This window comes from Brevibacillus sp. MER 51, assembly GCF_023714195.1.
Taxonomy (GTDB): domain Bacteria; phylum Bacillota; class Bacilli; order Brevibacillales; family Brevibacillaceae; genus Brevibacillus.
The window spans coordinates 171,398-283,797 of sequence record NZ_JAMAUS010000002.1 but is presented as its reverse complement, the minus strand read 5'-3'; the positions used below and the strand labels follow the sequence as shown (position 1 = coordinate 283,797).

The following is a 112,400-nucleotide window of genomic DNA, read 5'->3' as shown; positions in this document are numbered from 1 at the left end:
CAAAATGGCAGAAGCGAGCGCTGGCAAAAAGGTGGAAAGCGCCGAATCCTATGCGTGGCAAGTGCAGGCAGGTGTTCTTGCCTTTTTCGAAAGCTATGCGAGCTGGATTCAAAATGCACGCACATCGAGATAAATATATGTTTATATGGTCTTCCGCAAGGTTTTCTTGCAGGAGGCCTTTTCTTTCTATACAGTAACTACCAGGAGCAATCAGGGATTGTTTCGCTTCTCCCCATTTGCTAAACTTATGTTTGGCAAAAAGAGAATCCCTTATAAAAAGGGAGTTGGGAAAATGGGGAAAGAAACGCTTACTCTCGTGTTTCTGTTGGTGAGTGGACTTTTGTTTGGCAGCATTATCGGGGAGATTTTAAGTCCCTGGCTACCTTTTTTGACCAAGAGCAAAGAGATTACTTGGTCGCCTGCGGCAGATTTAGAAATTTTGAAGTACGAACTGAACTTTCAGGTAAAACTAAATCTAGCCAGTATCGGAGGCTTAGCCCTCGCATTTTGGATACATCGACGAATAAAGTAGGTTGAAAAATGACGAAAAAAAATGTTCCTCTCATTCTGGCTTCATCTTCGCCGCGTCGAAGAGAGCTTCTGCAAACTTTAGGCTTATCATTTACCGTCATCACCAGTGATGTAGATGAGACGACAGCAGAGCATTTATCTGCGAGCGAAGTAGTAGAAGAATTGTCTTTACGCAAGGCCAAAGAAGTGGCTTCTCGCTTAACGGAAGGCGTCGTTTTAGGATCTGATACGGTAGTCGTTCTTGATGACCAAATACTGGGCAAGCCTGTTGATGAAATGGACGCATATCGTATGTTGTCCATGCTCCAGGGGCAAGAGCACACCGTTTATAGTGGAGTCGCCTTGATAGATGTGGAGACAGGCCGTGCGGAAGTCTCACATAGTCTAACACACGTAAGAATTCGAGCTTTAACAGAGCAAGAAATCAAGTCGTACATTGCGACAGGTGAGCCGATGGATAAAGCGGGCTCATATGCCATTCAGGGTATTGGAGCCACGCTCGTGGAAGGAATAACCGGAGACTACTTCACTGTCGTTGGTCTTCCGTTAGGCCTGACGTCTACACTTTTAACACGTTTTGGGATGCCTATATTGTAAAGTTGTCATGCTTGAAGCAAGCGGCGACGGCCATACGCCTCATGAACCTCTCCATGTCAGCCGTTTTCGTTAATGTGAATATGGCTGGAGGCGGATATAAAATGGCAACAAATACCTGTAACAAAACGCTGTTGAAAAACGTCCCTTACTATGACCGTCCACGTGAACGACTGCTTCGCGAAGGAGCGGTCCATCTGTCTGATACTGAACTTCTTGCCATTTTACTGCGGACAGGCAGGGAACAAGAGACGGCTCATCAGCTGGCTCAGCGCTTGTTAGCCAGGTTTGGAGACCTGCGTGGTTTAGCCCAAGCCTCTCATGCTGAGTTAACAGAGCTAAAAGGAATTGGTCCAGTCAAAGCGATTGAATTGCATGCTGCGTTTGAGCTTGGGCGTAGATTGATGGGAGTGCCTCGAGAGTATAGGGCTTCTATCCGTTTACCACGGGACGTAGCTGATTTGATGTCGCCTGAGCTTGCTCATTTGACACAGGAACATTTTGTCTGTCTCTTTCTGAATACCAAGAACCACGTGATTGGCAAGCAGACGATTTTCGTAGGCAGTCTGGACGCTTCCATCGTACACCCGAGAGAAGTCTTTAAAGAAGCGATCCGTCGTAGCAGCGCATCGGTGATATGCCTACATAACCATCCGAGCGGTGATCCGACACCTAGCAGGGAAGACATCGCGATTACGCATACATTGCGTGACGCTGGTGAACTGGTGGGGATTTCATTGTTGGATCATGTTATTATCGGGGAAGGCAAGTACGTTAGTCTCAAAGAGCAAGGGTACTTGTAACATGTTTTTACGCGCAAGATTTATCATCGATCCTTCTATGATTTCTTGTGCGCATGAAAACCTTCCACAAAAGCGCGGTCGCTCTACCTTGGAGAGGCCTCGAAAGAGGTTCTCTTATGCTTGTCATTTGGATTAATATTTGGAAGGAGTTTTTTTATGTTTGGTGGATTTACACGTGACTTGGGGATTGACCTCGGCACTGCCAATACACTTGTTTTTGTGAAGGGTAAAGGAATTGTGGTGCGTGAACCTTCTGTTGTAGCGATTCGCACTAATAACAATTCCATTGAAGCAGTAGGGAATGCAGCGAAAAGCATGATCGGTCGTACGCCAGGTAATATCGTAGCGGTTCGCCCAATGAAAGACGGGGTTATCGCTGACTTTGATACAACTGCGACAATGATGCGCTATTTCATTAATCAAGCACAAAAAAATCAAGGGCTGTTTACACGTCGTCCAAACGTAATGGTCTGTGTACCTTCGGGAATTACTGCGGTGGAAAAACGCGCGGTCGAAGATGCTACGAAGCAGGCTGGGGCGAAGGAAGCATATACGATTGAAGAGCCGTTTGCAGCCGCGATCGGTGCAGACCTGCCAGTGTGGGAGCCGACTGGAAGTATGGTCGTTGACATTGGTGGTGGTACGACAGAAGTCGCTATCATTTCTCTCGGGGGGATTGTTACATCCCGCTCCATTCGTGTGGCCGGGGATGAGATGGACGAGGCGATTATTCAGTACATCAAGCGCCGTTACAACTTGATGATCGGGGAACGGACAGCAGAAACATTGAAGTTGGAGATTGGCTCTGCGATTGCTCCTGATGAGGTCGAAAACGTTGACATTCGCGGTCGTGACCTTGTAACCGGATTGCCAAAAACACTCTCGGTAAGCAGCACAGAGATCGCGGAAGCATTGGCAGAAACCATTTCGGCTATCGTAGAAGCGGTGAAGGTAACACTCGAAAAAAGCCCGCCTGAGCTCGCGGCGGACATCATGGATCGTGGAATTGTACTCACAGGCGGCGGTGCGCTCTTGCGCAACATGGATCGCCTGTTAAGTAAGGAAACGGGTATGCCCGTGCATGTCGCGGAAAACGCACTGGATTGCGTAGCGATTGGAACAGGTCGTGCATTGGAGAACATTCACCTGTTCAAATCCAAGCAAGGCATCACCTCTTCCCGACTAAAACGGGGTAAATAAACGGAGGGTAGGGCATGTCGTTTTTCGGGAATAAGCGGCTTATCATTGTACTTGTAGGCTTGGTCCTGCTTATCTCCGTCGTGGGCTTCACTTCTCGTGAACGGGTTAGCCTGACCTGGCCAGAAATGTTCTTCAAAGATACCTTCAGCGTGGTGCAGGGCTTTTTCTATCGCCCTGCCCAGGCTGTTTCTGGCTTTTTTCAGGAAATTGAGGAAGCGTACGGCGTATATGAAGAAAACAAGGCGCTTAAGGCAGGGCTGGATCAATACGCCAGTCTAAGTGCTGAACTGCACACGCTCAAGGCTGAGAATGATCGCCTTCGAGAAATGCTGCAGGCAAAAGATTCACTCAAGTCTTACCGCCTCCGCTATGCGGAAGTCGTGGCGAGAAACCCGGATACTTGGAACAACGTCATCACGATCGACAAAGGGCTGAAACATGGCATCAAAAAGGATATGGCGGTTATTACAGCCAAAGGAATGATCGGCCGCGTACAGAGTGTAGCCAATTTTTCAGCTACAGTGGAATTGTTGACGAGCTACGAGCGACGTGACCATATTTCTGCGGATATTCTGACGCAGCAGGTGGTCGATGGCAAGCCTGTGTACCATCAAATTAGTGGTGTTATTGAAGAGTACGACGCGCAAAAGAGATTGCTCGTCATGCGCAAAATCCCTTGGGGGCAGGCCATTAAAAAAGATCAGCAAGTTATTTCATCCGGTTTGGGAGGAGTTGTTCCTCGCAATTTGCCGATTGGCTATATTGTTCGCGTTGAACCAGATGATTATGGCTTGACTCAAACCGCCTACATCCAGCCAAGCGCTGATTTTTCACAATTGAATGAAGTCATGGTTGTGGAACGAGACTTCACAATCGCTCCCAATGGTGAATTGATCCCGCAACAGCCAGCCGGCCAGACACAAACGCAGACAACTGTGCCTCCGGCTCCACCTGCTAGCGGGGGTGGTCAGTAATGGCTCGGTTTTTATTGACGTTGGGCGTCGTGGTTATGTTTGTTTTGGAAGGAACTGTGATGCAAGTATTTTCACCTGATGCATGGGGTCTGTCTTGGATGACAGTACCCCGGTTTGCACTTGTCTGCTGCATCTTTATTTCGATGTATCTCGGTAGGCGCGAGGGCTTGTATTACGGGATTGCCTTCGGATTTTTACAAGATGTCCTGTTTGGGCAACTAATTGGAATCTATACCATGTCCATGATGGTGGCCAGCTACTTTGCAGGGATGATCGTTCTTTTGTTCCAGAGAGGATTCGGGATGGTTTTCATAACCAGCTTCCTGATTTTGTTCGGACATGAGTGGCTTTTGTATTCCTTGTTCCGCTTGTTTTCCGCTGCCCCCTTTGATGTTCAATGGATTTTGACGCATCAAATTTTGCCTAGTGTGCTGTTTAATCTCGCTTTTGGCTTACTGGTATACTTTCCGATCAAGAATGTCTGCAACAAGATTCTGGCGAAAAAGGAAATGCACATGCAGTAAGGGCGAAGGAGAGGAGAGTTCGTGGAAGAAGTCAAAGAACCGAAATCAGACATACCTATTCGGCTCAATATATTGTTTGTGATTGTATTTTTGTTCTTCGCCGCCATTATTTTGAGACTAGCCTTCGTGCAGCTGGTGGAAGGTGAACAGTACAAGCATGAATTGGAAAAGTTCAGTATTCGTGAACTGCCGATTTCTGCTCCTCGTGGGCGTATCTTGGATAAAAATGGCGAGGTACTTGTTTCGAATAAGCCGGTGTACACCGTTCAATACGTTGAAGAACAAGGCCAGGACATTGATGAAGAGAAAGTCGCAGATCGTCTGGCAAAAATCCTCATTCCCGATGGTGGTAAAATTGGTACGGATAAGGAACTGTTAAAGAAGACGATTGAATTGAGATCAACTTTGCCTGTTGCTTTCAATGCGCAAGAAACAAACGATCTCAAGGCAAAGGTTGCGGCGAAGTTAAAAGCCGTTCCGAAAGCAGAGTCCGTTGATCAGATGTCGGACTTTGAGCTGGTAAAAACTGCTGTGTATCTCGGGATGCGCGTTCGTTCTCCTTTTGATGACAAGGAGAGAGCAGACCTTATTAAGAAGCTGAATGCCGCCAAACCGGGTACACCCGCGATTACGGAAGCGAACACTACTGACTTCGAGCTGTTAAAAATGGCGATAAACGCCAATATGACCCTCACTCTGAAATTGGACAAGGAAGATCGCAATGACCTCGCCAAAAAAGTGAAGGATCAGATCGGAGTTTTGCCAACTCCCGTGGGCTTGGCAGATAAGTCTGACATGGATTTGCTGCGCTATGCCTCGTTGTTCGACATGGATATCAAACTTCCGCTGACAGAGCAGCAACGCCAATTTCAGTGGCACAAGCTCTCTTTACTACAAGAGATGCGTTCACCGCAGATGGCCAGCTACATTCCGAGACGTGTCAAGGTAAACATCACGGAGCAGGAAATGTTCCAAATCGAAGAACGGCGTACTGAACTACCAGGAATTAGTGTGGAGTTGGAGCCTGTTCGCCAAATTTTCGAAGATCCGGATGGTTCAGCATTTGGTACTCACTTTCTCGGTTATATCAACGCGATTCGCCCTGAGAGCTTGAAAGAATATCAGGCTCAAGGCTACAACGCTATTGATCGTGTCGGTGTAACCGGACTGGAGAGCTCCTATGAACGTTATTTGCGTGGCAAAAACGGGATCATGGAAGTGCACGTGAACAAAAATTCGGAGACCGTAGAGAAAAAGATGCGCCAATCCCCTGAGCCAGGAAACGATCTTGTTTTGGCAATGGACTGGCGTTATCAAAGCAAGGTAGAGGCCATCTTGAAAGAAGAGGTTGAAGCATTCAAGAAGCGCCCGTCTACTCCAAAAGCATTTAAAGACGCACATGTATTGGTGATGAATCCGAATACGGGCGAAATATTGGCGATGGCGAGTTATCCAGATTACAATTTGAATCTGTATTACGACCGTAAGAAATTCAACGAGAATTACGCCTCGCTTATTTTGCCGAACGAATCAAACAGATTCATTTATACGCCGTATCCTCCTGCTTCTACCTACAAGCCACTGTCTGTCATGATTGCGCTTCAGGAGGGGCTGACTACACCGAACGAAGTCATCTATGACCGAGGCGGATTGTATGTCGGAAACACGTATAAACGCAACTGGAAGGCGGGTGGTCATGGAGCTGTTAATGCTCGTCGTGCCTTGCAGGTGTCGAACAATACGTATATGTACGAAATGGCGCTTCGCTTAGCAAGAAAAGGGAAAGATGGCTGGGAGAAGCAGTTCTCTGTCTATGATTACTACAATGCCCAGTTTGGACTTGGTGTGAAAACAGGTGTGGATCTACCGAATGAACATACCGGTTGGGAAAACCAGAACATGTACTTCGGGAACTTGGCGGACGTGATGATTGGTCAATATGATTTGTTCACGCCGATGCAGCTGGGCCAATACGTATCGACCATTGCCAATGGAGGATATCGGGTACGCCCCCATCTTGTAAAAGAAATTCGCAAAGGAACCACCGATCCGAAGAAACCAGGACAGACGCTCTCCGTCATTGAACCAGAAGTGCTCAACCGGGTTGATATCGATCCAAAGTATATACAGGTGGTAAGAGAAGGGATGCGGTTGGTTACTCAACCAGGTGGTACCGTTCAACGATTCAATGGGTTGCCGTTCACGGTTGCAGCCAAGTCTGGTACGGCACAAACGTCGCAGCCAGCGGAAAATGCACTGGTTGTCGGCTTTGCGCCTTATGAAAATCCTCAACTGGTATTCGTCGTCGTTGCGCCGAACAGTTTGAGAGATGGTACATCCAGTTCTGATGCTACTGGTCCGATCTCGCGTCGATTGCTCGAAGCTTACAATGAACTGAATCCAGGTGTCCTAACTGGTGGGGTTCCGAAGCCAAATCCATCGTCCTCGAAGTAACCGCAATGGTTGTCCAGGGCAATCAAGCCCAAGAGAATAATCGAGTCAAGCTCTTGTAAAACGCCACCAACTGACCCGATTCGGCAATTTTTTCACGCAGAGCAGGAAAAATCTTTCTGCATGGCGAATGGTATCGGTCGAGGTGAAACCGGTGACGACTGTGAAAAGCAAGGTCACGATCAAAGGGACTAAAGAGGGTCTCGTCTTCTTTATGGATGATACCTGTTCCTTCGACGAACTGCTGGCCGATATGCGTGAAAAAATAGAGCATAGCCACCAACAGATTTTGTCGGGGCCACTCATTCGGGTATCTATAAAATTGGGAAAACGATACTGCTCACCCGAGCAACAAGAGCAGTTGACTCAAATTATTCGGACAAAGGGCAACCTGGTGATCCATACAATCGAATCCGATTTGATCACGCGGGAAGAAGCTATGGCTGAACGCCTAAAAACCCATTTTTCCATACAGGTAAATACGGTACGCTCTGGGCAAGTTCTGGAGTTTGACGGTGATTTGCTCTTATTGGGAGATGTCAATCCCGGTGGGACGGTTCGCAGTACAGGAAGCATCTACGTGCTGGGACATCTCAGAGGGTACGCACACGCAGGTATTTCCGGTGACTCACAGGTAATTATTGCGGCTGCAGTCATGAGTCCTACTCAATTGCGGATTGCAGATGTGATTAGCAAGCCGGGTGAGGAATGGACGAATAATTCCGGGGGCACAGAATTTGCCTATCTGGAAAATGAGATCATGCTGGTAGCGAAAATGAACTACTTGTCGCGAATTCGCCCTGATTTGGGTGAGAAAAAGCGTGAGGGTTGAGGGAAAGAGGAGGAACGGACGTGGGGATAGGAATTGTCGTAACTTCCGGTAAAGGCGGCGTGGGTAAGACGACCACTTCCGCCAATTTAGGAACGGCGCTCGCATTGTTGGGACAAAAAGTTTGCATGGTAGATACCGATATTGGCTTGCGCAATCTGGATGTAGTCATGGGACTTGAGAACCGAATTATTTATGATCTGGTAGATGTTGCAGAAGGCGCATGCCGATTGCCGCAAGCTCTGATCAAAGACAAGCGGTTTGACAATCTGGCATTGCTCCCGGCTGCTCAGACCAAGGACAAATCAGCAGTAACTCCTGAGCAGATGGAGGAAATCATTACGCAACTGAAGCGGGAATATGATTATGTCATCATCGATTGCCCTGCGGGTATTGAGCAAGGCTTCCGCAATGCGGTGGCAGGGGCTGATCAAGCAATCGTCGTGACTACACCTGAAAAAGCGGCCGTGCGCGATGCGGATAGGATTATTGGCCTGTTAGAGCGAGAAAAAATCGGAATGCCTAAGCTGGTGATCAACCGCGTTCGCTCCCATATGGTAAAAAATGGCGACATGCTGGATGTAGAAGACATTTTGGATTTGTTAGCCATTGACTTAATTGGTGTAGTGCCGGATGATGATCATATCATTAAATCCGCGAACCAAGGTGAGCCGGCTGTAATGAATCATGAATCACGTGCTTCTATCGCGTATCGGAACGTCGCTCGTCGACTTTTGGGTGAAGCTGTTCCATTGCAACCATTGGAAGAAAAAGCGGGCGTGTTCCACAAAATGCGTAAATTCTTTGGACTAAAATAGGTAATACATGGCTCCCTTCTTTTATAGAGGGGAGTCACGTTTTCTAGGAGGAAACGGATGGACCTGGAAAAACGTCATTTAAAAACCATTGACTGGACCATCATTTTGATTATGGCAGGTCTGGGTGTCTTCAGCTATTTGGGGATTTCCGGCTCTGCGGCAGGTGTAGATAAGGCGCATCAGCAGGTCATTTGGTATGTGATCGGCTTTATTGTGTTAGGTGTGACATTGCTATTTGACTATCGTCTATTCCACAACACGGCCTATGTCTTATATGCACTCGGTCTGATTCTGTTGATCGGGGTATTTCAAACAAAGCCCATTAACAATACGACGAGCTGGTATGACCTTGGCCCTGTGCTGTTTCAGCCTTCTGAACCAATGAAGCTGTTCACGATCATAACGGTGGCCCGCTTCTTGTCCAAGAGGGCAAACGATCAGGATCGGTTTTACTATTTTTATAAGCTGATTCCGGTAATGGCTTTGGTTGGTGTACCACTGCTTTTGATTTTAATTCAGCCCGATTTGGGTACAGCGATGGTTTATACGGGTATGCTTGCCACTATGCTAATCGTTGGTGGTATACGGATGAAGCATGTATTGTATATGGGCGGGCTGGTCGGCAGTTTTTTTGCCGCTATGACACTGTTGTATCAATACAAGCAGGATATCTTTTTCAAGATTATCAAGCCGTATCAGTGGGATCGGATCGTCTTTTGGATGAACCCGGATCTTGAACCGATGGGACGAGGGTTCCAGCTCAAGCAAGCCTTGATTGCTATCGGCTCAGGGCAACTGTTCGGAAAAGGGATTGATACGCCCACACAAGCGAGCTTTGGATGGGTGCCGGTAGGAGAAAGTGATTTTATCTTTACCGTCATTGCAGAAAAGCTGGGCTTTGTCGGAGCGGGCTTGCTGATGATTTTGTTTTTCGTATTGATTTACCGAATGATCCGTATCGCGATGGAGGCAAAAGATCCGTTCGGCTCCTACGTTGTCGCGGGTGTCGTAGGGATGCTTACCTTCCAGATCTTTGAGAATATCGGGATGACAATTCAGTTGATGCCGATTACGGGTATTCCGCTACCGTTCATTAGCTACGGAGGGAGCTCGCTTGTAACCAACTTCCTGATTATTGGTGTGGTCCTCAACATTGGGATGCGTAAGGACAAGTTGCGTTTTGATTAAATAGTTGTTCAAAAAGTCTTCGGTTCTCGCCACTTTCTCGGTGTTGAATAGAAGACTTTTTGAACACTCATGAAATGCGTGACAAATGCAAATACTTATGCTAAAATCATCCTAAGTTAACCATTTTTACAAGTTATAGTGTTTGATTGATTGGTATGGAGTCGTACGTATTGTGAGTGACGTCACCAATTGTCAATCGCAATTCGTATGACTTTTTTTCCTTGACGCAAAAGGCTTATCTGTAAAAAAGAGGTTAACGCTACACTCTTTCGCCTCGTGGGGCGTAATGTTCAGGGAGGTTTTGTTTCATGCAACAAGGTATCGTAAAATGGTTTAACGCAGAAAAAGGATACGGCTTCATCCAAGTTGAGGGTGGCGACGACGTATTCGTACACTACAGCGCAATCCAGTCAGAAGGTTTCAAATCTCTTGACGAAGGTCAAAAGGTTGAGTTCGAAATCGTTCAAGGTAGCCGTGGACCACAAGCTGCTAGCGTAACTAAACTGTAAAAATTGACAGATTCAAAGGCAGTCTCTCATTGGGGAGACTGTCTTTTTTGCGTATTTCCAGCCGATACGCCGGGGCGTTGGAGAAGGACAACGCTCGTCATAAAGCAGGTAGACAAGTCATAGGATGATACTAAAGGCTTGGCCTGCGGAGGGATGGACATGTTTGAAAGAGCAGATCGTGTAAAAGAACGACGGAGGGAGCGTTTGGAGCGAATCCGAACACAGTCGCGAGACAGCTATACTCCGTACGTCGATGATTGGAAAGATCCAATCGAAGAAACGCCAAACCCATTCAATTATTCGCCGCGCGAGAACGATCTGATGGACCAACCACCGTCCCATGAAAAGTGGGGCGTGCAAATTTTAGCATCTGTCTTATTGATTGGTGCTGCTTATGTATTGTTTCAAACAACGCTGATCCCTGCCTCATGGAAAAGCTCCGCGAAGGAAGTCATGACACGGGACTTTAATTTTTCAGGCGTAGCGGACTGGTATGAAGCGAGATTTGGACCGATTCCTACGATGCTTCCTTCGATACCTACCAATCCCCCTGCCGTGCCAGCCACGAGCACGACGAAGGATGCAAGTGCGGTATGGAAGTTCCCGAATAGCTGGAAAGTCGTAAAATCCTATGATCCAGAGAGTGCGAATGTGATCCTGCATACGGGTATGAACGATCAAATCACGATCGGAGAAGCTGGTTGGGTTGCTTTTGTCGGTGAAAAGCCTGATTATGGGACGACAGTGATTGTTCGTCTAACCAAAGGGCGGGAGATATGGCTGGGCAATCTCGATAGTATAGGGGTGACGAAGGACGAGGTCCTTGCACCTGGTAAAGTCATCGGAACCGCTCGGGTTATGGATCAGACATCACGTCATCTGTATGTAGGGGCGAAAGTGAATGAGCAATTTGTAAATCCCCTGGAAGTGATTCCGTTTGAATAGGGGAGGCTGGCTCGACATTCGGTTTCGCATTCACCTGCTATTTTGGGCAGTGATTGGCTTGTCCGTGGTGACAGGCCATTTTTTGGAGGTCATTACCTTGTTTGTCATCGTGCTGATCCATGAATTGGGTCATGTAGCGATGGCGCGTGAGCTCGGATGGACCGTAAAAGAAGTGCAGCTTCTGCCTTTTGGTGGAGTAGCGACGATGGAAGACTCGTATGCTACGGACCCAATGGATGAGATTGTGGTGGCGCTCGCAGGGCCCTTCTTAAATATGGTGATGATGGCTGCCTCGTACTTGTTTTGGTTTATGGGGATTTGGACGGAAGAGTGGGCCCGCTTTTTCTTGGTAAGCAATTTGACGATTGCGATGTTTAACCTGTTGCCAATCTGGCCATTGGATGGCGGGAGAATCTTGTTGGCCGTTCTATGCTGGTTTATGTCGTATAGGCAGGCGACGATGATATCGATGTCCGGAAGTACGCTGTTTGCGGGGATCATGGTGGGGATGTCCAGCCTGGAGTTGAAGTACAACTTAGCAGTAATCGGGATTTATTTATTGACGTTGAACATTCAGGCGTTTTTGCGGTTTCCTTATCAATTTTTTCGCTTCCTGGTGGAAAAATACGACCGGCAGCAAAATGAAGCTGCTGTTCAAGCGATACGCGTGCATCCCGAGGAAACGGTACTGGCTGTCTCGCACAAGCTTCGGCGAGGATGCTCTCATCTTTTCTACGTACAAGGGGCGGGTCTCTTGGCAGAGGAACAGCTCTTGTATGCCCTTTTGTTTGAGCAAAAGCACGACGCTGCAGTGGGCAAGCTCCTTTAGACTTTAGTCCTTAATCAGCAGGAGCGATCCATTCCATCAGCCAGCAATCACGCATGCTTCCTTCGTGCCATTCGTGCAGAGGAAGCTCTTTTACTTTTCGAAAGCCACATTTTTCGTAGCAACGGAGGGCTCGTTCATTCCATGCTTGCGGGTCAATGGCTACTTTTTGAACTCGTTTTTCCGTGTGGAGATAGTGGAGGATGGCTTTAACGAGCTGAGTGCCAATACCGCGATTCCAGTAAATAGGCTCTCCGATGAACTGGTCCATGCCGTAGACAACGTCCTCTTTTGCATACCCATACTGTTGTTTTGCCGGGGCATCGAGCGGATAAAATTGCACATAGCCAATTGGTTTATCCGCGTATATGATCAGGCAGCGGGTCTCACCATCGTCCCCCGGAAAAAAGCTTTGCAGTACGAGGGACTCGTCATGTGGCCGATCGCGACCTTCATAATAGGCCAAAACGCGCTCGTCAGAAAGCCATTTGACTAAATGAACGGAATCGTTGGGGGATAATGTTCTTATTTTAAGATCACCAGTATGAATCATGGTTTATCTCCTTTACCTTGACTTGGTAGCTATGTTAGATTACTTCCTATGAGCCCGGTTATCCTTCTTTTGGGCAACGTTTGCACGGGGAATAAGGAGTGAAGGCAGTGAAGCAAGTAGCAATCAGTGCACAAGGTGGCAGCATCCGCATCGCATTTATGGAAAACGGGAAATTGCAGGAATGGCGTACACAGGATGTGGGGACACACGCAAGCGTTGGTGACATTTATCAAGGACGGATCGCAGATGTGAAGCCTGGTATCCAATCTGCTTTTGTTGATATTGGTACAGGTCAAAATGCTTATTTGTACGTAGATGACACGGTCGGTGTGGAGCCGGGTGGAACAGCGAAACCAAGTATTGCGGAACGTGTTCACGTAGGGCAAAAGGTATTGGTTCAAGTGAGTAAAGAGGCGATGGAAATGAAGGCGCCAAAAATCACGATGCGGATCAGCTTGCAGGGGCGTTACCTGGTGTACCTTCCGACTGAAGAAAGCATTTCACTTTCGCGTAAAATATCCGATGATACCAAACGAAAACGACTGCAACAGGTTATCTCTTCGACAGTAGAGCAAGGGGAAGGCTGCATTCTGCGCACGGAAGCAGCGGAAGCAGAAGAGCAGACACTCATTAGTGAATTGACTTATTTACGAAAACGCTGGAAGGATATGCTGCGAACAGCGGAGGGACTGCGCTCGACCGGGCGGATTTTTCAGGATGCCGAGTTGATTGAGGTAGCGCTCCGAGATGGCTTGGCGAACGGAATGGATGAGGTGTTGGTAGAAGGTGCGGCGACTCATCAGGAGGTAAAAGCGGCGTTGGCAGCTTTTGCTCCGGAAGTACAAGAGAAGCTTCGCTGGTATCAGGGCAAACAGCCGCTCTTTGACTTCTTGGGAGTCGAGGCAGAGTTGATTCGTGCTCGTGATCGACAAGTCCCGCTTAACAGTGGAGGGTCCTTGGTCATTGATAGGACAGAAGCGATGACGGTCATCGATGTAAATACCGGTTCATTCACTGGTGGGGGAGGGCAACAGCGGGAGCAGGCAGTGACGGCGACCAATCTGGAGGCGGTAGCTGAAATTGCCCGGCAGCTGCGGCTGCGAGACATCGGTGGCATCGTGATCATTGATTTCATTGACATGAAAGAGCAGGGCAATAAGGAACGAGTGATCTCGCGATTGAAACAAGAGCTGGCGAAGGACCCTGTGCCTTCGACTGTTCTCGGGATGACGTCGCTCGGATTAGTCGAGATGACGCGAAAAAGAGTTCGTGCGAGCCTGATGGAGCGGTTGACGGAGCCATGTGAGGCATGCAAGGGTCGAGGGAGAGTTTGGCGAGTAGACGAGCTGTTCCGGCGCTTGTACGCCGAAGTCACCGCTTTGGCAAAGAGCCAAGATGCAGAGGCTGTTCTCGTGGACATGCCACCAAGAGTGTTGGATATGATAGACGAGTGGGAAAAAGCAGAAGCAATTACATGGCCTGTCCAGATCTATAAGCGGCTGGTCCCTTCTATGAGTCCAGACAATTTTCAAATTGGATACGTCGGAAATCGGGCAGAGGCACAGCGATTACAATCGAAATAACTTGACTGGGCTATTGTAGCTATGATAACCTAATGGTTGTCATGCAGATATGCCTCGTGCATACTGTAACCGCACGAATCAGGTACATAAGCCGTCGCTTGTCGACGCACCTGTAAAGGCGAGTCTGAGTATAGGAGGTGCACACAGTGTACGCAATTATCGAAACCGGTGGAAAGCAATACAAAGTTGAAGAGGGAGCAGTTCTCTTCATCGAGAAATTGGCTGGCAACGAAGGAGACGTTGTTACTTTTGACAAAGTTCTCTTCGTAAGCAAAGACGGCAAAGTTACTGCAGGAGCTCCTACAGTAGCTGGTGCAACGGTAACTGGTAAAGTAGAAAAACACGGTAAAGCTGCAAAAATTATCGTGTACAAATACAAAGCCAAGAAAAACTACCGTCGCAAGCAAGGTCACCGTCAACCATTCACCAAAGTTGTGATCGAGAAGATCAACGCTTAATTGGTGACTTGTTATGATTGAAGTGATCGTGAGCCGTGCGCAGCACGGTATCCATGAAATTAGTATTTCCGGACATGCCAATGCGGGTGCCTATGGGGCAGACATCGTTTGTTCTGCTGTATCAGGCATCAGCTTTGGTATATTAAACGCCATCCAACCTTTGACCGGCATCACTCCTGATGTCGCTGTCGCACAAGAAGGCGGTGGGTTCTTGAAGTGGAGTCTTTCTTCTTCAGAGGATGAGACTGCACGCGAGAAACAACAGCTTTTGGCAGAGAGCATGGTAATTGCTCTTTTGTCAGTTGAGGCGAATTACGGTAAATACGTAAAAGTAAATGATCGTAAATGGCAGGGAGGTGTCTGATATGAACATGCTGTTTAACTTGGACCTTCAGTTTTTCGCATCGAAAAAAGGGGTAGGTTCCACAAAGAACGGTCGCGATTCCATTTCCAAACGTCTGGGCGTGAAACGTGGCGACGGGCAATTCGTTACTGCTGGTAACATTCTCGTTCGTCAACGCGGAACTAAGATTTACCCAGGTGCGAACGTAATGAAAGGCGGAGACGACACTCTGTTTGCAACTGCAGATGGTGTTGTTCGTTTCAAGCGTCTGGGCCGTGATCGCAAACAAGTTGTGATCGAGCCAGTTGCTTCCGAAGCGTAAATATTTGTTAAGAAAAACCCAGCGATATAGCTGGGTTTTCTTTTTGTCCGGCTCTTTTTTAACGAGCAGGAATTTAAAAATTCCGGAGCGCATAAAAACTTCCAGTAAAACGCGGTCGCTCTTCTATGATTTTGCCTCGAAAGAGGTTTTTTTATGGTACAATAGATGGGAAAGATATTCTTATCGACTTGGGTGAATGTGATGGGGGACGAGCGGAGGCTGTTTACGCATCAGACAGACCAACTGCTGACCGTTCTGAACAGGCAGCGGCATGACTGGTTGAACCATGTTCAGGTTCTGCTCGGCTATTTGCATTTGAACCGTACTGAACAAGGAGAGGCCCATTTGAAGCGCATCGCACAGATGGCGATGCAGGAATCGATGGTGGCCCGATTGAATAGCTCCTTGTTGTCCGTCTTCTTCTTGACATTTAACGCACTGAACAATGAATTGCTTTTAGAAGTAGACGTGTGCAATCATGTGGATCTCACGCGAGTAGTTTTGAACGAGCAAGACTTGTTTCAGTTGGTGTCAGAGATATTATGCACAGTGAACGATCATGTAGACCAGAGTGGATACGAAGCAGCCAGCATGCAAGTGAGCTTGCAGATGGATGAGCATGGCGTTCATTTTCGTTTTGACCTGGCCGGTGTACTTCGTGCATCGGGAATGGAAGAATTGGAAAAGCTGATACGTAAAAGCGAACAGAGTACGGTGGAGGTCACCGAGTGGATACATACGGAAGAAGAATGGGTCCTGAAATTGGTGGTTCCATTCGCGGAATGAAAGAGGTGACACCATGTTTGTCGATCAGGTAAAAGTATATGTAAAAGGCGGGGACGGTGGTAATGGAGCCGTCTCCTTTCGCCGGGAGAAGTACGTACCGCTGGGTGGTCCAGCGGGTGGAGATGGTGGTCAAGGTGGAGATGTCGTATTTGTCGTGGATGAAGGTCTGCGTACACTGGTAGATTTCCGCTATCAACGACATTTCAAAGCACCTCGCGGAGAGCATGGCCGAAACAAATCTCAGCACGGAGCAGGCGCGGAAGATATGGTCGTGCGCGTGCCACCGGGAACAACTGTCATTGATGATGATACCAAAGAAGTAATTGCCGATCTCGTGGAGCAAGGACAACGTGCTGTGATCGCAAAAGGCGGACGTGGTGGACGAGGCAATATTCGTTTTGCCAACTCTTCGAATCCAGCTCCACACATCTCGGAGAACGGTGAGCCAGGTCAAGAGCGTTACATTGTCATGGAGCTCAAACTGATTGCAGATGTGGGCTTGGTTGGTTATCCGAGTGTAGGAAAATCCACGCTGCTGTCCAGTGTAACAGCTGCGAAGCCAAAAATTGCGGCGTACCACTTTACGACGCTGACACCGAACCTGGGTGTAGTGGATTTGGGGGAGCAGAGCTTCGTCATGGCTGACTTGCCAGGATTGATTGAAGGCGCGCATGAAGGTGTAGGCCTTGGTCATCAATTCCTGCGTCACGTAGAGCGTACACGCTTGATCGTCCACGTGATTGACATGGCAGCGGTTGATGGACGCGATCCATACGAGGATTATTTGCAGATCAACCGAGAGCTGACGATGTATAACCTCAAGCTCGAAGATCGTCCGCAAATTGTAGTCGCGAACAAAATGGAATTGCCAGAAGCAGAGGAAAACCTGCGTATTTTCAAGGAAAAAGCTCCAGATGTGAAGGTGTACGAAATCTCTGCTGCAACCCGTCAAGGCGTACAAGAACTGATGTATGCGATCGGGGATACCTTGGCGACGATTCCGGACAAGCCTGCTGTAGAGGAAGTTGCGGAAGTGGAAGAGCGCGTGGTCTTCCGAGCAGAAAAAGAACCAGAGGCATTCGAGATTACGCGTGATAATGATGTGTTTGTCGTCAGCGGTGAAAAGATCGAGAAACTCGTACGCATGACGAATTTGAACAGCTATGATGCAGCCCAGCGTTTTGCAAGACAAATGCGCAGTATGGGTGTAGATGATGCTCTGCGCAAGCTGGGAGCAAAAGACGGGGATACCGTTCGGATCGGCAAATTAGAGTTTGACTTTGTGGAGTGACAAAAACCATGATTGATATCCCATCACTGAACCCATTTTTGGGGGATAAACGACTCCAACGCGGTGCGACGCTACCGCTAATCATCTCCAAGCAGGTGAAGACACCTGTCCAAGTTTTGGTTGAACATGCAAAGGGCAGTTATCTCGTCGTTTCGTATGAGATGAAGCCTGAAACAAAAGCAGAGCTTCTCGGATCAACTGTGCGAATTCGTTGGGAGACGGATGCGGCAGTGAACACTATTGATTTGGAAGTAGTTTCGGAGCAAACGCTTTGGCCGATCAAGCTTTTAGGGATGATTCCGATTAGTGTAGGGGTAGAAATTACACAAAAGCGCAAGCAGGATCCCATCTCCCCAGATCTCGGTATTTCTGTCCCTTACAAGGTGATGGGAGCTAGACCGATCGAAGAAAAAGGCGAGGCAGTGTTGCTGAAATTCTCTCCAACCCGTCTTGTTTTGGGAACGGACGGTTATGTGTCAAAGGGCGATTTTCTCCATTTGTCTTTCAAGATACCGAAGCAAGCGCAGGAGATCGTCATGATGGCGAAAATCGTGGAAAAAACGTTCCAGGACAAGCAATCAATCATTGAATTAATCTTTACGGATATCAATGAGAAGCACCATGAAATCATCAAAGATTACTATAAAATGCTCTCAACTACCGCTTCTTCCTAAGGAAGCGGTTTTTTTCCTTTGATGTTCCTGTGAAGAAGGTATATAGTAGTGTACATAGAGTTCTAAATCGAGCCTGTTCACTTTATGATTTGTTGTGTACGCTTTCCTGAATAAATACTTGTGAAATCATTCACTTTTGATTATTCGAATCCGTTGTTTGCTTTACTTTGTGAAAAATGTTACAAATAATTTTTAACCGGATTTTCAGGGAGAATAGCGGCCGTTACTCGTTTGAACAGGCATCGAGAATGAAAGGCCTCTATTCCAAAGCAAAGGAGGACGTTTTTTTTATGTCTCAAACAACTACGCAACAAGCTCAAGCTGCTGCAGAAGTAGCAAGCACTGCTACTCTGGCGCCAGCGCAGCAACAAGATGTACTCGATCAGCTGATGAAACCAGAAATCCAAGAGTCACTGAACGTATTGGTGGCGAATCTGCCTAAATTGGCGGAACTGACAACTCTTTTGACCAAAACGTATGATTTGGTACAAACGGTAGCAAATGATCATGTTTTGATCGACGACATCAAAGGCGGAATGGAAGAGTTCGTAAAACCGATCTCTGATAAAGCAAAGGGTATTGCCCAAGCAGCCATTGAAGCCAATGACCGTGTTCACGTAGAAGAGTCTACGATCGGTTTGTTCGGTATTCTCAAAATGCTCAAAGATCCGCAAGTACAAAAAACATTGCGTTTCGCACAAGCATTCTTGGAAGTAACAGCAGAACGTCAACAACAAAAACGCTAGTTTTTTTATTATGGAATGGAAGACAAGGACGGAGGATTGGGCATGGCGAAGCATATTCTGATTCTAGGCGGCGGTTATGGCGGTTTGCTCAGCGCATTGACTGCACGTAAATACATGACGGCTGAAGAAGCGTCGATCACGGTGGTAAACCGTTTTCCTACTCACCAAATCATTACGGAACTGCACCGCTTGGCAGTAGGAAACCTGTCTGAACAAAACGTAGCGCTCCCTCTGGAAAGATTGCTGCGTGGCAAAGAGATTAACCTCGTAGTAGACACGGTAGAAAATATTGGTCTCGATTCCCAACGCGTAACACTGGCGAGCGGCGAGTCCATCAAATACGATGCTTTAGTTATTGCGCTGGGTAGTGAAACCGCATTCTTCGGAATCCCGGGCCTGCAAGAGTACAGCTTTACACTGAAGTCTGTAGAAGAAGCAAATCGTCTGCGTGCGCACCTCGAAGAGCGCGTGATTGAATATAAGACGAGCAAAAATAAAGCAGATGTTACCTTCGTTGTAGGCGGTGGCGGTCTGACAGGTATCGAGCTTGTTGGGGAATTCGCTGATATGTTGCCAAATCTGTGCCACAAACATGGAGTAGACTTTGCAGACGTGTCCATCTACTGCGTAGAGGCAGGTCCATCCATTTTGGCTGGTTTTGCTCCTGACCTGGTTGAGCGTGCGAAAACGAGCCTGGAAAAACGTGGCGTTCAATTCCTGACAGGCGTACCTGTAACGGAAATGAAGGAAACCACAGTTTGCCTGAAAGATGGCGGTACCATTGAAACCAAAACAATGGTATGGACTGGTGGCGTACAAGGCAATCGCGTAGTAGCTGAGTGCGGCGTGGAAGTAAACCGCGGGCGTGCAACTGTAACAGAATTCCTGCAATCCACTTCTCACCCTGATGTATTCCTTGCAGGTGACAGCGCGGTTGTAATGGGGCCAGAAGGTCGTCCATTCCCTCCGACTGCCCAACTGGCATGGCAAATGGGTGAAGTAGTAGGTCACAATCTCTTCGCGCACTTCAACGGCACCAAAATGGATACCTTCAAACCGGTATTCTCCGGTACACTGGGTAGCCTGGGCCGTAAAGACGCAATCGGAACAATCGGTGCAAGCCAACTGAAGCTCAAAGGCTTGCCAGCAACCTTGATGAAAGAAGCGAGTAACGTTCGTTACTTGACTCATATCAACGGTCTGTCCTCTTTGGCATACTAATCGAATCAGGAAAACCCGGGATTAAAATGTCCCGGGTTTTTTGTGTTTGTTTATCCGTTTCCGCTGGGATCTTCAATCACGTTTGGGGATTGGGCCATCTTTTTGCCCCGCATGTCATTGCCAAACTGATCGAGACTGCTTGGCTTACCTGCTGGGTGATTGTTACGACGCTCCGATTTATCTGACTTTCCACGTCCGGCCATTTGCCTTTCACCTCCTCCATACGATACGCATTATTGTGCGCGAAGAAGCCTCCCCTCATGTAATCAAAGTAAACCAAATATGATCCGATGAAAAAAAGTGACGGATAAGGATTGTCACATGAGATGCTTTCCGTTATAATGTCCTCTATGAAGAAACAACTGTTTTTCTCAGGAGGACACAACGCATGAAAAAGGAAGAAAAATTCTACTTGATTCGATCTGACATCCTGCCAGAATCGATTGCCAAAACGATTGAAGCCAAGAAGATGCTGGAATCTGGCGAAGTGGATACCGTGAATGAAGCGGTTGAACGGGTAGGATTGAGCCGAAGTGCTTTTTATAAGTACAAAGATGGCATTTTTCCGTTCAATGCGATGATGAGCGAAAAAATTATGACGTTTACTTTCTCTTTGGATCACATGTCAGGTTACTTGTCCAAAGTGCTCACATATGTAGCAGATCAAGGTGGAAACGTTTTGACCATCAATCAGACGATTCCACTTCAAGGGATTGCTACCATATCCATGTCAGTCGATATGGCTAATCTTCGCGTATCTAGCACGGAGTTTTTGGATGGCTTGCAGCTGATCCCGGGCGTTCGCAAAGCGATGATCGTCGGTAGAGGCTAAGTAAAAAACAATCAAAGAAAAGGCAGGGGAGAGAGACATGGAGAAGCAGAGCATTAAATTGGGGTTAATGGGTTTTGGAACAGTCGGGACTGGTGTCGTACGCATTATCCAAGCCCATCAGGAGGATTTACAAAAGCAAACTGGCCTCAGTATTGAGGTTTCCCGTATTCTAGTTCAGGATGCGGAAAAATCTCGTAATATTCCATCCATGGAGAGCGCGCTGACCACTGATCCTGCTAGCCTTTTGGATGATCCAGAAATTGAAGTCATCGTAGAAGTGATTGGCGGCATTCACCCTGCAAAGGAATACATTTTGGGTGCACTCGAACGAGGCAAGCACGTAGTAACAGCCAACAAAGATCTGATGGCGTTGCACGGAGCCGAAATTTTAGAGAAAGCGCAAGAAAAGGGCTGTGACGTTTTCTACGAGGCGAGTGTGGCAGGTGGAATACCGATCTTGCGTGCGTTAGTAGAAGGGTTCTCCTCAGACCGTATCGAGAAAATGATGGGGATTGTCAACGGAACGACCAATTACATCATGACCAAAATGAGCAAAGAGGGCGCAGAATACAGCGAGGTATTGAAAGAAGCGCAAGCACTGGGCTATGCGGAGCAGGACCCAACCTCCGACGTGGAAGGCTTTGATGCCGCCCGCAAAATGGCGATTCTGGCAACGCTGGGCTTCCGTGTACCGATGAAGCTCGAAGATGTAGACGTAAAAGGGATCAGTTCCGTGAGCAAGGAAGATATCGCCTATGGCAAGCAACTGGGTTATGAAATCAAACTGCTCGGACTGGCTCGTCGTGACGAAGAGGCGATTGAGGTAAGTGTGCAGCCGACTCTGGTTCCGAAATCTCATCCACTCGCTTCCGTAAATGGTGTCTTTAATGCCGTGTACGTACATGGGGAAGCGGTAGGGGAAACCATGTTTTACGGGCCGGGCGCAGGTGAATTACCGACTGCTACCGCCGTTGTGTCTGACCTGGTCACTGTCGTCAAAAACAGAAAGCTAGGAGTGAATGGACGCGGAATGGTTGCTCCATACAAAGAAAAAGTGCTGAAAGAAGACAGCGAAAAATTCTCTAAATACTTCCTGCGCATCGTAGTTGCAGATAAACGCGGTGTTCTTGCTCAAATTACGCAGCTGTTGGCTGACAAAAATATTTCCCTCGAGCAGGTCATCCAGCAACCGTTCAACAACGGACGTGAAGCGGAGATAATCATGATTACACACCTGTCCTCAAAAAGTGACATGGATGCGGTACTGGCTTACATGGAACAGATGGATATCGTATCAACTGTGCAGAGCTGCTACCGTGTAGAAGGGGGAGACAAATAATGGGTTCTAATCGACAGTCTGGCATTCTGGCACGTTACAGGGAATTTCTCCCGATCACAGAAAAAACTCCGCTGGTCAGCTTGCATGAAGGAAATACACCCCTGATCCATGCTCCGAACCTGTCCAAACAATTGGGGGTAGAGCTGTACGTCAAGTACGAGGGGCTCAATCCGACCGGCTCTTTCAAAGATAGAGGCATGGTCATGGCTGTAGCCAAAGCGGTAGAAGAGGGAAGCAACACTATCATGTGTGCTTCGACAGGGAATACATCAGCAGCAGCTGCGGCGTATGCGGCACGCTCAGGTTTGCGTTGCATCGTCCTGATCCCGAACGGCAATATCGCACTGGGCAAGCTGGCACAGGCCATCGCTTATGGTGCAGAAGTCATCGCGATTGACGGTAATTTTGATGAAGCGCTCGATATCGTTCGCGAAATTACAGCGAAAGAGCCGATTACACTCGTGAATTCCGTGAACCCTTACCGGATCGAAGGACAAAAGACTGCGGCATTTGAAGTGTGCGATGCGCTGACGGACGCACCTGACATTTTGGCTATTCCGGTTGGTAACGCAGGTAACATTACAGCATACTGGAAGGGCTTCGAGGAATATTTCGCAGCCAAAAAATCGAGTCGCTTACCAAAGATGTACGGATTCCAGGCAGCAGGAGCAGCGCCGCTGGTTCATGGAGAACCCGTAGCCAACCCGGAAACGATTGCGACAGCGATTCGCATTGGCAACCCGGCGAGCAAGGATGGCGCTTTGAATGCCATTTCGAAATCAAGTGGTCTTGTCGATAGTGTAACTGACGAAGAGATTTTGCATGCCTATCATTTGCTGGCGAAGAGTGAAGGCGTGTTTTGTGAGCCTGCCTCGGCAGCATCGCTGGCTGGTATTATCAAGCTGCATGAGGCTGGAAGGCTTCAACCTGGCAGCCAGATCGTGTGCGTGTTGACTGGAAACGGACTAAAAGATCCAAATATTGCTTTGAAGCTGGTAGGTGAAGAGCCGCGTTCAGTTCCGGCGACACATGAGGCTGTGATGGAGCTGGTTCGTCAAAGTGGGAGAGAATTTGTATCATGAATGGACGGCGTGTAAAAGTAACCATACCGGCATCGACAGCGAATCTGGGACCGGGATTCGATGCGCTGGGAATGGCCTTCCAGTTGTATTCTGTTGTAGAAATGGAAATCAGTGATCATACGACAGTAGAGATGATGGGCAAGGAGCTGCAAGGAACACCGACGGACAAAAACAATCTTCTGTACAAAGTTGCGGCGGGATTGTTTCAAGAAGCTGGTCTCGCCATTCCTGAGCTCGCGATCCGTGCTTCCAGTGATGCCCCCCTGACAAGAGGATTGGGGAGCAGTGCGGCTGCGATTGTAGGTGCACTCGTAGCGGCCAACCATCTCGCTGGAGAACCGTTTACGCGTGAGCAATTGTTTGAAAAGGCAACCCGCCTGGAAGGGCATCCGGATAATGCCGGAGCTTCGATGTTTGGTGGTATTATTGTTGCAACAATGCCGGAAGTACCAGGAGACCCCGTTCCTTATGTGCGATTTTCTGCCCCGGCGGGATTGCAAACTCTCGTCGTGATCCCAGAATTCATGCTCTCGACAGAAAAAGCGCGGAACGTCTTGCCACAGGTGTACAGCAAAGAGGATGTTGTATATAATGTGGGTCATAGTAGTTTGCTAGTTGCTGCACTGGCACAAGGCAGACTCGACCTGATGGGACGGGCAATGTCGGATCGGCTGCATCAGCCGTATCGAGCAAAGCTTGTACCTGGCTTGAACGAAATCCTGGACAAAGCGACTGAACACGGGGCACTCGGGGCTGCTTTGAGCGGCGCTGGACCGACGATCCTCTGTTTCTTCTCTTCGGATGAAGAATTAGAGAAGCTGCGTGCATTTGTGGACAGAGTGATGAAAGGGCACGACATCTCGTACCGCGTGATGATCTTGCAACCGGACGAAAATGGCGTACAGGTAGAAATCCATCAGAGATAGACCATAGTGGATAGGAGTAGCCATGGAGAAGAAACTTGCTTTTCTAGGACCGCGTGGAACGTTTACCGAAGAAGCAGCGCGTATCTTGTCGCTCGGACAAAAGCTATCTTTCGTTCCGTACCCAAGTATTATTGAAGTACTAGACGCTGTTTCCAAAAAGGAAGTGGCATACGGTGTCGTACCGATGGAAAACTCCATTGAAGGAACGGTCAATTCTACACTGGATTGGCTCATTCACGAAGTAGATTTGCCTATTTTGGCGGAGCTTGCACTGCCCATTACGCAAAACTTGCTGGTGGCAAAACGAGAGCATCCATTGCCATTGTCCGCGATTACGAGAGTGCTGTCACATCCTCAAGCGATTGCGCAAAGTCACAACTTTTTGCGTGAGAATTTGCCAGAAGCAGCGATCGAAACGGTAAACAGTACGGCATTGGCTGCAAAATTGGTGAGTGAGCATCCAGAAGAGCCGTGGGCTGCTGTAGGTACTCGATTAAATGTAGAGATCTATCCATTGGAGTTTGCGCGTGAACAAATTCAAGATTATTCGAATAACTACACGCGATTTGTTCTCGTCGGTCTGGAAAGTCTTGATCTGCCGGTTTCCCGCAAGGAAAAGACGACGATACTGGTCACGCTGCCAGAAGATTTCCCGGGAGCATTGTATCAAGTGCTTGCTGCTTTTGCGTGGAGAAAGGTCAACTTGTCTCGCATCGAATCACGTCCGACGAAGAAAGCGCTCGGAAGCTATTATTTTGTCATCGACATTGAGCAGAAGATGGACGACGTCTTGTTGCCAGGGGCGTTTGCGGAGATTGAAGCCATTGGCTGTCAAGTTCGTCAGCTCGGGACATATCCATTTTATATGCATCAGACCAATTCCTAGAGGGATTGGTTTTTTCTTTTTCTGCTCCCTCCCAACAAAGGAATGGCGTCAAGGAGCAAAACGCCCATGACTGCATACGATGTTAGGGAGTTTGGTGCAAGGGAGGAGAAAAACATTGAGAATACACATCGTCCAAAAAGGCGATACGATGTGGAAGATCGCCAAAAGATATGGCGTCGATTACAAAGAACTGTTACGCCTTAATAGTCAATTAAAAACTCCCGATACAATTTATCCTGGAGCGAGAATCAAGATTCCGGCGAAACAAGTTCCTATCCGACCATCGCAAAGAACGACACCCCCGCATCCAATGAGTGAGGCGGCCCCTTATGTGAAAGAAAGACCGATTACGGAAGAGGAAGAGATGGAGGTACCGCAAGAAATTGAAAGGCGGCCAATTGAGCCGGAAGAATCAGGAGAAGTGGAAATCGAATCCAGGGAGGAGACCAGACCTACTCTACCGCCGGCTCCCATTCCTACGAGACCACCCAAAGAGATGCCTAGACCTCCCAAAGAAATGCCAAGACCACCAGTTCCTTCTGTGTCCCCAGAGGTAGTCAGGCCAACGGCACCACCAACATTGCCACCTCCACCACCAACACAGCCGATTCCAAAGCCAACGGAGCCGATCGAAAAACCAATCGAGAAGCCAAGTGAAAAACCGATTGAGAAACCGATTGAGAAACCAACACCGTATAAACCACCGAACATTTCAGGGAATCCAGATGTGCAGCCTCCGGTTCCGCCTGTGCCCATACGCCCACTTATACCGACTCCACCTCCAACCAGAGTGAGCCCGTATATTTATCCACCGGCGATTCCACCGAATCAAAATGTGCCCTACATTCCATATAGACCACCGACTCAGGTCTTGCCCTTACAGCCTACACGACCGCCAGCAAATATATGCCCACCTTGCCCACAGCCGAATTATCCGCAACCACGGGTAAGTCCATTGCAACCGATGCAGCCAAACTACCCACCGCCACGGGTAAGTCCATTGCAACCGATGCAGCCAAACTACCCACCGCCACGAGTAAGTCCATTGCAACCGATGCAGCCAAACTACCCACCGCCACGAGTAAGTCCATTGCAACCGATGCAACCAAACTATCCACCACGGGTAAGTCCGTTGCAACCAATGCAGCCAAACTATCCACCTCCAAGGGTGAGTCCGTTACGGCCGCAGAAGCCGTCTTCAAAGGTGAGCCCACAACAGCAGCACAAGCCACCTTCAAAAGTAAGCCCGCAACAGAAGCTGAAGCCATCGACGAGGGTAAGTCCGGAGCAAGAGCGCAGGCCAATGCCACAGGTGCGTCCATTCCCGCCATTCCCACCGTCGTTCATGCCACCATTCCCACCATTTCCGCCTTGCCCACCGTGGATTAGCCCGTTTGTACCAAATCGACCGATTGTAAGTCCAGAACAAATTCGACCAATCAATCCATTTCCAATCTTCCCACCACACATCAGACCGATGCCGTTTCCTTATCCATGCCCACCACCATTTCCACCCATGCCTTTAAAGCGGCCACGAGCGAAGAAGCCTGTGTGCCCGGAACCAGTTGAGTCATCATCATGTGAGTGTTCTTCTGAAGTCCGGGAGTACAGAGGCCGAAAAGGCAAGTACAATCGTTCTCCACAGGGGATTCACAATAACATGATGTTCCCGCCTTCTCCGTGTATGGCTTCCATGCCTGAACAAGGGGTTTGGCCGAACTGGGGAGATGGGCATGAAGAATCCTCTTCTTACTGAGAGGGTATGGGATGAACAAAGGAATCTTATCTACCATTGAAAAGGCTTTTCGCTGTCAAATCTACGGGGTGAAGCCGAAGCGAAACGTCAACCTGTTAAAAACAGACCGGGGGCATTGGATACTCAAAGGATATAAGCAGGTCGAAAAAGCTGTGTGGGTGACAGAGTTAGCAGATGCACTACATCAGAAGGGCTTTCATCATACGGTGCAATATGTGGCGAATCAGGAAGGGACCAAAATTTTTGCATTTGAAGACCGCCATTACACCGTTATGAAAATGATTGATGGGCATGAAGCAGATAACGCTTCGCTTTTCGATGTTAAAAAAACAGCAGAGACATTGGCACGTTTTCATGTCGCAGCTCAGGGTTTTCCTATTGCTCATTCCTATGCGTATGAAGGAAAACCGGCTCTTTTAGATAAATGGGAGAGCCGCTTGGAATACTTTGAGCGTTTGATGTGGTCGATTGAACAGAAGGGACCCCAGAGCAAACTGGAGCAACTCATTTCCCAACAGGCAGATCATGTCCTTCGGGATGGCAAGGAGCTGCTGGAATCTGCCTACAAACTGCCTCTGACACCAGAAATGTTTTTAGCCATGGAGAGGGGGACGCTCGCGCACAGAGACGTGGCGAGTCATAACTTTTTGCTTACGGAGCGAGGCAATTGCTATTTGATTGACCTTGATACAGTAGGTCATGATCTTCAGCTTGTTGACCTTGTACAATTGATGTCGCGGATGCTATTGATGCAAGAGTACCGCATGGATTCCTTTGTGGAAGCGATGGAAGCCTATAGTAATGTCAACTATTTATCTGATACGCAGATTTGGGCTGTTCATCAATTGCTTCGTTATCCGGATAATTTCTTGCGGGAGGTAACGGGCTTGTATAGTCAGCGCCCAGGTTACCACATGCGGGGGGTCATGCAGCTGATCCAGATGGAAGGCAAAGTGATGGCGAATCGCCAACGCTTCTTAAACGACGGAGAACGAATTTTCTCGCGCTCTCCGTGGGGGCATTACCATTTTGTTGGATAGTCGGATAAAATAAAACATCCCTCTCGTAAGAGGGATGTTTGTGTTGTTGGCAAGCTTACTTGGAAGCAGGCTTGGACAAATCAATCGAGAATTTCGCAAATCCGGATTCCAATACGTTGATGAACTTGATATTGGACAATTTTTCAGCGAATGGTTTCGCGTCAGGAGAAGAAGTGAAGGTAACATTCAGCTTCGCATCTACTGGAGCAAAAGACCAGTTGTTGTCTGCTGCTGGGTCGATATTTTTTTGGTTCAGGATGTAGTCGATTACGATTTGACGGTTTTCATCTGGAGAATCGATTACGATGTTTTTGCCATCCAGACCCGGGAACGCACCGCCGCCGCTTGCACGGTAGTTGTTGGTTACGACGATGAATTTGTCTTCAGGTTTTACTGGTTTGCCGTTATAAGACAGGTTTTTGATGCGGTTTGCATCTTTGTTTGCTACTTTTCCATCTACAGCGTATTTGGATGGCTGTGTAACATCGATTTGATAAGTAACACCGTCGATGACATCAAAGTTGTACGTTGGGAAAGACTCGTTGATGAGTGGTTGCTCATCTGTTTTCTTCGCATCGATTTGGTTGAACTGTCCAGCGGAGCGCTCCAACCATTCTTTCACCGTAGCTCCATCAACCAGAACCGCTTTCAGTGTGTTCGGGTAGATGTACAGGTCAGATACGTTTTTGATGGCGATTGTACCAGCTGGGATATTGGAGTAGTAGCTTACTCCGTTGCGGCCGCCTGCTTTAAATGGTGCACCAGCAGACAGAACTGGAATGCCTTCGTATTCTGTACCCTTCACGTTTTTCTCAACGAACCATTTTTGTGCATTGGTTACGATTTGGATAGATGGGTCATCTTGTACGAGTGCAAAGTAGCTGAAGATCGGGGAAGATGTTTTCCCTACAGCGGAGCGAACCCATTCAACCGTTTTATCGTGATCTTCTTTTACTGCTTCTACGATAGCTTTGTCTGCGTCAGCCAAGGATGCTTTGTTTGCTTTGTCATAGATCGGAACTACTTTTGTAGCAGAATCAGCCACTTTCCATTTTCCGTTTTCTTGTTTCAGCGTAAGGTCGATCACGCCGAGGTGGTTACCCCAGAAGCCAGGCATAACGGCTGGTTTACCGTTGAGCGTTCCTTTTTCTGCATCAATGCCTGGAATTTTATCGAATCCAGGGCCTGGGAATACGGAGTGGGAGTGTCCGAACAGAATCGCATCGATGCCATCTACTTTGCTCAGCTGGTAGCTAGCGTTCTCCAATTGAGGACCACCCTCGATAGGGCCAATTCCGGAGTGAGGAACTGCGATGATGATATCCGCACCTTTTTTCTTCATTTCAGGTACGAATTTGTTGGCAGTTTCCACGATGTCCTTCGCGATTACTTTTCCTTCCAGGTTAGCCTTGTCCCATTGCATAATTTGTGGCGGAACAAAACCGATTACACCTACTTTGAGTTTTACATCTTTGCCGTTCTCATCTTTAAAAGTACGCTCCAGGATTTCGTAAGGAGTGAACATGTTTTTGTCATTGTCAGGGTTTTTGTCCTTGTCGTCTACATAGACGTTGGAGTTTATGTAAGGGAATTTCGCACCTTTCAAGCTGGTGTCCAAGAACTCCAAACCAAAGTTGAACTCGTGGTTACCAATATTGGCAACATCATAGTCCATCAGGTTCATTGCTTTGTAAGCAGGGTGAGTATCTCCAGCTTTCAACGGGTCGATTTTTGCCACGTAGTCGCCCAATGGGTTTCCTTGCAACAAGTCACCGTTGTCGATCAGGATGCTGTTTTTCGCTTCTTCTCTTGCTTTTTTGACCAATGTCGCTGTTTTTGCGAGGCCAAACTCGTCTGTGTTTTTGTCTTGGTAGTAGTCATAGTTAACGATGTTGGTGTGGATATCTGTCGTTTCCAGCAGGCGAAGCTTGAGGACAGAACCTGTTTGCGCGCTTACAGGAGTAAGAGGAAAAGAGAGTGCGCCAACAACCAAAGAAGTGCTGAGGAGAAAAGCGGTCAGCATTTTTTTGTTCGTTTTTTTCATGTTTGAAATGACCTCCATAAGTTTACAATAATGCCAAGCAAAAATAGTTTATCATTAGATTCAAAGGCTGGATAGATGGCGAGATGAAATAGTATATTAATTTTTTGTATTGACAAAAATAAAAAAATATAACGTCAATCCCTCTTTAGTCGCGTATGTCCCTGTTTCTTTGTGGCAATGATAGGAAGAAAAGCCTATGAAGAAGGGGTTCTAAGTGACTGAGAACAAAAAGTGGATGGTATACGCGACGTGGGGTGTAGCTTTAGCTACAGGCGTCGTAGTCGGTATCCTGTTCGTGGGTAATGACGGAAACGATTCAAGTCTTGCGCGCTTACTAAACCATACAGGCAATGCAGATGTAGTTGCGAGTCCGTCGTACGAGTTGGTTTTAGCTCGCCATTATTTGTGCGGGGTGCGAGATGAAGAGCATGTATCCGTTCGTACCAATCAACTGGCAGACGTCATGGGCAATTATAGTGGATGGGAAATTGTACAAGCAGAACCTGTCAAGTTGACCTTAATGAAGCGAGAGCAGGATATTGCGCCAGCGTGCAAAGAGAATGGACATATCGGAATAGCTGCGGACGGCATGCTTACCCTGTTTCATGGTCTGCCTGCTGAACAAGATGTCGTGCAAACTTTTTATCGAATCGATACTGCGAAAATGGAAGCGAGTCTGCCAAAAGAGGAATGGGAGAATCTGAAACGAGGGATTCGCATTCGGAATTTGGCAGAGTATAACAGTGTATTGTCCACCTATGGCGAATACCAATGGAGTGGCCAATGAAAACAGGTGGACCAAAAGAAACCCCTTTCGAGCCTTTCGTGTAACAAACACGGATTGTACTGGAAAGGGATTTTTATTTTCATTGCTATGGATTCAGTTCAACCCCTATGATTTGCCAGCGTTCCCCCGGGACTTCGCGGCGCAAAAGAAACTTCCATGTTCGTCGGAAATTCCCGCCTTCACGGGCGATGTACGCGAGTCGAACAGGAACCTCTATCAAGAGAGGACCACGTTCGTCTGAGGGGATGACAATTTCAGAGGTTCGCACAGACTCGATCGCGGACAGTCCTTTTGGAAGTGTGAAGCCATCTGTTGTCATTCGCATCGCATGAGTGTCATGTTCATGCAAAGCGGTGAGGAAGTAGCCGACCAATTCTTCAGGAGACGCCCCTTTTAGTGTAGTGGCAAGTGCTCCCGAGGCTTTGAGAATCATCATGCTGTGACTAGGATCGGGTTCTGAGCGTCGATGGGTAGAACTGCCAAAAAAGTGGATGCAAAAATGCCCCGGGAATTCATTTCCTTTAATCGCACCAGCACCATGAGGCATTCCGTGCATGGATGCTGCAAAATAAGTACCGTCTACCTCTACCAGAATGGCTCTGCGCTTCCATGACCATTTTCCCTGATAAATGTTTTTCATAATTTGTGTATCCTTGCGCGTCAAGGGTTGAACATCGGCATGGCGACTACCTGCTCTGCGCTGGACATCAAAACGTAGTCCTGTTTCTAAATCAATTACGGTGCCGAACTCCATCCGCTTTAACGTTTTTTTCACCTGCTCCCAAGGAATGGCTTGTGCAAAATGGACTGCTTCTACTGACTTGACCATTTCTTCGATCCGCTGGCGAACATCGTGTGCCAACACATAACGACGAGGCATTTTTTTTTCATAAAGCTGGCCGTCGTGATCATATACATACGTTCGTTTTTTTACGGTCAATGTAGCACGTACCCAGTGCGGGTTATAGGAGGCGACTTCGGTAGCAGAACTCAATATCCGCTTCGTAAATTGTTTTTGATCACGGAAAGACATGGTTGTTTGGAAGGAGGAATCGGGTGACACTGAAACGGTGACCGTGATGTCATTCTTGACTTTGGCAAGCGTAGAGTGCGGCATGGATAGCGCGATTGCGAAAAAGCATATACAAAAAATAAGGACTTTGCTGCGCAAGAACCAACACCTCCACAACTTATCGTTTCAACAATAGGTTTGGCTCATGTGGCGTAAATCTTGGTATCATAACGCCCTTGCGCTTACGCCATACTGATTTCATACGGTGATCGAAGGAGGAGTCTTTAGACCATGTCTACCATGCCTAGAGGTAGCTACAAAGACCAGTTCCATCAGCGTTTGTACGTTCAGTTGAACCAAGGACACAACAAGCTCAATTACCAACAGATCAACAAGATCAAAGAGCACATGCAGAGTGGTGTAGACGAATATGCCCACATGCAGCATGATGTGTCGGATTCACTCGGAATGAACAGACACTAACAGACGCCGTATAACCCGTTCCTTTTATAGGGAGCGGGTTTTTATATATTTTGAACTTGGATACAAAATGGAAATACACGTTCGCTTTTTGGGTGCTTTGTGTTACAGTAGAGAGTAGAATCTTTGCTCACGGAGAGTGGACTATGCGCATTTTAGGAATTGACCCTGGCATTGCGATTGTTGGCTTCGGGGTTGTGGATAAAGAGGGCAGCCAATTGCGTCCCGTCCAATATGGAAGCATTCAGACAGAAGCAGGATTGCCAGTGCCGCTTAGATTAAAACAGATTTTTGAGGCAATGCAGAGCCTTCTGGAAACATATCGTCCCGATGAAATGTCTGTCGAAAAGCTTTTCTTTAATAAAAACGTGACGACGGCATTTACAGTTGGTCAAGCCCGAGGAGTTATTTTGCTTGCGGCAGAGCTGGCTGGTGTGCCGGTCTATGAATACACCCCGATGCAGGTCAAGCAAGCTGTGACTGGATACGGGGGAGCAGAGAAGAAACAAATACAGGAAATGACGAAGCTCCTATTGCGGTTAAAAGAAGTGCCAAAGCCTGACGACGTGGCGGACGCATTGGGCATTGCGATTACGCACGCACAGTTTCGCGCGTTCATTTCCATTTCGGAAGGGGTCAAGAAATGATTGATTTTGTAGAAGGTACACTTAGTTATCTCGATTCGGAATACATAGTTCTCGAAACCGGCGGAATTGGTTATCGACTGTTTTGCCCAAACCCGTACCAGTTCGTTCGGTATGAAGGCAGCAAAACCAAATTGTTTACCCACCATCACGTTCGGGAGGATGCCATCTTGTTGTATGGCTTCGCTACCCGTGACGAACGCGATTTGTTCCGCAAACTGCTTGATGTTAGCGGAATCGGTCCAAAGGGTGGATTAGCTATTCTGGCTGCGGCGACGCCTGAGCAGCTGGTGATGGCGGTTCAACAGGAGAATGTTACCTATTTGACGAAATTTCCGGGGATTGGGAAAAAGACGGCCCAGCGCATTATCCTCGATTTGAAGGATAAATTGGTAGGGTACACACCATCTGCGATTTTGACTGTTGCAGCGGGTGATTTGACAGCAGGCGAACAAGCTGTGTCTGCACTGAACGAAGCACTCGATGCGTTGACTGCACTGGGTTACTCTGATGGTGAACTGCAAAAAATCAGAAACACGCTGTCTGAGAAATCAAAAGAGGGCGATGGTGTAGAAAAGCTCATCAAACAAGGGCTTGCGTTGCTCATGAGGGGGTAGGATTTTGGATTCTCGGATCATCACGACGCATATGAATTGGGAAGAAGATGCGGCGGAGCTGAGCCTCCGTCCTCGTTATTTAAACGAATACATCGGTCAGCAGCATGTGAAGGAAAACTTGAAAATCTTTATTGAAGCGGCCAAGATGCGGAAAGAGTCATTGGATCACGTACTGCTGTACGGTCCGCCTGGACTAGGGAAGACGACTTTGTCGCAAATTATTGCAAATGAGCTGGGTGTGAATATCCGAACGACGTCTGGTCCGGCAATTGAGCGCCCCGGTGATTTAGCCGCGATTTTGACGAATTTGCAAGAAGGCGACGTCCTGTTTATTGACGAGATTCACAGGCTCAACCGAAGTGTCGAGGAAGTTTTGTATCCGGCTATGGAGGATTTTGCGCTGGACATCATTATCGGTAAAGGGCCAAGTGCTCGCAGTGTCCGTTTGGATTTGCCGCCATTTACACTGGTCGGGGCTACGACGCGGGCTGGCATGCTGTCCGCGCCGCTTAGAGATCGCTTTGGGGTCGTTAATCGCCTGGAGTTTTATACAGTCCCGGAACTGACCTTTATCGTTTCACGGGCAGCCGACATCCTGCAGGTCGTCATTCGAGAGGGCGGGGCAGAAGAGATTGCCAGACGTTCACGCGGAACACCCCGGGTGGCAAACCGTTTGCTGAAGCGGGTCCGCGATTTTGCCCAGGTAAAAGGCGAAGGCGTCATTACGACAGAGATTGCCAAGGAAGCGCTGGAAAGATTGCAAGTGGATGCCTGCGGTCTCGATCATATTGACCACAAGCTGTTGCTAGCGATTATTGATCGCTTTGACGGTGGACCGGTTGGACTGGATACGATTGCAGCAACAATCGGAGAAGAGTCACAAACGGTGGAAGATGTTTGCGAGCCATACCTCATGCAGATTGGCTTTATGCAGCGGACGCCGCGGGGGCGGGTTCTTACCCCAAGTGCGTACCAACACTTTGGTCGGGAGATGAAATCGTGAATCCTGTAGCCAAGCTACTCATTATTGGTGGTGCTGCTTTAATCGTAGTCGGTCTTTTGTGGCAGGTAGGTGGCAGATTTTTGCCGCTGGGGCGCTTGCCCGGAGATATCGTGGTAGAAAAGGAAAACGTCAAGTTCTACTTTCCGATCGTGACTTGTATTGTGATTAGCATCGTCCTGTCTCTTGGCATGTATTTATTCCGGCTGTTCAAATAGGGGAAATGTGAAGGCCATCGGAGCTCATCGTTCCGGTGGTTTTTTTGCGTGCGGGCGTTTGGTCCCATTTTACGAAAAAGGCAGGAGATCAGCCTGCGATTGTCGAAAAACAGTGGGAAGACATGCCAATTTTTGTTGTAAATCAGGTGAAGAAAGGACAATGGACGACATGAGAAAGAAATGGATGGGGAAAGTCCTTTCGGTGGGCCTGCTGTCAGTAGTTCTCGTAGGAGGACATGTACCAGCGCAGGCAGCCGGCGACAATATCAGAGTTGCGCTTTTTGTGGATACAGGGCAAGGCTATCGGGGAGTAGTTCCTTCCATTACGCTGACTGCTGAAAATGGAATGGATGTCGTGCTCAATGGACCCGAAGGCAAGACAGATTTACCCGAATTAAAGGGAGATGCAGCTCGTTACCGGGTTGATGAATATCATCTGATCGTTGCCGAAACAGGTGACTGGAATCGCGCACAACAGATTGCACAGCAAATGAGTCAACGAAAATACGAAGGCTCAATCCAGGTGGCTAATCGTAACGGTCAGACCGTCTATCAGGTTGTAAGCGGAACGTATGACACGTATCAAGCTGCTGCAAATCAGGCAAAAACAGTTGCCCAAGCAATCGGGCAGAATCCGCTGGTAAAAGGTCCGCATCGACTCGAAGCGGGTACATTCAAAAGCTTAAAGGAAGCACAAGAATGGCAAGCGTCATTTGAAGCAGCAGGTATTCCTGCTTACCCCGTGATGGTATCCGATGGGGATAAAGTCAAATATGCGGTTTGGATCGGTGACGAGGTTAGCCCTGATGCCGTGAAAGAATTGAAACGAAGAGCAAACGCTGCATTTCCTTCTTTCTCCTATCAGGAGCCAGACAGCCAATCTTATGTTATATTGAAGCAGGATGTATACGGATCACCAGATGAAGTGATTTGGAAGTATGTTTTCTCCCCTCAAGTTAAGCTGACAGTTGAAGCGAATAAAGCAGGCGATGAATCGGTGATTGGCGTTGTGGAACGAGAGCAGCGTACATATCGCGGTGAGATGGAGCTGTCGGAATACAATGGTCACTTGACACTAGTAAATGAGCTTCCAATGGAAGAGTATCTGTATGGTGTCGTTGGCTCTGAAATGGCTCCAGGCTGGCCGTTGGAAGCATTGAAAACGCAGGCCGTCCTTTCGAGAACTCGTGCTGTGTGGCAAGGCAATAAGTATGGAGTTGCCAATGTGTCTGATACGGTTTTCGAACAGGCGTATTATGGCTATACAAAAGAGTCTGATGATGTGCGTGAGGCCGTCGACGAGACTGAAGGCGAAATCATTTACTACCAAGGCAAACCTGCTGAGTCGCTCTTCTATTCCAATGCAGGCGGTATGACAGCGGACGGCACAGAAGTATGGGGCAATCCGGTTCCTTATTTGCGATCTGTCGAGAGTAAAGACACCTATCCACTGGACAATGCAAGCGTATGGTATAAGGTGGCTTTAGCAGATGGCACGCTCGGCTATGTAAGAAATGATCTGGTAACCGAAACGGGCCAAAGCAATTCAGCGGGCCAAAGAATCGCGGTCATTTCGACCGAGAATACCAATTTGCGCTCAGGTCCAAGTACAACGACACAACGTGTGTTGTCTGTACTCCCTACTGGCGCAGAGGTTACGATCCTTTCAGAAGTAAAAGAAGAAAATGCGTATTCGTGGACGCGCGGTCCATTTACCTCTACAGAGATCGCAGCCATGATCAACGCCGCGCATGACAAGAACAAAGCTCCACGCATTTCGGGAAACGTAACGAGCCTGAAAGTGACAGAGCGCGGTCCATCTGGACGTGTGATCGCGATGGAAGCAAACGGGACGCCAATCGTCGTCTCTTCACCGGATGCTTTGCGTTCTGTTTTTCAACAAGGTGGCTCCCCTCTGCGCAGCACGAAGTTTGAAGTAGAAAAAATCAATGGTTCGCAGTTCATCTTCCGTGGTACTGGCTTTGGACACGGACTTGGTGTTTCGCAATACGGAGCACGTGCGATGGCAGAGGAAGGGTATGACTACAAGGATATCTTGCAACACTACTACCAGGATGTGACAATCGAAAAGTAAGTCGTTTGCCACAAGATCTACCGCAAAAAGGAGTAACGATTTCGTGGACGTGCAACAATTTGATTTTGATTTACCGGAGCATTTGATCGCCCAGCACCCGCTAGAAGACCGAACTTCATCGAGATTGCTCGTGTTAGAGAAACAAACAGGCAATATCGTTCATCAGCAATTTACCAATTTAATCGATCATCTCCAAGCAGGGGACGTACTCGTCATGAATGACAGCCGCGTTTTACCTGCCAGATTGATTGGTGAAAAGGCTGAGACTGGTGCGAAAATAGAAATCCTTTTGTTAAAATCACTTGGTGATGATCGCTGGGAGACGCTGGTAAAGCCCGGTAAGCGGATGAAGCAGGGGACAGAAGTGGTTTTTGGTAACGGTCTTTTGCGTTGTGTTTGTGAAGACGTGACAGAGACAGGTGGACGAATCGTGCGCTTTGTGTACGAGGGTATTTTTTACGAGATTCTCGACCAATTAGGCACGATGCCTTTGCCACCGTATATTCACGCGCAACTGGAGGACAGTGAACGTTACCAGACAGTCTATGCGAAGGAGCGCGGTTCAGCAGCAGCTCCCACAGCCGGGCTTCATTTCACGAAGCCGTACTTGGAGCAAATCGCTGCCAAAGGCGTACAGCTGGCTTATGTAACACTGCATGTTGGACTTGGGACTTTTCGCCCTGTATCAGCGGATTCCGTGGAAGAGCATGTTATGCATGCGGAGTACTATCAGATTCCCGAGGAAACAGTAGAGCTGGTGAACCAGGCAAAAGCAGAAGGTAGAAGAGTAATCGCTGTCGGGACGACATCCTGCCGAACATTGGAGACAGTAGGGCGCGCGAATGGAGGAAAGCTGGTGGCAACCTCTGGTTGGACGGATATTTTCATTTATCCGGGTTACACGTTTTCCATCCTGGACGGGCTACTGACAAATTTCCACTTGCCGAAGTCTACGCTCGTTATGCTAGTGAGTGCTTTGGCTGGAAAAGAGAATGTGATGCGTGCTTACAAAACGGCTGTGGAAGAGGAGTATCGTTTCTTCAGTTTTGGCGATGCGATGCTAATTTTATAAAAATGTGAACAACCCACCTGTATAAGTGTATACTTATTAGTCAGGTGGGTTTACTTCACCCAGAAGTTTTTCTATAATAGGTAAGACTTACATACATAGCTTGAGGAGTGCAAAGATTTGGCTGTACGCTACGAGTTAATCAAAACATGCAAGCAAACTGGTGCACGTCTCGGTAAGCTACATACACCTCATGGGACGATTGACACCCCTGTCTTTATGCCTGTCGGTACACAAGCGACAGTAAAGACGATGAGCCCCGAGGAGTTAAAAGCGATTGGTGCGGGCATCATCCTCAGCAATACGTACCATTTGTTTCTTCGTCCAGGGCATGAAATTGTTCGCGAGGCAGGCGGACTGCACGGCTTTATGAATTGGGACCGTGCCATTCTGACTGATTCCGGCGGTTTTCAAGTATTTAGCCTTAGTAACCTCCGCAAGATCACGGAGGAAGGAGTATCCTTCCGTTCCCACCTAAACGGAGAGAAGCTGTTTATTGGTCCTGAAGAGGCTACACAGATTCAAAACGCGTTGGGTGCCGATATTTTCATGGCATTCGATGAGTGTGCTCCTTATCCTGCGGAGTACGATTATGTAAAAAAATCAATGGAGCGAACAACCCGCTGGGCAGAGCGTTGTCTGAAGGCGCATACTCGTCCAAACGAACAAGCGCTGTTTGGTATCGTTCAAGGTGGAATGTTCAACGATTTGCGCGCACAAAGTGCACGAGATCTCGTTTCCATGGATTTCCCAGGATACGCGATCGGCGGTTTGAGCGTGGGAGAACCGTTTCCTTTGATGTACGAAGTGCTGGAGCATACCGTTCCACTGCTTCCAACAAGCAAAGCCCGCTATTTGATGGGGGTTGGTTCACCAGATGCTCTTATCGAAGGAGCGATCCGCGGCATCGACATGTTTGATTGTGTGTTGCCGACAAGAATCGCCCGCAATGGGACATGCATGACAAGCCAGGGAAGACTGGTCATCCGCAATGCAAAATACGCGCGCGACTTTACCCCGCTTGATCCAAATTGCGATTGCTACACCTGCAAAAATTACACACGTGCTTACATCCGACACCTGGTCAAGTCGGAGGAAACCTTTGGCATCCGATTAACTACCTACCATAACCTGCACTTCTTGGTGAAGTTAATGGAGCAGGTGCGTCAGGCTATTGCCGAAGACCGCTTGCAAGATTTCCGCGACCAGTTTTTCGCTCAATATGGATTGGGTGAAGATAGATCTTTTTAATCGAGGGGGATTTTTTTCATGGATGGCTTGACTCAGTTTTTACCGATTATCATCATGTTTGCGATTTTTTACTTCTTGCTGATTCGTCCGCAACAAAAGAAGGCAAAACAACGCAACGCTATGCTTGCTGCTCTGAAAAAAGGCGACAAGATCGTAACAATCGGTGGAGTGCATGGAACGATCCAAGAACTGTCTGATGATACAGTTACGTTGCGTATTGCTCACAACGTAAACGTTACTTTTGATCGTGGAGCGATCAACAATGTAGTTTCTTCCAGCAACGAACCTGCAAAGAGTGAACCAGCGAAGAGCGAAGAGACAAAAGAAGAATCCAAATAATACATGCGAAAAGCAGGTGGGTGATCCACCTGCTTTTTTCTGTCTTGTTTTAGCGGCGAGGCTTGATAATTTTAGGTTTACTGCCTTTATGCTTGTTGTTGGAATTGGCCGAATTCACGCCGAGAATCCCACCTAACGCGGCCACTCCAAAAGCGCCGAACAAGAACAGGAAGGTCCCCCATTGCATTGGTGCGTCAAAGCCGAGGAAGCCGATCAAGAGGATGAAGAGGAAGTATGTGAGTCCGGTAAGTCCGCCGTAGTACCAGCCCTTGCCGCCACAACGACGTCCTGTAACGAATCCCCCGATCAAGAGGGCGATGGCATTGATCACGTACGTAAAATAGGGCAGCGTGCCTTCCCGTATCGAGGTAAAGCTAAGAAGCAGGGTCGCGAGCAACGCTCCAATTAAAACAAGACATGTCGTATACAAGAGACCGGTCAGTACAGAGGTGGATGCACTTCGCACGGTATGTACCCCCTTATTGGAAGTGTTTGTACATCTATATGAGAGGCTTGGCTCACGTATTCATCTTCGCGTTGAACATTGATAGGAATTTTCGTATGATGGATGGGGAACGAGACGGGGGTGAGGAAGATTGATCAAAACGTACTTTTATAACCACTCTGAACAGAAGATGTTTCACGACGTTGATCTGGCAACGAAAGATCAATGGCTGAAATCACCAGAGGATTTGCTCTGGATCGATCTGTATGATGTGGGAAACAATGAACTGCCCTATATTGCCAAGATTTTCGACTTTCACCCGCTGGCAATTGAGGACTGCCTGCACGTCAGTCCACGTGCCAAGGTAGACAAGTACGATGACTACTATTTCTTCGTTTTTCACGCCCTGCGTTACAATGAAGAAAGCGATGACGAGATTACAACGGTAGAACTGAACGTTTTTCTCGGCCCTAACTACATCGTGACGATCCACAAGTCTCCGATGAATACCATCGGTCGGATCGCTGCCATGTGTCACCGCAACATTTCTTACTTGAACAGAGGTCCCGACTATTTGCTGTATGCCATAGTAGACGGGATTACCGATGAATACTTTCCCATTATTGATCGGATTAGTGTGCGGATTGACGAGCTGGAGGACGAGATTTATGAACATCAGATGGAGGAAATTACCGAAGAGTTCCTGGCGCTGAAGCGAACAATTATTTTAATCAGGCGTGTGATTATGCCGCAAAAAAGAATTTTCGCGAACGTCAATGGCCGTTACTCCTTCGATATTTCCGAGGAAAACGTTCCGTTCTACACCGACCTAACAGACCACCTGGAGCGGATTTCGGATTCAACGGAAACCTTCCGTGATCTGGTAAACGGTGCGTTGGATACGTACTACACCATCATTAGCGCCAAAACAACGGAGACGATGCGAGTTCTTACCATCATCTCCACGATCATCCTACCTTTGACATTTATCACCGGACTATTCGGGATGAATACTTTCGCATGGCTTGGAGAAGAAGCAGAACCTTATATGCTGATCGTGGCACTCGTGATTATGCTAGCCATGACGTTTGCCATGCTTCACATTTTCCGCAAGCGAAAGTGGCTGTAATTGGTGCTAATACTTTCCCTGCCCCCTGTTGAACACTACTATCAAATGTTCTTTGGGGGGCAGCGTAAGTGGATAATATTACTATGGTGTTACTTCGCACCCTTTTCTCGTATTTTTTCCTCCTGATTTTAGTGCGGTTAATGGGAAAGCGGGAATTGGGAAAGCTGTCCGTTTTTGATGTGGTCATCTCGATCATGCTTGCAGAAATGGCTGCACTGGCGATTGAGGATGTCGATAAGCCTGCTCTTCGGTTTTATTTGCCGATGCTGTTGATTGCCTTGTTGGAAGTCGCCTTCGCTTATCTGTCATTAAAGAGCAAGAAATTCCGCGATACAGTGGACGGCTCTGCCGATTTGATTATAGAAAATGGGCAAATCAGGGAACATGCGATGCGTCGCAATCGCTTGAACATGGATGATTTGATGGTACATCTGCGGCAAAAAGACGTAAAAAACATTGCGGATGTTGAATTTGCGCTGTTGGAGCCAACTGGACAGATGAGTGTGTTTTTAAAGGAGCAAAAAGAAAAGGTCTCGAGGGAAGATCTCGCGTTGATGGAGAAGCCACAGGTCGGTCCTGTCTCGTACAAAGGTCTGCCCATCCCCCTGATTCTCGATGGAAAGGTGAGAACGGAGGCCTTGAACAAGATCGGACAAAACGAGCTTTGGCTCAAACGAGAAATCCGGAAATACGGAATCAAAGACATTCGAGAGGTGTCTTTTTGCAGCATTGACGAGCGTGGCATCATGTATTTGGACAAAAAAGACAAGCCGCAGCAATAAGTGCTAGCGGCGAGGGAAGAACACGGCGAGTTGTTCGCCGATCCACGGAATGCGACGTACGTCTTGCTTGCCCAAGACGCGCATGGCGACGAGCAGGACAATGTACAGCAAGGTGCTAATGAAGGTGCTTGCAGTCAATAGCTGTCCAATCGAAATGTCCATAAACCAGTGCTTGGCAATGTAGGAACCGGAATAACCCATGAGTAGCATGGCGATCGCGATTTTGCCGAATTCCCGAAGGTCGATCGTAAAACCGATTTTTTTGATCAGGCTAGCAAAATGCAATAACGTCCCAAGCGTAATGCCGATATTAAGAGCAATGACAGCGCCGTGAATGCCGAATGCTGGATGAGCCGTGAAAAAAAACATCGCGACAGTTTTGACAATGGCACTGATCAGCGTATTTCGAAAGACGACCTGAGCGTAATCGAGACCTTGCAAGGCGGCGGCAAGCGGTGCTTGGAAAAACAGGAAGACGGAGAACGGTGCCAGCTCTTTTAACAGCACGCCAACCTCCCGATATTCATTGCCGTAAAGCAGGACACATAAAGGTTCTGCAAAGATAGTGAGCAAGACGGTACAAGGTGCTCCGATGACGAGTGTAATCCGCATGGCTTGATAAATGCGGCGATGCACGAGTGGAGCATTTTTTTGATAGGCGGCTTCAGCAACGGCAGGAACGAGGGAAACGGACAAGGAATACGTTAAAAAAGTAGGAAAAAGCAGCAAAGGAACGGCCATCCCTGCAAACTGTCCATACAAACCAGTAGCAGTCGAGGTGGTAAAGCCTGCAATGACCAGTGCGTATGGCACAAGCAACGGCTCTAGCACGTAAGCAATGGAGCCGATGACGCGGCTAAGCGTGACAGGGAGAGCGACATGGATGAGTTGCGACAAGCTCTTTTTGCTTGCTGAAACCGTCATGAGAAGAGGCTTATCCAAAAGCTGAGTTGCTGCTTTTTTGCTGCCTTTGCGATACTGCCAGAGAATGTACAAGAGTCCGGCGGCTTCTCCAAAAATAATGCTGGCGACAGCCCCTGCTGTGGCGTACTCAATGCCTGCCGAAAGAAACGACATCGTCATGACAACGACCAATGCCATTCGTACGACTTGCTCCACGAGTTGGGAGACGGCAGTAGGGATCATGTTTTGCTTGCCTTGGAAGTATCCTCGCAGGACAAGGGATATGCCGGAAATCGGGATGACCGGAATGGCTGCAAGCAGAACGATGTGTGCACGAGGGTCTGTGAATAGCATTCCGGAAATCCATTGAGAGAACAAGAGGAGCAGGACGCAAATGAACAGGCTAATCCCGCCAGCGACCGACAAGGCTAGTAACAAAAACCGGCGAGTCTGCTGCGGATTATTAGCTGCTTCCGTCTCTGCCACTTGCTTTGCAATGGCAACCGGAAGTCCGAATGTCGTCACAGTAATCAGAAAGTATAAAAGGGGCACAACCATCTGATAAAGCCCCATTCCTTCCGCTCCGATAATGCGCGACAACACGATCCTGTGAGCAAAGCCAAACACTTTGGTGATGCCACCAGCAATAATGAGGATGACCGTTCCGTAAAAGAAGGATTGTTTCATGGAAGGCTCCTTTGCAAGGATAAATTCACTCAGTAAAGAATATGGACGTGCCGCTGTCGGCATGACTACTTTGAGGGGGAAATTAGGATGGACCAAGCGCAAAAACAGGAATGGTATGGGCAAGTGGCAAGCCTTTGTGTAAGCAAGGCAGAGGAATTTGCTCTTTTGGGGTACGACAACGTGGCGCCTGAAGATGTTTGGGAATGCGTCACGAACGGCTATAAAGAAATGCCACCGATCCACCAGCTTGTCAACGACATATTGTCTCTAAAGCCAAACAAGTACATGAATTACCTCATGATACAAATGTATAAAAATTCTTAGTGATTTTATAGAAACTTCTGGTCGCCCTCTTCGTATACGTACATGTCGCGAAAAATGCAAGGGGTTGGTTACCATGGTTCACCTTTCCAGCAATAATTGACACGTTTTTTTGTACTTCGTTATAATGGGCATATTGGTTTCTCGTCTAGGACGGGACCCTGTTAGGAAAGAGGGGTATTACTACTATGATTAAATGGGGAAGATTCCTCCTGTTTCTGGTCGTTGTAGGGCTTTTGGCTACGCTCGTAGCAACAACGACCAAGCAGGTGGCAGGAAACATCACACTCGGTCTGGACCTGCAGGGCGGGTTTGAGATTCTGTATGAGGTAGAGCCTCTCGAGGCTGGGCACAAAGTTGATATCGAGCTTTTGAAATCAACAGCACACATGATTGAAAGACGGATTAACATCGGTGGCGTGGCTGAGCCAGTCACCACTACCGAATTGCCAAACCGGATTCGCGTTCAAATCGCATCACAATCAGCGGATCAGGACAAGCTTCGCGAGTTGATCGGGAAGCCTGCTCATCTGACATTCCGTGATGAAAATGGCAAGATTATATTGCAGGGAAGTGACTTGGCTCCAAACGGGGCAGCAGTTGGTTATGACGACCTGAAACGCCCGCTCGTAACCCTGAAATTCTCTGACCCGAAGAAGCTAGAAGACGCCACACGTGCAAACCTGCACAAACCAATGGCGATCTTTTTGGATGAGACGATGCAAACTAATCCGACCATTCAATCGGTCATTTCTGGTGGTAGCGCGCAAATTACTGGAAATTACACACAGGAATCGGCACAGGAATTGGCTGATCTGCTGAATTCCGGTGCGATGCCAGCCAAATTGATTGAGAAGCAAGTAACCTCCGTGGGTGCTTCCTTGGGAACTCTGGCTCTGGAGAAAACCTTGTATGCAGGGTATATCGGGGCTGCGCTGATCTTTATTTTCATGCTAGTTGTATACCGTATGCCAGGTATGATTGCAAACATTACCTTGGCTGGATTTACTTATTTTTGTATGGTCGTACTCGACTGGATGCATGCAACGCTGACGCTGCCAGGTATTGCTGGATTTATTTTGGCGGTAGGGATTGCCGTGGATGCCAACATTATTACCTATGAGCGCATCCAGGAAGAAATTCGTTCTGGCAAGACGGTCCTCTCTGCCTTCCGTGCAGGTGAACGCCGTTCCTTGATTACGATTATCGATGCTCATGTGACGACACTGATTGCAACGGGCGTTCTGTTTTTCTTCGGGACGAGCTCCGTACAAGGCTTCGCTGTTGTATTGGCGATGACGATTATCGTAAGTATCATTACCAACGTGTTTGGGTCCCGCTTCCTCCTCTGGCTGGTTGTCCGTTCCAACATGTTTAAAAAGCCGTTCTGGTTCGGGGTAAAGGAGAGTGAGATCCGTGAGCTATGATAAAGACCATACAGTAATCAGATTTGACATCGTGAAAAATCGCAGGAAGTTTTTCATCGCTTCCTCTGTGATTATTATCATCGGCCTTCTGTTTACGCTATTTCAAGGACTTCACCTTGGCGTTGACTTCAAGGCAGGAACTCGCTTGGATCTTTACATTGGAAAACAATTCAATCCGACAGATATAGAAGCAGTGATCAAGAAAGAGGTTCCTAATGTGAATTTCAGCGCGGTCACTCCGTACGGGGAAAATCATGGTCAGGCCTATACACGTTTTGACCAAACCATTTCATCTGACACACTGATGAAAGTGGAAATGGCTCTCAAAGCAAAATACGGTGAGCAGGTCTCGAAACAGGTTTCGTCGGTTGATCCGAGTATTGCGCAAGAGATGGTGAAAAAAGCAGGGATTGCGGTTGCGATTGCTGCTGTGGGTATTGCCATCTACATCGCGATCCGCTTCCAATGGCTGTTCGGTATTGCATGTGTCGTGGGGCTTGCCCATGACGTGTTTATCCCGATTGCATTGTTCTCTATCCTCGGGTTGGAGGTAGACATTACCTTTATCGCCGCGCTTCTGACGATCTTGGGTTACTCGATTAACGATAAAATCGTTATTTTCGACCGGATTCGGGAAAACTTGAGAACGATGAAATCCAAGACAATTCCTGAACTTGAACATCTGGTAAACGTGTCACTGTGGCAAACGATGCGCCGTTCTGTATACACGGTAGCGACTGTATTCTTCACAGCTCTTGCACTGGCTGTTTTGGGAAGCGAGAGCATCCAGAACTTCTCCTTGGCCCTGCTGTTCGGTCTGGTGAGTGGTACGTATTCCTCCATCTTTATTGCAGCCCAAGTATGGGTGAATTTGAAAGAACGGAATATGAAAAAGAAAAAAGAAGGAATGTAAAGGTGGACGAAACCGCAGGGAACCCTGCGGTTTTTCTATTCTCTGTTTCTGTATTTGTCGCAGTTTGAAGCCGTATGAGAGTTTTGCATAAAACGGTATGTTTTATGCAGTTGTCAGCTTCCTGCTCCATCCTCTATAATGAATGAGGATTGGAGGAAAGCCCATGCTGAAAGCGAAAACACGCTGGAAACTGGCCACCTATGATGAGCAGCTTGCTGCTAGTATTGCCGCAGATTGCCAGCTTACTCCGCTCGTATCAAAGCTACTGGTGATACGTGGCATTGACACATCACAAAAGGCTCGTGATTTTTTGCAAGCCGGTCCAGAATTGTTTCATGACCCTTTCTTGCTGGATGGAATGGAACAAAGCGTGCATCGCATTCAACAAGCCATTCAGAGGCAAGAACCGATTTGCATATACGGCGATTACGACGCCGATGGGGTTAGCTCCACATCGCTAATGGTACATCTACTGCGCCAACTCGGCGCTGTTTTTGACTACTACATTCCCAACCGTTTTACAGAAGGGTATGGGTTACATAAAGACGCCTTGGCGCATCTGCATCAAAGTGGCTATAAACTGATCATCACTGTCGATACAGGGATCAGTGCAGTCGAACAGGTAGCGTACGCGAACCAGTTGGGTCTTGACGTCATTGTAACCGACCATCACGAACCTCCGGCAATCATCCCGGAGGCATTTGCTGTGATTAATCCCAAGAAGCCTGGTTGTTCGTACCCGTTTGATATGTTGGCGGGAGTGGGGGTCGCCTTTAAAGTGGGGCATGCCTTGCTGAAGGAGCCGCCTCTGCATTTGGCAGATTTGGCTGCATTGGGGACGATAGCGGATCTGGTGCCGTTGGTAGATGAAAATCGCATTCTGGCTCGAGCAGGATTAAAGCGCTTAAATCATACAAGGAACCTTGGTCTGCAGGCCTTAATCCGAGTATGTGGCTTAGCCGATACCGAGCTGTCTGCGGGACATGTAGGCTTTGCGCTTGGACCGCGTCTGAATGCAAGTGGAAGGCTGGAGACGGCTGAATCCGCTGTGAAACTGCTGACGACTTCGGATATGGACGAAGCAGAGAAATGTGCCCAGGCGCTGGACGACTTAAACCGTGAACGTCAGGAAATCGTCGCAGCGATGACCGAGGAAGCTGTACAGATGGTGAATGAGCTGTATCCGCCAGACCAGAACAATGTTCTCGTTCTGGCTAAAGAAGGCTGGAACGTGGGCGTGGTAGGGATTGTAGCTTCTCGATTGGTTGAGCTTTTTTACCGTCCCACGATTGTGCTTGGCATCGATCCGGAAAAAGGAACGGCAAAAGGCTCGGCGAGGAGCATTGCAGGTTTTGATATGTATGAAGGTCTGACTGCTTGCAAGGATTGGCTACCGCACTATGGCGGTCATACGATGGCAGCGGGGATGACCTTGCCTGTAGAAAATCTCGACTTATTACGCCAAAAATTAAACGAGCTAGCTGGAGAGTGGTTGTCCGCTGAAGACTTCACGCCGATGACCAAAGTGGACGTTGCGATGAACATGGAAGAGATCAGTTTGACCGCAGCGGAGCAACTCGAACAGCTCGCCCCATATGGCATGGGGAATCCAACTCCGCTCGTTTTGTTAGAAGAAGTAGAGACACAAGGTATGCGCACCATTGGGCGAGATGACAATCATTTAAAGTGTACATTGAGCAAAGCGGGGACCTCTTTGGATGCAATTGGCTTCAACTGGGCACATGTAACAAAGAGAGTAACGCCCAAGGCACGTTTTCACGTATTGGGAGAATTGTCTGTAAACGAATGGAACGGAAATCGAAAGCCTCAGCTGACGATCCGTGATTTGTCTGTTGGACATCAGCAAGTATTTGACTGGCGAGGCAGCCGTGACAAGATAGAGAAATGGCAGCAAGTGATGGCGGAGTCTAATTCGGTGACTGTTCTGTTTCGCGAGGAAAGCTATGAATCATTGGCAGCGAAAGCAACAAGCGAACAGGTGAATTCCTTGTTCGTGGTTGGTCGAGAAGGGAACATTACAGCCTCATCCAATGTGATTTTGTATGATTTGCCGACGCGCCGTTCTGACTTGGAAGTGGTTCGTGTCTTGCTCAAACAAGCGGAGCGCATTTACTGTTTGTTTGGTGATCCGGATTTAGGAATGGAGCGGCTTTCCTGTCCGGGCCGAGATCATTTTAAACAGTTGTACCAGTTTTTCGTTCAGGTGCCAACTGTTAAAAAAATCCATATGGATGCATTGGCAAGAAAGCTGCAATGGAAAAGAAATCTATTAGACGGCATGATCGCCATCTTTATGGAGCTGGAGTTTTTAGTAGAGGAGGCCGAGCAGTACACGCTGCAGGCAAACACTGCCAAAAGGCCGCTCGAGAGCTCTGTGCTCTATACGAATTGGAAGGAAGAGGCACAACTTGCTACGGATTTATTACTATCTTCTTCCGATGCAATGATTCAAGCGCTTCATCAATTGGTGGAACCAACCACCGTTTAGGAGGAATTTTTCATGGATTTTAAACAATACATTCGTGTTATCCCAGATTTTCCACAGCCAGGGATTCGTTTCAAGGACATCACTACTCTGTTGAAAGATGGCCCTGCTTACAAAGCTGCGATTCAAGACTTGGCGGTCTTCGCTCGTGAAGTACAAGCAGATGTGATTGCGGGTCCAGAAGCTCGTGGATTCGTAGTAGGTGCGCCATTGTCGTACGAAATGGGAATTGGCTTTGTACCAATCCGCAAGTCTGGCAAGCTGCCATATGAATCCATCAAGGCGGATTACGACCTGGAGTATGGAAAAGATGCATTGGCCGTACACGTAGATGCGATCCAACCAGGTCAGCGTGTTCTGATTGCAGACGATTTGCTGGCGACAGGTGGAACCATTGAGACAACAATCAATTTGATTGAGCAACTCGGAGGAAAAGTAGTAGGAGCTGCCTTCTTTATCGAACTGTCCTACTTGGATGGACGTAGCAAAATAGGTGAAATTCCTGTCAAATCGCTCGTTCAATATTAATTGATGCAACAAGGAAAAACGGGTCAAATGCCCGTTTTTTTCTTTTTTCTACGACTGTACATACTTTACAGGGGAATTCAGCTTTACAAGACGAACGACATACAAGATAATAGTATGAAATAGACAGACATGATACGTGCAAGTAAGCCTTCGCCTGCGCCAAAAGACTTGGCAACGCCCAAGTTTTCTAGTCGTATAGGAAAGTTCAAGTGCTTCACAGTGCGAAATGCGTCCAGGCTTAAACTTTCCGGAGCGCATCACGAAGTGCCTCAGCTTCTGCTTCCGGCAATACTTCGGTGAAACTTTCCGCTATAATGCGGTCGCTCCTCCGTGAGAAGGCCTCGATCGAGGTTATTTTACTGAGAGGATAAGGGAAGGGAACTATGATTACCGGCATTGATGAGATAGTAAAAAAAGCAAGCACCTATTTATCACAATCGGATATGGACCTGATTACACGTGCCTATCAGCTTGCCGAAAAAGCGCATGAAGGGCAAATACGCAAATCAGGTGTTCCTTACATTATGCATCCAATCGCCGTGGCGGGAATTCTCGCAAACCTGCACATGGATGCGGTTACGATTGCGGCTGGATTTTTGCATGATGTCGTAGAGGATACCGAGATTACGCTTGATCACCTCCGTGAGCAGTTCGGACCAGATGTTGCTCTTCTGGTAGATGGTGTGACCAAGCTGGAAAAAATTAAATACAAGTCCAAAGAAGAACAGCTCGCCGAAAACCACCGCAAGATGCTGGTTGCCATGGCACAGGACATCCGCGTCATCATGATCAAGCTGGCAGACCGTCTGCACAACATGAGGACACTTCGGCACATGTCCGAGGAGAAGCAACGAGAGATTTCCGATGAAACGCTGGAAATCTTTGCGCCACTCGCTCATCGCTTGGGGATCGCTTCCGTCAAATGGGAACTGGAAGATACAGCGCTTCGGTATTTGAATCCGCAACAGTACTATCGGATTGTGAATCTGATGCAAAAGAAACGGGTGGAACGAGAAGCCTACCTGAATGAAGCTTCGGATACGATCAGAGAAAAGCTGGGCGAGTTAAACATTGAGGCAGAAATTTCGGGACGTCCGAAGCATATCTACAGCATCTTTAAAAAGATGACGAGACAAAACAAGCAGTTCAACGAGATTTATGACCTGCTTGCATTGCGGATCATCGTGAATGACATCCGCGACTGTTATGCGGTTCTCGGTATCGTGCATACCCTGTGGAAGCCGATGCCAGGTCGATTCAAAGATTACATTGCCATGCCAAAGACGAACATGTACCAATCTCTTCATACGACAGTGATTGGGCCAAAAGGTGAGCCATTGGAAGTGCAAATCCGCACGTGGGATATGCACCAGACAGCAGAGATCGGGATCGCGGCTCACTGGGCGTACAAGGAAGGCAAAAGCATCGTGCAAGGCTCGTTTGCAGAGAAGCTGGGGAGCCTGCGGGAGATTATCGAAGGTGGGTCAGAAGAAGCTCCGAACGCGCAAGAATTCATGGAGAGTCTCAAGCAGGATCTTTTCTCCGATACGGTTTTCGTCTTTACGCCAAAAGGTGATGTCGTTGAGCTGCCAAAAGGCTCTGTACCGCTGGACTTCTCCTATCGGATTCACTCTGCGGTAGGAAACAGAACGATTGGCGCCAAAGTGAACGGCAAGATTGTACCGCTCGACTACGCGATGAAAACAGGCGATATCGTCGAAATCCTGACGTCCAAGCACTCGTACGGTCCTAGTCAGGACTGGCTCAAGATGGCCAAATCTGCGCACGCTCGAAATAAAATTAAACAGTGGTTTAAAAAAGAGAAGCGGGAAGAGAACGTCGCCAAAGGTCAGCAGATGGTGGAAGCGGAGATCAAATCGCGCAGCTTTGATGTAAAAGAAGCGATGACGGAAACGAACCTGAAGGAAGCGGCAGCCCGTTTTAATTTCCAAGGGGCAGAAGACATGTTTGCCGCAGTCGGCTATGGCGGCATTACGGCTTCGCAAATAGCGACTCGTCTCCTGGACAAACTCCGTCGGGAGCGCGAAGAACAAAACCCGACCATTCCTGAGGTCAAACCGAATCCAGCAAATCGTTCTGCCAAGAGTGAGTCTGGCGTCAAAGTCCGTGGCTTGGATAATTTGCTCGTCCGTATTTCTCGTTGTTGTACACCTGTCCCCGGCGACCAGATTATCGGTTTCATTACGAGAGGTCGTGGGGTATCGGTGCATCGACTGGACTGTCCGAACGTACTGACTGACGAATGTACAGAGCGTCTGATTGATGTCGAATGGGATACCGATTTCAAACATAATTTCCATGTAGAGATCGAGATCACAGGCAATGATCGGAGCGGACTGTTAAACGATGTATTGCAGGTTGTGGCTGAGACAAAGACGAATATTGCGGCTGTCAGTGGCAAGTCCGATAAAAACCGAGTGGCAACGATTCACATGACCATCTCGATTAGCAATGTGGATCATTTGCTGAAAGTAGTAGAGCGCATTAAGCGCATCAAAGATATATATTCGGTTCGCCGGATACTGAGCACCTGATCCTTCGTGGATTGGGTGTTCTTGTTTAGCTAAGAGGAAGGATGAGTCAGTGTGAGAGTTGTCGTACAAAGAACGAGAGAAGCGAGTGTTACCGTAGCAGGAGAGATCGTCGGACAAATTGATTACGGCTTAATGCTGCTGGTAGGAATTACGCATGAAGACACAGAAAAAGAAATAGAATTTGTCGCAGACAAAATTGCGAACTTGCGTATTTTTGAAGATGAGGAAGGCAAAATGAACTTCTCTGTTTTAGACAAGGGTGGTCAAATTTTGTCCGTATCACAATTTACGCTGTATGGGGATTGCAGAAAGGGCAGAAGACCCAACTTCATGGCTGCCGCACGACCTGAGCAGGCTGAACCGCTGTACGAGCTGTTTAACGCCAAGCTGCGGGAAAAAGGGCTCCATGTGGAAACAGGACGCTTTGGTGCAATGATGGACGTGCGTCTGTTAAATGATGGCCCTGTCACATTGATTGTGGAATCATAAACACAACCAAGGGGGATGAAATCATGGCGCAAGAAGCATTGGTTATCGGTGCGAGTGGCATGCTTGCAGAGGTCTCCCGATGGCTGGCTCGCCAAGGCTATCAAGTAACTGTACTTGGTCGGGATCCAGTCAAATTAAGTCGTATCAGAGACGGTTCCATTCATCCAGAGTCGATTCATTTGCTGCCACAGGACTATCATCAAACAAACAGCTTGCGTCAGGCTATGGCCGAGCTCGTAGAGAAGAGAGGACCGATGGATGTGGTTGTCGCGTGGATTCATTCGACTGCACCGCATGCACTCTCGGTGATCGTGGAAGAACTGTCGCGTCCTGAGAAGCACTGGCAATTGCTGCATGTGTGTGGGAGCGGTGCTTGGAAAAATTCACGGAAAGAACCTACATCAGAAGTTTGCCATTATCGACGGGTCATCCTCGGGTTTACATGTTCAGGTGAGCATTCACGCTGGCTGACGAATGATGAAATTGCGGCTGGGGTGATTAACGCTCTGCAAACAAATGAACAACAGATAATCGTTGGTCAGGTCGAGCCATGGGAAAAACGCCCCGCTTATTCATCCTTATAACGAAGTCAAATACAAAAAACGATTGCCGAATGCAATCGTTTTTGTCGTTTCAGTACGAAATCGGGTCAGTGAATGTAAGTGGCTGTTGGGAGGATTAGATTTTTGCCAATTAGGTTTGCAGAAATCGGTTTTTTCCCGATTTCTCGTGCCCATATCGAAAGTTGTCCGACATGGTGGATTTCATGAGCAATCATGTGCCGCATAATTTCACCCCATGTGTACGTAGCGATGCTACCGTCTGGTTTCGTATCCTGAAAGGCTCTTGTTTCCATACTTTCATCCCAATTGCGCAAAAATTGAAGCACATCAGGGCGGAAAGTCGCCTCCAGCTCACGAACCTTTTCCAACCGTTTGTAAAGGTTGAAGCTTTCTTGAAAATCAGGCCTTCCCAACATGACTTGAATCCAGCTCCACTCTACATCAATGATATGGAACAGTGTATGCAAAATACCCCCGACACCTCCGAGGCGCGGACGAAGCAATTCTTCCAGCGGAACATCCTCACACCATTTCATCCATTCTTCACGAACCATCCAATTGTACTCAAACATGGTCTTAATAGAAATCACTCCATTTTCAAAGGTTAACTTGTGATCACCTGCGTCCATACCGTGCGATTACTGATATTGTGATTGTTTTTCATCCGTCATCACTCCTTTCGATGCCTTATGATATTCGCAAATAATTTGGGAATTCCTGCCAGTCCTGCCTTAATGCGATTGGATAGGCCATAAAACAACCTCCATACGAGTGAGCTTGAGCCAGCTTTTTTCGCATGGAGGTTTTAGTAAGAGAGGGATCAGCCTCCCTGATTGCTTTGTGTATTAAAGTACTGGACAATCCCTTTGAACAAACCTTCTGCCGCAAGATCCTGCTGTTTCTCAGAACGTGCGCGAATCTCATCGTTGTAGTTGGATAGGAAGGAGATCTCGGCCAAAATGGATGGCACCGGGTTTTCGCGTAGAACGAAATAGTTTCCGTACCGATAATTCATGTCCTTGTAGTTCGTCGCTTTGACCAGTTCCGTTTGAACCAGGGAGGCGAGCTTGCTAGAGTTACCTTGGCTGTAGTAGAAAATAATCGAGCCATTCGTTGCAGAGTTTGGATGCGTATTATGATGGACGCTGACAAAAATATCAGCCTGATTTTGAATCGCGATGTCGACGCGCTGTTGCAGGGTCAGCTTGCGATCATCAGCCCGTGTCATGATGACTTTGGCACCTGCCGATTCCAACTTGTTGCGCAGGAGCAGAGATACTTGCAGATTGACTGTTTTCTCTAAAGTAGAGAAGCTGGAACCCGTCGAACCGCCATCTGTGCCACCATGTCCAGCATCGACGACGATGACTTTGCCGGCAAGATCATTACTGCGCACCACTGCTGGCGCACCATTCGCAGAAACGAGCCAGCCTGCAATGTAGCCTGTGGAGCCGTCAGGGAAGTTTACTTGGAACCACTCGCCTGATTTATTGGCAATCCCGTATTTCTCGCCAGGCTGTACCTGTTTGATAACATCATGATCGGTGCTCGGACCAGAACGAACATTGGTATCTGGATTCATGATCGTCACGTATGGGCCAGTCGGAGTAGGCATGCTTGGTTGGTTCACCGTAATATGCCAGCCTGCCACCCAGCCAGTTTTTCCGTCCGCCGTGTTGATGCGGTACCAATCTTCTTGTTTTTCCAAAACAGTCAGCTTGCTTCCGACTGAAAGTGTAGCTTGAATGGCACTGGTTGTGTTCGGTTCACTTCGCAGATTCAATCCGTCCGTTTTTACTGTGGCGGTTTGACTGGAAGAGGATGGTTGCCCAGTCTGAGGTTGCGTGTTTCCATTTCCATTTTCGGGTAGAGTCGGTTGACCTGTATTCGGGTTGGTTTGATCGGTGGAGAGCCAAGCATTGACTCCATCGTAAGGGAATTGAATCCAACCATTTTGTTTGTTCAAGACCGTAATTTTCTCGCCCGCATGCAGTTGACCGATAGCAGGTGTACTGGCATCCGGCGTAGCGTATACGTACGGAGCGAAATCCAAGGTTAGGCTGGCTCCTTGTACAGCAGGAGGCTTCTGTTGTGAGCCTGTTCCCGCTGGATTGGTCGTTGGGGGCGTACTACCTGTAGAGGGAGGGGAAACTGCTTGTCCCGTACCTACTTCTTTTACAAGCCAGTTTGCTACCCAGCCTTTTGTTCCTGCGTTGAGTTGAATTTGGAGCCATTCGCCACTCGTTTGCACGATAGGGTAGCGCGTACCTGGATTGATCGTTTGTACGACTGCATATGTCTGACCGGGCCCAGAACGAACATTGAGATTCGTTGTGGTGCTCTCCACTTGCTTGGCAGATACAGCTGGTGGTTTCTGTTGCTGTTGCTGTGCGCTGACGAGCCAGTTCGCTACCCAACCGCTTTGACCGTTCGGAAGCTTTACTTGAATCCAGTCATTTTTGGTGGAGATGACAGGCAGCACAGTTTTGTTCGGCAGTGTAGTGACGATAGCGTCTTGGAGGCTGGGACCTGAACGGACATTGAGCTTGTCCACTGTGACCTGAACAGAACCGGCGGCCCAGGCTGCAGAAACGGGGAGGGAAATGGCACAGACGACAGTCAGGAGACTCCTCAGGATCTTTTGACGAACAAACACGATAGACATCCTTTCCGATATACGTAGCTTTTTGAATTCATAGCATTCTTGCATGTTTTTACCAAAATAATCACTTCGCTCTTTCTCCTGCCTTTTCCTGCAAAAAACGACAAAGTTCTGCATGGCTTCCCTGATTGCTTTTCTGTAGCCAAGGCAATACTAGATTTTACTAGACGCTAGCGAACGCAGCTTTTCAGGAGGAATTCATCGTGAGACAGTCAAAGAAGGAAACATTCGCGCAAGGATTGAATCGGCAGTTTTTATCTGTCGATTTTCAAGACGATTTAGAGAAAGAAACGTCACTACAAAATGCAGAAATGGCCCAAGATTTTCATCCGGGCTTGCGGGATATCCAACACCCCAGGCAAAAACGGAAATGACCGCTTTTGCCACCTTGCACATGATGCCACAACTTGTCTAGTTGACCCGAGTAATTCTCGTCGGCTATGATGAGGAGTGGCATTTTTGAAAAAAGCAGGTGAACTCCATGATACAGATTATATGTGAGGGACACGCATTCGAGCGGGAACTCTCCTTAATTCTCGCATTATTTTATGAAGATCCAGCGCTCACTTTTGTACCTGAGTGGACAGATGGGGCAGATTTGAAAATCAAGCTGGCATTGACCGTGCATGAAAATGGAGTCGTAGCATCGGGAGAGTTATACGATGGCAAGCGAAGCATCTCCCATCAGGTGGAGCGAAACTATGTAGCACGTGATGAGAAAGCGATGAAAAAGACAGCCAAGCAAGCTCTTTGTTATGCGCTGTTATTGATGCTGGAAGAATATACGGGTATGGAGCAAGGCTGGGGAATCTTGACCGGGATACGTCCGACGAAATTGCTGCATCAGTTGAACGCCGCTGGTGTAGACAGACAGGAAGCACATAAGAGATTGCAGCAGGATGTAATTTTGCGACCATACAAGCTAAAGCTTTTGCAAGAAATCGTAGACAAGCAGCTTAGCGACGTGCCTGATTTGTATCAAATTGACCGCGAGCTATCGGTATATATCGGCATCCCATTTTGTCCGACGAAGTGTGCGTACTGTACGTTTCCAGCATACGCGATTCGCAGTCATACGGCTTCGGTTAATCCGTTTCTCGAAGGTCTCCATTACGAGATGGAGCGGATGGGAGAGTGGCTTCGCGCGAATGATCAACGGATCACGTCCATTTATTTCGGAGGTGGAACCCCAACGAGTATTACCGCAGATGACATGAACCAGCTATTTGAGACGATGCATCGTTCGTTTCCACACATGGGAGATGTGCGTGAGTTGACGGTTGAAGCGGGAAGACCCGACACGATCACTCGCGAAAAGCTCGATGTGATGAAGCAGTGGGAAGTGGATCGTATCAGCATTAATCCTCAATCGTTTACGCAGGAGACGTTACAGGCAATCGGACGTCATCACACCGTCGAAGAGACGATTGAGAAGTACCATCTGGCTATGGAGATGGGCTTGACGAACATTAATATGGATTTGATCATCGGACTGCCAAACGAAGGCGTAGCCGAGCTGGCACACAGCCTCCAAGAGGTAGAAAAGCTGATGCCCGCCTCTCTGACGGTTCATACGCTGTCTTTCAAAAGAGCATCTGAGATGACGCAGAACAAAGACCGCTACAAGGTCGCCAGTCGCGAAGAAATTAGCAAGATGATGGAGATGGCCTCCGAGTGGACAGCAGCGAACGGTTATGACCCGTACTATTTGTATCGTCAGAAAAACATTTTGGGAAATCTGGAGAATGTCGGGTATGCCAAGCCAGGGCAGGAGAGCATCTACAACATCATGATCATGGAAGAGGTACAAACGATCCTTGGTCTCGGCTGTGGTGCGGTATCCAAGCTGATGGCCCCAGGAAGCGGCAAGCTGACGCGCTTTCCGAATCCGAAGGACCCGAAAACGTACAACGACACCTACAAGGTTCTGGTGGATAACAAGCTCCGTGATTTGGATGAAATCTATTCGGGCGCGAGAACAGCTGGACAGGTATCTGGCAAGTAAGTGATGGATATACTTGTTCTTAATAAAAAAAGTTTTATTCGAGCGCCTGTTGACGGCTGTTGGCGGGTTTGCTATGATTCACATTAAGCTTTTTTATTGAATAAGAAATGATCTGATGACGGGAACAAGTATCCAGGAACCGGATGCCCAGAGAGAAAGCGCCGTGGCTGAGAGTGCTTTCGTATAACGGCTTGGTGAATGACATCCCTGAAGACCGCAGTGAACGGCTGAAAGAAATCTCTTTCCCCAGTAACTGGCAGGCGTGTGCCGGCGTTAACGGCTAATAAGTGGGATAGCCTTTTGATTGTAGGCTATTCAAACAGGGTGGCACCACGGGAGTATAACCAGTCTCTCGTCCCTGACATGCGGCGATTTGCTAAATGTCAGGAGACGAGGGGCTTTTTTATTTGGTCATAAAGAAAAGTTCCTTGATCCTGAAGGTTTGGCTTTAGCCCGAGTTTTTGAAAAGACATGGAGGTTCGAGAGGAATGACAAGAATCCAGATCCCACGCGGTACGCAGGATATCATGCCTGGTACTGTAGAGCTGTGGCACTACGTGGAGGCCAAGGCCCGCGATCTGTGTCGCCGCTCCAATTACGCGGAAATTCGTACACCGCTGTTTGAGAGCACAGAGTTGTTCCAACGGGGTGTAGGCGAGACCACGGATATCGTGGAAAAAGAAATGTACAGTGTAGCCAATCCGCGCAGTACGGATGCCCTCACGCTGCGCCCAGAAGGGACAGCGGGTGTTGTGCGCTCCTACGTGGAAAACAAGCTGTACGGTGTGCCTAATCAGCCGACCAAGCTGTACTACTTAGGACCGATGTTCCGTCACGAGCGTCCGCAAGCAGGCCGCTATCGCCAATTCGTGCAGTTCGGTGCAGAAGCGATCGGTTCAAGCGATCCAGCAATCGATGCAGAAGTCATTGGCCTTGCGATACGTCTGTATCAGGAGCTCGGATTGACAGGACTTTCTGTGGAATTGAACAGCGTAGGTACAGTAGGAGACCGGGCGCGTCACCGTGAGCATTTACTCGCACATTTGAACGGTGTTCGCTCCGAGCTGTGCGAGGATTGCCAGTCTCGTATCGATCGCAATCCGTTGCGCGTGCTCGATTGCAAAAATGAAAAATGCAAAAGACTGAAGATGGACGCTCCGTCCATTTTGGACTACTTGAGCGAGGAATCCGCGGCCCACTTCGAAGCCGTACAAAACTATTTGACCGCGCTGGATATTCCGTTTCATGTAAATCCTCGCCTGGTTCGCGGCTTGGATTACTACACACTGACCGCATTTGAAATCAAAATGGCGGAGATCGGTGCGGTAGAAACGCTATGTGGCGGTGGGCGCTACAACGGACTGGTTGCAGAGCTGGGCGGCGACGATATGCCGGGCATCGGATTCGCACTCAGTATCGAGCGTCTGCTATTGGCTCTGGAAAAGCAAGGCGTTCAACTGCCAATCTCGGGTGGCATCGACTGCTTCGTAGTGGTGCAGACACCAGAAGCGAAAACAACAGCCTTCGTACTCGTCGATCAATTGCGCCAGGCGGGGATTGCGGCTGAGTTGGATTATCTGGATCGGAAAATGAAAGCACAGCTGAAGCAAGCAGATCGCTTACAGGCTCGCTTTACTGCGATCATCGGTGAGTCTGAATTAGCGAATGGCACGGTTGTTCTAAAGGAAATGGCAACAGGCGAGCAACAAGAAGTGAAACGCGAGGAACTCATTGCTGTACTCGCTGCAAAAGTAAATCAATAAAACAAATCATTGGGGGAAATGATCATGTCTTGGCAATATCGCACCGTACATGGTGGAGAAGTAACAAAAGCACACGTTGGACAGGAAGTCGTACTGAACGGATGGGTACAAAAGCGCCGCGACCTCGGAGGCGTCATCTTCATCGACTTCCGTGACCGCACTGGCATCGTCCAAATCGTATTCAACCCGGAGTACAACAAAGAAGCTTGGGAAGCGGCTGACAAGGTTCGCAGCGAATACGTACTGGTTGTAAAAGGGAAAGTAGTAAACCGTGCACCAGAAGCAGTCAATCCAAAGCTGAAAACAGGCGAAGTAGAAGTGCACATCTCCGAAATTGAAATCCTGAACGATGCAAAAACACCTCCGTTCCTGATTGAAGATGAGATCGATGTAGATGAACAAGTTCGTCTGAAATACCGCTACCTCGACTTGCGCCGTCCGGAAATGCAGCGCTCCCTGCTTTTGCGTAGTAAAGCAGCAAAAGCTTTCCGTGACTACCTGGATGAGAACAACTTCCTGGAAATCGAAACACCAATTCTCCAGAAGAGCACGCCTGAGGGCGCACGTGACTACCTCGTGCCTTCCCGTGTACACCCAGGCGAGTTCTACGCACTGCCGCAATCGCCACAGCTATTCAAACAGCTTTTGATGGTATCCGGTTTGGAGCGCTATTACCAAATCGCTCGTTGCTTCCGTGACGAAGACCTGCGTGCTGACCGTCAGCCTGAATTTACCCAAGTGGACATTGAAACCTCTTTCCTGTCTATGGAAGAAATCCTGCCAATGATGGAAAAGATGGTCGCTCACGTGTTCAAGCAAACGGTTGGGGTAGACATACCGACTCCATTCCCTCGTCTCACGTATGCGGATGCCATGGCGCGTTACGGTTCTGACAAACCAGACGTACGCTTCGGCATGGAGCTGACAGACGTATCTGATCTGGTTGCGACAAGCGACTTCAAGGTGTTTGCAGCAGCTGTAGCTGGCGGCGGACAAGTAAAAGCGATCAACGCAAAAGGTTGCGGACACTACTCCCGTAAAGAAGCAGACGACTTGGGCAAATTCGCTTCCCGTTATGGCGCGAAAGGCTTGGCTTGGATCGGGTTCAAAGACGGCGAAGTTAAAGGGCCAATTGCGAAGTTCTTTAAAGAAGAAGAACTTAACGAGATGAAAGCTCGCTTGGCGGTAGAAGAAGGCGACTTGCTCCTGTTCGTTGCTGACAAACCAAAAGTAGTAGCAGATGCGCTGGGTGCTCTTCGCTCCAAGCTGGGTGCAGAACTTGGTCTGATTGACCAAAGCCAGTTCGCATTCCTCTGGGTAGTAGACTTCCCGCTGGTTGAGTGGGATGAGGATGCAAAACGTTACGTTGCCCTGCACCATCCGTTCACACGTCCAAAAGACGAAGACCTGCACCTGTTCGACACCGATCCAGGTCAAATGCGCGCACAAGCGTACGACATGGTTCTCAACGGATACGAGCTCGGCGGAGGTTCCATGCGAATCTTCAAGCGCGAAGTCCAAGAAAAAATGTTTACCGCACTTGGCTTTACACCAGAAGAGGCGCGGAAACAATTCGGCTTCCTCATGGATGCATTCGAGTACGGTACACCTCCACACGGAGGAATCGCTCTTGGATTGGACCGTCTGATCATGCTCTTGGCTGGCCGCACCAACCTGCGCGAAGTCATCGCATTCCCGAAAACAGCAAGTGCGAGCGACCTGATGGTAAACGCACCAGATGTCGTAGACGGAAAACAATTGAAAGAGCTGTCCATTGCAACAATTGTCACAGAAGAAGAAAAGGTAGAAGCGTAATCGACTTGCGCAACTGCATTGCTCTTTGATACATTGGTAATACTATGATGAAAGCCCTGCGATGCCCGTGACATCCGATAGTTTTGAGCCACAAAGTTTGTTTAGGGAGTTTTTCGTCCGTGATTGTAAAGGCATGCCTCCTTAGAGTGGACGTCTGTAACAGTTCGGCAAGACACCCACCTGCGATGAGCAGGTTCAAAACTAAGGAGCAACACGGCATAATGGGGCTCCTTTTTTCTACTTCAATCCTACTTTTCCGATTGACTATAAACTCGCTTGTGAAAGGTGACACGAAATATGCTTCATCAATTTTCTCGTTGTGAATTGGCCTTCGGTCCCGAAGGTTTGGAAAAAATGAAAAATAGTCGCGTTGCTGTATTAGGGATTGGCGGAGTCGGTTCCTTTACAGTAGAAGCACTCGCGCGTACAGGTGTAGGCAAGCTCATTTTGGTAGATAAGGATGTAGTAGACATCACAAACATCAACCGCCAAATCCACGCGACGCTGAACACAGTCGGTCAAAAAAAGGCTGAGCTCATGAAGGAACGTATTGCGACGATCAATCCAGAGTGCGAGGTCGTTACACTGAATATGTTCTACAATGAAGAAACAGCGCATGAGCTGTTTGAGCATGAACTGGATTACATCGTGGATGCGATGGATACCATGTCCGCAAAGCTACATGTAATTAAGGAAGCGAAGCGTCGCAATATCCCTATTATTTCTAGCATGGGTGCGGCGAACAAAATGGACCCGACCCGTTTTGAGGTTGCCGATATTTCCCAAACGAGTTATGATCCGATTGCAAAGGTCATTCGTCGTGAGCTGCGGAAAAGCGGTATCTACAAAGGGGTAAAAGTGGTATATTCCCGTGAGATTCCCGTAACCGTACGTGTAGATGTACGCGAACAGATCGTTTCCAACCCGGACTCACCGATTAGTAAAGTGCGGATGCCTCCAGCAAGTAATGCTTTCGTGCCTTCTGTAGCTGGTTTAATTTTGGCCAGTGTAGTGGCAAGAGATATTTTGGAGTGGCAGCCTGTAAAAGGATAGTGGAACATGGATGATTTATTCACGTTTGCCTATGACCAGCAGGATGGCGGCAAACAGAAGCCATTGGCTGCGCGGATGCGGCCGAAAACGATTCAGGATGTAATCGGGCAATCGCATATTTTAGCTCCTGGAAAGCTGCTCCGACGCGCGATTGAAGCAGATCAAGTGTCCTCTGTCATTTTTTACGGACCTCCAGGAACAGGGAAAACAACACTGGCAAAAGTCATTGCCCGAACCACACGTACGCATTTCTCCGAGTTAAATGCCGTTACGGCTGGTGTCGCTGACATTCGCAAAGTGGTAGATGCGGCAAAGGAACGGCTCGTCATGGATAGTCAGCGGACAACCTTGTTCGTAGACGAGATACACCGCTTCAATAAATCGCAACAGGACGCCCTTCTTCCTTATGTGGAAGAAGGCACGATTATTTTGATCGGCGCTACGACGGAGAATCCTTTTTTCGAGGTGAATCCGGCGCTTTTGTCGCGTTCACAAGTATTTTCCCTTCAATCGCTTTCTCATGAGGAATTGAAGCAGGTCATGGATCGGGCCCTTACTGATGAAGAAAATGGATTGGCGGAGCTATTTGTCACCGTAGAACCAGAAGCGGCTGAGCATTTGATTCAATACGCAGAAGGGGATGCCAGGCGTTTGCTCAATGCATTGGAACTGGCGGTGACAACGACGCAACCAGGAGCGGATGGAAGAATTACGGTGACATTGGACGTCGCCGTAGAATCCATTCAGCGCAGGGCTGTACGCTACGATAAGAGTGGGGACAACCATTACGATACGATCTCTGCTTTTATTAAATCCATTCGTGGATCTAATCCCGATGCAGCTCTTTACTGGTTGGCAAGGATGATTGATGCTGGAGAAGATCCGCGGTTCATTTCTCGCCGTTTGGTCATTTCGGCTTCAGAGGACATTGGAAATGCTGACCCGCAAGCGATCACAGTTGCGATTTCCTGCTTTCAGGCGGTAGAATTGGTGGGGATGCCTGAAGGGCGTATCCCTTTAGCACAAGCGACGACGTACCTGGCAACCGCCCCCAAAAGCAATGCCGCTTACAACGGAATTAATTCCGCGTTGGATCGTATCCGAACGGATGGTCACAAGCAAGTGCCGATTCATCTGCGAGATTCTGCTTACAAGGGAGCTGCGAAGCTGGGACACGGTCAGGGATATCTGTACCCTCATAACTATCCATATGGGTATGTACCTCAACAGTATCTGCCTGACGGTGTAAACTACTCGTTCTACCAGCCAAAGGATCACGGCTATGAGCGTCACATTCGCCGCTTCCAGGAAGAAAGACAGAAGATGGATGAACGTGGATTGCCAAGGAAAAACTCCCCCGAATAATGGGGGAGCTGACATGTTAAGTGCGGACATTTCCGCCTGGTTTATTGGGCAAATCACCGTTTTCATTCGGCTGTTTGCTCTGCTCACTCGCACCATAACGGGCTTTGTGAGCAATCGTGCCTGCGGGTTGGTCGTACAAGGTATCGGACGGGTGGTTGCGACCTCGTTCCGAGCGTTTGTTCGTTGTCATTTGCATATCACCCCCTAAGATGTTAGTGTGTCCCGCGATACTGAAGACATGTAGGGGTTGGCGCGTATTACCGATACAAAGAGGAGAGTTGTTAACGTGAAGATTTCAACGAAAGGACGTTACGGGCTGACGATCATGATGGAATTGGCCAACCGTTGCGGTGAAGGGCCGACTTCCCTGCGGAGCATCGCCCAAAAACACGATTTGTCCGAGCATTATTTGGAGCAATTGATTGCACCTCTGCGTAACGCGGGTTTGGTAAAAAGCATTCGTGGCGCATATGGAGGTTACGTTCTGGCAAAGCAGCCGGATGAGATTTCTGCTGGAGATGTGATTCGCGTGCTGGAAGGACCGATCAGCCCTGTGGAATTTGCAGAGGAAGAAGATCCGGCTAAGCGTTTTTTATGGCTGCGTATTCGGGATAGTATTTCTTCTGTTCTGGATTCGACATCTCTTCAAGACTTAATCAGCTTTGAAGACGATGGTCCTGCCGATAATTATATGTTTTACATCTAGAATATAAGAGGTTGTTCAAAAAGTCGTCTTTTGATCACGAAGTAGCTCAGAAAGCTAATTCGACATCGAATATGGCGTTCACCTCCGAAGTCCGGTGCTCATGTAGATTACCTACACTCCGCTCCTCCTTCGTTCGATCCTCGCCGTCTTCTCGGTGCTAAAAAGCCGACTTTCTGAACACGTACTATAAGGTGGTAGAAGGTGACAGCATTGTCAGATCGAATTTATTTTGACCATGCAGCTACTACGCCCGTTCATCCGCGGGTAGTTGCTGCTATGACTCCCTATTTGACGCAAGTATACGGGAATCCATCCAGTGTCCATGGTGCCGGTCGCGAAGCGCGAAAAGCGTTGGAGCATGCGAGAGATACGATTGCAGACTTTATGGATGCTGATCCGCAATCGCTTATCTTTACGAGTGGCGGGACAGAAGCCGACAATATGGCAATCATTGGCGCTGCAATGGCACAGCGCGAACGTGGTCGTCACGTCATTACTTCGCAGATCGAGCATCATGCTGTCTTGCATGCTTGTGAATTTTTGGAGCAGGCAGGATTTGAAGTGACATACTTGCCTGTTGACCAGACAGGCATGGTTCATTTGGAAGACCTGAAACAAGCGGTTCGCCCGGATACGGTCCTAGTGTCCATTATGTACGGCAACAATGAAGTAGGAACGATCCAGCCAATCGAGGAAATCGGCACCTTTCTGCGAGAAAAAGGGATTGTTTTTCATACGGATGCTGTACAGGCTTTTGGTGTACTGCCAGTCCATGCACGAAAGCTGCCTGTAGATATGCTCTCGGTATCCGCCCATAAAATTAATGGGCCAAAAGGAGTCGGCGCTTTGTATTTAGCGCGTAAGGTTCCGTTTTCCCCGATTTTGCACGGCGGCTCACAAGAGCGTAAACGCAGAGCGGGAACGGAAAACCTGGCTGGGATTGTTGGGTTTGCCGAAGCGACAAAGGTCGCTCGCGAGGAAATGGCGGAGCGGGTTGAAAAGTATGAGCAGATGAAAGCAGCGATGATCGCAGTCTGGCAGGAAGCGGGAATTACGTTCTGCCTGAATGGACATCGCGAGCAGACTTTGCCACATATTTTAAATGTGTCATTCCCTGGCGCCCATACAGAAACCATGCTGATGAATCTGGACATCGCCAAGATTGCAGCTGCGAGCGGCTCAGCTTGTACATCCGGATCATTAGAGCTGTCACATGTGCTGAAAGCGATGCACTTGGACGATAAAATTGCTCTTTCAGCTATTCGTTTCAGCTTTGGGATTACGAATACGGTGGAAGAGGCGAAACAGGCTGCTACAGCGGTTGCTGCGATTGTAAAGCGCTTGGTTCGTGAATAACGAAGGATGAAAGCCGTTTGGATGAAGCCAAGCGGTTTTTTCTTTGAGCAAAAGCGGGTTTCTTATTGGAGTTTGTGGTGAATAGTGGAAGAGGATGGTAAAATGATGCTGTAGTACTAATCCTGAAGAACTATACAATTCGGATCATCCGATAAGGAGAGGACTTTCATGTTGGCCAGACGATACTCCATTCGCTACAAACTGGTGTTTACGATACTCATCCTAACCATGCTCCCATTAATGGTCGTCGGCTATATCCAATTTGAAAATGCGCGCAGCGCGCTTTACAAGCTGGCTGTATCTGACTTGCAATACATAACGGAAATGAAGGCGCGTGAGCTGGCTGCTTACGCTCAAGATACAACGATTCGTGAGGGAAGCAGACAGAAAATTAACGAAATAACACGCGAGGTGGCCGAAAAATATTACAAGCCAAATGGTATGGTTGGCTACGCCTATATCTTGGATGCGAGTGGAATCGCCGTCTTTCATCCAGATCCGAAAGTGGAGAGTACCTCTTTGGCGAATGAGGAATTCACGCAAGTCATGCTCGCTCAAAAAAACGGCTGGATCGAATATGAATTCGGAGGCTCTACCAAAGTGGCGGCGTATAAGCAGTTGCCGAACGGGTGGATTCTTGTCATTGGCAGCTACGAGAATGATTTGCTGACGACGATTGAAAGCAGTCGTCCGATGATGTTTCTCCTCAGTCTCATAAGTGCCAGCCTAGCGCTGGTCACGGGTATTTTTATTGTCAACAAGCTGGTACGACCGTTAAAAGAACTGGTATCAGCAATGAAGCGTGCAGAGACTGGAGATTTGACCACGCAAGTGACTGTTCGTTCCCGGGACGAGCTTGGGGAATTATCATCGATGTATAATGAGATGATGGGGGTATTTCGCAGCATGGTCAACGAGGTGCAGCGAGTAGCCCAACAAGTCGCGGCAGCTTCGGAAGAATTAACTGCGAGTGCGACAGAAAGTGCACGTGCTTCCGAACAGATTTCCATGGCTTCTTCGGAAATCGCGACGGGTTCCGAACAACAAAAACAAACGGTGACGGATACAGTGCGCTTTTTGTCTCGTATCGGTGGAGATATTCAACTTATTGCGGTCTCGACTTCTCAAGTCAATGTCGATGCGACAGACGCGAATCAATTGGCACAGGTTGGTGAAGGCAAGCTGAAAGAGCTCGTACAAGAGATGGATCAAATCACGGATCATGCCCGTCGAACAGAGCAGGTTATCCGCGAGCTTGGCTCTCAATCCGAGCAAATCATCGGAATCATCACGACCATTCGTCAAATATCCAACCAAACGAATCTATTGGCTTTGAATGCCGCCATCGAGGCTGCCCGGGCGGGGGAACAGGGACGCGGATTTGCGGTTGTGGCCCAAGAGGTACGCAAGCTGGCTGAGCAATCGGGTGAGGCAGCAGAAGAGATAGCAGGCTTGATTCATACGATCCATACAGATATTCTCGCGGCTGTATCGGAAATGGGAACGACTGCTGTCGCTATCCAGGATGGACGCGAAGGAGTGGCCCAGGCAGGGGACAGCTTTAAGCAAATCTTGGCGGCCGTTCAAGACGTCAGCCAGCAAGTACATCGCATGAACGATGCTGCCCAAGCGATTCATCGCGATACAGTCCAATTGGTGAGTCACTCCGAAAAAATTGCTGGGCTTGCGGAAATAGCGGCAAGAGATACACAGGAAGTGGCAGCAGCGTCCGAAGAACAGTCAGCAACGTCCGAGGAAATGACAGCGGCATCCGAAACGCTGGCGAAAATGGCCGAGCAGTTGTCAGAACAAGTAAAACGATTTACAATTTAAGACGAGCATATGAGAAATCCACTTTCAAGAGAAGTGGATTTTTCCTTTCTGGAACGGTTTTTATGTAAGGAGGCGTTTAGATGGACGAGCAGCAGTCAATCTCGCTGTTTGCGGAAACCTACATTCGAGGATTTGTTTCTCAAGAAATTTTTTACAATGATGAAACCTGGTACGGAGTTATCCGTCTAAAGATAGAAGAGACTACCGAATCGATCAAAGAATCGGAGGTCATTATTGTCGGTAATTTTCCTCGTCCACATCCAGATGAGCTGTACACCTTTTACGGTGAATGGAAAACACATCCTCGATTTGGGCAGCAGTATGTAGCAAAGCGCTATGAACGTGAAACACCGAAGACATTGGCCGGGGTTGAGCGATATTTAGCCAGTGGCTTATTTCAAGGGATCGGAAAGAAGATGGCCAAACGAATTGTAGAGCAGCTCGGGGTAGATGCGCTGTCCATTATCGCGGACTTCCCGGAGCGGTTGGCTGAGGTACCAGGCATTTCTGAACAACGTGCCAAAACGATCTATGATTCTGTAGTCGAGCATCGTTCTTTGGAAAGTGCCATGGTTTTCTTGTACGACTTCGGCATTGGTGTAAACATGGCGCTGCGTATTTATCAGACCTACAAGCTGGAAACGATGACAGTGCTGAAGGAAGAGCCATACCGTTTGATTGAGGATGTCGTAGGAATCGGCTTTAAGCGGGCGGATGACATCGCACGAGCAACTGGTATCGCGGCTTCCTCGGAAGAACGTGTGAAGGCAGCGGCACTCTTTGGGCTGCAAGAGGCTTCGTATTCAGAAGGACATGTTTATTTGCCTGTGGAGGAGCTTTGTGAAAAAACGCTGCGCCTTCTCGAAGAGTGCGGGGGACACGTCTTTTCTGGTGACGATATTCGACTGGCAGTGGAAGCCCTGTTTGTGTCGAGCAAAATTGCCTGGGAAGATGAGCGGGTGTATTTGCCCTCGCTGTTTTTTGCCGAGCTCGGTCTAGCCAAAAGACTGCGTCACTTCGCTGCGCGGGATGATTTCGGTACGTTTCCGACATGGGAATTTTACCGTGCGTTAGGGGCGGTCGAGGATGAGCTGGGGATTACGTATGCCCAGACGCAGCGTGATGCCATTGAACAGGCGATCAAAGCAGGTCTGATGCTGTTGACAGGGGGACCTGGTACGGGGAAAACGACAGTGATTCGTGGGATATGTCGTGTCTTTTCCCAGCTTCATGGATTGTCGCTGGACTTGAAAAAATACAACGAAGAAAATCCGTTCCCGATTGTTCTTGTGGCTCCTACTGGACGTGCAGCAAAACGTATGACAGAGACTACGGGTTTACCTGCAATGACTATCCATCGCTTGCTCGGTTACAAAGGGGAGAGCTTCGAGCATGATGCGGAGCACCCAATCCGTGGTCGGCTATTAATTGTGGATGAAATGTCCATGGTCGATATCTGGCTCGCAAATCAATTGTTTCGTGCGGTCCCAGACGACATGCAGATCATCATGGTAGGTGACCCTGACCAGTTGCCTTCTGTAGGACCGGGCAACGTCCTGTTGGATATGATCCGATCTGGATTGCTACCGTTGGTGCAGCTAACAGAAATTTATCGGCAAGCGGAAGAGTCTACCATTATTCGGTTGGCTCATGATGTACGCAAGGGGAATGTACCGGCAGATTTGCTTCACACCACCCCGGATCGGCGATTCTTCACAAGTTTGCCACAAGAAGTTCCGGAAGCAGTGAAACAAATTTGTTTCGGAGCCGTAAAAAAAGGATATACGGCAAAAGATGTTCAGGTATTAGCCCCTATCTATAAAGGTAATGCCGGTGTGAACCGGTTGAATGAAGAATTGCAGGAGCTGTTTAATCCGAAAACGCCGCAAAAGCGTGAAGTTACTTTTGGAGAGACGACTTTCCGTACAGGAGACAAGGTTCTGCAATTGGTAAACAATGCTGAAGAACAGGTGTTTAACGGTGACATGGGTGAGATCGTCGCCATCTTTTTCCCGAATGAAAATGCGGAGAACCAGGAGATGCTGGTCGCTGCCTTTGATAACAGGGAAGTGGTGTACAAGCGTTCGGATTACCATCAGCTGACGCTTGCCTACTGCTGCTCGGTTCATAAGTCTCAAGGCAGCGAATTTCCGATTGTGATCATGCCGTTTGTCAAAAGTTACTACCGTATGCTCAGACGCAAGTTGGTCTATACCGGGATTACCCGGAGCAAATCATTCCTCATCATGTGTGGAGAGCCGGATGCGTTCCGTGCTGCTGTAGAGTCTGATGAGGAGGGGGTACGGTACAGTTACCTGGAGGAACGGCTAAAGCAAGAGTGAAGTTGGAACCATTTGCGCCGAATGGACGTATCCATTTCGCCTGATACTAACAAGGCGGAAGGGGGATGTCCCACATGCGCAAGGCAATGGATGCAGTCGGATTACCAGTTGTTTGCCTCCAAACAGGAGAGACGATGGGAACCGTGCGTGACATTCTTTGCGACTCCACTTGGCATGTACGAGGAGTCTTGCTGAGCGAACAGGGCTGGTTCCAATCAGGTACCTATATTCCTGCCGAACATATTCATGCGGTCGGGGAGTCCTGCCTTACCGTATCGGGAAAAGACGCGATCACGCCCTTACCTCATCTCGCCGGACTAGAGCCTGTCGGCATTGTGACGGGAAAGACGAAGTTAAAAGGAAAAGCGGTGATTACCGCTTCCGGAGAGTGTTTGGGGAGGCTGGAAGATGTTTACTTTTCAGCCAACTGGGAGAAACTTGTAGGGTACGAACTATCGAATGGCTGGTTTGCAGATATTACGGAAGGTCGAAAGCGCCTCCCTGCACCAGCATCCGTGATCATCGGGGAAGAAAACCTGATCGTGCCGGACTAGTTCGTGGCCAGGCGTGAAAGGGAGGAAAAGCGTGATGCGTGTCATATGCCCGAATTGCAGTTCCAAAGACGTAGGGAAGATTGGAACCAATCAATACTATTGCTGGAACTGCTTTATAGAAATGAGCGTTTCCAATGAGCAGATCGCTTCTGTCTACCAAGTTGAGGAAGATGGATCTTTGCATTCGCTCAACGATCTGTTTATTGAGGATCAGACAGTAACCGCTCACTTGAATATGTAGTGGATTTGAGCGGCAAAACCAATGGAGGTGGCACGCTTGTTCACTCGAAGCCTGTTGCGGGTTCTGGCCACAAGCGGAATTGTGGCGATCATTGGCTATTGGTTGGCTCCGCGACGTCGCAGTCGGTTTTCATTGAATTGGAATCAGTTGCCCTTTTCCATGCGTGATGTAACACGTATGTGGAAATCAGGTCGCAAGCTGATGCGTGCCGTCACTCGTTAACACAAAATGTGAATTGGAACGTAAATAAACACCCGAGCATACACTGTGTTCGGGTGCTTTTTTTTAACCGGCATGAAAAAGCTCCGTCGCAGAAACGACGGAGCCTTGCTTTGTATTAAGATTGTTCTGCCAAGCGTTTTTGCTGTTGGCTTTTCATGCGTCCGATCAACAGGACACCAACCACAACAGCTACGATGAATACCCATTTTACCCAAGGGTAAGCGGCAAAGAATGGTGTGAGGAACTTCTCGTTTGTTACCATGCTCGCAGCAGTATACGCCAATACTGCAGAACCGATATATATAACGACCGGATATTTCTCGATCAGCTTCAAGATCAATGTGCTACCCCATACCATGATCGGAACACTGATGATCAAACCGATAACTACCAGAAGAAAATCACCATGTGCTGCACCAGCAACCGCGATCACGTTATCCAAGCCCATTACCGTGTCGGCTACGATAATCGTCCAGATCGCTGCTCCAAGCGTTCCGCTTGCCTTCATATTCTCATGACCATTATCTTGAATCAGCAATTTGAGAGCGATCCAAATGAGAATCAAACCACCTACAAGCAGCAGACCAGGAATTTTCAGTAACCAAACGACAGCGAGTGTCGCCAATGCACGAATGATAATTGCACCAACCGTTCCCCAGATGATGGCTTGCTTTTGCTGATGAGCAGGCAGGTTACGAGCTGCCATCCCGATGACGAGGGCATTGTCCCCGGCCAGCACGAGGTCGATGATAACGATAGAAAGTAATGCGGTCCAAAACTCAGGGCTTAACAATAAATCCATTTCTCTTCCTCCTCCTAATCCATTTTGGAAGCGAATAATCCGCTGGCCGTTTTCTTGATACCTCCCATAGTGTGTGTAAAGGGGCGAAAAAGAAAACGACCTTTCCCGATGCAGGAAAAGGTCGTTTAAAAAACAAAAATAGACCTTTTACCTGGTCGGCAAAGGTCTTGCTTACAACATTTACGAAAATGTTGCCAACATAGCCGGGGAAAAATCCCGTAATGACGACTATGTTGCGAAAAAGCTACTCCCCTTTGGAGATATCCTCTTGTAATTACATACTACTGAACACGAAATTGTGTGTCAATAGGTTACATGAAATTAATGTGAATGAGACAAGCTAAAAAAGATGTAGGCAAATAGGGAGGAGTTGGGGAACGTGGATGAACTTCGGCGAAGTCGTCTATTTGCTGCTGCTGTTTGGGTCATCACACTTTTGGTCATCGGCAATCTGCTTTGGCTGCTCCGCCCAGTCCTGTCCCAGTTGTTTTCGCTCGTAAAGGAAGTAATCGTTCCCGTCATATTGGGACTCGTCATTGCGTACTTGCTCCATCCGATCGTGCAATTGCTGGAAAAAAGAAGGGTTCCGCGCTTGATGGCAGTCCTGCTCATTTATGGATCATTTGTATTGGTGATTACCATTGCGATTATAAACGCCATCCCAGTTTTCACGAAACAATTGGTGGAGCTGTCAGACGATATTCCCCGCCTGATGGATTGGTACCATACATGGATGAGTGAGTGGGAGGCACGAAAATATTTCTTGCCGGATAGCATCTCCAAGGGTGTGGACCGGGTGATCATCCAGTCGAATGAGGGAATGTCTCATTCTGTATCGAAAATCGTGGATAATGCCAGGCATTCGATGGGAAAGCTGTTTGCTTTTGCTATCGTGCCGTTTATCGCTTTTTACTTTTTGAAGGATATGAAGCAATTGCACGAGACGGGAATGTCGATTGTTCCAAAGGCTTATCGGAAGCAAGTGCTGATCGTCCTGCGGGATATAAACGAATCCTTGGGCAAATACATACATGGACAAATGATGGTCGCCTTGATCGTAGGCGTTTTCGCATACGTGGGCTACTGGTGGATCGGCATGCCGTATCCTTTTGTACTGGCTGCATTCGTATGTCTCACCAACATCATTCCGTACATCGGACCATTGATTGGGGCGGCACCAGCAGTTGTGATCGCGATTACGATTTCCACCAAGACACTGCTACTCGTGGTCGTTGTCAATCTCATTATTCAAATCGTAGAAGGGAACATTTTGTCTCCCAACATCGTTGGTCGTTCCTTGCATTTGCATCCGCTTCTCATTATCCTGGCACTGCTGGTAGGGGAGACGGTAGGGGGTATCATCGGGTTGATCGTTGCTGTCCCGATTCTTGCCGTTTGCAAAGTGATCGTCAGCCGAATCGCTGTCATGATGCATGAAAGTTGACAGTGATCAGGTAAAATATTTATAATATGGACAAAGTGATTTATGTGAAATCAATGAGGGAACGAGTATGTTGCAGACCTTTTACAGAGAGGACGCTCCATGGTTGAGAGGGCGACCAAAAGAAGAGCAGCAGAAGGCTACTCCTAAGACCGGGCAAAACCCGGCGGCTTGGCACCGTTAGACGCCACTTAAGCGACAGGCCTTGGCTCAGAAACGTGTAGCGAGCCTGTAAGCAGGGTGGTACCGCGAGAAATCAGTTCTCGTCCCTGAGGGGATGGGGACTTTTTTTATTTTTAGATGAGGAGAATGTTAGATGAAGAAACTGACAGGCAATCAAATCCGCCAGATGTTCCTCGACTTTTTTGTAGAAAAAGGACATCGCATTGAGCCTAGCGCTCCATTGGTTCCAATCGACGATCCTTCCCTTCTGTGGATCAACAGTGGTGTGGCGACTCTCAAGAAATACTTTGACGGCCGCATCATTCCGGACAACCCGCGTATTACGAACTCGCAAAAGTCTATTCGTACGAACGATATTGAAAATGTGGGACGTACTGCTCGCCATCATACTTTCTTTGAAATGCTGGGTAACTTCTCTATTGGTGAGTACTTCAAGGAAGAAGCGATTGAATGGGCATGGGAGTTTTTGACAAGCCCAAAATGGATCGGCTTTGATCCAGAGTTGCTCTCCGTTACCATTCACCCGGAGGACGAAGAAGCATTTGAGCTGTGGAGCAAGAAAATCGGTGTTCCAGAAGAGCGAATCATCCGACTGGAGGGCAACTTCTGGGATATTGGAGAAGGCCCGAGCGGACCAAACACAGAGATTTTCTATGACCGTGGAGAAGCATTCGGAAACGACCCGAGCGACCCTGAGCTGTACCCAGGTGGAGAGAACGAGCGTTACCTGGAAGTGTGGAATCTGGTATTCTCCCAGTTCAACCACAATCCAGACGGTACCTACACGCCGTTGCCTAAGAAGAACATTGATACGGGGATGGGTCTTGAGCGCATGGCCTCTGTCATCCAAGGCGTAGACAACAACTTTGAGACGGATTTGCTGTTCCCGCTGATCGAAAAGACCACGGAAATCTCCGGTGTGAAGTATAAAACAAGCCCTGAGATGGATGTAGCCCTGAAGGTTATCGCTGACCATGCGCGTACGGTTGTGTTTGCGATCGGTGACGGTGCGCTTCCATCCAATGAAGGGCGTGGCTATGTCATTCGCCGTCTGCTTCGCCGTGCCGTACGTATGGGGAAAAAGCTGGGCGTGGAGAAGCCATTCCTGTACAGCTTGACTGAAACAGTAGGCACGATGATGGGCGAATTCTATCCAGAGGTTGTTCAAAAGCGTGCGTTTATCGAAAAAGTCATTCGTGCCGAGGAAGAGCGCTTCCACGAGACATTGAACGACGGTCTGGCGATCCTGTCCGACATGGTAAAAGCAGCAAAAGAAAGCGGAAAGACGCAACTGTCTGGGCAAGATGTGTTCAAAATGTACGATACGTATGGATTCCCAGTTGACTTGACAGAAGACTTCGCAGACGAGCAAGGGCTGACTGTCGATCGCGATGGCTTTGACCAAGCGATGGAAGAACAGCGTGAGCGCGCACGTGCAGCACGTCAAGATGTAGACAGCATGCAAATTCAAGGCGGTCCATTGTCTGATTTGACGGTTACGAGCCAATTTGTTGGTTATACTGAATTGGTAGCAACAGGTAATGTGGAAGCGATTATTTTGGACAACCAGCTGGTAGAAGAAGCAGAAGAGGGTCAAACCGTACAAGTCGTTCTGAGCCAAACTCCTTTCTATGCAGAAAGCGGTGGTCAGATCAATGACGAAGGTTTCCTGATTTCTGATACCGTAAAAGCACGCGTGACAGATGTACAAAAAGGACCAATGGGACAAAATGTGCATTCTGTTATCGTCGATGCAGGTACCCTGCGCAAAGGCGACGAGATTCGCGCGGAAGTGAATCGTGAAGCACGTCTGGCTATCACGCAAAACCATACAGCGACTCACTTGCTGCATCAAGCACTCAAGGATGTCCTGGGAACGCATGTCAATCAGGCAGGTTCCTTGGTAGCACCAGAGCGTCTCCGCTTTGACTTCACTCACATTAGCTCCATTACTCCTGAAGAACTGGAGCGTATCGAAGCGATCGTGAATGAAAAAGTGTGGGCAAACCTGAGTGTCGAGATCTCCAACAAACCATTGGCTGAGGCAAAAGCGATGGGCGCAATGGCGTTGTTCGGTGAAAAATACGGCGACGTTGTACGCGTTGTAAAAGTGGGCGAATACAGCCTGGAGCTGTGCGGTGGATGCCATGTAAACAATACCGCGGAAATCGGTCTGTTCAAGCTGGTTAGCGAGAGCGGTATCGGCGCAGGCACACGCCGGATCGAAGCAGTAACAGGGCGCGGCGCTTATCAGTTCTTGAACCAGCAGTTCACTACGCTCAAAGAAGTGGCGCAAGCACTCAAGGCACCGGTTCTGGCAGAAGCACCTGCACGTGTAGAAGGTCTGCAACAACAATTGAAAGAAGTACAGCGCGAAAACGAGTCCCTGCGTGCAAAACTGGGGAACATCGAGGCAGCGTCGTTGACGGATAAACTCCAACAAGTAGACGGTATGAACGTACTCGCTGCACGTGTTTCCGCTGTCGATATGGACAACCTGCGCGGCATGGTAGATGAGCTGAAAAACAAACTCGGCTCCGCTGTCATTGTGTTGGGTGCAGTCGATGGCGACAAGGTGAACCTCGTTGCAGGTGTAACCAAAGATCTCATGGATCAAGGCATTCACGCTGGCAAGATCATCAAGGAAGTCGCAACTCGTTGCGGTGGCGGCGGTGGTGGACGTCCTGATATGGCACAAGCCGGTGGTAAGGACCCATCCAAGCTGCAAGAAGCTCTGGACGCTGTGGTTGACTTCGTGAAGAGTCAAGTAGTAGCGAAATAGTGCGATTGCAAGAGAAATTTGTATAATCGACAGGAGTAAACGAAATCCGAGTCGAATACAAAAAAGAGAATGTAACCAAAAGAGTCTCAAAAGGAAATCGAGGTGTTGATTGTGAGTTCGTTGGATAATACCATGAAATTCACGGTGCCCAAGGAAGCGAATGCGGCGGATGTGCAAGAAACATTGACAGAGGTGTACAAAGCCCTGCAGGAAAAAGGATACAACCCGATCACCCAGATCGTAGGTTACTTGCTTTCTGGCGACCCGGCGTTTATCCCACGCCACAACAACGCGCGGAGCCTGATCGGCAAATTGGAACGGGACAAAATCATAGAAGAGTTGGTGACCGTTTACTTGTCAGAGCGCAAGTAGACCTTAACGATGACACGATTGATGGGGTTGGATGTAGGCGACAAGACGATTGGAGTGGCTGTCAGCGATGAGCTGGGCTGGACTGCGCAAGGAGTAGAGACCATCAAGCGACAATCCAAGGAAAAGGATCTTGCTCGCCTGAGCGAATTAGTTTCGCAGTATCAAATTGGGGCTTTCGTCGTTGGTTTGCCCAAAAACATGAACGGAACCATAGGCCCGCGTGCTGAAATGTGTCAAGCATTTGGCAAGCTTTTGGAGGAACGCACGTCTCTTCCTGTCCACATGTGGGACGAACGCTTGACGACGATGGCGGCAGAGCGTATGCTGATCTCTGCTGATGTTAGCCGTCAAAAGCGAAAGACAGTGATAGATAAAATGGCGGCCACTTTAATCCTCCAAGGATATTTGGACGCGAAATCGAGGTGACCACAATGAGTGAAGAGATGATGGAAGAGTTCGAAGTGGGCGATGTGATCGCGCTGACGGAAGAAGGTACCGAGGAACCGCGAGATTTTCGTATCATGTACATTTTTGACATTGAAGACCGCAGCTATTTGGTGCTCGTACCAGTAGATCAGGAAGAGGAAGAAGAGTACGAGGTTCACTTCCTGCGTTATGATGGTACAGACATGCTCCAGCCAATCGAGGATGACGAAGAGTGGGAGCAAGTAGAAGCTACCTTCGAAACATTGATTGCTGATTTGGAGAAAGACGGAATTTAATAGACGAGTGGAAAGAGAGTCCGCAACTGGCGGGCTCTTTTTTTGTCTTTTTTCGCCAAAATCACCCATGAAGTGACAGGTAGATAAGCCTCTAGTATAATGAATGGGATGGAGATAAAGAGACCCTAAAGGGAGGATTTCTAGCTTGAAACCAATGTCAGCGAAGCCTGATTTTAACCCAGGCCGCCCTGTGACGCATCGACGCAGACGCGGCGGACGAATTGTGATGTGGCTGGTTACCTTTTTGTTATTGATCATTTTGGCTGCAGGGGGAGCAGCGTGGTACGTGTACCAGCAATTGCAGCCCGTTGCAGGTGAACAGACGGTGAAGAACGTAGCGATTCCGTCCGGTTCCTCCGTACAAAAAATCGGTCGACTACTGGAAGAACAAGGTCTGATCCGAAATGCCGATGTATTTAATTACTACGTGAAGTATAAAGGCATGGCTCCTGATCTTAAGGCGGGAGAATACCAATTTACGACTGGCCAAGCCATTGACGAGATCCTAACCGCCATGGTGGAAGGAAACACGGTGATCAATGCGAACCGATTTACGATCCCGGAAGGCTGGAATGTCGAACAGATCGCAGATCATCTCGATAAAGAAGGCATTGTAGAGAAAGCGGCATTTTTAAAAGAAGTAAATGAAGGAGCATTCCCGGACTATCCTTTTGTCGCAGCCATACCGAAGCATGCAGACCGAAAACACCGTCTGGAAGGGTATCTGTTCCCGGAAACGTATGAGGTGGGCAAAGACGCTACGGCACATGATGTCGTCTCGCGTATGCTGGCTCAATTCCAAAAGGAATGGAAGCCAGAGTGGACAGAGCAGTTGAAGCAGCGCGACTTAACACTGGATGAAGCAGTGAATCTCGCATCGATTGTCGAGCGTGAAGTTACAGTAGACAAGGAGCGTCCGCTTGTAGCAGGCGTGTACTACAATCGGATTCGTGACAAGTGGCCATTGCAGGCTGATGCTACCGTCCAATTTATTCTCGGCAAACAACGAGACCGTCTGACCTTTGAGGACCTAAAAGTAAAAAGTCCGTACAACACGTACACAAATCCTGGATTGCCACCAGGGCCGATTGCCAACCCAGGTAGAGCTTCGCTTGAAGCCGTCGTAAATCCGGCGAAGCATGATTACTTTTTCTACGTGACGAAAAAAGACGGAACGTCCGAGCATTACTTTTCCAAAACACTGCAAGAGCATGAAGCAAATGATAAGAAAAGCAGGGGAAACTAACCGGGTTTCCTCTTTTTTTTTGCATACGGTCAACAGTGCTTGACGTAGCCAAGTTTTCCTTAGGTGTGCTATAATAATTCGGTTGTAACGAAAGAGGAGTGAAATCATGATTACCAATCCGGCAATTGACGACTACGTGTCAAGCCTGGTTCCCGAGCGTTCTTTGCTGCTCAAGCGACTGGAGCAGGAGGCGGCAGAGGAAAACATTCCGATTGTGCAGCTCCCGTCCGCTCAAGTCATGCGGATGTTGTTATTGCTGCATCGTCCCAAAGCGATTCTTGAAGTGGGTACGGCAATTGGCTATTCCACTATTTGGCTTGCAGAAGCTGCACCGGAAGCGCGAATTGTCACGATGGACATAGATGAAGATCGATTGGTGAGAGCACGGGAAAATATAAAAGAAGCAGGCTGTGCAGATCGTGTGGAAATACTCTCACGTGACGCTACTTTAGGGCTGCCGGAGTCGTATCAATTTGACTGCTTGTTTATCGATGCGGCCAAAGGTCAGTATCGAGTATTCCTCGATTTGTATCTACCGCTACTTCGCGAAGGCGGTTTGGTAATCAGCGACAATGTCCTGTTCCGAGGACTGGTGGCGACCCCAGAAGAAGCGGGCAAGCGCCAGCGTCCGATGGTGGACAAGCTGCTTTCTTATAATTCGCATCTGATGGAGCGTCCTGATTTAGAAACGACATTTATTCCAGTGGGAGACGGGCTGGCTATCAGTATGAAAAAGAAGTAAAAACTTAGGGTCGTATAGCTGTAAAGCATCATGAGGAAGGGGACATGAAGCATGGGTAACCCCGTATTGATTGGGGTAGCGGGAGGCAGTGGTTCCGGAAAAACGACTGTAGCAAAGGAGCTGTACCGCCAGTTCCAAAATGATAGTGTAACGATGATTGAGCAGGATTCCTACTACAAGGATCAAAGCCATTTGAGCCCAGAAGAGCGGGCGTTGACAAACTACGACCATCCCTTCGCTTTTGACAATGATTTGTTGCTTGCGCATTTGCAGGAGCTGATGCAAGGAAAAGCGATCCAAAAACCGATCTACGACTTCAAGGTGCATAACCGCAAGCCGGAGCAAATCCAGGTCGACCCGAAGGATGTCATCATTCTGGAAGGAATGCTGATTCTGGAGGATGAGCGGATTCGTAATTTAATGGATATCAAGGTGTTCGTCGATACCGATGCGGATGTGCGTATTGCACGCCGAATCGTTCGTGACATCGAAGAGCGCGGTCGTTCCCTCGATTCAGTGGTAACGCAATACTTAAACGTCGTCCGACCGATGCATTTGCAGTTTATTGAGCCGACGAAGCGATATGCAGATGTCATCATTCCAGAGGGCGGCTACAACCGTGTAGCATTGGATCTGTTATCCACGAAAATCAGCAATATTTTATTGGAGAAGCAACAATTCTCCAATCAATCATAAACACTTACAAGTGCACCGTGACGTACGGTGTGCTTTTTTCTTTGTTCGTTGTTTCTGTCGCGTACATTCCGGCAATACTGGTGAAAAAAGCCAGGGAGGGAATTCGATGCAGCTGGATCGACGAATCAAAAGACGTCACTTTCTTGTATTGTTGTCCATGTCGTTGTTATGGCTCGGTTTGATCGTGCGCTTGTGGTGGATTCAACTCGGATCGCCCCATCGGTTTTCTCGGCATGGCGTTGATTTGGTAAAGGCAGCAGTAAAGCAAAGACAGCAAAGCATTGTACTGCATAGCGGTCGTGGCGATATCGTGGATCGAAATGGGTACGCCTTTACCGGAGAAGAGCATCTCGCCTTGATTTTGTTCCCGTTGGCGCGTGGGAGCCTGCAAGGAACAGATGCCTTGCAGCGGGTGGCACAAATAACCGGGGAATCCAAGGAGCGGTTGTCGGAGACCATGGAAAAGGCGAAAGCACCGCTGCTCATGCGAGAGGCGTCCGGAAAGCTGGTGATGCTCACCGAGCGGCAGGCTGAGGAAATCAATGCCCTTGCTATCCCGGGAGTTGTGGCATTGGCGGTGACAGAGCGATACCGCGCTGATGAGGTAGCCAAGCATTTGATTGGTTTTATCCATAAAAATCCCGACATGGTGCAAAAGCTGTATCCAGATGAATGGACCAGCGGCAAAATGAATGCCGAGAGCACGCTGGGGGCATCGGGTCTGGAGCGAAGCTTTGATCGGTTTTTACAGGGGGTAGAGCCGTCTGTCTTGTCCTATTACGTAGATGGGCACGGACAACCGCTCCGAGGACTGGATATTCGCTATACAAAACAGTCGAATCAATACTATCCGCTTTCATTAACGACGACCTTGGATGCAGCAATCCAGAGAAGCATGGAAGCAGCAGCCGATCAAGTAGGTCTCAAAGAGGGCAGTATCGTCGTTTTGGACGTACAAACAGCCGACGTTCTTGCAGCTGTGAGTCGCCCTACCTATGATCAAACAAATGTCACGGGAAACACGAGCGATTGGAAGAATCGCGCGTTCAAACAACTCCCGCCTGGTTCTGTCTATAAAACAGTGGTTGCGGCAGCAGCCCTGGCGGAAGGAATCGTTTCGCCCATTGACCGTTTTACATGTACAGGGGAGTACGGGAAGTATCATTTCTCCTGCTGGAAAAAAGAAGGTCACGGCAGTGTGACATTGGAAGAAGCGTATGCCCAATCCTGCAACATTGCGATTGCCCATATCGCCAAGATGGTAGGCGGAGAAAAGTTGGAGGAATATGCAAAAAAGCTGGGCTTGACCACTCAAGTGGGGCATGTTACTCCCAATCTGTATAAACTCAAGAACTTCAAGCAGTTGGATGGTGAAGAGCCGGGTAGAGTCTTTGCAGAGGGGATATCCCGCGACGATGAAGGCGTCCTGATTCAAAGCGCCATCGGTCAGCGGGATGTACGCATTACCCCCTTGCAAGCAGCCAATATGATGGTAACGATTTTGCGTGGCGGGCAAAGCTCTCAAGTACGACTGGTAAAGGAGATCGCATACCGAAATGGTCAGTCGTTCCATACATTTCCCCAGCAGGAGCTCTCTTTGGACGGAATTGACTACGTCACAGCCAACAAATTGCGAAAAATGATGCGTAAAGTTGTCACAGAGGGAACAGGACAGATGCTCATGAATTCCGCTTGGCAGGTGGCAGGCAAAAGCGGGACTGCGCAAATCGGGGATGCGAATGGAAACAATCATCTGTGGTTTCTCGGGTATGCTCCGTTAGAAGAGCCGCGCTACGCCATTTGTGTCGTGGCAGAAAATCAGCCGAGTTGGGGAAAAAACCAGGCTATGGAGCTTTTTCACCGGGTTGTCGCTGAGCTTGCCGATCATACAGCTCAATCTTCCCAACCTCGCGAAGAGTATTTCCGAGGATGAATCCTCTTGCGTTAATTTGATTGTTTTTACCTAGTCCAACGATCAGCATGAGGGGAGAGGAGGACATGTACATGGATTGTGACGCTTTTGACCAAATGGTTCTCTTATCACCTTTGCTGGGAGATAGGCGCTTTACCGTATGGCTATGCCAATCACCAATGTATTTCCATTGTCGATGCCTGCTTAATTTGCGGACGAGCTTTTTGAGATGTATGTCATCGAAAAATATAGAATGTGGCTGGTGAATCGCATTTGGGCCTGGTTCACTTGCATATGTTACGACCCATCTATCCTCTCCAAGTGGGTATCCCATCATGATCCCTCCTGTTTCCAGCGAGGGTTTTTTTCGTACGGCCTGCTCAATTTGTTTCCACGCTTTTGGTGTGATGTACAGCGTCGTCATGAGACATTCGTCCCTCCTTGATAAAACCACTGACATTTGCTTGATATCATATGTACGCGAATAGTGAAATGTCCCGGCACCAGCAAAGTTAGGAATTGTCGAAAAAAGGATTGTAACTCACCTTCTTCCTTTCTATAATTTGAGTAAAAGTGTGAGTTCAAAAAGTCGGCTTTTTGAACAACCTCTAAAAAGACGGAGACTGGAAAGGTTGATTGTATGCCTTTGGCACCTGTTGATCTCTCACTGATTGGGCAAGTATTAGCGGTTGATTTGTACACCGAACAAGGAATATTGCTGCTGGGACAAAACACGACGATTACGCCTGCCCATGTGATCCTATTGCAAAAGCAACGAGTCCGTGAGGTTGATATCATACAGAGTCTTACAGAGGGAACTGGTGAGGAAGTTACTTCTCAACTATTCCAACTAGAGGCAGATTCTGAGACCGTTGCAGCTTATGTACAAGCCCTCGACAAAACGAGACTACTCTTCGATGAACTGACAGTTGGCGGGGCACCAAGTCTTGATCATTTTTCCAACATCTTTTTTGATGTAGCAGAAAAATCGAGGAAGCATTTGGGGTTGTTCCGGAACTTGTACGTACTGGAAGGAGCAGACAGCTATACATACCGCCATTCATTAAATGTAGGCATTCTCTGCTCGCTCATTGCTCGCTTGATGAAATGGGATGAAGAGCGAGTAGCATTCATGGGGACAGCCGGATTTTTGCATGACATTGGGAAAATGAGGGTACCTAAGGAAATATTGCTGAAGCCAGGCAAGCTAAGTGAAGAGGAATTTGCGATCATGAAGAAGCATACCGTTTTCGGCTATGAGATGATCCGTGAGATGAAGGGTGGATCTGAGCTGTTGGCATTGTGTGCCTTGCTGCATCACGAGCGACTCGACGGGTCTGGCTATCCGGAGCAAAGAAAAGGCGATAGCATACCAATCGAATGTCAGGTGCTCGCCGTTGCCGACATGTTTGATGCGATCTGTTCTGATCGTGTGTATAAAGGAAGGTCGTCCCCATTCGAGGCGGCACAGCTCCTCTGGAAGGAAGCATGTAACGGAACGTTGAACGTGGAGATCGTTGCGCAGTTTGTCCGCTACATTGCTTTGCTGTACGTAGGGGCAAAGGCGAGATTGAGTAGCGGGGAAGAAGTCGAAGTAATTCTTATTCATCAAGATGAACCGATGCGTCCATTGGTAAGAAGAATGGGTGAATTCCTCGATTTGCGGCATGATCGCAAGCTGACGATTGAAAAAATGATTGGATAGAAAATCGATGCGAAAAAGATGAAACCGCTCTTGAAAAATGAGAGCGGTTTCATTGTTGCTGATCTGTGAACGATCGTCGGGAAAGCTCGATCAGCCTGGCAGATTGTGACACAATGATAGAGTATCTGGCAGTCTAAGAAACGAAAAGGAACGTGTCGTGCGAATGCTCGAAACGCAAGGAGGAAACACATGATACGCAAAGCGGAACCCACAGATGCAGCTTTTGCTGCGCCCTTAATTTATGATGCCATTGGAGATATCGCGCATACGTTGACAGGTGCGACGGAGGCAGGGGAAGCGATTCGCATGATGGAGGAGTTTTTTGCGAAGGAAAATAACCGACTGAGCTACGAAAACGCGGTGATTGCCATGGATGGAGATGTACCGGTAGGCCTTGCGCTCTTTTATCATGGGAGCCAAACAGAGGTGCTTGATCGTCCCTTCGTTGAGCATGTCCAACGTTTGACTGGCGAGACGATTACACTTGTAAAAGAAGCAAAGGATGACGAATTTTATTTGGATTCCGTCGCGGTTGATTCCTCATGCAGAGGGAAGGGGATCGGATCACTTCTATTGGATGCTTTTGAAAAAGAAGCGATTCAGCGCGGGCATGACCGAATCGCTTTGCTCGTTGACGAGGAAAAACCGCGTGCGCGCAAGCTGTATGAATCTCTCGGCTATCGTGAGGATGGGACAGTGATCGTAAGCGGCCATAAATTAAGCCATATGGTGAAGGACATTTCGGAAAAGGCGTAAGAAGACCTCTATCGAGGCTTGATACAAGAACAAAAAACGTTTCCCAGTGGACATAGAGCTGAGCTAAAAGTCCGAGGGAAACGTTTTTCGTAAGCTTAACTGCTAAAAGAAGGCACGCTTTGTACTTGGGGTGAGGGCAGGTAAGGTGTGAGATCAAACTTCCAGTCAAATTCACGGATGGGACTGTACTTACCCGTCAGGAGCTTCAAAATATGAGCTTCGGCTGCTTTACTCGTGTTTTTAGACGCGCCTGCTTCATCGTACAGATTGCCACATGCATAGGCAAATAAATACTCTTCCCAGCTTGAATAAGCGAGTTGGATTCGCTTGGCTACGTCCAGCATACCTTCTACGGCATCTGCCTTGGGAAGGTAGGACTGCTGGGCGCCTGCTTTGCAAATAATGAGATACCAGGCATAATCAAACGCTGCAATGCCGGCATGTGGGAGTCTGTTCATGTACGCGTACACGATCAACTGCCGGGCTGACTCCATATCCCCTTTTTTTAAGGACGCGATGTAGTTGGAGCGATTGGCAGCGCTTAGTGCAGACAATACGTGGCGATGCCGATCAAATTCAATTCTTCGCCCATGCTCTAAAAACCAAGTTAAGCGCTCTTTCGTTTTCACGGCGTCCCCCGTATCCCATCTGTTATCAATACGAAGCCGCAAAAACGTATCGCGCAGGCGGTTGTATTCGTGGATGGCCAAATAATAGGCGAGCCGCTTCTGATTTAGGCAAACAGAGGAGAGAGCATGCAAGTAGCGGCTTAACTTTGGGTCGATCTCTTTTTCGTTTTCTGCTTCTTTTGTCATGGAAGTCGTCTCTGCCTCCTTTAGTGGAATGTCAATGCTTTGCGAGTTTTGGGAATCTCACGAATGATGCGGATGTAATACAACATGGAAATCATCGCGAGAATGCCCAGAAGCCATGATCCCGTCCATCCTTTTTCCTCCAAGTCAGGCTTGGCATTGATATACATATCAGTCAAAAGAATCGACTGGTAGGGATGCTTTCGTTTTTCCAAAGCATTCACAATGACAGGCAACATCTCCCCATCCGGTATCGCCTTCAGCGTGCCTCGCATCGTTATGGATTGCTTGTCATGAATTTTCTTGGCATGGTCGTAGTCCGTAATGACAATGATCGCTTGTTGATCCAGATAACCTATATTTACATAGCCTGTCTCAGAGTTTAACAGATCTCGCTCTTCGGCTTTGGCGGCAGGAATGAACTCAGCTTTTGGCTCGGGATGCTTCTCTGTGTCATAGACGCGGAGCAAATTGATATAAGATGCTTTGGTCAATGTAAACTCCACCTGGTAGCCAAGGGGAGTTTGTTTCAACTCATCCATCGTCTTCAATTGGACAGGATTATATTTATTGACCAAGGAGTCAAACATCTGCTCCGAAGTCATCTCCAGCTTCATGGATACGACAGCAAACATAGCGTAATGGAGCAGAAGGAGAAAAATAATCGTCCAAATGTTACGTCTCGTGTAGAGGGCAAAAAATTGCTTGAACCTTGCTACCTTGCCAGGAAGCCCGAGGGCTTTCAACGTTTTTCTTCTAGCGGCTTTGGCTTGCTTGTTCACAGCCGGTTCGGAGCTCTTGTTAAACGGAGAATGTATTTGCGTCAGGCATATCTTTGCGTCGATATCGGAGGGATTATGCGAAAGCATCTCCTGAAAAACCACTTGAGCCTTCTCCCATTCGCCCAGCTGAAGATAACCTTTCCCTAGCAAGCTGCGAGCGTCCCACAGTTCTGGCATGCGAGTGAGGATTTCCTCGCAATCTTTGATCGCATCGGCGGCATCTCCCTTTTCGAGGAAAAGTCGGGCTCGGCACAAATACGCATCGATGTTATTTGGGTCAAGACGTATCAATTGATCAAAGGTATGAAAGGCTCGATTCTTATTTCCGGTTCGCAAAAAATATTCGCCCTGTAAACGGATCAAATCGGGGTCAAGCGCGTACAGAGCATGTGCTTTTGCCAAATAGTTCTGAGCCGATTCGCAATCATTTTCCATGAGGGCAAATAACGCATCGCTGCGCCATTCTAGAAACGCTTCAATATCCAGGTCATCGCGATTGTCAAAAGAGTGGTAACGCAGCGTGAAGGTCTGATTGAGCTGGCCGTTCAGGTACGCGACAAAACGTCCTGAGAGCTGGTTTGCGTGCTTTTCCGATTTCTCCCGCCATTGAAAATGGGAATCGAGCAACTTCCACACCTCATGAGGCAAGTGATAGTGTTCTTCTAAAAAGTGGAGAAATCGCGTATCGATGAGTTGATGGCAGCCGACATTCCACATCGCCTCGTCATTCAGCAACTCACGCCAGTTTTCAAGCTGGATACGCTCGTGATAGTTGTCGTACAACATTTGCGTACGGCGGAAAAAACGCTCCACCATATCATCGGGGTTCATGGAGCGTTCGGAATGATCGTAGCTCTCCGTGAAATTGTACCGCTTGGGAATAGGGGTTTCTTCTACAGAGACTACTTCTTGCGTTGTTTCCTCTAAAAACCTGTCAAACAGTGTGAGCCGCTGCGGTGGATCGTAGGTAGGCTGCTCTCCTTCTGCTGGTTCAGAATGCCACAGATCATATTGTCGTCTCGGCGGCTGGAGGGGAATCGTCTCTTCTTGCGATTCATGATTTTCCTCACTATCCAGCTGTCTTTTTTCAGGTAGGGGCGTTTCTTCGATCCTGCGATTCCGCTTGTCATTGCCCGTGAACTTCAGGGCGAGGTCGTACGCCTCTCGCAATCGCTGAAAGCCTTCAGGATCAACTTCCGGATTATGCACCTTCAACTTTTTTGCATAAGCCTTTTTTATCTGGGCAGGATTGTCCGTCGGTTCAATCCCGAGAATCTCCCAAATCCCCATTAATACTCATTCCACCCTTCAAACATGTCCAGCTGTTGCTTCAATTCTTCTGCTGCTTTGGCAATGTCTCTATCATTTTGGGTGGACAGGACACTTTCAAATCGGCGTAAGTAATTCGCAATGATCATACGGTTTTCGCCCAACGCTTCCTCATACATACGCTCGCCTTTTGCCAGAAGCAATCGATTTTCAGTTCGTTCCCTGGGGTGGATCTTAATGTTTTGAAGGGCTTGAAAACGCTCCTCAATTTCTTTTGGTGAAAGGCTGCCCGGATTTTTTTCGATGACGGCCTTGGTTTTGACCCCTGTAGATACGACAGTCACTTCGACTTCGAGAATCCCGTTGATATCATATGTGTAACGAACATCGATAGACTCCTCGCCCTTTTTGGCAGGGGGAACTTTTACATTCAGTTCGCCAAGCTTGAGGTTATGTTCGACCCGTCGGCTTTCGCCTTGATACACGTCAACGAGAATGGAGCGTTGATAATCGAGAACGGTGTATAACCGTTCTACCCGGCTGACCGGGATTGGCGTATTGCGCTCGATGATCGGAAAGAAGTAGCCATCCTCGTGTTTGCCGTTTGCCATGGTTTGTACAATACCCGTACCGAGTGTGTATGGGCAAACATCTGTTAATACTAGCTCGTTTAACGCCTCGTTGCGTTCCTTGAGTGCTGCTTGAATCGCTGTTCCCAATGCAACAGCCTCATCGGGATTAATATGGGAATAGGGCAGTCGCCCAAATATTTTGCTTACAATGGATTTGATAAGCGGCATCCGCGTCGCACCACCAATAAGCACGATTGCGTCCAATTCCCGAGGTGAGATGGAGGCGTCTCTCAAAGCGCGCTCGATTGGCTGACGCAGTCGTTGCAGCAGGGGAAACGCGAGATCTTCCAGCTGATTCCGGCTGAGAGTCGTTTCAACCAGCTCTCCCTGGATATTGACACTCATTTTCCCTTCTTGGTCCAAAAACAAGGCGCGCTTGCACAACTCAGCTTGTTTGTGGATGGACGAACGCGTTTTACTGTCCAGCGTGTTGATATCGAGTCGATGGGCTTCTATGAAATAAGAGGCGATCAGATCGGTAAAGTCTTCGCCGCCCAAAAAGTTGTCTCCAGCGATTGATTTTACTTCCATCACACCTTCGAACATTTCCAAAATAGAAACGTCAAACGTTCCGCCACCTAAATCGAATACGAGGAATTGTGTCTCCGATTCCTCCTGATGGAGCCCATATGAGATCGCGGCAGCAGTCGGTTCGCTGATTAAGCGCTCCACTTTTAGTCCAGCAAGCTCTGCTGCTCGCTTGGTCGCTTTGCGTTGTGTGTCGTTGAAATAGGCAGGCACACTGATAACCGCTTCGTGAACGGGATGCCCTAAATGAGCCTCTGCATCCGCCTTCAAAGATTTAATCACAAAGGAGGAAAGGTCTTCTGCAGAAAAGGAATATCTCCCCAGTTGGTATCTTTTTTCTGTCCCCATAAACCGTTTGAAGGTAGAAGCTGTACGATCTGGGTGAGTCAAGAGACGCTCTCTGGCGATTTTTCCAATCAAGATCTCGCCATTCTCATCGACGCTGACAACAGAAGGAGTCAGTGTTTCTCCGAGCGCGTTTGGAATGAGCACGGGTCCATTTTCAGTCCAGTAGGCCACCAGACTGTTCGTCGTGCCCAAATCAATTCCTATGGTGGTCATCAGCTAGGTCCTCATTTCCGAGTTTTTTCTACTAATATCGGCAAAAATAGTTACTTTGTAGATAATTTTACCATGAAAAAAATGGATATAATTGGTGCTTTAGTAGGATATGAAATCGAATTTTAGATAACGAAAATAGATATAGAATTCCTAAGATAGAAAACGACAGACGAGAGAGGTCGTTATGCCAATGCAGCAGCGAATGGAAAAGTGGTTTGAAACGTGGAAGTTACTTATGCATGATATGGAGCGACAAGGTGCTCAGGTTTGGCCGCTCACTATAGAACCACCAGCAAGGCTGGAAGAAATCGAGAGTAGAGAGGAAAGTCTCGGGATCAGATTTCCCGCGACGATCCGGACTATTTTGCTTGCGGGTAGTAGTCAGGTTCAAATAAATTGGTCGTTGCCATCTCGAGCGTTAGACCCTTTTTCGCTGAGTGGGGATTTGGGATGGTCATTGGATGCTTTTGAGTGGCCGTACTTTGGTGGGGACGAAGAGAGTGAGGACGAGAAAAGGTATCTCTGTTTTCACGTCGGTGGGAATGGCGACATGCTGCTCATCGATTTGTCGACAGGCGTGGATGACCCGCCCGTTTATTCCTGGGGGCATGAGACAGACGAATTCCTATTGCTCGGCAAAAGCTTCACAGAGTTCATAGAGCGGGTCACGGAGTTGGGCTGTATTGGGGCAGAGTGCTGGAATTATGAAGCACTCGCCGGTGCAGATGGACTCGATGTCGAGGGACAAGTCGCACAAGAGTGGAAAGAATGGCTGCAAATCTATCGGACGCTAACCTTTGAAGAGGCAGCGCAAGATTTCGAAAAGCTAGTCTTGTTTGCCAAAATGCATGGTGCAGGAGATTCGCGTATCCAAGAGGCATTTACTCAGTACGATTGGGAGCGAGTTTTACAAAAATGGGTAACGCAAATCGAGCAGGAAACCTCATCAAGCAATCTGTTACTTTGGTGCCAGCTCATTGTCGAGACAGTAGGCAAGAAGGCAGAGGGCTGGGTGCGCTCGCTATGGAAGTCCGGGCCACATTATGAACGTATAGGCTCAACCTTGCGTGCATATGTAACGGCAGCTTGTTTGCCCGAAGAAGAGGGGTTACAGCGAGTTTTGGCTGAAATGGATGAAGTCGTTGCCAGAAAAGAATGTTTGGTAGGATATGCTGCCAACAGTCATTTGCATCACTTTCGCTCCCGAGAAGTCATTTTATGGATGGAACCGCATGTGGCGTACCCGATTGAAGGCTGGGATGAGCTTTTCGCGGTGTCCCGTCCACAATGGGATGATCTGATTCGTTGGCTGGACGGAAATGAAGCACAGCGGCAGATTGCATTAAGTGCTTGGGGGAAAATGCTAACAAATGGTGACTCGCTTTCCGGTGAGGCGAATTGGGAAGAAATCAATCGGTTGTTGGATATAGCGTACGAGAAAGCCATTCTGCGCAAGGAAAAGGAGCGTGTAGATCGCATTCGCTCTTTCTTGGAAACAGTAAAGCAGTAGACGAGGGGGGGGAATTACTATGAGAAATGTGGTAACGGTATGGGGAACAACCTTGCAGTCTTCTGATGAGCTAGCGGATTTTCTGACTCCGGTTTACGACGAGGACGGGGAAGTGATACCGTCTGGCTTTTTAACAGCATCGGGTCTTGAATGGGTAGACGAGGATTTTTTTGAAGTGCATGAGGTACAGGATGCAGAGGCCAGAGCGGACTTTTTGACGTATTTGGAAAACGAATATGCGATGAATGCAACACTCGACAGAAAAGAATGGCCGAAAAAGCTAACAGAGGAGATTGGCAAGTACCCACATGTCATTTTGCTGTACGGCAATGAATCGAGGTACGGTCCGATTAACGAAAAACTGTTCGAACTCACTGAGGATGGGCAAGAAAAAGACTCACCGCTGGTCCTGCTCGCCAAACTTGTCTTTGAAACAGAGGAGCGGTAAGGAACAGGGAGAAATACATAAGTTAGGGGAGGCAGACATGGCTTACAAATTCGCAGATTTATACGATGCGGCTGAACTGGGAGATATTGAGCTCGTAAAGAAGATCGTCACGCAACAGCCGGAATTGCTACATGAAAAGGATGAGTATGAGTTTTCCGTACTGCATGGAGCTGTGATGACAGACGATGTCGACCTTATTGCGTACTTGGTGGCACAGGGAGCAGATGTTCATGCGAAAAACGATGAGGGCATTACCCCGTTGCATATTGCACTCTATCCAGAGGTTGCAGAGGCGCTCATCGCCCACGGTGCAGACATACATGCCAGCGCTCATGATGGAAGTACTCCGCTGCACACACAGGTAGCGGATGGAGAGGAGCGTGTGGATGTGGTAGAGCTGCTCCTGGGTAAAGGTGCGAATCCTAACCAAAAGGATATGGAGGGGCAAACACCATACGATATAGCGCGAGAGAGAGAAGACGAAGAGATGATGGCATTATTTGAATAGGGGAAAAAGGAAAGCGTCCGTTATGATTTCGGACGCTTTCTTTCTTGTTCGAGTGCGGCGACGCGTTTTTCCAGCTCGTCGAAGGCTTTTTGCTTGGTTCCTGTGCGTTTTACGATGAAAATGCAGCAAGCAATGAAAAGGGCTAAAGGCATGAGGAAGACAAAGAGCTGAATGAGTAACGTACCCCATTCGAGCGACACAGCGCCAAATTCTAGCATGAGTAATCACTCCAATAAGTTTGGTTTGGATATGCTAATTTGTTTGGATCATTGTACCAAAAAATATAATTTTTTAAAAATATTGTAACGAAAACGATAGGGAGGCTCATATGCCCGACAACATAAAAAACTTAGTTGAATACAAAGAGGTGTTCGCCGAAAAATGGTTACATTTTCAACTAAGCCAGAGGGAGATTTACGTCATTTATCTCCCATTGGATAGTGTTTTAATTGTCGATGGTAGACTTAATCAATATGTTAAGCAAGGCGGCTTCACGGGTACCTTGGTATTTTCCCCCAGAAAACAATTCATGTCATGGGAAGATGCCTTTGTAGGTGTTTTTAAAAAGTATGTCCATCATTGGGAGAGTTGGTCTGATTTTTATGGAGATGATTTCTCAAAAGAGGAGATCGTTCATATTTTACATACCCATATTTTTCCTCAGTATATAAATCCGAATCAAATGAAACGCATGAACAGTGCAGCGTACATGGAAAACTTGAATAAGGAACTGAGAGAAGATGGTGTGTCTGAGGAGTTTATTCAATTTTTACAACCGCAATTAAGTAATCTTGAAATTATTTCGATAAAAGACGATTGGGATGACCATGCGGTTTTTGGAATATCTGACTCGCTCGTGTTCATTTACCTTCGTTTAATCAGCCACTAACCGAGTACGTCTTTGTACAAAGAAGGATTCGCTTATTCACTCGGTTATTTTAGCGTACATGCACATATAGGCGACCGCCCACATAAGGATAGAAGTAAGCTATTCCAGACGTGGAGGTGGCAGCCATGTCCAGCATTATCGCGGCGCTTTCCCTTGTTTTTAAAGAACTTCTTGTTTTTGTGGCTTATGTCAAGAACAATGCCTTCCCGCAACCGCTTCAGGACACCGAAGAAGAAAAGTACCTCCGACTCATGGCCAAAGGCGACCCTTACGCCCGCAACAAGCTGATTGAGCACAATTTGCGTTTGGTGGCGCATATTGTGAAGAAATTCGAGAACACGGGTGAGGACAGTGAAGATCTGATTTCCATCGGTACCATCGGCCTGATCAAAGCAATCGAGAGTTATCAGGTGGATAAGGGAACCAAGCTGGCTACGTATGCTGCGCGTTGTATTGAGAATGAAATCCTCATGCATCTGAGAAGTTTGAAAAAAACCAAAAAAGATGTTTCCTTGCACGACCCAATCGGGACGGATAAAGAAGGCAATGAATTTACATCGAAACCATAGACGTGTTGGATAAACTAAATGCGTGGCAGTAGTCTCAAGGAGAAAGAATTTCCTTGTTGATGCTGTTCTTTTGTGTAAACCGCGTGATTGATAATTTTCTTCAAGAGCGAGTTTTTTCTTAATGGATCATCGGTACGTTTAATTAAACCAACCACCGTTTGAACCTCTGGGATTATCTTCTCCTGTGTTTCAATCAAATTTATTTCATTTTCAATTGATTTTTTTGTTTGTAGTATCGCATTATTTGCCTCCAACATTCTTTCTGAGATCCGTTTTGATCTTTCGAGGAATGTCGCCTCATCATAGATACCTCTTTCTAGAAGATCGAATAACTTGTCTTTCTGAGATGCCAGTTCTTTGAGCTCTCGCTCAAGGGAAACTAAGGCGTTTTTTTTGTATTCTAGCTCATGGTTTTCACCAATATGATCAGTATCATCTAGTTTGACTTGAAGATCATGGAGCCATTCATCTAAAGCTTGAAGCAAACGGTTTTCAACAAATTCATATCGAGCGCTTTTGTTATTACATGATTTGGTTGTACAAATTAAATGTGCAGCTTGGCCTGTGTATGGCCTGTACACCATTGTAGACCCACATTTTCCGCATTTTACCAAACCAGCTAGTGAAGTGGAGATTTTTGGCTTACCATTTTCTAAATGGTAAGGAATGTGATATTTTCCAGCAAGGATATCCTGAGCTTTATTGTAAACCTGCTCATCTATAATTGGGTCATGTTTGCCATTTGCCGTTATCCACTCGTTTTTAGGGAGAGACGTAACGCTTCTTCTTGTTCCTGGCTCTGTAGACTTTTTAGTTTTCTTCTTTTTCCATTGGATTTTACCAATATACACAGCATTTTTTAAAATATTGATGATTGATGAAGCTTCCCATTGCTTTCCTGTGTATGAAGGGATTTTTAACTGATTTAAACTGTTCGCAATTTTTCTACTGCCAATTCTCTTTTCAGGATCTTGATGTGTGTACCAATCAAAAATCATTCTCACAGTGTTGGCTTGTTCTTCATTAGGTACCAAGTAACGACCGCCTTTTTCATCATAAAATATGCTATATCCGAATGGCGGACGGGTGCCAATGTAATTACCTTCCTCTACAGAGCGTATACGACCGCTTTGCAAACGACGCGTAATTATCTTTAACTCTTTTCTAGCCATAAAGGCTTCAAACTCACTATATTCCTCATCAAATTCGTTATTGAGATCGTAAATTTTGCGGGGTGTGATGATTTTAGTACTTGCGGTTCGAAAAGTTTCCAGGATTAATCCTTGTTCTTGCATGTTCCCGCGGCCCAAGCGATCTAAATCCATAACAAGGACGCCTTTAGGTTTTTTTTCTTCTAATAAATTCAGCATTTTCAACATAGCATCTCGGTGAATGATACTTTCACCTGAAGCGATTTCTTCAAACACTTCTGTAATGCTAATCATATAATCCCTTGCGAGTTTCATTAGTGCTTTTTTGTGTCTTGCAAGTGTTTCACCGTCTCCGCGCGCTTCTGCATCTAGATCAGCACGCGATTTGCGAAGATATATCCAGTACTCTCCACCTTCTAAATGCCCAACCATCAGATCACCTACTGTTCTTTTTCAGGTTTAAAGTGTCCTGCGTAAACCCCACAAATAACGACATCATTTGGCAACGCCTTTACAGTTGCATAATCGTCATTTTCCGGAATCAATGAAATAAAGGGTTGCTCTACAGACCATTTTATCCGCTTTAAAGTACCATCTTCACCATTTATAATTGCTGCAACAATTTGCCCATTGTATTCAGCCCATTTCGCTTTCCGCATAAATACTATGTCACCATCATCTATGCCAGCATTTTGCATTGATTGTCCTTGTACCCGCAACGCGAAATCTGGACGCTTATTCTTTTGCAAAGGGTACTGAACAAACTGTTCAATGTTTTGTTGAGCGAGCAAACCATCACCTGCACATATTGTCCCAACAAGCGGAACACCCATGCTAAGTTCTTCGGGGTAAATACCATTTTGATCATTATCAACATTTTGATAGTAGTCTTGTCTTCCTAAAAGGTAATCAACAGAGACTTTATGATAATCAGCTAGCTTGCTAACCATTTCAATGTCTGGTCGCGCGAAATTGTTTTCCCAAGAGTTGTACCGCGCTCTCTTAATTCCCAAAATATCAGCCATCTGATCTTGGGTTAACCCCTTCTTGTTCCTCAACTCAGCAATAACTTTACCTAAAAGCATTACAAAAACCACCTATCAAATGTGATAATTAAAATATCAAAAACGTATTGACGATAATCTAATTATCAAATATAATCTGAACTAAGAAGGGAGGGAAATAAATGGCACAGGTAAGGTCAGCCTTTAGAGACAAGCGTAAGATGAAAGGCTTAACACAAGCAAAACTGGCAAGTTTGGCTGACAAGTCTACAGTTTATATTCGAATGATCGAAAACGGAACATTTACTCCTGGCAGAGACACTATGTTCCTACTTGCATCCATCCTTGATTCGACCGTTGAAGAGTTGTTTTCGGATTACTTCGCTAAGATTCATTCCACCCCAAATAATTCAAAAGCGATAATTTAATTATCTATAACGAATTATAGGTGATATGTTGATTATCGTCAATAAGTACTTTTACAACTTTTTGCAAAAAAGTTTATTTGTCATGCCTTTGTTGATAATTAAAATATCGGAAAGGGGGACAATCAGTGCTGCATATGTTAAATCGAGGTGATGCAGTGATGGAAAAGCACAACGGAAAGTTTGCTGCTGTATATCACTTTGGTGAAACCACCGTCTTTATTGATGACTCGTGCATGGTTAAAACCCCTGAGGAAAGAGAAAAAATCTTGGATGAGATTAGGGCAGAGGGCATCCAAATACTTAAAGAAGAAGCTAGAAGGAGGATCAAAGAAATTAGTTGACAATTCTGTTTCTTGTTTGAGCAGCGGCTCTTAGGAGTCGCCTTGGTGGACAAGCTTTGAAAGGAGAATGCTGAATGTACAAGATAACCGCTTATTTTTGTCAGTCTTACTTCGGTTACGTCCGTGTACCAGGGACAAATGATGTCGTGTTGTTCGATACCCAACTTCAGGCGAACGAGCATGCCAAAACAGTAAACGCACCGCCAGGTGTAGTTTTGCGGGTGGAATCGGTTGAATAACGGCATAAAATTCCTAATAAAAGGAGATGAAAGCATGAGTCAATTGCAAATCATTCAAGAAAATGGACGGTTGTTGGTGGATAGCCGAGAAGTGGCCGAAATGATCGGAAAGCGACATGACCATTTACTAAGAGATATCGATGGTTATGTAGTAGTTTTAACAAAAACTGCTGCCCCCAATTTTGGGGTGAGTGATTTCTTCATCGAAAGCACCTACCAAGACAGTACAAACAGAACCCTAAAATGCTATTTTCTCACCCGCAAAGGTTGCGACATGGTTGCAAATAAAATGACTGGCGAAAAAGGCGTACTCTTTACAGCAGCCTATGTCACAAAGTTCGAAGAAATGGAACGACAAGTGGTTAACCCATACCTCGGACTCAGCAGAGAGTTGCAAGCAATCTTCACCATTGACAAAAAGACTCAAGAAATCGAAACCCGCGTTGAAAAGCTCGAGGATAACATGACCATCGACTACGGACAACAGTTGTCCTTGCAGAAGGTAGCAAAAAATCAAATCCTCACAATCGTCGGCGGCAAAGAAACGCCTGCATATCAAAACAAGCCTCTTCGGGACAAGCTATTCAGTTCCATCTGGAGTGACTACAAGGATTACTTCAATGTTGGGTCCTACAGGGATACAGCGCTAAAAGATTGCGATAGGGCAAAGGAGTATCTCAAACAGTGGTCGCCACAAGGAAAGCTTTTACGCGAGGTAGAGGAAGCAAATCAGCAGCTTACATTTGTCAGTTAAAAGCAACATGCAATCAAACATTTTAAAGAAAGTGGGGTTTTTAAAATGAACATCGAGATATCTGATCATCTCAATTTGGTCAGACATACAATCAATCATTTCAACTATACGCCGCCATACGATATGGATGAAGATGATCTGTTTCAAATTGGGTGCATGAGTTTAATGAAAGCAGTCAAGAAGTTTGATCCATCGCTAAATTATAAGTTCTCAACTTATGCGGTTGTCTTAATAAGATCCGAATTAAATCGCGCTCTTGATTATTACAAACGAAATAATCGAAGCAAGGTTCGGACAGTTCGGATCGATCAAAAAGTTAAGGAAACAGGAGCGTTACTTATAGAGGTAATTCCTTCTCAACACTCATTAGAGGAGGAGGTGGTGAATCAGGAGAGGATAAGAGAGGCGCTGCGAATTGAACCGATCATTACAAACTATCTTCTTTCTGGGTTAACTCATCTTCAAATAGGAAGAAAAATGGGGATTACTCCACAACGGGTACATCAACGCATAAAAGCTATGAGAAAGAAGTTGATGGCGTGATGGACAAGCTGATCGACCAGGATAGCCGTAGGGCCCTAGCTTATTACCAGCAACTTATGATGACCGCAAAGACAGTAGGCGATATGCGCTTGCATGAAAGCTGTGTAAAGATCACACGTGAATTGAGCAAGCAAATAAAAGAAAAAAGCAGTCTGCTCGTAACAGACTGCCAAATCTCAATATACCCGAGCCTTATTTTAACCGAATGTCGAACGGAGGTCAATCATGAAGCCGTCCAACATCCGTATTAGAGAACTCCAAAAGGAGATAGACAATCTTTCTGTGCTTAGAGATGAAGCGAAATCCGAATGGAATCAGCATTCCGACGAATATCTGCTGCATAAAAATCAAGCCATAGCAGCAGAAAAACGCATGCATGATTTGAACGACGAAATTGAATATAGATTGGCAGAAATTAACGAACTGGAGGAACAGTCAAACAGTTCGGCTCTAATGGAAGTTGTCTGACATCGAGCGTGGCGCAGTCTGTGGAGCTGTAACGATTGTGTAGAGGTAGGGGCACGATGTAACTCGATATTAGGAGTACTTACTATGAATACATGCGATTTATGCGGTGAATATGCCCGTCAATCTGTAACTCTAATGCATGGTATGCATAGATTTGATGGACACGAAAGATGCATGGAGCAAATAAAGAAGATGCTGGACAAAGAAGCAGCAGACCGTGGTGAAAATCCAGAAGTATATCCATTGTGGCCGAACAGAGATTTGAATGTCCCACGAAGACCAGCAGAACCTTCTCAAGATGAGTACCCAGAAGCATGGAAGAAAAAACTGGTTTATTGATAGGAGGCTTGTATATGAGCGAAAAAACGCTAGTCAAGAAACTGGCGCAAGTCATGAAACAAGTCAAGTATATTCAGAAACGCGGCAAAAACAAGTTTCACAATTACACTTACGCCACTGAATCGGATGTATCTGAAAAGATCAGAGAAGAACTAGCTGAACGAAATGTCATGATGATACCGAGTGTCGTTGGTCACTCTACGCGAGAACATACCAATCAAAAAGGGAATCGTGAATACATTTGCACGGTTGATATGCAGTTTACATTCCTCGATGGGGATAGTGGCGAAACGATCACCTTCAATACGATTGGAGAAGGTCAGGATGCGGGTGACAAAGGACCATACAAGGCCATTACAGGTGCACAGAAGTACGCTCTCATGAAAGCGTTCATGATTCCAACTGGTGACGATCCGGAAGCAGATGAAGGTGTAGATCAACGAAATACTGAGCCGCCCAAAAGTGGTGAAAAAGCAGAACCAAATGTCACGTCGAAAAAGTCCGCCACAATTAAAGCAAAATATCAATCGTTTAAAGGTACATTAGATGGATTTGATGATTTTTACCTTGGCTGCATCAACAACGGTTGGAATGAAGCGAAGATTGAAAAGTATCTGACCGAAAAATTGGCTGAAATGAATAAAGGAGAGAATTAGATGAACAAAGTCATTCTCATTGGCAACCTAACAAAAGACCCTGAGCTTAGATATACACCAAACGGCGTTGCAGTAGCTACGTTTACCGTTGCAGTCAACAGACCGCGTGTGAATCAGCAAGGCGAGAAAGAAACGGATTTCATCAACATTGTAGCTTGGCAAAAGCTTGCTGATTTGTGCGCGAGTTATTTGCGAAAAGGTAGACAAGCTGCCATTGAAGGACGAATGCAGACGCGCAGCTATGACAACAAAGAAGGAAAAAAGGTGTACGTGACTGAGGTTGTTGCTGAGAATGTACAGTTCCTGGGCGGAGGACAACAAACAGACGGACAAAAGCCAGCTAACAACGATTTTGACCCATTTGGTGATCCGTTCGCAAATGCTGGAAAGCCTATCAACATTTCAGATGACGACTTGCCGTTTTAGTCGGTGGTAAACATGATGCCATTTAATCCAGCGCCTAAACCTGTTCACAAACGGCGTACTCCTAAACGTAAGGAACAGGGCCGTATTAAGCCACAAACCTACGCCAAGGTTTTTGAGCGCGACAACGGACAATGCATCTTATGTACTCGCGGAGACGGTCTGCAATGCCACCGTCACGTTTATAGATCGCAGCTCGGGAAAGGGACAGAAGACAACCTAGTTATGCTATGCCTCAGCTGTCACGAGTTGGCGCATAGCAGCAAGGTGGTACGAGATCGGATCGGGGAGTATTTGAAAGGTCTGTACCCAAAACAATACGGTCCATAAGGAGGAGCCATGGATCTGTTTGATATCGCAGCAGCGATTCGAAATGTAGCTACTAGACTAGACGGTGTTCCTCGAGAGCTACATGTTCAAGCAAAAGAATATGCCAGCGCAGAACGTGATTATCGCATTGCTTTACGCCAAGAAATATTGAAGCTCCGAGCAGAAGGTTTACCGGTGACACTTATCGCAGATGTAGCGCGAGGTACCTTGGCAGAGCTGAAGTTTAAACGAGATTTGGCAGAATCGTTGTTCAAGTCAGCATCAGAGTCATCGAAGGCCCTCCAAGCTGAATTAAGTGGTTTGCAGTCGATATATCGCAGACAAGATGAAGTTTAATCGTAATTCTCGGAAATTCCGGGAATTTCCCGGAATGGTTGGGAAGTGTTAGGAACGGTCGGGAACAGGTCGGAACAGAAAGGAGGGCTTTTGTGGCTGAAAGACGGATGATCAGTAAAAGCATCAGTGTATCAGAACGTGTGAATGGGTTGTCCGACACTTTTCATATGCTCCTATTCACATGGATGGTACCACATGCAGACGACTTCGGAAGGTTATTCGGTTCACCAATGAAGATAAAAGCATTGGTTGTCCCAATGCTGGACAAGACCATAAAAGATGTTGAAGAAGCCTTGAGCAGCCTGCATCGAGAAGGCTTGATCCAGTGGTATGAAATAGGCGGAGATCAGTTCATTCAGATAGATAAATTTGATCGCCATCAGACCGGATTGCACAAGAGAACAAAGTCTAAATTCCCGGAGCCTCCCGGAAATTCCGGGAATTTCCCAGAAATTCCTTCTGAAGAGAAGAGAACTGAAGAGAACAGAACTGAAGGGAAGGGAAGAGAAGTTGAAGAGAAGGGAAGTGAAAAGAGCCCTGCCGCAACAGACGAAAAAATAGTTCTGCATGATAATGATCCGTTTTCTTTCTATGAACAAAACATAGGTCGTCTCTCACCAACTATACGCCAAGCAATTGATGGCTGGCATGAAGACTTTCCACCAGATGTAATCATCGCAGCAATGAACGAAGCTGTAATCAACAACAAAGGCAATTGGGGCTACGCAAATAGCTGCTTGCAATCATGGTTCAACAAAGGTGCAAAGACGCTGGCTGATGTGAAGGCGCTCCAAATTGAGTATGAGCGCACGAGAGGAGGACAGCAATATGCAGGGGCTAGACAAAATGCTGGAGGATATCGTGGCAAGGGCGGAGCAAGCCCGTTTGATGGCTTCACAGTCCCGACCAAAAAACGAGACATCGATCCAAACCAACCAGACAACTTGCTCTAAGTGCAACGGAGCTCAAGGAATATTGCGGACGTGGTATGAGGACAAGGTGTTCTCCAAATTAGTAGACGGTGAATGGATTAGCGAAACTAGAGAGATAAAGTGTGAAAGTTGGGAATGGTGCAATTGTTATCTGCAAAAACGCACTTTAACTGCGAGCAAGATAAGTGAGGATTTCAGAGAAAAAGGGTTTAAAAACTTTGTCTTGGACGGACGCCCGGCCATTGTAAAAGAGTTATTGCAAGTGGCTAAGGAATACACGCTGAACTTTGAAAAGATACGTAAAGAACGAAGAAATTCAATTGCGTTCCTTGGGAATCCTGGTGTAGGGAAAACTCATTTGCTCATGGCTGCTTGCAACAACCTGATGCATCAGAATGTGCCCGTAACGTACTTCCCTTGGGTGGAAGGTTGGAACGAAATAAAAGACGATTTCGACCTGCTGAACAAGCGCGTGAATATGCTCAAAGAATGTGAGCTGCTATTCATAGACGATTTGTTCAAGGGTAGACCGATGGACGAGCATGGTCGCGGCGGCCCGACAGCATTTCAGTTAGAGCAGCTATTCGGGATCGTGAACTATCGTTACTTAGAAAAAAAGCCCATCATGCTATCGTCCGAGTGGTCATTCGAGAAAATCGTAAAGGCTGACGAGGGGATTGGTTCCAGATTGGTGCAGATGTGCAAGGACTACACGGTAGAAGTAACTGGCAATCCATTCGAATTGAATTATCGACTGATAGGGGAGGAATGAAATGCAAATTGACTACCATGGGAAAACATACACAGTTGTTGATTTCGCCCGTAGCACAGTTTTGCCAGAAGAGTTCATTGTGTTGAAAGGCGATGACGAAATGCTCGTAGCACCAACTCATGATTTATCAGGACTCAAACACGGGGGTGTAAGCCTGAATGAAATCAAACAAGCAATCATTGCGCCGGGACTTAAAACGTAAAGAGGACAGAAAAACAACCAAACTGGAGTCTTACGCAAAGCGTCCAGCGAAGACATACTTCCGATACTGCTAACACGCCTCAGACGGACGGAAACAGGGTAAATTTCAACGGAAGAATTAGAATCGACTGAATACCTGGGCATGAGTAAACGGTTGATTACAGAGCATCCTAGACCTTCATTTCAAAATTCATATAATGATTTGAATGTAGTCAGAGGAGGGAAACCTCAGAAATGAATGGACAAGCATCAAAATTTATCTTCAACGTGTCTCCAATGGGAGCTGTGAGAACCACACAACGACAGAAGTGGGTAGACCCACGCGCGAAAAAATACTACGCCTACAAACAAGAGATCGCTGGTTCGGCAGCAAGCCAATCAACAGTTGGACAACCTACCCCATCACCACTGGCTTTGAAAATGGTCTTCGTGATGCCAATACCGGAGAGTTGGAGCAAAAAGAAACGATGGGACGCGCTTAATAAGGCACACATGACTAAACCTGACCTGGACAATCTCATCAAAGGTTGCACGGACGCATTAAATGGCGTTGTCTGGCAGGATGACAAACAAATCATTGCTGTAGAGGCAACTAAGGTATACGGATTTGAACCGCGGATTGAACTATACGTAACCGAAATGAGGGGGCAAACGGGATGAGTGAAGTAAAGCAGGTGAATGTGAAGATCAAGAAACTGCACCAAGACGCGGTGGTTCCGCAATACGCAAGGGCTATGGATGCTGGGTTCGACTTAGTGGCTGTTGAGGATGTCCTTATCTTACCCGGAGAAAGCAAGAGGGTTCCGACTGGTTTGGCCTTTGCGCTGCCAGAAGGTTACGAATTGCAAATTAGACCGCGTTCAGGAGTAAGTGACAAGACAAAGCTGAGGGTCTCAAATTCTCCTGGAACTGTGGATGCCGGATATCGTGGTGAGGTGAAAGTATTGATGGACAATATAAGTCAACGTTATCCCGGAGAAGAACCAACCATATTGCATATCAACGGAAAAACGGTATTCGAGAGAATGAATTTGGAGCCAATAAAACGGGATGAAGGGGCCTATCTGATCAAAAAGGGAGATCGAGTGGCTCAAGGGGTAATCGCAGTCGTCCCGAAAGCTCAGTTTGAAGTAGTGGACGATCTTGACGAAACGGAACGGGGAACAGGTGGATTTGGCAGTTCGGGGGTGAGGTCATGACGCATGAACAGTGGATGGAATGGCAGAAGAGAGTCATTCGTGAAGAAATGAGGGACGGAGCCAATGAAAAGGCATAAGAAACCTCCGATCAACAACAACAAGACGATGCGCCCAGTGGATGTTGGCAACTTGCAAAAGGCAGCTTCAGCAACCGCAGAACAAGCTAAAGGCATCGTATATGAGGCGTTGCGCCAAGAATTCGGATTTGGACCCGCGAGGATTGCGAAGTTGAAACAGGTTGTTTCTGAGATGGAACGACTCAAGAGTTTTGATAACTGGGTAGATTATACGATCAAACAGAAGATTTAGGATAAGCCTTTCCGTGGCTGCCAAATAGCTCGTGTACATGACGATAAACTCGGACATGCATGTCAGGGAACACAAAAGCAACGGCTCCTTCATCAAGAGTCAACTTATCAGATGGCTGCTCAATCACAAAAGGTATCTCGATAGCTTCTAGAGTTTTTTTCAAATAACTTACATCAGACCAAGGCACTGAATAGTAAAACGACTTTTCCACGTTATCACGCTCCTATTGGAAGCGTAGCACAATCAGATGCAGCAAGAAAAGGAGGATTCACATGAACTTTGTAGAGCCAATTCGCGATAAGGAAAAACTCGAAGAACTGAAAGCACTTTTGAAAAAGCAATCAGCACGCAACGGTTTTCTACTGAATTTTGGTATCAACACTGGTCTACGTATCTCCGACATTCTGCCTCTGAAAGTGGCTGACGTGAAGAACAAGACACACATCGTTATTACCGAAAAGAAGACCGGGGAACCAAAACGTTTCAAAATCAATCAGGCGCTTAAGGAAGCGATTCAAAGCTATATAACTGGAATGAGTGACGATGATTACTTGTTTGCTTCAGAGAAGAGGGCAAAGCCAATTACTCGGGTAAGAGCGTACCAGATTTTGAATGGAACTGCTCGGAAGATCGGTCTGAATGAAATTGGAACACATTCACTTCGCAAGACGTTTGGATATCATTTCTATAGCCGGACACATGACATTGCAACGCTTCAAATGATTCTGAATCATAGTCATCCCCAGATTACGTTGAGGTATATAGGCATTAACCAAGACATTATGGATGAGGCTGTAGACCGATTCAGCTTGTAGGCCACTAGACCAGGAGGTAATGAACTTGGAACTGGATGCGGAACTGAAAGCAATAATTGACATCAAGCTGGATATGATTCTGCTCTTTCCAGAGGACAAGGAATTGCTGATTGATGAGATAAAAGAATTGGTCGATGAATGGGGAAAAACGCACGAATATTGCGAAGTGTGCGGAGAGAAAGTTGAAGTGGACTCTGGATACAGCGGGATCACTACTTGCGATGATGAAGAATGTGTTTACAAGATGCAAAGGGCAAACACGATGTAATAACCGGGAGGCAGCCTCGATGAAACGTGAAATATCAGAGAATCTAAAAAGCATTACTATCGGGCAAGTTTTGGAGTATCAGAAACAGAGGAAAGAAGCAAAAACAATGGGTGATTTCAAGGCTTTGGGCAGGGAAATCCGAGACAGACATGGATTAACAGACAGGGAAGCAATCGCATTGCTTAGCCTAGAGATCAATATTCAAGCTTAACACAAGCTCAATTCAGGAAAGGGAGGAAAGAACGATGAATAGACAAGCAATTTTGGACGTTCTGAACAGCCTGGAAGTGGTTGAAACAAACGGCGGAGATAGCCCATATATTCTTGTTGAAAATAACGAAGATGTTCGAATGAAGCTTAATGCGGTTGGGGTTACCGATGAAGTTATCAACCAGTACGGTGATGATGACTCGTTCGATGTACTAGCTCTCGGATGCGCAGAGGGTTACGCGGATTACTGGGAAAAAGGTAAGTTCGTTGTTTGGGGGCCGATCGATGACGAGCTGCGTTACCGGGTTTTGAACGGCGAAGGAACTGCAACGGATGCCGAGCGACTTCTAAAAGAATTGGAGGGTGGCATTCATCCGCGGGAGCAGGTCAGATGGTTTGCTGGTCAGATGGAGGCAAAGTTGCAGGAGAATGACCACAAAGGTGGCTGGGAAAAGTGTCAGTTTCCATTTCTCTATCGCCGCCTCATTGAGGAAGTACAAGAGCTACGCGTAACATACGATGACCAAAGCAAATCGCTTGAGGATATGATTCGGGAGTCCGCCGACGTTGCCAATTTTGCCATGATGATTGCGGACAAGGCAAGAGGCGTATTATCACAACGGTAATTAAGTCCTCAACTTACAAACGCCTAAAAAGCGTAAGTGCCTCCTGAGATGAAAAAAGTTACCTAAATCAATTGATTTCGAGAATTTGCGGTTGTATGATTTGGGTAACTTAAATCAAAGGTGGCGGATTACATGGCAAGAGGCGGTAAAAGAGAAGGCGCAGGACGTAAAGCAAAAGGAATCACGAGGAAGGTATCTCTGACGTTACCGGAGGATGTTTGGGAGATGATCGATGAATCTGGTAAGACGGTCGCAGAGTTCCTGTTGCATCTGGTTAAGCCAGTTAAAAAAGCGATCCTGTTCAGCACAGAAAATGAGGACTTCCGGTACGCAACCGAGTGCATTGAAAAAGCCAAGCAGATGATCGACGTAAAAGATCATGTGTTCTTCAACGGTGGAGACAAGGAAGGGTACTTCCTGCTCGTCGCAGATTTCGAACTTGACGACGAACAAGCAGCAGAAATCATCAAAAGTTTGAACGCGAACTACACCGATGACGAACTGGACGAAATTATTACGACAAACAAGTCCTTCGAGGTTCGGTAGGGCACAGAACACACGATTTGTAAAAAGGGAGGTGAGATCCTAATGAGTAAAACGAATTTCAATCAGGGAGTCTTTTTCAATCCCGAGACGGTTACGAATGTTTGGGAAACGCCGCAGGATCTGTTCGATAAGCTGAATGAAATGTTTCGCTTCACCACAGACGTTTGCGCTCTGCCGGATAATGCAAAGTGCCAGCAATTTTATACACCAGATCAGGACGGATTGCAACAAAAATGGACAGGCACCTGCTGGATGAATCCACCGTATGGCAGAGAGATCGGCAAATGGGTTCAAAAAGCGTATGAGTCCGCGCAGCAGGGAGCCACGGTCGTTTGTCTGGTCCCAGCAAGAACGTGTTCAGAATGGTGGCATCGGTACTGCATGCAAGGTGAGATATGGTTCATTCGGCACCGACTAAAATTTGGTGGGAGCAGGATTAACGCACCGTTCCCGAATGCGGTAGTAATATTCGAATCCAGAACCAAAGGTCATTCATACAAAGCAATCGACAGACACGGGAACTTTATCTCGGCATAGATACAAAACAATCGATTTGTTAAATAGGAGGGGGTTAAATATGAAATTAAATATCAAACATGTTTGTGAGCAATGCAACAAAGAAGCTGAACCAAACAAAGAGAAGAGCAATGAAAATTGGAAAGTCTATGATACCATATGCAGACATTGTGGCGGAAAAGTAAAAATGCAGTTTGATTGATAGCTTTACACATCATTACGTTTGATAAGGGGTGAAGATGGTGGAGTTTTTCAAAATTTCTTATGGTGGCGGTTGTGACACAAAAGTTATCATCGCAAACAATAAATACGAAGCAGTGGGCTACTACCTCTTAGAAGTACAAGAAGGTACAGGGTGTGTTGATGACATTGATGATATTGAAACTATGTCACCTGACCACGAAATTGAAGTGTCGTGCGTTGGATTTCCAGAAACAAAAACCTTGATGGAAATATATAAAGAAAAGCAGTTTTGGGATACACCTCAAGTTGTGATTGGACTCGAGTCGTAAGAATTATTGTGTGAAGGGGAGGAAGGTATCAATGGCTTGCGTGATCCAGAACATTGAAACAGGGAAGTACATTAAGCACAACGGAAATTACAACCCTGAGCAGTATTGCTACGACGATGTTGATAAGCAAGAGGATGCGGAACAGTTCCCCAATCTGCAACATGCCTTTTACGCAGCTACCTGGTATGCAGATATGTTCGAAAAGTGGCGTGTAATAGATGCGGCTACAGGAGACTCCTATGTTAAAGATGAAAACCGGAGGTTCGTAAGGGAGGCAACGGCATGACGACTGCTATTGAGTGGACGGACACGGTATGGAATCCAGTCACCGGTTGCAGCAAGGTGTCAGAGGGTTGTCGCAATTGCTACGCTTTTGCACTCCATGACATGCGACATAAGGCTTTTCAAGAAGGGAAGAGGCTTCCACAGCAGTACGCAAAACCTTTCAAGGAGTTGCAACTATTCTCTGAACGACTCGAACAGCCAGTTAAGTGGAAGAAGCCGCGAAAGATATTCGTGAACAGCATGAGTGACTTATTTCATAAGGATGTTCCCGGATGGTTCATCAAACAGGTATTCGACATCATGATGAAAGCTGACTGGCATGTGTACCAGGTCTTGACCAAACGTGCGGATCGGATGCGGGAGATCGTAACAGCTTACCTGGAACATGAAAAACTGGACAAGCTGCCACCTCATATCTGGATCGGAGTATCTGTGGAGAATGAGGATGCCAACAGGGAACGTGTCCACCATCTTGTAAAGACAAAAGCATCGGTTCGATTCCTTTCCTGCGAGCCGTTGCTGGGCCCGATTGATTTATCTGTACATCTTAATTGGCTCGAGCGTGATACGGGAAAACCATATATCCATTGGATCATTGCTGGAGGAGAATCCGGCTCCAATGCTAGACCAATGCGCCAATACTGGGTGGAAAGCCTGCGCGATCAGTGCAAAGAGTTTGGAGTGGCCTTTTTCTTCAAACAGTGGGGAGAGTTCTTACCTCATGAAGACGATGATGAGGACCCGGAGTTCTGGGTTACTGACGAGGGCGCAGGGTTCGTTCATACGAGCATCCCAACTGATGATGATTGGGATTACATGAATCGGGTTGGAAAAAAACGAGCTGGTCGCCTGTTGGACGGGCAAGAATGGAACCAGTTTCCGGATGGAGGGGAACGGGATGCAAATTGACGGTCAAGAAATTCCCGTTTATGACGATCTTGCGGACATGACCATGGAACAATTAAGGGCTGAGCAAAAGCGTCTCGGCCCGATCTACACAAAGCGATTTGATTTGCAATTCGAGGAATACATGGCGATCAGGATTTATGTAGCCATCAGCATGATGATCGAGAACATCGAGCGAGGCGTAAATCGCTGGCATCGAATTGACAGTGGGAGGGAACGGGATGCAAGCAGGACGTGAGTTGGATGCGAAAGTGGCAGAGGCACTAGGATTTCAAGGTGTAAAGTATGGACGTGATGAGGTAGGAGAATACGCTCATATGATTTCCGAAGAAGGTCATTCCCTTGGGAAAGTAGTGAATGTGCCGAAGTTTTCTACTACTGGTGACGGAATGCTACAACTCATTGAGGCAGCAAGGTTACAAGGTATTTGGCTTGATCATGAAACCTTTGCAGATGGGTATGAAGTGAATGCATGCGTATATCGAAGCAAACTCTCTAGGACAGTTCTCGCCGATTCTATGTTCAGAGCAGAGGACCTACCTGGTGAATACGCTCGAGTCTACATCAAGGCTAAAGAGGCAGTTTAACATAAGAGAAATTGTGGAAAGGGGAATAGATGAATGGATATGAGATACGGTGTTAGACTGGAAGGTTTACTGGTGGAGACATATGACACGCCAGAAGAAGCATACGACGATGCTCGGTACGCTTATGAGGAGAGTGGCTTGTTTCACGAAGTTGTCATGGTGCTTCCGACAGCTCGCGGTCTGAACGACTAAAGCCACGATAAATGGAGGTGCAGGAATGTCTTTTGAGAAGTTACAAGGAATTGAAGGCGGTTCAGGTGGGTGTGCGTGCTGCGGTTATCAATACCGACATTTACCTATGGAAAGCTTGATTGCTGTTGGATTCGGTGTTGCACAGGTGACGAAAAATGGTGAAGTAGTCTATGACGAACTGGATCTAAGCGACGAAGAACCCTTTTGGACTACGCAAGACGCAGAAGACATTGCGAAGAATGACCCAGATAATGATTGGCGCATTCATTTAGAAGCACCGTTGAGCGAGAGGCACTATCAGCGACAAGGAGACGGACTTTGGGTTTTGTACAAAAAAGGTACGGGATTTGCTTGACATACTTTTTTCGAATAGAGCAAGAGAAATTGTGATAAGGAGAGTGAATGATGAAAAAAGTGCGATTTGTTGAAAGCAATACGAAGAACGTCAAACTCGATAAGTTAGAGGAGCAGATAAAAACTGAAATAGAGATGATTAAAAAGTTTGCTCGGACAAGTAATCCGTTGGTCGACATAAAAATCGTGGCGCACGAAAGAAGAGAAGTTGCTCCGGATTAAATGAGAAATTGTGATGAGGTGAGGGAAGTGGAAGTAAAAACGTACCCCGAAATGAATGCTCAAATCAAAGAATTCTTGCGACTTTCAGATTTCCCAACAGACAAATACGCAGCGAAGCGCATCGAAGAGTTGGAAGACGAAAACAGTCATCTGTTGGAACGAGAGAAGAAACTCATAGTAGCGTTGAAAAAGATCGCCTACTGGCAGTATCCGGGTCGTCTGATTGCTGATGAAATATTGAAGGAGTTTGGGATTGACGAGGAGGCTGTATGACCAAATCATTCAATTGGGGCAACATTCTTCTCTGGGGCGTAGGTTTTGGCAGTCACGTTGTTATGGTGTGCCTTGGTCCACTGACGTTGTTCATTGACAAACCGATGAAGATAATCAAAAGACGCTGATTTAACATACTATTTCGGGAGTGAAGAAGATATGAACCTTGGACAGTTTGATCAACTCGTTACAGCTCTTGGTGAAATGGCTGTCACCATGGCGAATTATATGAAAAAACTAGAGTCTGAAGGATTTACACGTCAGGAGGCATTTCAATTATGTGTGAGACTTCAAACAGATTTAATAACCAGTAACAAAAAATAAAGGGTGGCGACGACAATGATCACACAAGAAGACGAGATCAAAATGATGGCAAAAGTAATGGCTCATCGTAACCCGATTATTGACCGACTAGATCGCCAAACAGAAAAGTGGATCAGGAAATATGGTCACACAATCGATAAATCCGGTCATCTTAAGTCAATGGAACAACATTGTGAATACGCGCTTGAAGAAGCGACCGATTTGATTGTCTATCTGGAGGATTTGAAGGCAAAGGTTATTCGGTTAGAGAGACGTGAAAGCAAACTGATCGAAGCAATTGGATTGATTGAAGATAGGGCCAAGGAAGGGCTGGACGATGAAGATAGATACGGGCAGGAACGAGCTCTGCAAATCATATTGCAACGTTGCCAGCAATTAGAACGTGCTTTGTATGAAGAAAACTAGGAGGCGATAGATTGAGCTTGATGGAAAACTTTGACCATACCTATAACGAATTGATCATGGAGATTGATGTCCTCGAAACCAGGATCAAAGATCTTGTCACAGAAAGGCGGTTCCTGCTCAAGAGTATGGATGCGAACGCGCCAAAAGGTATGGGCGCGGTTGACTATTCAAGAGATCGAGTTCAATCAAACTTCGTACCATTCCCACTCGAGAGAATCATCGAACGAATGAATAAGATTGATGAGACGATTGAACAACTCAGAGAACAACTCAAGGCAAAACGCGAGACGTTAAGACAACTAGACAGTCTGTTATCGCAGATGGATGGACTGGAATACAAAGTTGCATTTATGAGGGACAAGCTAAATATGAAGCTCCATGAAATCGCAGAAAAACTAGGATACAGCCACGACCATATCCGACGGATTTCCAGCAGGATGAAAAAGATGCCACATCGATGCCACATACAGCATAAAATTTCTAGTGTAAACTAGGATATAAGCCAAGGTAAAGGGAAATGTTTGAACTCCCGGAACTGAACAAGGGATCGGGGATATCCTGGTCGACTCCCACATACGGTCGATTCCATCTGGCGTAATAAATCTGGCTAGATGACGCGCCACATACTAGTTGATGGATAGACGGGAGACAAGCCGCTCAGAAATGGGCGGTTTTTTTATTGGAGGTGGGACTGATGAAATGGTTATTAAGATTTCTCAGGCGTATGGCTCCATGTAATGAACTTCAGCCCCGCAATCGACAGGAAAGAAGGCGTGGACGATCCTGGTAAATAGGCGCATAGGAAACAGGGACTAACGTTGCGGCACTCTTAATCTTTGTCTCGTGTGCTTCTTATTCGATTACTCCAATCCTGGTTGCGATCATCCATGATCATAAACACCAAACGCAGCTCATACCCGTTCTACCTCGGGCAACCGCGACCACAGTGGCGAAAGGATTGGATCGTGGCGGCAGCCTCACGCCGAAGAAAGTGGGGTTAATTGAAAGGTAATTACATAGGACTTGTGGAATAAACACAAAGAATCGGTAAAGAAGAGTAAGGGGGGAGTAAATTGGAGTTTGAAAGAGGCATATTGATGGTTGATGTACTAGATGCCATTAACATCACACACTACTTATCTGAGGGGCAATTGGGATTGCCTGAAATATTAAAATAAGAGAGTTTCACTCATGGATTTGATCTAAATCTTGTGACAGAAATACAGCTAAACGCCCATGCTAAAGAGAGGTATCCTGCAATGCAGGAGATGCTCCGAAATGCCTTGGAAACATATAAGCAACAGAATAAATATTGAGCCGTTCGATTGAATGGCTCTTTTTATTTTGCAAGACAAACCCAAACAATGGCGGTGGTGAATATGTAATGGCAAGAGCAAGAGACCCAAACCGAGACAAAGCATTCGAGATATGGCAACAAGTCAATGGCGATATCAAGCTAAAGGATATAGCTGACCAGCTTGGCATATCTGAGGGCACTGTCCGCGGATGGAAGAACAAGGACAAGTGGGAATCCCAAAACAGCGGATCGTCTGATCATCCAGCACAAGAACACATTATAGAAGCCGATGAACTGTATGATCAAGCTGTCTGTATTGTAGTAGATGTACAGATGGCCTCTGCCAGCCTCTTGCAGCGACGATTACGAATTGGATACACCCGCGCAGCAAGGCTTATTGATCTGATGGAGCAGAAGGGTGTTGTTGGTCCCTATGAGAATAACGAGCCTCGCAAGGTATTCATAAAAAAAGAAACGACACTACAAGCACCGAAAGTAGATTCTGCTCCAAAACCAACGGAACGTTCCAATCAAACGGAACGGAACGCTCCGAAAGTTACGGAACGCTCCAAAGAGAAAGTGGAACGTATCGATCCTCCGCTGGAAGATGGTAACGAAGATGGGTCTCTGACTGAAAAGCAGAGGCTTTTTGTTTTTGAGTACCTTCGAGATTTCAACGCCACCCGAGCTGCAATGGCTGTCGGTTACAGCAAGAAAACAGCCTATTCTATCGGATGGGAGAACCTGAGAAAACCTCAGATTCAAGCTGAAATCAAACGTCAGAAAGATGCGATGGTCGATGACCTTGGAGTTGGTGTTCAACGAGTGATCGCAGAGTATATGAAGATAGCGTTCGCCGACATTACTGACCTGCTTGAGTTCGGACAAAAAGAAGAACAACTGTTTAATGAAGAAGGTAAGCCTATCCCCGATCCGGTCACAGGAGAACCTCTAACCTACAAGCGCAACTTTGTATCTTTCAAGAACAGTGATGAGATTGACGGCACAGTTGTTGGCGA

At 47.4% G+C, this 112,400-nt stretch carries 135 protein-coding genes, 1 other RNA gene, 2 pseudogenes and 2 other annotated features (2 of these 140 running past the window's edge); of the genes and pseudogenes, 119 read left to right on the top strand and 19 right to left on the bottom strand.

Annotation, left to right across the window (positions count from 1 at the left end):
* From M3630_RS05775 to M3630_RS05710, 14 genes are all read left to right on the top strand, one after another.
* Nucleotides 1–133 carry the 3' end of a hypothetical protein gene (locus tag M3630_RS05775; protein WP_251251514.1) on the top strand. 1,160 nt of this gene lie to the left of the window's left edge, so 133 of the gene's 1,293 nt are visible here — the last part of the coding sequence; its start codon lies off the left edge, out of view; it ends in the stop codon at nt 131–133.
* A gap of 159 nt (nt 134–292) precedes the next feature.
* Nucleotides 293–532 carry a DUF4321 domain-containing protein gene (locus M3630_RS05770; RefSeq protein WP_007726664.1) on the top strand — a complete coding sequence of 80 codons (240 nt, stop codon included), beginning with the start codon at nt 293–295 and terminating at the stop codon, nt 530–532.
* A gap of 8 nt (nt 533–540) precedes the next feature.
* Nucleotides 541–1,128: a Maf family protein gene (locus M3630_RS05765; protein ID WP_173608481.1), complete on the top strand. Its 588-nt coding sequence runs from the start codon at nt 541–543 to the stop codon at nt 1,126–1,128.
* A 101-nt stretch (nt 1,129–1,229) separates the two neighbouring features.
* Nucleotides 1,230–1,928, top strand: coding sequence for a RadC family protein (radC, locus tag M3630_RS05760; RefSeq protein WP_047072826.1), 699 nt, complete (start codon nt 1,230–1,232; stop codon nt 1,926–1,928).
* A 156-nt stretch (nt 1,929–2,084) separates the two neighbouring features.
* On the top strand, nt 2,085–3,128 hold the full coding sequence (locus M3630_RS05755) for a rod shape-determining protein (protein WP_173608480.1): 1,044 nt from the start codon (nt 2,085–2,087) through the stop codon (nt 3,126–3,128).
* Between the two features lie 14 nt (nt 3,129–3,142).
* Nucleotides 3,143–4,102 carry a rod shape-determining protein MreC gene (gene mreC, locus M3630_RS05750; RefSeq protein ID WP_173608479.1) on the top strand — a complete coding sequence of 320 codons (960 nt, stop codon included), beginning with the start codon at nt 3,143–3,145 and terminating at the stop codon, nt 4,100–4,102.
* A complete protein-coding gene (gene mreD / locus M3630_RS05745; protein WP_251251513.1) occupies nt 4,102–4,626 on the top strand; it encodes a rod shape-determining protein MreD in 525 nt (174 codons plus the stop codon). The genes mreC and mreD overlap by 1 nt, the downstream gene beginning before the upstream one ends.
* Before the next feature lie 21 nt (nt 4,627–4,647).
* Nucleotides 4,648–7,080, top strand: coding sequence for a peptidoglycan D,D-transpeptidase FtsI family protein (locus tag M3630_RS05740; RefSeq protein WP_221869295.1), 2,433 nt, complete (start codon nt 4,648–4,650; stop codon nt 7,078–7,080).
* 151 nt (nt 7,081–7,231) lie between these two features.
* Nucleotides 7,232–7,909 (top strand): septum site-determining protein MinC, encoded by a 678-nt coding sequence (gene minC / locus M3630_RS05735; protein WP_026042972.1) that lies wholly within the window; start codon nt 7,232–7,234, stop codon nt 7,907–7,909.
* Between the two features lie 20 nt (nt 7,910–7,929).
* Complete coding sequence (minD, locus tag M3630_RS05730; RefSeq protein WP_048032107.1) at nt 7,930–8,724, top strand: septum site-determining protein MinD; 795 nt, start codon at nt 7,930–7,932, stop codon at nt 8,722–8,724.
* Nucleotides 8,725–8,781: 57 nt separating this feature from the next.
* Complete coding sequence (rodA, locus tag M3630_RS05725) at nt 8,782–9,912, top strand: rod shape-determining protein RodA (RefSeq protein ID WP_173608476.1); 1,131 nt, start codon at nt 8,782–8,784, stop codon at nt 9,910–9,912.
* 308 nt (nt 9,913–10,220) lie between these two features.
* Entirely contained in the window at nt 10,221–10,421 is a 201-nt protein-coding gene (locus M3630_RS05720; protein ID WP_005832370.1) for a cold-shock protein, read from the top strand.
* A 159-nt stretch (nt 10,422–10,580) separates the two neighbouring features.
* Nucleotides 10,581–11,366 (top strand): M23 family metallopeptidase, encoded by a 786-nt coding sequence (locus M3630_RS05715; protein WP_251251512.1) that lies wholly within the window; start codon nt 10,581–10,583, stop codon nt 11,364–11,366.
* Nucleotides 11,359–12,195, top strand: coding sequence for a M50 family metallopeptidase (locus M3630_RS05710; RefSeq protein ID WP_251251511.1), 837 nt, complete (start codon nt 11,359–11,361; stop codon nt 12,193–12,195). The genes M3630_RS05715 and M3630_RS05710 overlap by 8 nt, the downstream gene beginning before the upstream one ends.
* A gap of 10 nt (nt 12,196–12,205) precedes the next feature.
* Here the strand turns inward: M3630_RS05710 and aac(6')-35 are convergent, their stop codons facing one another.
* Nucleotides 12,206–12,745, bottom strand: a complete 540-nt coding sequence (gene aac(6')-35, locus M3630_RS05705) for an aminoglycoside 6'-N-acetyltransferase AAC(6')-35 (protein ID WP_251251510.1) — start codon at nt 12,743–12,745, stop codon at nt 12,206–12,208.
* Nucleotides 12,746–12,852: 107 nt separating this feature from the next.
* On the opposite strand from aac(6')-35, the gene M3630_RS05700 reads away from it, so the two are divergent.
* The 9 genes from M3630_RS05700 to M3630_RS05660 all read left to right on the top strand — a co-directional run bounded on the left by M3630_RS05700 (nt 12,853) and on the right by M3630_RS05660 (nt 20,169).
* A complete protein-coding gene (locus tag M3630_RS05700) occupies nt 12,853–14,328 on the top strand; it encodes an Rne/Rng family ribonuclease (RefSeq protein ID WP_251251509.1) in 1,476 nt (491 codons plus the stop codon).
* A 57-nt stretch (nt 14,329–14,385) separates the two neighbouring features.
* Nucleotides 14,386–14,464 (top strand) — a sequence feature (ribosomal protein L21 leader region).
* 10 nt (nt 14,465–14,474) lie between these two features.
* Nucleotides 14,475–14,786, top strand: a complete 312-nt coding sequence (gene rplU / locus M3630_RS05695; protein WP_047072807.1) for a 50S ribosomal protein L21 — start codon at nt 14,475–14,477, stop codon at nt 14,784–14,786.
* Between the two features lie 13 nt (nt 14,787–14,799).
* Complete coding sequence (locus M3630_RS05690) at nt 14,800–15,150, top strand: ribosomal-processing cysteine protease Prp (protein ID WP_173608471.1); 351 nt, start codon at nt 14,800–14,802, stop codon at nt 15,148–15,150.
* 7 nt (nt 15,151–15,157) lie between these two features.
* A complete protein-coding gene (gene rpmA / locus M3630_RS05685; RefSeq protein WP_005832382.1) occupies nt 15,158–15,451 on the top strand; it encodes a 50S ribosomal protein L27 in 294 nt (97 codons plus the stop codon).
* 201 nt (nt 15,452–15,652) lie between these two features.
* Nucleotides 15,653–16,237: a Spo0B C-terminal domain-containing protein gene (locus M3630_RS05680; RefSeq protein ID WP_251251508.1), complete on the top strand. Its 585-nt coding sequence runs from the start codon at nt 15,653–15,655 to the stop codon at nt 16,235–16,237.
* A 13-nt stretch (nt 16,238–16,250) separates the two neighbouring features.
* Nucleotides 16,251–17,528: a GTPase ObgE gene (gene obgE, locus M3630_RS05675; protein WP_173608469.1), complete on the top strand. Its 1,278-nt coding sequence runs from the start codon at nt 16,251–16,253 to the stop codon at nt 17,526–17,528.
* Nucleotides 17,529–17,536: 8 nt separating this feature from the next.
* Nucleotides 17,537–18,202 (top strand): PilZ domain-containing protein, encoded by a 666-nt coding sequence (locus M3630_RS05670; RefSeq protein ID WP_251251507.1) that lies wholly within the window; start codon nt 17,537–17,539, stop codon nt 18,200–18,202.
* Between the two features lie 290 nt (nt 18,203–18,492).
* Complete coding sequence (locus tag M3630_RS05665) at nt 18,493–18,948, top strand: helical membrane plugin domain-containing protein (protein ID WP_047072800.1); 456 nt, start codon at nt 18,493–18,495, stop codon at nt 18,946–18,948.
* Between the two features lie 42 nt (nt 18,949–18,990).
* On the top strand, nt 18,991–20,169 hold the full coding sequence (locus tag M3630_RS05660; RefSeq protein ID WP_221869300.1) for an NAD(P)/FAD-dependent oxidoreductase: 1,179 nt from the start codon (nt 18,991–18,993) through the stop codon (nt 20,167–20,169).
* Between the two features lie 50 nt (nt 20,170–20,219).
* Here M3630_RS05660 and M3630_RS05655 read toward each other — a convergent pair whose 3' ends face one another.
* Entirely contained in the window at nt 20,220–20,372 is a 153-nt protein-coding gene (locus M3630_RS05655; RefSeq protein ID WP_164724500.1) for a hypothetical protein, read from the bottom strand.
* Between the two features lie 185 nt (nt 20,373–20,557).
* Here M3630_RS05655 and M3630_RS05650 point away from each other — a divergent pair, with 185 nt between their 5' ends.
* The 6 genes and pseudogenes from M3630_RS05650 to M3630_RS31120 all read left to right on the top strand — a co-directional run.
* A complete protein-coding gene (locus M3630_RS05650) occupies nt 20,558–21,001 on the top strand; it encodes an ACT domain-containing protein (protein ID WP_012685570.1) in 444 nt (147 codons plus the stop codon).
* A gap of 37 nt (nt 21,002–21,038) precedes the next feature.
* Nucleotides 21,039–22,340, top strand: coding sequence for a homoserine dehydrogenase (locus M3630_RS05645; RefSeq protein ID WP_173608466.1), 1,302 nt, complete (start codon nt 21,039–21,041; stop codon nt 22,338–22,340).
* Entirely contained in the window at nt 22,340–23,422 is a 1,083-nt protein-coding gene (thrC, locus tag M3630_RS05640; protein ID WP_173608465.1) for a threonine synthase, read from the top strand. Before M3630_RS05645 ends, thrC begins: the two co-directional genes overlap by 1 nt.
* Nucleotides 23,419–24,348 (top strand): homoserine kinase, encoded by a 930-nt coding sequence (thrB, locus tag M3630_RS05635; protein ID WP_173608464.1) that lies wholly within the window; start codon nt 23,419–23,421, stop codon nt 24,346–24,348. Before thrC ends, thrB begins: the two co-directional genes overlap by 4 nt.
* Before the next feature lie 22 nt (nt 24,349–24,370).
* Entirely contained in the window at nt 24,371–25,234 is an 864-nt protein-coding gene (gene pheA / locus M3630_RS05630) for a prephenate dehydratase (RefSeq protein ID WP_251251506.1), read from the top strand.
* Nucleotides 25,235–25,313: 79 nt separating this feature from the next.
* A pseudogene (locus tag M3630_RS31120) lies at nt 25,314–25,436 on the top strand (LysM peptidoglycan-binding domain-containing protein); the annotation flags it as partial.
* A gap of 125 nt (nt 25,437–25,561) precedes the next feature.
* Here the strand turns inward: M3630_RS31120 and M3630_RS05620 are convergent.
* Complete coding sequence (locus M3630_RS05620; RefSeq protein WP_251251505.1) at nt 25,562–25,990, bottom strand: hypothetical protein; 429 nt, start codon at nt 25,988–25,990, stop codon at nt 25,562–25,564.
* Between the two features lie 159 nt (nt 25,991–26,149).
* Between M3630_RS05620 and M3630_RS05615 the strand changes: the two genes are divergently transcribed.
* Together M3630_RS05615 and M3630_RS05610 are read left to right on the top strand one after the other, a co-directional pair.
* The gene (locus tag M3630_RS05615) at nt 26,150–26,623 is read left to right on the top strand and encodes a hypothetical protein (protein ID WP_251251504.1); all 474 of its coding nucleotides are present in this window, start codon (nt 26,150–26,152) and stop codon (nt 26,621–26,623) included.
* Between the two features lie 378 nt (nt 26,624–27,001).
* Nucleotides 27,002–28,030, top strand: coding sequence for a phosphotransferase (locus tag M3630_RS05610; RefSeq protein WP_251251503.1), 1,029 nt, complete (start codon nt 27,002–27,004; stop codon nt 28,028–28,030).
* A gap of 55 nt (nt 28,031–28,085) precedes the next feature.
* Here the strand turns inward: M3630_RS05610 and M3630_RS05605 are convergent, their stop codons facing one another.
* Nucleotides 28,086–30,074, bottom strand: coding sequence for a bifunctional 2',3'-cyclic-nucleotide 2'-phosphodiesterase/3'-nucleotidase (locus tag M3630_RS05605; RefSeq protein WP_251251502.1), 1,989 nt, complete (start codon nt 30,072–30,074; stop codon nt 28,086–28,088).
* Between the two features lie 214 nt (nt 30,075–30,288).
* Between M3630_RS05605 and M3630_RS05600 the strand changes: the two genes are divergently transcribed.
* Nucleotides 30,289–30,861: a BofC C-terminal domain-containing protein gene (locus M3630_RS05600; RefSeq protein WP_173608460.1), complete on the top strand. Its 573-nt coding sequence runs from the start codon at nt 30,289–30,291 to the stop codon at nt 30,859–30,861.
* An 85-nt stretch (nt 30,862–30,946) separates the two neighbouring features.
* Here the strand turns inward: M3630_RS05600 and M3630_RS05595 are convergent, their stop codons facing one another.
* Nucleotides 30,947–32,032: a hypothetical protein gene (locus tag M3630_RS05595; protein WP_251251501.1), complete on the bottom strand. Its 1,086-nt coding sequence runs from the start codon at nt 32,030–32,032 to the stop codon at nt 30,947–30,949.
* A 132-nt stretch (nt 32,033–32,164) separates the two neighbouring features.
* Here M3630_RS05595 and M3630_RS05590 point away from each other — a divergent pair, with 132 nt between their 5' ends.
* From M3630_RS05590 to yajC, 9 genes are all read left to right on the top strand, one after another.
* Nucleotides 32,165–32,356, top strand: coding sequence for a hypothetical protein (locus tag M3630_RS05590; protein WP_173608458.1), 192 nt, complete (start codon nt 32,165–32,167; stop codon nt 32,354–32,356).
* Nucleotides 32,357–32,499: 143 nt separating this feature from the next.
* On the top strand, nt 32,500–33,000 hold the full coding sequence (ruvC, locus tag M3630_RS05585) for a crossover junction endodeoxyribonuclease RuvC (protein ID WP_106656748.1): 501 nt from the start codon (nt 32,500–32,502) through the stop codon (nt 32,998–33,000).
* Entirely contained in the window at nt 32,997–33,614 is a 618-nt protein-coding gene (gene ruvA / locus M3630_RS05580) for a Holliday junction branch migration protein RuvA (protein ID WP_047072771.1), read from the top strand. The genes ruvC and ruvA overlap by 4 nt, the downstream gene beginning before the upstream one ends.
* Nucleotides 33,615–33,618: 4 nt before the next feature.
* Nucleotides 33,619–34,617: a Holliday junction branch migration DNA helicase RuvB gene (gene ruvB, locus M3630_RS05575; RefSeq protein ID WP_012685582.1), complete on the top strand. Its 999-nt coding sequence runs from the start codon at nt 33,619–33,621 to the stop codon at nt 34,615–34,617.
* Complete coding sequence (locus M3630_RS05570) at nt 34,614–34,832, top strand: DUF2905 domain-containing protein (protein ID WP_251251500.1); 219 nt, start codon at nt 34,614–34,616, stop codon at nt 34,830–34,832. Before ruvB ends, M3630_RS05570 begins: the two co-directional genes overlap by 4 nt.
* Nucleotides 34,833–34,992: 160 nt before the next feature.
* Nucleotides 34,993–36,927 (top strand): SpoIID/LytB domain-containing protein, encoded by a 1,935-nt coding sequence (locus M3630_RS05565; protein WP_251251499.1) that lies wholly within the window; start codon nt 34,993–34,995, stop codon nt 36,925–36,927.
* A 43-nt stretch (nt 36,928–36,970) separates the two neighbouring features.
* On the top strand, nt 36,971–37,999 hold the full coding sequence (gene queA / locus M3630_RS05560) for a tRNA preQ1(34) S-adenosylmethionine ribosyltransferase-isomerase QueA (protein ID WP_251251498.1): 1,029 nt from the start codon (nt 36,971–36,973) through the stop codon (nt 37,997–37,999).
* A gap of 117 nt (nt 38,000–38,116) precedes the next feature.
* The gene (gene tgt / locus M3630_RS05555) at nt 38,117–39,247 is read left to right on the top strand and encodes a tRNA guanosine(34) transglycosylase Tgt (RefSeq protein WP_012685587.1); all 1,131 of its coding nucleotides are present in this window, start codon (nt 38,117–38,119) and stop codon (nt 39,245–39,247) included.
* 18 nt (nt 39,248–39,265) lie between these two features.
* Entirely contained in the window at nt 39,266–39,586 is a 321-nt protein-coding gene (gene yajC, locus M3630_RS05550; protein ID WP_173608455.1) for a preprotein translocase subunit YajC, read from the top strand.
* 49 nt (nt 39,587–39,635) lie between these two features.
* On the opposite strand, the gene M3630_RS05545 is transcribed toward yajC, so the two are convergent.
* Nucleotides 39,636–40,052 carry a TIGR04086 family membrane protein gene (locus M3630_RS05545; RefSeq protein ID WP_232774105.1) on the bottom strand — a complete coding sequence of 139 codons (417 nt, stop codon included), beginning with the start codon at nt 40,050–40,052 and terminating at the stop codon, nt 39,636–39,638.
* A 130-nt stretch (nt 40,053–40,182) separates the two neighbouring features.
* Between M3630_RS05545 and corA the strand changes: the two genes are divergently transcribed.
* Both corA and M3630_RS05535 read left to right on the top strand, forming a co-directional pair.
* Nucleotides 40,183–41,160, top strand: coding sequence for a magnesium/cobalt transporter CorA (gene corA, locus M3630_RS05540; RefSeq protein WP_007717563.1), 978 nt, complete (start codon nt 40,183–40,185; stop codon nt 41,158–41,160).
* Nucleotides 41,161–41,228: 68 nt separating this feature from the next.
* Nucleotides 41,229–41,942, top strand: coding sequence for a DUF421 domain-containing protein (locus M3630_RS05535; RefSeq protein ID WP_251251497.1), 714 nt, complete (start codon nt 41,229–41,231; stop codon nt 41,940–41,942).
* A 3-nt stretch (nt 41,943–41,945) separates the two neighbouring features.
* Here M3630_RS05535 and spoVB read toward each other — a convergent pair whose 3' ends face one another.
* Nucleotides 41,946–43,532: a stage V sporulation protein B gene (gene spoVB / locus M3630_RS05530; RefSeq protein ID WP_251251496.1), complete on the bottom strand. Its 1,587-nt coding sequence runs from the start codon at nt 43,530–43,532 to the stop codon at nt 41,946–41,948.
* 87 nt (nt 43,533–43,619) lie between these two features.
* On the opposite strand from spoVB, the gene M3630_RS05525 reads away from it, so the two are divergent.
* The 8 genes from M3630_RS05525 (at nt 43,620) to M3630_RS05490 (ending at nt 52,855) form a co-directional block, all read left to right on the top strand.
* A complete protein-coding gene (locus M3630_RS05525; protein WP_173608451.1) occupies nt 43,620–43,856 on the top strand; it encodes a post-transcriptional regulator in 237 nt (78 codons plus the stop codon).
* A 185-nt stretch (nt 43,857–44,041) separates the two neighbouring features.
* Nucleotides 44,042–45,280: a protein translocase subunit SecD gene (gene secD, locus M3630_RS05520; RefSeq protein ID WP_251251495.1), complete on the top strand. Its 1,239-nt coding sequence runs from the start codon at nt 44,042–44,044 to the stop codon at nt 45,278–45,280.
* Nucleotides 45,270–46,193 (top strand): protein translocase subunit SecF, encoded by a 924-nt coding sequence (secF, locus tag M3630_RS05515; protein WP_173608449.1) that lies wholly within the window; start codon nt 45,270–45,272, stop codon nt 46,191–46,193. Before secD ends, secF begins: the two co-directional genes overlap by 11 nt.
* A 163-nt stretch (nt 46,194–46,356) precedes the next feature.
* Nucleotides 46,357–48,702 carry a single-stranded-DNA-specific exonuclease RecJ gene (gene recJ, locus M3630_RS05510; protein WP_251251494.1) on the top strand — a complete coding sequence of 782 codons (2,346 nt, stop codon included), beginning with the start codon at nt 46,357–46,359 and terminating at the stop codon, nt 48,700–48,702.
* A gap of 12 nt (nt 48,703–48,714) precedes the next feature.
* Nucleotides 48,715–49,227 carry an adenine phosphoribosyltransferase gene (locus M3630_RS05505; protein WP_173608447.1) on the top strand — a complete coding sequence of 171 codons (513 nt, stop codon included), beginning with the start codon at nt 48,715–48,717 and terminating at the stop codon, nt 49,225–49,227.
* 383 nt (nt 49,228–49,610) lie between these two features.
* Nucleotides 49,611–51,782, top strand: coding sequence for a RelA/SpoT family protein (locus M3630_RS05500; RefSeq protein WP_017247578.1), 2,172 nt, complete (start codon nt 49,611–49,613; stop codon nt 51,780–51,782).
* Between the two features lie 51 nt (nt 51,783–51,833).
* Complete coding sequence (dtd, locus tag M3630_RS05495; RefSeq protein ID WP_251251493.1) at nt 51,834–52,271, top strand: D-aminoacyl-tRNA deacylase; 438 nt, start codon at nt 51,834–51,836, stop codon at nt 52,269–52,271.
* A 23-nt stretch (nt 52,272–52,294) separates the two neighbouring features.
* Nucleotides 52,295–52,855 carry a short-chain dehydrogenase gene (locus tag M3630_RS05490; RefSeq protein WP_251251492.1) on the top strand — a complete coding sequence of 187 codons (561 nt, stop codon included), beginning with the start codon at nt 52,295–52,297 and terminating at the stop codon, nt 52,853–52,855.
* Nucleotides 52,856–52,920: 65 nt separating this feature from the next.
* Here the strand turns inward: M3630_RS05490 and M3630_RS05485 are convergent, their stop codons facing one another.
* Both M3630_RS05485 and M3630_RS05480 read right to left on the bottom strand, forming a co-directional pair.
* On the bottom strand, nt 52,921–53,415 hold the full coding sequence (locus M3630_RS05485) for a DinB family protein (protein WP_251251665.1): 495 nt from the start codon (nt 53,413–53,415) through the stop codon (nt 52,921–52,923).
* 239 nt (nt 53,416–53,654) lie between these two features.
* Nucleotides 53,655–55,544 carry an N-acetylmuramoyl-L-alanine amidase family protein gene (locus M3630_RS05480; RefSeq protein WP_251251664.1) on the bottom strand — a complete coding sequence of 630 codons (1,890 nt, stop codon included), beginning with the start codon at nt 55,542–55,544 and terminating at the stop codon, nt 53,655–53,657.
* A gap of 155 nt (nt 55,545–55,699) precedes the next feature.
* Between M3630_RS05480 and M3630_RS05475 the strand changes: the two genes are divergently transcribed.
* The 7 genes from M3630_RS05475 to M3630_RS05445 all read left to right on the top strand — a co-directional run bounded on the left by M3630_RS05475 (nt 55,700) and on the right by M3630_RS05445 (nt 63,497).
* Complete coding sequence (locus tag M3630_RS05475) at nt 55,700–55,870, top strand: hypothetical protein (RefSeq protein WP_012685602.1); 171 nt, start codon at nt 55,700–55,702, stop codon at nt 55,868–55,870.
* A gap of 107 nt (nt 55,871–55,977) precedes the next feature.
* Nucleotides 55,978–57,501 carry a coproporphyrinogen III oxidase gene (locus M3630_RS05470; protein WP_251251491.1) on the top strand — a complete coding sequence of 508 codons (1,524 nt, stop codon included), beginning with the start codon at nt 55,978–55,980 and terminating at the stop codon, nt 57,499–57,501.
* A 106-nt stretch (nt 57,502–57,607) separates the two neighbouring features.
* Nucleotides 57,608–57,864, top strand: a binding site (T-box leader).
* 125 nt (nt 57,865–57,989) lie between these two features.
* A complete protein-coding gene (gene hisS / locus M3630_RS05465; RefSeq protein WP_251251490.1) occupies nt 57,990–59,264 on the top strand; it encodes a histidine--tRNA ligase in 1,275 nt (424 codons plus the stop codon).
* A 24-nt stretch (nt 59,265–59,288) separates the two neighbouring features.
* The gene (aspS, locus tag M3630_RS05460) at nt 59,289–61,079 is read left to right on the top strand and encodes an aspartate--tRNA ligase (protein WP_173608442.1); all 1,791 of its coding nucleotides are present in this window, start codon (nt 59,289–59,291) and stop codon (nt 61,077–61,079) included.
* Nucleotides 61,080–61,129: 50 nt separating this feature from the next.
* Nucleotides 61,130–61,311, top strand: a non-coding RNA gene (ssrS, locus tag M3630_RS05455) — 6S RNA.
* Between the two features lie 65 nt (nt 61,312–61,376).
* Nucleotides 61,377–62,132, top strand: coding sequence for a tRNA threonylcarbamoyladenosine dehydratase (locus M3630_RS05450; RefSeq protein ID WP_173608441.1), 756 nt, complete (start codon nt 61,377–61,379; stop codon nt 62,130–62,132).
* Nucleotides 62,133–62,138: 6 nt separating this feature from the next.
* Nucleotides 62,139–63,497, top strand: a complete 1,359-nt coding sequence (locus M3630_RS05445; RefSeq protein WP_251251489.1) for a replication-associated recombination protein A — start codon at nt 62,139–62,141, stop codon at nt 63,495–63,497.
* 16 nt (nt 63,498–63,513) lie between these two features.
* Here the strand turns inward: M3630_RS05445 and M3630_RS05440 are convergent, their stop codons facing one another.
* Entirely contained in the window at nt 63,514–63,687 is a 174-nt protein-coding gene (locus tag M3630_RS05440; protein WP_162837766.1) for a hypothetical protein, read from the bottom strand.
* Between the two features lie 96 nt (nt 63,688–63,783).
* On the opposite strand from M3630_RS05440, the gene cymR reads away from it, so the two are divergent.
* The 7 genes from cymR (at nt 63,784) to M3630_RS05405 (ending at nt 70,751) form a co-directional block, all read left to right on the top strand.
* Nucleotides 63,784–64,203 carry a cysteine metabolism transcriptional regulator CymR gene (gene cymR, locus M3630_RS05435; protein ID WP_012685608.1) on the top strand — a complete coding sequence of 140 codons (420 nt, stop codon included), beginning with the start codon at nt 63,784–63,786 and terminating at the stop codon, nt 64,201–64,203.
* A gap of 210 nt (nt 64,204–64,413) precedes the next feature.
* A complete protein-coding gene (locus tag M3630_RS05430; protein WP_251251663.1) occupies nt 64,414–65,559 on the top strand; it encodes a cysteine desulfurase family protein in 1,146 nt (381 codons plus the stop codon).
* A gap of 168 nt (nt 65,560–65,727) precedes the next feature.
* On the top strand, nt 65,728–67,392 hold the full coding sequence (locus tag M3630_RS05425) for a methyl-accepting chemotaxis protein (protein WP_251251488.1): 1,665 nt from the start codon (nt 65,728–65,730) through the stop codon (nt 67,390–67,392).
* An 80-nt stretch (nt 67,393–67,472) separates the two neighbouring features.
* Nucleotides 67,473–69,734 carry an SF1B family DNA helicase RecD2 gene (gene recD2 / locus M3630_RS05420; RefSeq protein WP_251251487.1) on the top strand — a complete coding sequence of 754 codons (2,262 nt, stop codon included), beginning with the start codon at nt 67,473–67,475 and terminating at the stop codon, nt 69,732–69,734.
* A gap of 74 nt (nt 69,735–69,808) precedes the next feature.
* Nucleotides 69,809–70,288 carry a PRC-barrel domain-containing protein gene (locus M3630_RS05415; protein ID WP_251251486.1) on the top strand — a complete coding sequence of 160 codons (480 nt, stop codon included), beginning with the start codon at nt 69,809–69,811 and terminating at the stop codon, nt 70,286–70,288.
* Between the two features lie 34 nt (nt 70,289–70,322).
* Nucleotides 70,323–70,529 carry a hypothetical protein gene (locus tag M3630_RS05410; RefSeq protein WP_007717618.1) on the top strand — a complete coding sequence of 69 codons (207 nt, stop codon included), beginning with the start codon at nt 70,323–70,325 and terminating at the stop codon, nt 70,527–70,529.
* 27 nt (nt 70,530–70,556) lie between these two features.
* Complete coding sequence (locus tag M3630_RS05405) at nt 70,557–70,751, top strand: hypothetical protein (RefSeq protein WP_229088206.1); 195 nt, start codon at nt 70,557–70,559, stop codon at nt 70,749–70,751.
* Between the two features lie 115 nt (nt 70,752–70,866).
* Here the strand turns inward: M3630_RS05405 and M3630_RS05400 are convergent, their stop codons facing one another.
* A complete protein-coding gene (locus M3630_RS05400) occupies nt 70,867–71,553 on the bottom strand; it encodes a TerC family protein (protein WP_251251485.1) in 687 nt (228 codons plus the stop codon).
* A 379-nt stretch (nt 71,554–71,932) separates the two neighbouring features.
* Between M3630_RS05400 and M3630_RS05395 the strand changes: the two genes are divergently transcribed.
* From M3630_RS05395 to M3630_RS05355, 9 genes are all read left to right on the top strand, one after another.
* Complete coding sequence (locus M3630_RS05395) at nt 71,933–72,997, top strand: AI-2E family transporter (protein ID WP_251251484.1); 1,065 nt, start codon at nt 71,933–71,935, stop codon at nt 72,995–72,997.
* Nucleotides 72,998–73,310: 313 nt separating this feature from the next.
* Entirely contained in the window at nt 73,311–75,959 is a 2,649-nt protein-coding gene (gene alaS / locus M3630_RS05390; RefSeq protein ID WP_251251483.1) for an alanine--tRNA ligase, read from the top strand.
* A gap of 111 nt (nt 75,960–76,070) precedes the next feature.
* The gene (locus M3630_RS05385) at nt 76,071–76,331 is read left to right on the top strand and encodes an IreB family regulatory phosphoprotein (RefSeq protein ID WP_007727936.1); all 261 of its coding nucleotides are present in this window, start codon (nt 76,071–76,073) and stop codon (nt 76,329–76,331) included.
* A gap of 9 nt (nt 76,332–76,340) precedes the next feature.
* Nucleotides 76,341–76,757: a Holliday junction resolvase RuvX gene (ruvX, locus tag M3630_RS05380; RefSeq protein ID WP_142063197.1), complete on the top strand. Its 417-nt coding sequence runs from the start codon at nt 76,341–76,343 to the stop codon at nt 76,755–76,757.
* Between the two features lie 5 nt (nt 76,758–76,762).
* The gene (locus M3630_RS05375) at nt 76,763–77,053 is read left to right on the top strand and encodes a DUF1292 domain-containing protein (protein ID WP_005832492.1); all 291 of its coding nucleotides are present in this window, start codon (nt 76,763–76,765) and stop codon (nt 77,051–77,053) included.
* Between the two features lie 145 nt (nt 77,054–77,198).
* Nucleotides 77,199–78,299, top strand: coding sequence for an endolytic transglycosylase MltG (mltG, locus tag M3630_RS05370; protein WP_173608432.1), 1,101 nt, complete (start codon nt 77,199–77,201; stop codon nt 78,297–78,299).
* 106 nt (nt 78,300–78,405) lie between these two features.
* On the top strand, nt 78,406–79,041 hold the full coding sequence (locus M3630_RS05365; protein ID WP_048032162.1) for an O-methyltransferase: 636 nt from the start codon (nt 78,406–78,408) through the stop codon (nt 79,039–79,041).
* A gap of 51 nt (nt 79,042–79,092) precedes the next feature.
* On the top strand, nt 79,093–79,737 hold the full coding sequence (gene udk / locus M3630_RS05360; RefSeq protein ID WP_173608430.1) for a uridine kinase: 645 nt from the start codon (nt 79,093–79,095) through the stop codon (nt 79,735–79,737).
* Between the two features lie 106 nt (nt 79,738–79,843).
* Entirely contained in the window at nt 79,844–81,670 is a 1,827-nt protein-coding gene (locus M3630_RS05355) for a peptidoglycan D,D-transpeptidase FtsI family protein (protein WP_251251482.1), read from the top strand.
* On the opposite strand, the gene M3630_RS05350 is transcribed toward M3630_RS05355, so the two are convergent.
* Nucleotides 81,582–82,073: a Mov34/MPN/PAD-1 family protein gene (locus tag M3630_RS05350; protein ID WP_173608428.1), complete on the bottom strand. Its 492-nt coding sequence runs from the start codon at nt 82,071–82,073 to the stop codon at nt 81,582–81,584. The genes M3630_RS05355 and M3630_RS05350 overlap by 89 nt on opposite strands.
* A 216-nt stretch (nt 82,074–82,289) precedes the next feature.
* Here M3630_RS05350 and M3630_RS05345 point away from each other — a divergent pair, with 216 nt between their 5' ends.
* Both M3630_RS05345 and M3630_RS05340 read left to right on the top strand, forming a co-directional pair.
* Complete coding sequence (locus M3630_RS05345) at nt 82,290–83,354, top strand: HD-GYP domain-containing protein (RefSeq protein WP_173608427.1); 1,065 nt, start codon at nt 82,290–82,292, stop codon at nt 83,352–83,354.
* Between the two features lie 189 nt (nt 83,355–83,543).
* Nucleotides 83,544–84,110, top strand: coding sequence for a GNAT family N-acetyltransferase (locus tag M3630_RS05340; RefSeq protein ID WP_173608426.1), 567 nt, complete (start codon nt 83,544–83,546; stop codon nt 84,108–84,110).
* Nucleotides 84,111–84,205: 95 nt separating this feature from the next.
* Here the strand turns inward: M3630_RS05340 and M3630_RS05335 are convergent, their stop codons facing one another.
* The 3 genes from M3630_RS05335 to M3630_RS05325 are packed head-to-tail and all read right to left on the bottom strand — an operon-like array spanning nt 84,206 to nt 88,694.
* Complete coding sequence (locus M3630_RS05335; RefSeq protein ID WP_251251481.1) at nt 84,206–84,925, bottom strand: DUF1266 domain-containing protein; 720 nt, start codon at nt 84,923–84,925, stop codon at nt 84,206–84,208.
* A 20-nt stretch (nt 84,926–84,945) separates the two neighbouring features.
* Complete coding sequence (locus tag M3630_RS05330; RefSeq protein WP_251251480.1) at nt 84,946–86,994, bottom strand: J domain-containing protein; 2,049 nt, start codon at nt 86,992–86,994, stop codon at nt 84,946–84,948.
* Entirely contained in the window at nt 86,994–88,694 is a 1,701-nt protein-coding gene (locus tag M3630_RS05325) for a molecular chaperone HscC (RefSeq protein WP_251251479.1), read from the bottom strand. The genes M3630_RS05330 and M3630_RS05325 overlap by 1 nt, the downstream gene beginning before the upstream one ends.
* A gap of 184 nt (nt 88,695–88,878) precedes the next feature.
* On the opposite strand from M3630_RS05325, the gene M3630_RS05320 reads away from it, so the two are divergent.
* From M3630_RS05320 to M3630_RS05310, 3 genes are read left to right on the top strand one after another with little or no spacing between them, the layout of a single operon-like run.
* A complete protein-coding gene (locus M3630_RS05320; protein ID WP_251251478.1) occupies nt 88,879–90,204 on the top strand; it encodes an SMI1/KNR4 family protein in 1,326 nt (441 codons plus the stop codon).
* A 19-nt stretch (nt 90,205–90,223) separates the two neighbouring features.
* Complete coding sequence (locus M3630_RS05315) at nt 90,224–90,652, top strand: immunity 22 family protein (protein WP_173608421.1); 429 nt, start codon at nt 90,224–90,226, stop codon at nt 90,650–90,652.
* Nucleotides 90,653–90,689: 37 nt separating this feature from the next.
* Nucleotides 90,690–91,160: an ankyrin repeat domain-containing protein gene (locus M3630_RS05310; RefSeq protein WP_251251477.1), complete on the top strand. Its 471-nt coding sequence runs from the start codon at nt 90,690–90,692 to the stop codon at nt 91,158–91,160.
* 20 nt (nt 91,161–91,180) lie between these two features.
* Here the strand turns inward: M3630_RS05310 and M3630_RS05305 are convergent, their stop codons facing one another.
* Nucleotides 91,181–91,378 (bottom strand): hypothetical protein, encoded by a 198-nt coding sequence (locus M3630_RS05305; RefSeq protein ID WP_251251476.1) that lies wholly within the window; start codon nt 91,376–91,378, stop codon nt 91,181–91,183.
* A 110-nt stretch (nt 91,379–91,488) separates the two neighbouring features.
* Here M3630_RS05305 and M3630_RS05300 point away from each other — a divergent pair, with 110 nt between their 5' ends.
* Both M3630_RS05300 and sigK read left to right on the top strand, forming a co-directional pair.
* Entirely contained in the window at nt 91,489–92,049 is a 561-nt protein-coding gene (locus tag M3630_RS05300) for a hypothetical protein (RefSeq protein ID WP_251251475.1), read from the top strand.
* 125 nt (nt 92,050–92,174) lie between these two features.
* A pseudogene (gene sigK, locus M3630_RS05295) lies at nt 92,175–92,606 on the top strand (RNA polymerase sporulation sigma factor SigK); the annotation flags it as partial.
* A 26-nt stretch (nt 92,607–92,632) separates the two neighbouring features.
* Here sigK and M3630_RS05290 read toward each other — a convergent pair.
* Together M3630_RS05290 and M3630_RS05285 are read right to left on the bottom strand one after the other, a co-directional pair.
* Nucleotides 92,633–94,201, bottom strand: coding sequence for a recombinase family protein (locus M3630_RS05290; protein ID WP_251251474.1), 1,569 nt, complete (start codon nt 94,199–94,201; stop codon nt 92,633–92,635).
* A gap of 8 nt (nt 94,202–94,209) precedes the next feature.
* Nucleotides 94,210–94,854, bottom strand: coding sequence for a LexA family protein (locus M3630_RS05285; protein ID WP_251251473.1), 645 nt, complete (start codon nt 94,852–94,854; stop codon nt 94,210–94,212).
* Between the two features lie 101 nt (nt 94,855–94,955).
* Between M3630_RS05285 and M3630_RS05280 the strand changes: the two genes are divergently transcribed.
* The 17 genes from M3630_RS05280 (at nt 94,956) to M3630_RS05205 (ending at nt 103,043) form a co-directional block, all read left to right on the top strand.
* A complete protein-coding gene (locus M3630_RS05280) occupies nt 94,956–95,201 on the top strand; it encodes a helix-turn-helix transcriptional regulator (RefSeq protein ID WP_173611635.1) in 246 nt (81 codons plus the stop codon).
* 125 nt (nt 95,202–95,326) lie between these two features.
* Complete coding sequence (locus tag M3630_RS05275) at nt 95,327–95,542, top strand: hypothetical protein (protein WP_251251472.1); 216 nt, start codon at nt 95,327–95,329, stop codon at nt 95,540–95,542.
* Nucleotides 95,543–95,616: 74 nt separating this feature from the next.
* Nucleotides 95,617–95,781 carry a hypothetical protein gene (locus M3630_RS05270; protein WP_251251471.1) on the top strand — a complete coding sequence of 55 codons (165 nt, stop codon included), beginning with the start codon at nt 95,617–95,619 and terminating at the stop codon, nt 95,779–95,781.
* Between the two features lie 34 nt (nt 95,782–95,815).
* Nucleotides 95,816–96,535: an ORF6C domain-containing protein gene (locus tag M3630_RS05265; RefSeq protein ID WP_251251470.1), complete on the top strand. Its 720-nt coding sequence runs from the start codon at nt 95,816–95,818 to the stop codon at nt 96,533–96,535.
* A 45-nt stretch (nt 96,536–96,580) separates the two neighbouring features.
* Nucleotides 96,581–97,078, top strand: a complete 498-nt coding sequence (locus M3630_RS05260; RefSeq protein WP_251251469.1) for a sigma-70 family RNA polymerase sigma factor — start codon at nt 96,581–96,583, stop codon at nt 97,076–97,078.
* A 225-nt stretch (nt 97,079–97,303) separates the two neighbouring features.
* Nucleotides 97,304–97,546, top strand: a complete 243-nt coding sequence (locus M3630_RS05255) for a hypothetical protein (protein ID WP_251251468.1) — start codon at nt 97,304–97,306, stop codon at nt 97,544–97,546.
* A gap of 84 nt (nt 97,547–97,630) precedes the next feature.
* Complete coding sequence (locus M3630_RS05250; RefSeq protein ID WP_251251467.1) at nt 97,631–97,885, top strand: hypothetical protein; 255 nt, start codon at nt 97,631–97,633, stop codon at nt 97,883–97,885.
* Between the two features lie 14 nt (nt 97,886–97,899).
* Complete coding sequence (locus M3630_RS05245; protein ID WP_251251466.1) at nt 97,900–98,541, top strand: ERF family protein; 642 nt, start codon at nt 97,900–97,902, stop codon at nt 98,539–98,541.
* Nucleotides 98,542–98,967 carry a single-stranded DNA-binding protein gene (locus M3630_RS05240; RefSeq protein ID WP_251251465.1) on the top strand — a complete coding sequence of 142 codons (426 nt, stop codon included), beginning with the start codon at nt 98,542–98,544 and terminating at the stop codon, nt 98,965–98,967.
* A gap of 12 nt (nt 98,968–98,979) precedes the next feature.
* Nucleotides 98,980–99,294, top strand: a complete 315-nt coding sequence (locus tag M3630_RS31115) for an HNH endonuclease (RefSeq protein ID WP_353057215.1) — start codon at nt 98,980–98,982, stop codon at nt 99,292–99,294.
* A gap of 9 nt (nt 99,295–99,303) precedes the next feature.
* Nucleotides 99,304–99,630, top strand: coding sequence for a hypothetical protein (locus M3630_RS05235; RefSeq protein WP_251251464.1), 327 nt, complete (start codon nt 99,304–99,306; stop codon nt 99,628–99,630).
* 230 nt (nt 99,631–99,860) lie between these two features.
* A complete protein-coding gene (locus M3630_RS05230) occupies nt 99,861–100,583 on the top strand; it encodes a DnaD domain-containing protein (protein WP_251251463.1) in 723 nt (240 codons plus the stop codon).
* Nucleotides 100,477–101,334 (top strand): ATP-binding protein, encoded by an 858-nt coding sequence (locus tag M3630_RS05225; RefSeq protein ID WP_353057217.1) that lies wholly within the window; start codon nt 100,477–100,479, stop codon nt 101,332–101,334. The genes M3630_RS05230 and M3630_RS05225 overlap by 107 nt, the downstream gene beginning before the upstream one ends.
* Before the next feature lies 1 nt (nt 101,335).
* Nucleotides 101,336–101,536: a hypothetical protein gene (locus M3630_RS05220; protein WP_251251462.1), complete on the top strand. Its 201-nt coding sequence runs from the start codon at nt 101,336–101,338 to the stop codon at nt 101,534–101,536.
* Between the two features lie 233 nt (nt 101,537–101,769).
* Complete coding sequence (locus M3630_RS05215) at nt 101,770–102,195, top strand: RusA family crossover junction endodeoxyribonuclease (protein WP_251251461.1); 426 nt, start codon at nt 101,770–101,772, stop codon at nt 102,193–102,195.
* On the top strand, nt 102,192–102,734 hold the full coding sequence (dut, locus tag M3630_RS05210; RefSeq protein WP_251251460.1) for a dUTP diphosphatase: 543 nt from the start codon (nt 102,192–102,194) through the stop codon (nt 102,732–102,734). Before M3630_RS05215 ends, dut begins: the two co-directional genes overlap by 4 nt.
* A 63-nt stretch (nt 102,735–102,797) precedes the next feature.
* Entirely contained in the window at nt 102,798–103,043 is a 246-nt protein-coding gene (locus M3630_RS05205; RefSeq protein ID WP_251251459.1) for a hypothetical protein, read from the top strand.
* Here the strand turns inward: M3630_RS05205 and M3630_RS05200 are convergent.
* Nucleotides 103,027–103,254 (bottom strand): hypothetical protein, encoded by a 228-nt coding sequence (locus M3630_RS05200; RefSeq protein ID WP_251251458.1) that lies wholly within the window; start codon nt 103,252–103,254, stop codon nt 103,027–103,029. The two genes, M3630_RS05205 and M3630_RS05200, sit on opposite strands and share 17 nt — an antisense overlap.
* A gap of 61 nt (nt 103,255–103,315) precedes the next feature.
* Between M3630_RS05200 and M3630_RS05195 the strand changes: the two genes are divergently transcribed.
* The 21 genes from M3630_RS05195 to M3630_RS30925 all read left to right on the top strand — a co-directional run.
* On the top strand, nt 103,316–103,858 hold the full coding sequence (locus M3630_RS05195) for a site-specific integrase (protein WP_251251457.1): 543 nt from the start codon (nt 103,316–103,318) through the stop codon (nt 103,856–103,858).
* A 25-nt stretch (nt 103,859–103,883) separates the two neighbouring features.
* Complete coding sequence (locus M3630_RS05190; protein WP_251251456.1) at nt 103,884–104,126, top strand: hypothetical protein; 243 nt, start codon at nt 103,884–103,886, stop codon at nt 104,124–104,126.
* Between the two features lie 19 nt (nt 104,127–104,145).
* A complete protein-coding gene (locus M3630_RS05185) occupies nt 104,146–104,337 on the top strand; it encodes a hypothetical protein (protein WP_251251455.1) in 192 nt (63 codons plus the stop codon).
* Nucleotides 104,338–104,371: 34 nt separating this feature from the next.
* Nucleotides 104,372–104,962, top strand: a complete 591-nt coding sequence (locus tag M3630_RS05180) for a hypothetical protein (RefSeq protein WP_251251454.1) — start codon at nt 104,372–104,374, stop codon at nt 104,960–104,962.
* A gap of 132 nt (nt 104,963–105,094) precedes the next feature.
* Nucleotides 105,095–105,508: a hypothetical protein gene (locus M3630_RS05175; protein WP_251251453.1), complete on the top strand. Its 414-nt coding sequence runs from the start codon at nt 105,095–105,097 to the stop codon at nt 105,506–105,508.
* A gap of 42 nt (nt 105,509–105,550) precedes the next feature.
* Nucleotides 105,551–106,045, top strand: coding sequence for a phage N-6-adenine-methyltransferase (locus M3630_RS05170; RefSeq protein WP_251251452.1), 495 nt, complete (start codon nt 105,551–105,553; stop codon nt 106,043–106,045).
* A gap of 40 nt (nt 106,046–106,085) precedes the next feature.
* The gene (locus M3630_RS05165) at nt 106,086–106,226 is read left to right on the top strand and encodes a hypothetical protein (RefSeq protein WP_251251451.1); all 141 of its coding nucleotides are present in this window, start codon (nt 106,086–106,088) and stop codon (nt 106,224–106,226) included.
* 37 nt (nt 106,227–106,263) lie between these two features.
* Complete coding sequence (locus M3630_RS05160; protein WP_251251450.1) at nt 106,264–106,536, top strand: hypothetical protein; 273 nt, start codon at nt 106,264–106,266, stop codon at nt 106,534–106,536.
* A gap of 31 nt (nt 106,537–106,567) precedes the next feature.
* Complete coding sequence (locus M3630_RS05155) at nt 106,568–106,822, top strand: hypothetical protein (RefSeq protein WP_251251449.1); 255 nt, start codon at nt 106,568–106,570, stop codon at nt 106,820–106,822.
* Nucleotides 106,819–107,730 carry a DUF5131 family protein gene (locus M3630_RS05150; protein ID WP_251251448.1) on the top strand — a complete coding sequence of 304 codons (912 nt, stop codon included), beginning with the start codon at nt 106,819–106,821 and terminating at the stop codon, nt 107,728–107,730. The genes M3630_RS05155 and M3630_RS05150 overlap by 4 nt, the downstream gene beginning before the upstream one ends.
* Nucleotides 107,720–107,965: a hypothetical protein gene (locus M3630_RS05145; protein ID WP_251251447.1), complete on the top strand. Its 246-nt coding sequence runs from the start codon at nt 107,720–107,722 to the stop codon at nt 107,963–107,965. The genes M3630_RS05150 and M3630_RS05145 overlap by 11 nt, the downstream gene beginning before the upstream one ends.
* Nucleotides 107,949–108,314: a hypothetical protein gene (locus M3630_RS05140; RefSeq protein ID WP_251251446.1), complete on the top strand. Its 366-nt coding sequence runs from the start codon at nt 107,949–107,951 to the stop codon at nt 108,312–108,314. Before M3630_RS05145 ends, M3630_RS05140 begins: the two co-directional genes overlap by 17 nt.
* A 33-nt stretch (nt 108,315–108,347) precedes the next feature.
* Nucleotides 108,348–108,506 carry a hypothetical protein gene (locus tag M3630_RS05135; RefSeq protein WP_251251445.1) on the top strand — a complete coding sequence of 53 codons (159 nt, stop codon included), beginning with the start codon at nt 108,348–108,350 and terminating at the stop codon, nt 108,504–108,506.
* A gap of 25 nt (nt 108,507–108,531) precedes the next feature.
* Nucleotides 108,532–108,861 (top strand): hypothetical protein, encoded by a 330-nt coding sequence (locus M3630_RS05130; RefSeq protein WP_251251444.1) that lies wholly within the window; start codon nt 108,532–108,534, stop codon nt 108,859–108,861.
* Nucleotides 108,862–108,908: 47 nt separating this feature from the next.
* Nucleotides 108,909–109,082, top strand: a complete 174-nt coding sequence (locus tag M3630_RS05125; RefSeq protein WP_251251443.1) for a hypothetical protein — start codon at nt 108,909–108,911, stop codon at nt 109,080–109,082.
* 27 nt (nt 109,083–109,109) lie between these two features.
* Nucleotides 109,110–109,355: a hypothetical protein gene (locus M3630_RS05120; RefSeq protein WP_251251442.1), complete on the top strand. Its 246-nt coding sequence runs from the start codon at nt 109,110–109,112 to the stop codon at nt 109,353–109,355.
* On the top strand, nt 109,352–109,483 hold the full coding sequence (locus M3630_RS30930; RefSeq protein WP_285860238.1) for a hypothetical protein: 132 nt from the start codon (nt 109,352–109,354) through the stop codon (nt 109,481–109,483). The genes M3630_RS05120 and M3630_RS30930 overlap by 4 nt, the downstream gene beginning before the upstream one ends.
* 31 nt (nt 109,484–109,514) lie before the next feature.
* Nucleotides 109,515–109,679 (top strand): hypothetical protein, encoded by a 165-nt coding sequence (locus M3630_RS05115; protein WP_251251441.1) that lies wholly within the window; start codon nt 109,515–109,517, stop codon nt 109,677–109,679.
* 15 nt (nt 109,680–109,694) lie between these two features.
* Entirely contained in the window at nt 109,695–110,084 is a 390-nt protein-coding gene (locus tag M3630_RS05110) for a hypothetical protein (protein ID WP_251251440.1), read from the top strand.
* 11 nt (nt 110,085–110,095) lie between these two features.
* Nucleotides 110,096–110,578: an Atg14 domain-containing protein gene (locus M3630_RS05105; protein WP_251251439.1), complete on the top strand. Its 483-nt coding sequence runs from the start codon at nt 110,096–110,098 to the stop codon at nt 110,576–110,578.
* 890 nt (nt 110,579–111,468) lie between these two features.
* A protein-coding gene (locus M3630_RS30925; RefSeq protein WP_285860236.1) for a terminase small subunit crosses the window boundary here: on the top strand, nt 111,469–112,400 show its 5' portion. The gene runs 244 nt beyond the window's last position; 932 of the gene's 1,176 nt are visible here — the first part of the coding sequence; it begins with the start codon at nt 111,469–111,471; its stop codon lies beyond the right edge, outside the window.

Excerpts from the sequence above, each read along its gene's own strand:
- rpmA (WP_005832382.1), top strand. The coding sequence starts at position 15,158 with ATGCTGTTTAACTTGGACCTTCAGTTTTTCGCATCGAAAAAAGGGGTA.
- M3630_RS05280 (WP_173611635.1), top strand. The coding sequence starts at position 94,956 with ATGGCACAGGTAAGGTCAGCCTTTAGAGACAAGCGTAAGATGAAAGGC.
- M3630_RS05175 (WP_251251453.1), top strand. The coding sequence starts at position 105,095 with ATGGCAAGAGGCGGTAAAAGAGAAGGCGCAGGACGTAAAGCAAAAGGA.
- M3630_RS05490 (WP_251251492.1), top strand. The coding sequence starts at position 52,295 with ATGGCGCAAGAAGCATTGGTTATCGGTGCGAGTGGCATGCTTGCAGAG.
- M3630_RS05290 (WP_251251474.1), bottom strand. The coding sequence starts at position 94,201 with ATGGTTGGGCATTTAGAAGGTGGAGAGTACTGGATATATCTTCGCAAA.
- M3630_RS05410 (WP_007717618.1), top strand. The coding sequence starts at position 70,323 with ATGCGTGTCATATGCCCGAATTGCAGTTCCAAAGACGTAGGGAAGATT.
- M3630_RS05335 (WP_251251481.1), bottom strand. The coding sequence starts at position 84,925 with ATGACAAAAGAAGCAGAAAACGAAAAAGAGATCGACCCAAAGTTAAGC.
- M3630_RS05155 (WP_251251449.1), top strand. The coding sequence starts at position 106,568 with ATGGCTTGCGTGATCCAGAACATTGAAACAGGGAAGTACATTAAGCAC.
- secD (WP_251251495.1), top strand. The coding sequence starts at position 44,042 with ATGATTAAATGGGGAAGATTCCTCCTGTTTCTGGTCGTTGTAGGGCTT.
- M3630_RS05125 (WP_251251443.1), top strand. The coding sequence starts at position 108,909 with ATGATGAAAAAAGTGCGATTTGTTGAAAGCAATACGAAGAACGTCAAA.
- M3630_RS05220 (WP_251251462.1), top strand. The coding sequence starts at position 101,336 with ATGCAAATTGACTACCATGGGAAAACATACACAGTTGTTGATTTCGCC.
- recJ (WP_251251494.1), top strand. The coding sequence starts at position 46,357 with ATGCTGAAAGCGAAAACACGCTGGAAACTGGCCACCTATGATGAGCAG.
- M3630_RS05500 (WP_017247578.1), top strand. The coding sequence starts at position 49,611 with ATGATTACCGGCATTGATGAGATAGTAAAAAAAGCAAGCACCTATTTA.
- mreD (WP_251251513.1), top strand. The coding sequence starts at position 4,102 with ATGGCTCGGTTTTTATTGACGTTGGGCGTCGTGGTTATGTTTGTTTTG.
- M3630_RS05115 (WP_251251441.1), top strand. The coding sequence starts at position 109,515 with ATGAACCTTGGACAGTTTGATCAACTCGTTACAGCTCTTGGTGAAATG.
- M3630_RS05350 (WP_173608428.1), bottom strand. The coding sequence starts at position 82,073 with ATGACGACGCTGTACATCACACCAAAAGCGTGGAAACAAATTGAGCAG.
- M3630_RS05680 (WP_251251508.1), top strand. The coding sequence starts at position 15,653 with ATGGGGGACGAGCGGAGGCTGTTTACGCATCAGACAGACCAACTGCTG.
- M3630_RS05445 (WP_251251489.1), top strand. The coding sequence starts at position 62,139 with ATGGATGATTTATTCACGTTTGCCTATGACCAGCAGGATGGCGGCAAA.
- M3630_RS05720 (WP_005832370.1), top strand. The coding sequence starts at position 10,221 with ATGCAACAAGGTATCGTAAAATGGTTTAACGCAGAAAAAGGATACGGC.
- M3630_RS05170 (WP_251251452.1), top strand. The coding sequence starts at position 105,551 with ATGAGTAAAACGAATTTCAATCAGGGAGTCTTTTTCAATCCCGAGACG.
- rodA (WP_173608476.1), top strand. The coding sequence starts at position 8,782 with ATGGACCTGGAAAAACGTCATTTAAAAACCATTGACTGGACCATCATT.
- M3630_RS05130 (WP_251251444.1), top strand. The coding sequence starts at position 108,532 with ATGTCTTTTGAGAAGTTACAAGGAATTGAAGGCGGTTCAGGTGGGTGT.
- recD2 (WP_251251487.1), top strand. The coding sequence starts at position 67,473 with ATGGACGAGCAGCAGTCAATCTCGCTGTTTGCGGAAACCTACATTCGA.
- M3630_RS05265 (WP_251251470.1), top strand. The coding sequence starts at position 95,816 with ATGAGTCAATTGCAAATCATTCAAGAAAATGGACGGTTGTTGGTGGAT.
- M3630_RS05245 (WP_251251466.1), top strand. The coding sequence starts at position 97,900 with ATGAGCGAAAAAACGCTAGTCAAGAAACTGGCGCAAGTCATGAAACAA.
- M3630_RS05610 (WP_251251503.1), top strand. The coding sequence starts at position 27,002 with ATGAACAAAGGAATCTTATCTACCATTGAAAAGGCTTTTCGCTGTCAA.
- M3630_RS05320 (WP_251251478.1), top strand. The coding sequence starts at position 88,879 with ATGCCAATGCAGCAGCGAATGGAAAAGTGGTTTGAAACGTGGAAGTTA.
- thrB (WP_173608464.1), top strand. The coding sequence starts at position 23,419 with ATGAATGGACGGCGTGTAAAAGTAACCATACCGGCATCGACAGCGAAT.
- M3630_RS05325 (WP_251251479.1), bottom strand. The coding sequence starts at position 88,694 with ATGACCACCATAGGAATTGATTTGGGCACGACGAACAGTCTGGTGGCC.
- M3630_RS30930 (WP_285860238.1), top strand. The coding sequence starts at position 109,352 with ATGACCAAATCATTCAATTGGGGCAACATTCTTCTCTGGGGCGTAGGT.
- M3630_RS05215 (WP_251251461.1), top strand. The coding sequence starts at position 101,770 with ATGAATGGACAAGCATCAAAATTTATCTTCAACGTGTCTCCAATGGGA.
- M3630_RS05655 (WP_164724500.1), bottom strand. The coding sequence starts at position 20,372 with ATGGCCGGACGTGGAAAGTCAGATAAATCGGAGCGTCGTAACAATCAC.
- M3630_RS05285 (WP_251251473.1), bottom strand. The coding sequence starts at position 94,854 with ATGCTTTTAGGTAAAGTTATTGCTGAGTTGAGGAACAAGAAGGGGTTA.
- obgE (WP_173608469.1), top strand. The coding sequence starts at position 16,251 with ATGTTTGTCGATCAGGTAAAAGTATATGTAAAAGGCGGGGACGGTGGT.
- ruvC (WP_106656748.1), top strand. The coding sequence starts at position 32,500 with ATGCGCATTTTAGGAATTGACCCTGGCATTGCGATTGTTGGCTTCGGG.
- M3630_RS05665 (WP_047072800.1), top strand. The coding sequence starts at position 18,493 with ATGTCTCAAACAACTACGCAACAAGCTCAAGCTGCTGCAGAAGTAGCA.
- M3630_RS05765 (WP_173608481.1), top strand. The coding sequence starts at position 541 with ATGACGAAAAAAAATGTTCCTCTCATTCTGGCTTCATCTTCGCCGCGT.
- M3630_RS05205 (WP_251251459.1), top strand. The coding sequence starts at position 102,798 with ATGAAAAGGCATAAGAAACCTCCGATCAACAACAACAAGACGATGCGC.
- M3630_RS05305 (WP_251251476.1), bottom strand. The coding sequence starts at position 91,378 with ATGCTAGAATTTGGCGCTGTGTCGCTCGAATGGGGTACGTTACTCATT.
- M3630_RS05375 (WP_005832492.1), top strand. The coding sequence starts at position 76,763 with ATGAGTGAAGAGATGATGGAAGAGTTCGAAGTGGGCGATGTGATCGCG.
- radC (WP_047072826.1), top strand. The coding sequence starts at position 1,230 with ATGGCAACAAATACCTGTAACAAAACGCTGTTGAAAAACGTCCCTTAC.
- M3630_RS05690 (WP_173608471.1), top strand. The coding sequence starts at position 14,800 with ATGATTGAAGTGATCGTGAGCCGTGCGCAGCACGGTATCCATGAAATT.
- M3630_RS05180 (WP_251251454.1), top strand. The coding sequence starts at position 104,372 with ATGAATAGACAAGCAATTTTGGACGTTCTGAACAGCCTGGAAGTGGTT.
- M3630_RS05145 (WP_251251447.1), top strand. The coding sequence starts at position 107,720 with ATGCAAATTGACGGTCAAGAAATTCCCGTTTATGACGATCTTGCGGAC.
- M3630_RS05150 (WP_251251448.1), top strand. The coding sequence starts at position 106,819 with ATGACGACTGCTATTGAGTGGACGGACACGGTATGGAATCCAGTCACC.
- ruvA (WP_047072771.1), top strand. The coding sequence starts at position 32,997 with ATGATTGATTTTGTAGAAGGTACACTTAGTTATCTCGATTCGGAATAC.
- M3630_RS05715 (WP_251251512.1), top strand. The coding sequence starts at position 10,581 with ATGTTTGAAAGAGCAGATCGTGTAAAAGAACGACGGAGGGAGCGTTTG.
- M3630_RS05240 (WP_251251465.1), top strand. The coding sequence starts at position 98,542 with ATGAACAAAGTCATTCTCATTGGCAACCTAACAAAAGACCCTGAGCTT.
- aspS (WP_173608442.1), top strand. The coding sequence starts at position 59,289 with ATGTCTTGGCAATATCGCACCGTACATGGTGGAGAAGTAACAAAAGCA.
- M3630_RS05450 (WP_173608441.1), top strand. The coding sequence starts at position 61,377 with ATGCTTCATCAATTTTCTCGTTGTGAATTGGCCTTCGGTCCCGAAGGT.
- M3630_RS05165 (WP_251251451.1), top strand. The coding sequence starts at position 106,086 with ATGAAATTAAATATCAAACATGTTTGTGAGCAATGCAACAAAGAAGCT.
- M3630_RS05345 (WP_173608427.1), top strand. The coding sequence starts at position 82,290 with ATGCCTTTGGCACCTGTTGATCTCTCACTGATTGGGCAAGTATTAGCG.
- M3630_RS05505 (WP_173608447.1), top strand. The coding sequence starts at position 48,715 with ATGGATTTTAAACAATACATTCGTGTTATCCCAGATTTTCCACAGCCA.
- M3630_RS05310 (WP_251251477.1), top strand. The coding sequence starts at position 90,690 with ATGGCTTACAAATTCGCAGATTTATACGATGCGGCTGAACTGGGAGAT.
- spoVB (WP_251251496.1), bottom strand. The coding sequence starts at position 43,532 with ATGAAACAATCCTTCTTTTACGGAACGGTCATCCTCATTATTGCTGGT.
- M3630_RS05620 (WP_251251505.1), bottom strand. The coding sequence starts at position 25,990 with ATGGGCACAGGCGGAACCGGAGGCTGCACATCTGGATTCCCTGAAATG.
- M3630_RS05365 (WP_048032162.1), top strand. The coding sequence starts at position 78,406 with ATGATTACCAATCCGGCAATTGACGACTACGTGTCAAGCCTGGTTCCC.
- M3630_RS05195 (WP_251251457.1), top strand. The coding sequence starts at position 103,316 with ATGAACTTTGTAGAGCCAATTCGCGATAAGGAAAAACTCGAAGAACTG.
- pheA (WP_251251506.1), top strand. The coding sequence starts at position 24,371 with ATGGAGAAGAAACTTGCTTTTCTAGGACCGCGTGGAACGTTTACCGAA.
- M3630_RS05645 (WP_173608466.1), top strand. The coding sequence starts at position 21,039 with ATGGAGAAGCAGAGCATTAAATTGGGGTTAATGGGTTTTGGAACAGTC.
- M3630_RS05400 (WP_251251485.1), bottom strand. The coding sequence starts at position 71,553 with ATGGATTTATTGTTAAGCCCTGAGTTTTGGACCGCATTACTTTCTATC.
- M3630_RS05270 (WP_251251471.1), top strand. The coding sequence starts at position 95,617 with ATGTACAAGATAACCGCTTATTTTTGTCAGTCTTACTTCGGTTACGTC.
- M3630_RS05670 (WP_251251507.1), top strand. The coding sequence starts at position 17,537 with ATGATTGATATCCCATCACTGAACCCATTTTTGGGGGATAAACGACTC.
- M3630_RS05250 (WP_251251467.1), top strand. The coding sequence starts at position 97,631 with ATGAATACATGCGATTTATGCGGTGAATATGCCCGTCAATCTGTAACT.
- mreC (WP_173608479.1), top strand. The coding sequence starts at position 3,143 with ATGTCGTTTTTCGGGAATAAGCGGCTTATCATTGTACTTGTAGGCTTG.
- M3630_RS05605 (WP_251251502.1), bottom strand. The coding sequence starts at position 30,074 with ATGAAAAAAACGAACAAAAAAATGCTGACCGCTTTTCTCCTCAGCACT.
- alaS (WP_251251483.1), top strand. The coding sequence starts at position 73,311 with ATGAAGAAACTGACAGGCAATCAAATCCGCCAGATGTTCCTCGACTTT.
- M3630_RS05440 (WP_162837766.1), bottom strand. The coding sequence starts at position 63,687 with ATGACAACGAACAAACGCTCGGAACGAGGTCGCAACCACCCGTCCGAT.
- M3630_RS05340 (WP_173608426.1), top strand. The coding sequence starts at position 83,544 with ATGATACGCAAAGCGGAACCCACAGATGCAGCTTTTGCTGCGCCCTTA.
- M3630_RS05650 (WP_012685570.1), top strand. The coding sequence starts at position 20,558 with ATGAAAAAGGAAGAAAAATTCTACTTGATTCGATCTGACATCCTGCCA.
- M3630_RS05160 (WP_251251450.1), top strand. The coding sequence starts at position 106,264 with ATGGTGGAGTTTTTCAAAATTTCTTATGGTGGCGGTTGTGACACAAAA.
- M3630_RS05135 (WP_251251445.1), top strand. The coding sequence starts at position 108,348 with ATGGATATGAGATACGGTGTTAGACTGGAAGGTTTACTGGTGGAGACA.
- M3630_RS05355 (WP_251251482.1), top strand. The coding sequence starts at position 79,844 with ATGCAGCTGGATCGACGAATCAAAAGACGTCACTTTCTTGTATTGTTG.
- udk (WP_173608430.1), top strand. The coding sequence starts at position 79,093 with ATGGGTAACCCCGTATTGATTGGGGTAGCGGGAGGCAGTGGTTCCGGA.
- ruvX (WP_142063197.1), top strand. The coding sequence starts at position 76,341 with ATGACACGATTGATGGGGTTGGATGTAGGCGACAAGACGATTGGAGTG.
- M3630_RS05230 (WP_251251463.1), top strand. The coding sequence starts at position 99,861 with ATGAAGATAAAAGCATTGGTTGTCCCAATGCTGGACAAGACCATAAAA.
- M3630_RS05110 (WP_251251440.1), top strand. The coding sequence starts at position 109,695 with ATGATCACACAAGAAGACGAGATCAAAATGATGGCAAAAGTAATGGCT.
- M3630_RS05470 (WP_251251491.1), top strand. The coding sequence starts at position 55,978 with ATGATACAGATTATATGTGAGGGACACGCATTCGAGCGGGAACTCTCC.
- M3630_RS05660 (WP_221869300.1), top strand. The coding sequence starts at position 18,991 with ATGGCGAAGCATATTCTGATTCTAGGCGGCGGTTATGGCGGTTTGCTC.
- hisS (WP_251251490.1), top strand. The coding sequence starts at position 57,990 with ATGACAAGAATCCAGATCCCACGCGGTACGCAGGATATCATGCCTGGT.
- thrC (WP_173608465.1), top strand. The coding sequence starts at position 22,340 with ATGGGTTCTAATCGACAGTCTGGCATTCTGGCACGTTACAGGGAATTT.
- M3630_RS05140 (WP_251251446.1), top strand. The coding sequence starts at position 107,949 with ATGCAAGCAGGACGTGAGTTGGATGCGAAAGTGGCAGAGGCACTAGGA.
- M3630_RS05755 (WP_173608480.1), top strand. The coding sequence starts at position 2,085 with ATGTTTGGTGGATTTACACGTGACTTGGGGATTGACCTCGGCACTGCC.
- M3630_RS05565 (WP_251251499.1), top strand. The coding sequence starts at position 34,993 with ATGGACGACATGAGAAAGAAATGGATGGGGAAAGTCCTTTCGGTGGGC.
- M3630_RS05225 (WP_353057217.1), top strand. The coding sequence starts at position 100,477 with ATGCTGGAGGATATCGTGGCAAGGGCGGAGCAAGCCCGTTTGATGGCT.
- M3630_RS05185 (WP_251251455.1), top strand. The coding sequence starts at position 104,146 with ATGAAACGTGAAATATCAGAGAATCTAAAAAGCATTACTATCGGGCAA.
- M3630_RS05260 (WP_251251469.1), top strand. The coding sequence starts at position 96,581 with ATGAACATCGAGATATCTGATCATCTCAATTTGGTCAGACATACAATC.
- M3630_RS05525 (WP_173608451.1), top strand. The coding sequence starts at position 43,620 with ATGGACCAAGCGCAAAAACAGGAATGGTATGGGCAAGTGGCAAGCCTT.
- M3630_RS05300 (WP_251251475.1), top strand. The coding sequence starts at position 91,489 with ATGCCCGACAACATAAAAAACTTAGTTGAATACAAAGAGGTGTTCGCC.
- M3630_RS05255 (WP_251251468.1), top strand. The coding sequence starts at position 97,304 with ATGAAGCCGTCCAACATCCGTATTAGAGAACTCCAAAAGGAGATAGAC.
- M3630_RS05315 (WP_173608421.1), top strand. The coding sequence starts at position 90,224 with ATGAGAAATGTGGTAACGGTATGGGGAACAACCTTGCAGTCTTCTGAT.
- M3630_RS31115 (WP_353057215.1), top strand. The coding sequence starts at position 98,980 with ATGATGCCATTTAATCCAGCGCCTAAACCTGTTCACAAACGGCGTACT.
- M3630_RS05480 (WP_251251664.1), bottom strand. The coding sequence starts at position 55,544 with ATGCAAGAATGCTATGAATTCAAAAAGCTACGTATATCGGAAAGGATG.
- M3630_RS05770 (WP_007726664.1), top strand. The coding sequence starts at position 293 with ATGGGGAAAGAAACGCTTACTCTCGTGTTTCTGTTGGTGAGTGGACTT.
- M3630_RS05330 (WP_251251480.1), bottom strand. The coding sequence starts at position 86,994 with ATGGGGATTTGGGAGATTCTCGGGATTGAACCGACGGACAATCCTGCC.
- M3630_RS05235 (WP_251251464.1), top strand. The coding sequence starts at position 99,304 with ATGGATCTGTTTGATATCGCAGCAGCGATTCGAAATGTAGCTACTAGA.
- M3630_RS05415 (WP_251251486.1), top strand. The coding sequence starts at position 69,809 with ATGCGCAAGGCAATGGATGCAGTCGGATTACCAGTTGTTTGCCTCCAA.
- yajC (WP_173608455.1), top strand. The coding sequence starts at position 39,266 with ATGGATGGCTTGACTCAGTTTTTACCGATTATCATCATGTTTGCGATT.
- dut (WP_251251460.1), top strand. The coding sequence starts at position 102,192 with ATGAGTGAAGTAAAGCAGGTGAATGTGAAGATCAAGAAACTGCACCAA.
- M3630_RS05425 (WP_251251488.1), top strand. The coding sequence starts at position 65,728 with ATGTTGGCCAGACGATACTCCATTCGCTACAAACTGGTGTTTACGATA.
- M3630_RS05590 (WP_173608458.1), top strand. The coding sequence starts at position 32,165 with ATGTCTACCATGCCTAGAGGTAGCTACAAAGACCAGTTCCATCAGCGT.